Origin of the sequence: Fredinandcohnia onubensis, from assembly GCF_002734285.1 — a bacterium.
GTDB classification, from domain to species: Bacteria; Bacillota; Bacilli; order Bacillales; family Bacillaceae_L; genus Ferdinandcohnia; species Ferdinandcohnia onubensis_A.
In genome coordinates this window covers 195,936-292,392 of record NZ_NSEA01000009.1, presented here as the reverse complement: position 1 = coordinate 292,392, position 96,457 = coordinate 195,936, and the positions used below count along the sequence as shown (strand labels likewise).

82 protein-coding genes and 1 other annotated feature (1 of these 83 running past the window's edge) are annotated in these 96,457 nt (G+C 37.2%); of the genes, 20 read left to right on the top strand and 62 right to left on the bottom strand.

Going from position 1 to position 96,457, the window contains the following annotated elements:
- Nucleotides 1–74: 74 nt before the first annotated feature.
- The 6 genes from CKJ95_RS11055 to CKJ95_RS11030 form a co-directional block, all read right to left on the bottom strand.
- Nucleotides 75–1,556 carry an o-succinylbenzoate--CoA ligase gene (locus CKJ95_RS11055; RefSeq protein ID WP_099353470.1) on the bottom strand — a complete coding sequence of 494 codons (1,482 nt, stop codon included), beginning with the start codon at nt 1,554–1,556 and terminating at the stop codon, nt 75–77.
- 15 nt (nt 1,557–1,571) lie between these two features.
- Complete coding sequence (locus tag CKJ95_RS11050; protein ID WP_099353469.1) at nt 1,572–2,177, bottom strand: TetR/AcrR family transcriptional regulator; 606 nt, start codon at nt 2,175–2,177, stop codon at nt 1,572–1,574.
- Between the two features lie 110 nt (nt 2,178–2,287).
- Entirely contained in the window at nt 2,288–5,524 is a 3,237-nt protein-coding gene (locus CKJ95_RS11045) for a BTAD domain-containing putative transcriptional regulator (RefSeq protein WP_099353468.1), read from the bottom strand.
- A gap of 124 nt (nt 5,525–5,648) precedes the next feature.
- On the bottom strand, nt 5,649–6,209 hold the full coding sequence (gene lepB, locus CKJ95_RS11040) for a signal peptidase I (protein WP_099353467.1): 561 nt from the start codon (nt 6,207–6,209) through the stop codon (nt 5,649–5,651).
- A 30-nt stretch (nt 6,210–6,239) separates the two neighbouring features.
- Nucleotides 6,240–6,860 carry a TVP38/TMEM64 family protein gene (locus CKJ95_RS11035; RefSeq protein WP_099353466.1) on the bottom strand — a complete coding sequence of 207 codons (621 nt, stop codon included), beginning with the start codon at nt 6,858–6,860 and terminating at the stop codon, nt 6,240–6,242.
- Nucleotides 6,861–6,976: 116 nt separating this feature from the next.
- A complete protein-coding gene (locus CKJ95_RS11030; protein WP_099353465.1) occupies nt 6,977–8,968 on the bottom strand; it encodes a S9 family peptidase in 1,992 nt (663 codons plus the stop codon).
- Between the two features lie 170 nt (nt 8,969–9,138).
- Here CKJ95_RS11030 and CKJ95_RS11025 point away from each other — a divergent pair, with 170 nt between their 5' ends.
- Nucleotides 9,139–9,504, top strand: a complete 366-nt coding sequence (locus CKJ95_RS11025) for a hypothetical protein (RefSeq protein ID WP_099353464.1) — start codon at nt 9,139–9,141, stop codon at nt 9,502–9,504.
- 32 nt (nt 9,505–9,536) lie between these two features.
- On the opposite strand, the gene CKJ95_RS11020 is transcribed toward CKJ95_RS11025, so the two are convergent.
- Both CKJ95_RS11020 and CKJ95_RS11015 read right to left on the bottom strand, forming a co-directional pair.
- Nucleotides 9,537–10,091, bottom strand: coding sequence for a competence protein ComK (locus CKJ95_RS11020; protein ID WP_099353463.1), 555 nt, complete (start codon nt 10,089–10,091; stop codon nt 9,537–9,539).
- A 313-nt stretch (nt 10,092–10,404) separates the two neighbouring features.
- Nucleotides 10,405–10,617, bottom strand: a complete 213-nt coding sequence (locus CKJ95_RS11015; protein ID WP_099353462.1) for a hypothetical protein — start codon at nt 10,615–10,617, stop codon at nt 10,405–10,407.
- Nucleotides 10,618–10,804: 187 nt separating this feature from the next.
- Between CKJ95_RS11015 and CKJ95_RS11010 the strand changes: the two genes are divergently transcribed.
- On the top strand, nt 10,805–11,041 hold the full coding sequence (locus tag CKJ95_RS11010; protein WP_099353461.1) for an IDEAL domain-containing protein: 237 nt from the start codon (nt 10,805–10,807) through the stop codon (nt 11,039–11,041).
- A 75-nt stretch (nt 11,042–11,116) separates the two neighbouring features.
- Here CKJ95_RS11010 and aceA read toward each other — a convergent pair whose 3' ends face one another.
- The 3 genes from aceA to CKJ95_RS10995 form a co-directional block, all read right to left on the bottom strand.
- On the bottom strand, nt 11,117–12,394 hold the full coding sequence (gene aceA / locus CKJ95_RS11005; protein WP_099353460.1) for an isocitrate lyase: 1,278 nt from the start codon (nt 12,392–12,394) through the stop codon (nt 11,117–11,119).
- Between the two features lie 36 nt (nt 12,395–12,430).
- Nucleotides 12,431–14,020, bottom strand: coding sequence for a malate synthase A (gene aceB / locus CKJ95_RS11000; protein ID WP_099353459.1), 1,590 nt, complete (start codon nt 14,018–14,020; stop codon nt 12,431–12,433).
- Between the two features lie 202 nt (nt 14,021–14,222).
- Complete coding sequence (locus CKJ95_RS10995; RefSeq protein WP_099353458.1) at nt 14,223–15,485, bottom strand: M48 family metallopeptidase; 1,263 nt, start codon at nt 15,483–15,485, stop codon at nt 14,223–14,225.
- A 163-nt stretch (nt 15,486–15,648) separates the two neighbouring features.
- Nucleotides 15,649–15,853 (top strand) — a binding site (T-box leader).
- 41 nt (nt 15,854–15,894) lie between these two features.
- Here CKJ95_RS10995 and argS point away from each other — a divergent pair.
- Nucleotides 15,895–17,580, top strand: coding sequence for an arginine--tRNA ligase (gene argS / locus CKJ95_RS10990; protein WP_099353457.1), 1,686 nt, complete (start codon nt 15,895–15,897; stop codon nt 17,578–17,580).
- A 28-nt stretch (nt 17,581–17,608) separates the two neighbouring features.
- Here argS and CKJ95_RS10985 read toward each other — a convergent pair whose 3' ends face one another.
- From CKJ95_RS10985 to CKJ95_RS10965, 5 genes are all read right to left on the bottom strand, one after another.
- Nucleotides 17,609–17,914, bottom strand: coding sequence for an MGMT family protein (locus tag CKJ95_RS10985; RefSeq protein WP_099353456.1), 306 nt, complete (start codon nt 17,912–17,914; stop codon nt 17,609–17,611).
- A 48-nt stretch (nt 17,915–17,962) separates the two neighbouring features.
- On the bottom strand, nt 17,963–18,739 hold the full coding sequence (locus CKJ95_RS10980) for an enoyl-CoA hydratase (RefSeq protein WP_099353455.1): 777 nt from the start codon (nt 18,737–18,739) through the stop codon (nt 17,963–17,965).
- A gap of 128 nt (nt 18,740–18,867) precedes the next feature.
- Nucleotides 18,868–20,421: a fatty acid--CoA ligase family protein gene (locus CKJ95_RS10975; RefSeq protein WP_099353454.1), complete on the bottom strand. Its 1,554-nt coding sequence runs from the start codon at nt 20,419–20,421 to the stop codon at nt 18,868–18,870.
- Nucleotides 20,422–20,592: 171 nt separating this feature from the next.
- Nucleotides 20,593–21,582 (bottom strand): lipoate--protein ligase, encoded by a 990-nt coding sequence (locus tag CKJ95_RS10970; RefSeq protein ID WP_099353453.1) that lies wholly within the window; start codon nt 21,580–21,582, stop codon nt 20,593–20,595.
- Nucleotides 21,583–21,588: 6 nt separating this feature from the next.
- Nucleotides 21,589–22,320, bottom strand: coding sequence for an MBL fold metallo-hydrolase (locus CKJ95_RS10965; RefSeq protein WP_099353452.1), 732 nt, complete (start codon nt 22,318–22,320; stop codon nt 21,589–21,591).
- 177 nt (nt 22,321–22,497) lie between these two features.
- On the opposite strand from CKJ95_RS10965, the gene yhfH reads away from it, so the two are divergent.
- Nucleotides 22,498–22,626, top strand: coding sequence for a protein YhfH (gene yhfH / locus CKJ95_RS10960; RefSeq protein ID WP_010283487.1), 129 nt, complete (start codon nt 22,498–22,500; stop codon nt 22,624–22,626).
- A 31-nt stretch (nt 22,627–22,657) separates the two neighbouring features.
- Here yhfH and hemY read toward each other — a convergent pair whose 3' ends face one another.
- The 4 genes from hemY to CKJ95_RS10940 form a co-directional block, all read right to left on the bottom strand.
- Complete coding sequence (hemY, locus tag CKJ95_RS10955; protein ID WP_099353451.1) at nt 22,658–24,088, bottom strand: protoporphyrinogen oxidase; 1,431 nt, start codon at nt 24,086–24,088, stop codon at nt 22,658–22,660.
- A 39-nt stretch (nt 24,089–24,127) separates the two neighbouring features.
- Nucleotides 24,128–25,060, bottom strand: coding sequence for a ferrochelatase (hemH, locus tag CKJ95_RS10950; protein ID WP_099353450.1), 933 nt, complete (start codon nt 25,058–25,060; stop codon nt 24,128–24,130).
- Between the two features lie 22 nt (nt 25,061–25,082).
- Nucleotides 25,083–26,120: a uroporphyrinogen decarboxylase gene (gene hemE, locus CKJ95_RS10945; protein WP_099353449.1), complete on the bottom strand. Its 1,038-nt coding sequence runs from the start codon at nt 26,118–26,120 to the stop codon at nt 25,083–25,085.
- Nucleotides 26,121–26,329: 209 nt separating this feature from the next.
- Nucleotides 26,330–28,468: a transglycosylase domain-containing protein gene (locus CKJ95_RS10940; protein WP_099353448.1), complete on the bottom strand. Its 2,139-nt coding sequence runs from the start codon at nt 28,466–28,468 to the stop codon at nt 26,330–26,332.
- Nucleotides 28,469–28,598: 130 nt separating this feature from the next.
- On the opposite strand from CKJ95_RS10940, the gene CKJ95_RS10935 reads away from it, so the two are divergent.
- The 6 genes from CKJ95_RS10935 (at nt 28,599) to CKJ95_RS10910 (ending at nt 35,241) form a co-directional block, all read left to right on the top strand.
- Entirely contained in the window at nt 28,599–29,105 is a 507-nt protein-coding gene (locus tag CKJ95_RS10935; protein ID WP_099353447.1) for an antibiotic biosynthesis monooxygenase family protein, read from the top strand.
- Between the two features lie 114 nt (nt 29,106–29,219).
- Nucleotides 29,220–30,638 (top strand): hypothetical protein, encoded by a 1,419-nt coding sequence (locus tag CKJ95_RS10930; RefSeq protein WP_099353446.1) that lies wholly within the window; start codon nt 29,220–29,222, stop codon nt 30,636–30,638.
- Between the two features lie 170 nt (nt 30,639–30,808).
- Nucleotides 30,809–32,416 (top strand): ATP-binding protein, encoded by a 1,608-nt coding sequence (locus CKJ95_RS10925; RefSeq protein WP_099353445.1) that lies wholly within the window; start codon nt 30,809–30,811, stop codon nt 32,414–32,416.
- Complete coding sequence (locus tag CKJ95_RS10920) at nt 32,416–33,099, top strand: response regulator (protein WP_099353444.1); 684 nt, start codon at nt 32,416–32,418, stop codon at nt 33,097–33,099. The genes CKJ95_RS10925 and CKJ95_RS10920 overlap by 1 nt, the downstream gene beginning before the upstream one ends.
- A gap of 167 nt (nt 33,100–33,266) precedes the next feature.
- A complete protein-coding gene (locus CKJ95_RS10915) occupies nt 33,267–33,716 on the top strand; it encodes a tripartite tricarboxylate transporter TctB family protein (RefSeq protein ID WP_099353443.1) in 450 nt (149 codons plus the stop codon).
- 16 nt (nt 33,717–33,732) lie between these two features.
- Nucleotides 33,733–35,241 carry a tripartite tricarboxylate transporter permease gene (locus CKJ95_RS10910; RefSeq protein ID WP_180271476.1) on the top strand — a complete coding sequence of 503 codons (1,509 nt, stop codon included), beginning with the start codon at nt 33,733–33,735 and terminating at the stop codon, nt 35,239–35,241.
- A gap of 63 nt (nt 35,242–35,304) precedes the next feature.
- On the opposite strand, the gene acnA (CKJ95_RS10905) is transcribed toward CKJ95_RS10910, so the two are convergent.
- The 5 genes from acnA (CKJ95_RS10905) to CKJ95_RS10885 all read right to left on the bottom strand — a co-directional run bounded on the left by acnA (CKJ95_RS10905) (nt 35,305) and on the right by CKJ95_RS10885 (nt 42,205).
- Nucleotides 35,305–37,995 (bottom strand): aconitate hydratase AcnA, encoded by a 2,691-nt coding sequence (acnA, locus tag CKJ95_RS10905; protein ID WP_099353442.1) that lies wholly within the window; start codon nt 37,993–37,995, stop codon nt 35,305–35,307.
- Between the two features lie 80 nt (nt 37,996–38,075).
- On the bottom strand, nt 38,076–39,215 hold the full coding sequence (locus CKJ95_RS10900) for a PrpF domain-containing protein (RefSeq protein ID WP_099353441.1): 1,140 nt from the start codon (nt 39,213–39,215) through the stop codon (nt 38,076–38,078).
- A 12-nt stretch (nt 39,216–39,227) separates the two neighbouring features.
- On the bottom strand, nt 39,228–40,136 hold the full coding sequence (gene prpB / locus CKJ95_RS10895) for a methylisocitrate lyase (RefSeq protein ID WP_099353440.1): 909 nt from the start codon (nt 40,134–40,136) through the stop codon (nt 39,228–39,230).
- Nucleotides 40,137–40,221: 85 nt separating this feature from the next.
- Complete coding sequence (locus CKJ95_RS10890) at nt 40,222–41,202, bottom strand: tripartite tricarboxylate transporter substrate binding protein (protein WP_099353439.1); 981 nt, start codon at nt 41,200–41,202, stop codon at nt 40,222–40,224.
- Nucleotides 41,203–41,335: 133 nt separating this feature from the next.
- Complete coding sequence (locus CKJ95_RS10885) at nt 41,336–42,205, bottom strand: LysR family transcriptional regulator (RefSeq protein WP_099353438.1); 870 nt, start codon at nt 42,203–42,205, stop codon at nt 41,336–41,338.
- Nucleotides 42,206–42,339: 134 nt separating this feature from the next.
- On the opposite strand from CKJ95_RS10885, the gene CKJ95_RS10880 reads away from it, so the two are divergent.
- Entirely contained in the window at nt 42,340–43,482 is a 1,143-nt protein-coding gene (locus CKJ95_RS10880; RefSeq protein WP_099353437.1) for an MFS transporter, read from the top strand.
- Nucleotides 43,483–43,528: 46 nt separating this feature from the next.
- Here the strand turns inward: CKJ95_RS10880 and CKJ95_RS10875 are convergent, their stop codons facing one another.
- The 9 genes from CKJ95_RS10875 to CKJ95_RS10835 form a co-directional block, all read right to left on the bottom strand.
- On the bottom strand, nt 43,529–44,950 hold the full coding sequence (locus CKJ95_RS10875) for an aldehyde dehydrogenase family protein (RefSeq protein ID WP_099353436.1): 1,422 nt from the start codon (nt 44,948–44,950) through the stop codon (nt 43,529–43,531).
- 50 nt (nt 44,951–45,000) lie between these two features.
- Nucleotides 45,001–46,164, bottom strand: coding sequence for an MFS transporter (locus CKJ95_RS10870; protein ID WP_099353435.1), 1,164 nt, complete (start codon nt 46,162–46,164; stop codon nt 45,001–45,003).
- A gap of 13 nt (nt 46,165–46,177) precedes the next feature.
- Nucleotides 46,178–47,239: an Ldh family oxidoreductase gene (locus CKJ95_RS10865; protein ID WP_218962746.1), complete on the bottom strand. Its 1,062-nt coding sequence runs from the start codon at nt 47,237–47,239 to the stop codon at nt 46,178–46,180.
- Nucleotides 47,240–47,281: 42 nt separating this feature from the next.
- The gene (locus tag CKJ95_RS10860) at nt 47,282–48,151 is read right to left on the bottom strand and encodes a LysR family transcriptional regulator (RefSeq protein WP_099353433.1); all 870 of its coding nucleotides are present in this window, start codon (nt 48,149–48,151) and stop codon (nt 47,282–47,284) included.
- A 57-nt stretch (nt 48,152–48,208) separates the two neighbouring features.
- Nucleotides 48,209–48,883, bottom strand: a complete 675-nt coding sequence (locus tag CKJ95_RS10855) for an aspartate/glutamate racemase family protein (protein ID WP_257215766.1) — start codon at nt 48,881–48,883, stop codon at nt 48,209–48,211.
- A 33-nt stretch (nt 48,884–48,916) separates the two neighbouring features.
- Complete coding sequence (locus tag CKJ95_RS10850) at nt 48,917–50,197, bottom strand: four-carbon acid sugar kinase family protein (RefSeq protein ID WP_099353432.1); 1,281 nt, start codon at nt 50,195–50,197, stop codon at nt 48,917–48,919.
- 17 nt (nt 50,198–50,214) lie between these two features.
- Nucleotides 50,215–51,300: an isocitrate/isopropylmalate dehydrogenase family protein gene (locus tag CKJ95_RS10845; protein WP_099353431.1), complete on the bottom strand. Its 1,086-nt coding sequence runs from the start codon at nt 51,298–51,300 to the stop codon at nt 50,215–50,217.
- 125 nt (nt 51,301–51,425) lie between these two features.
- Nucleotides 51,426–52,235, bottom strand: coding sequence for a sugar phosphate isomerase/epimerase family protein (locus CKJ95_RS10840; protein ID WP_099353430.1), 810 nt, complete (start codon nt 52,233–52,235; stop codon nt 51,426–51,428).
- A gap of 21 nt (nt 52,236–52,256) precedes the next feature.
- The gene (locus tag CKJ95_RS10835; RefSeq protein WP_257215765.1) at nt 52,257–52,898 is read right to left on the bottom strand and encodes a class II aldolase/adducin family protein; all 642 of its coding nucleotides are present in this window, start codon (nt 52,896–52,898) and stop codon (nt 52,257–52,259) included.
- 168 nt (nt 52,899–53,066) lie between these two features.
- Between CKJ95_RS10835 and CKJ95_RS10830 the strand changes: the two genes are divergently transcribed.
- The 3 genes from CKJ95_RS10830 (at nt 53,067) to acnA (CKJ95_RS10820) (ending at nt 57,473) form a co-directional block, all read left to right on the top strand.
- The gene (locus CKJ95_RS10830) at nt 53,067–53,690 is read left to right on the top strand and encodes an RraA family protein (protein ID WP_099353429.1); all 624 of its coding nucleotides are present in this window, start codon (nt 53,067–53,069) and stop codon (nt 53,688–53,690) included.
- A gap of 89 nt (nt 53,691–53,779) precedes the next feature.
- On the top strand, nt 53,780–54,649 hold the full coding sequence (locus CKJ95_RS10825; RefSeq protein WP_099353428.1) for a LysR family transcriptional regulator: 870 nt from the start codon (nt 53,780–53,782) through the stop codon (nt 54,647–54,649).
- A 97-nt stretch (nt 54,650–54,746) separates the two neighbouring features.
- Complete coding sequence (gene acnA / locus CKJ95_RS10820; RefSeq protein ID WP_373604848.1) at nt 54,747–57,473, top strand: aconitate hydratase AcnA; 2,727 nt, start codon at nt 54,747–54,749, stop codon at nt 57,471–57,473.
- 45 nt (nt 57,474–57,518) lie between these two features.
- Here the strand turns inward: acnA (CKJ95_RS10820) and CKJ95_RS10815 are convergent, their stop codons facing one another.
- The 6 genes from CKJ95_RS10815 to CKJ95_RS10790 form a co-directional block, all read right to left on the bottom strand.
- Complete coding sequence (locus tag CKJ95_RS10815) at nt 57,519–58,481, bottom strand: D-2-hydroxyacid dehydrogenase family protein (RefSeq protein WP_099353427.1); 963 nt, start codon at nt 58,479–58,481, stop codon at nt 57,519–57,521.
- Nucleotides 58,482–58,501: 20 nt separating this feature from the next.
- The gene (locus CKJ95_RS10810) at nt 58,502–59,671 is read right to left on the bottom strand and encodes an iron-containing alcohol dehydrogenase (RefSeq protein WP_099353426.1); all 1,170 of its coding nucleotides are present in this window, start codon (nt 59,669–59,671) and stop codon (nt 58,502–58,504) included.
- Nucleotides 59,672–59,703: 32 nt separating this feature from the next.
- Nucleotides 59,704–60,471 (bottom strand): SDR family NAD(P)-dependent oxidoreductase, encoded by a 768-nt coding sequence (locus CKJ95_RS10805; RefSeq protein WP_099353425.1) that lies wholly within the window; start codon nt 60,469–60,471, stop codon nt 59,704–59,706.
- A gap of 51 nt (nt 60,472–60,522) precedes the next feature.
- Nucleotides 60,523–62,049 carry a tripartite tricarboxylate transporter permease gene (locus CKJ95_RS10800; RefSeq protein ID WP_099353424.1) on the bottom strand — a complete coding sequence of 509 codons (1,527 nt, stop codon included), beginning with the start codon at nt 62,047–62,049 and terminating at the stop codon, nt 60,523–60,525.
- 12 nt (nt 62,050–62,061) lie between these two features.
- Nucleotides 62,062–62,523 carry a tripartite tricarboxylate transporter TctB family protein gene (locus CKJ95_RS10795; RefSeq protein WP_257215764.1) on the bottom strand — a complete coding sequence of 154 codons (462 nt, stop codon included), beginning with the start codon at nt 62,521–62,523 and terminating at the stop codon, nt 62,062–62,064.
- Between the two features lie 72 nt (nt 62,524–62,595).
- Nucleotides 62,596–63,648, bottom strand: a complete 1,053-nt coding sequence (locus CKJ95_RS10790) for a tripartite tricarboxylate transporter substrate binding protein (RefSeq protein WP_099353423.1) — start codon at nt 63,646–63,648, stop codon at nt 62,596–62,598.
- 258 nt (nt 63,649–63,906) lie between these two features.
- Between CKJ95_RS10790 and CKJ95_RS10785 the strand changes: the two genes are divergently transcribed.
- The gene (locus tag CKJ95_RS10785; protein WP_180271477.1) at nt 63,907–65,988 is read left to right on the top strand and encodes a transglycosylase domain-containing protein; all 2,082 of its coding nucleotides are present in this window, start codon (nt 63,907–63,909) and stop codon (nt 65,986–65,988) included.
- Between the two features lie 179 nt (nt 65,989–66,167).
- Nucleotides 66,168–67,070, top strand: a complete 903-nt coding sequence (locus CKJ95_RS10780) for a COX15/CtaA family protein (RefSeq protein WP_099353421.1) — start codon at nt 66,168–66,170, stop codon at nt 67,068–67,070.
- A gap of 15 nt (nt 67,071–67,085) precedes the next feature.
- Here the strand turns inward: CKJ95_RS10780 and CKJ95_RS10775 are convergent, their stop codons facing one another.
- The 3 genes from CKJ95_RS10775 to trhO all read right to left on the bottom strand — a co-directional run bounded on the left by CKJ95_RS10775 (nt 67,086) and on the right by trhO (nt 69,056).
- The gene (locus CKJ95_RS10775; protein WP_099353420.1) at nt 67,086–67,712 is read right to left on the bottom strand and encodes an NUDIX hydrolase; all 627 of its coding nucleotides are present in this window, start codon (nt 67,710–67,712) and stop codon (nt 67,086–67,088) included.
- Between the two features lie 20 nt (nt 67,713–67,732).
- Nucleotides 67,733–67,999 (bottom strand): hypothetical protein, encoded by a 267-nt coding sequence (locus tag CKJ95_RS10770; protein ID WP_099353419.1) that lies wholly within the window; start codon nt 67,997–67,999, stop codon nt 67,733–67,735.
- 85 nt (nt 68,000–68,084) lie between these two features.
- A complete protein-coding gene (trhO, locus tag CKJ95_RS10765) occupies nt 68,085–69,056 on the bottom strand; it encodes an oxygen-dependent tRNA uridine(34) hydroxylase TrhO (RefSeq protein ID WP_099353418.1) in 972 nt (323 codons plus the stop codon).
- Nucleotides 69,057–69,280: 224 nt separating this feature from the next.
- Here trhO and CKJ95_RS10760 point away from each other — a divergent pair, with 224 nt between their 5' ends.
- Both CKJ95_RS10760 and CKJ95_RS10755 read left to right on the top strand, forming a co-directional pair.
- Nucleotides 69,281–70,096: a bifunctional hydroxymethylpyrimidine kinase/phosphomethylpyrimidine kinase gene (locus tag CKJ95_RS10760; protein ID WP_099353417.1), complete on the top strand. Its 816-nt coding sequence runs from the start codon at nt 69,281–69,283 to the stop codon at nt 70,094–70,096.
- Nucleotides 70,097–70,392: 296 nt separating this feature from the next.
- A complete protein-coding gene (locus tag CKJ95_RS10755) occupies nt 70,393–70,638 on the top strand; it encodes a helix-turn-helix domain-containing protein (protein ID WP_257215763.1) in 246 nt (81 codons plus the stop codon).
- Between the two features lie 170 nt (nt 70,639–70,808).
- On the opposite strand, the gene modA is transcribed toward CKJ95_RS10755, so the two are convergent.
- The 8 genes from modA to CKJ95_RS10715 all read right to left on the bottom strand — a co-directional run bounded on the left by modA (nt 70,809) and on the right by CKJ95_RS10715 (nt 78,575).
- On the bottom strand, nt 70,809–71,585 hold the full coding sequence (gene modA / locus CKJ95_RS10750) for a molybdate ABC transporter substrate-binding protein (protein WP_099353416.1): 777 nt from the start codon (nt 71,583–71,585) through the stop codon (nt 70,809–70,811).
- A 62-nt stretch (nt 71,586–71,647) separates the two neighbouring features.
- Entirely contained in the window at nt 71,648–73,141 is a 1,494-nt protein-coding gene (locus tag CKJ95_RS10745) for a tagaturonate epimerase family protein (RefSeq protein WP_099353415.1), read from the bottom strand.
- Nucleotides 73,142–73,213: 72 nt separating this feature from the next.
- Nucleotides 73,214–73,861, bottom strand: coding sequence for a hypothetical protein (locus tag CKJ95_RS10740; protein ID WP_099353414.1), 648 nt, complete (start codon nt 73,859–73,861; stop codon nt 73,214–73,216).
- Nucleotides 73,862–73,919: 58 nt separating this feature from the next.
- Complete coding sequence (locus CKJ95_RS10735) at nt 73,920–74,756, bottom strand: sugar phosphate isomerase/epimerase family protein (protein WP_099353483.1); 837 nt, start codon at nt 74,754–74,756, stop codon at nt 73,920–73,922.
- 17 nt (nt 74,757–74,773) lie between these two features.
- A complete protein-coding gene (locus tag CKJ95_RS10730) occupies nt 74,774–75,451 on the bottom strand; it encodes a rhamnogalacturonan acetylesterase (RefSeq protein ID WP_099353482.1) in 678 nt (225 codons plus the stop codon).
- A 19-nt stretch (nt 75,452–75,470) separates the two neighbouring features.
- Nucleotides 75,471–76,133 (bottom strand): YesL family protein, encoded by a 663-nt coding sequence (locus tag CKJ95_RS10725; protein WP_099353413.1) that lies wholly within the window; start codon nt 76,131–76,133, stop codon nt 75,471–75,473.
- Nucleotides 76,134–76,160: 27 nt separating this feature from the next.
- Nucleotides 76,161–77,456 carry a Gfo/Idh/MocA family protein gene (locus CKJ95_RS10720; RefSeq protein WP_099353412.1) on the bottom strand — a complete coding sequence of 432 codons (1,296 nt, stop codon included), beginning with the start codon at nt 77,454–77,456 and terminating at the stop codon, nt 76,161–76,163.
- A gap of 3 nt (nt 77,457–77,459) precedes the next feature.
- The gene (locus CKJ95_RS10715) at nt 77,460–78,575 is read right to left on the bottom strand and encodes a glycoside hydrolase family 88/105 protein (RefSeq protein ID WP_306475360.1); all 1,116 of its coding nucleotides are present in this window, start codon (nt 78,573–78,575) and stop codon (nt 77,460–77,462) included.
- A gap of 296 nt (nt 78,576–78,871) precedes the next feature.
- Between CKJ95_RS10715 and CKJ95_RS10710 the strand changes: the two genes are divergently transcribed.
- Both CKJ95_RS10710 and CKJ95_RS10705 read left to right on the top strand, forming a co-directional pair.
- On the top strand, nt 78,872–81,175 hold the full coding sequence (locus tag CKJ95_RS10710) for a helix-turn-helix domain-containing protein (protein WP_099353411.1): 2,304 nt from the start codon (nt 78,872–78,874) through the stop codon (nt 81,173–81,175).
- A 16-nt stretch (nt 81,176–81,191) separates the two neighbouring features.
- Nucleotides 81,192–82,091 carry a pectinesterase family protein gene (locus CKJ95_RS10705; RefSeq protein WP_099353410.1) on the top strand — a complete coding sequence of 300 codons (900 nt, stop codon included), beginning with the start codon at nt 81,192–81,194 and terminating at the stop codon, nt 82,089–82,091.
- Between the two features lie 28 nt (nt 82,092–82,119).
- Here CKJ95_RS10705 and CKJ95_RS10700 read toward each other — a convergent pair whose 3' ends face one another.
- From CKJ95_RS10700 to CKJ95_RS10650, 11 genes are all read right to left on the bottom strand, one after another.
- Nucleotides 82,120–83,676: a glycoside hydrolase family 43 protein gene (locus tag CKJ95_RS10700; RefSeq protein ID WP_099353409.1), complete on the bottom strand. Its 1,557-nt coding sequence runs from the start codon at nt 83,674–83,676 to the stop codon at nt 82,120–82,122.
- A gap of 48 nt (nt 83,677–83,724) precedes the next feature.
- On the bottom strand, nt 83,725–85,278 hold the full coding sequence (locus CKJ95_RS10695; RefSeq protein WP_099353408.1) for a glycoside hydrolase family 43 protein: 1,554 nt from the start codon (nt 85,276–85,278) through the stop codon (nt 83,725–83,727).
- Between the two features lie 39 nt (nt 85,279–85,317).
- Nucleotides 85,318–86,331 (bottom strand): alpha/beta hydrolase family protein, encoded by a 1,014-nt coding sequence (locus CKJ95_RS10690; protein WP_099353407.1) that lies wholly within the window; start codon nt 86,329–86,331, stop codon nt 85,318–85,320.
- A 33-nt stretch (nt 86,332–86,364) separates the two neighbouring features.
- On the bottom strand, nt 86,365–87,897 hold the full coding sequence (locus CKJ95_RS10685) for a glycoside hydrolase family 28 protein (protein ID WP_099353406.1): 1,533 nt from the start codon (nt 87,895–87,897) through the stop codon (nt 86,365–86,367).
- Nucleotides 87,898–87,921: 24 nt separating this feature from the next.
- Nucleotides 87,922–89,034: a hypothetical protein gene (locus CKJ95_RS10680; protein ID WP_099353405.1), complete on the bottom strand. Its 1,113-nt coding sequence runs from the start codon at nt 89,032–89,034 to the stop codon at nt 87,922–87,924.
- 43 nt (nt 89,035–89,077) lie between these two features.
- Nucleotides 89,078–89,953, bottom strand: a complete 876-nt coding sequence (locus tag CKJ95_RS10675; RefSeq protein WP_099353404.1) for a carbohydrate ABC transporter permease — start codon at nt 89,951–89,953, stop codon at nt 89,078–89,080.
- An 18-nt stretch (nt 89,954–89,971) separates the two neighbouring features.
- Nucleotides 89,972–90,979 (bottom strand): ABC transporter permease, encoded by a 1,008-nt coding sequence (locus tag CKJ95_RS10670; RefSeq protein WP_099353403.1) that lies wholly within the window; start codon nt 90,977–90,979, stop codon nt 89,972–89,974.
- Between the two features lie 195 nt (nt 90,980–91,174).
- On the bottom strand, nt 91,175–92,419 hold the full coding sequence (locus CKJ95_RS10665; protein ID WP_099353402.1) for an MFS transporter: 1,245 nt from the start codon (nt 92,417–92,419) through the stop codon (nt 91,175–91,177).
- Nucleotides 92,420–92,549: 130 nt separating this feature from the next.
- Nucleotides 92,550–94,031, bottom strand: a complete 1,482-nt coding sequence (locus CKJ95_RS10660; protein WP_099353480.1) for an extracellular solute-binding protein — start codon at nt 94,029–94,031, stop codon at nt 92,550–92,552.
- A gap of 276 nt (nt 94,032–94,307) precedes the next feature.
- Nucleotides 94,308–95,771 (bottom strand): extracellular solute-binding protein, encoded by a 1,464-nt coding sequence (locus CKJ95_RS10655; RefSeq protein WP_099353479.1) that lies wholly within the window; start codon nt 95,769–95,771, stop codon nt 94,308–94,310.
- A gap of 293 nt (nt 95,772–96,064) precedes the next feature.
- A protein-coding gene (locus CKJ95_RS10650) for an acyl-CoA dehydrogenase family protein (protein ID WP_099353401.1) crosses the window boundary here: on the bottom strand, nt 96,065–96,457 show its 3' portion. 768 nt of this gene lie beyond the right edge of the window; 393 of the gene's 1,161 nt are visible here — the last part of the coding sequence; its start codon lies off the right edge, out of view — the gene reads right to left on this strand; the stop codon is at nt 96,065–96,067.

The window sequence follows — 96,457 nt, the reverse complement described above, 5'->3', positions numbered from 1 at the left end:
GTTTTCATAGAACTTTTGACACTACCGGATGAACCATCATAACTGCTGTCCCAGTTAATACAAATTTCCCTTTTTTATGAATTAACTAGCTGGTTCTTCTGAATTTTCCCTGTCGCATTCCTTGGTAATTTTTCGATAAACTCTATCTTTTGGGGAATCTTGTATCTAGCCAAAAATAGTTTGCAATATTCGATAATTTCCTCTTCTGTTAGTAAACTCTCTATCTTTTTTACAACAAAGGCTACTGGAGTTTCTCCCCATTTCACATCAACAACTCCTACTACTGCTACCTCTACAACATCTGCTAACTGACCAATTATTTGTTCAAGTTCCAACGGGTAAATGTTTTCTCCACCGGAAATAATCATTTCTTTTTTCCTTCCCACTATATATAAAAATCCCTCTTCATCGACCCTTGCTAAATCTCCTGTGTATAACCATCCATCCTGAAGAGCTTCAGCTGTTGCTTCTGGTTTATTCCAGTATTCTTTCATTACATTTGGACCACGGACAATGAGTTCTCCAATATCTCCCCTTTTCACAATAGCTCCCTCTGAATCTATTAATTTATAATCACAAAACATAACAGGCTTTCCAATAGACCCGATTTTCCGTTTAGCATCCTCTTTAGAAAGCATAAACAATGTTGGTGATGTTTCAGTCATCCCAAATCCTTGACCAAACAGTAACCCCTTATCAAAAAAAGCCTGAATTAGTTCATGAGGACATGGTGCACCACCGTTATAAAACCATCGTACAGATTCCAAATTGGTCTTTTCAAAAGAAGGACTATTCAAAATGGCCTGATGAATTGTAGGAACGCCCATTACAATTGTCACTTGATGCTGCTCAATCAACGATAAAGCCTTCTCCGAATCAAATTTTCCCTCAGGTAAAATTATGGTCCCTCCAGTAAAGAGGGTCGGAAATGCAAATAAACCAATTCCACCAATATGAAAAAGTGGAAGTAACACAAGTGAACGGTCATTTGATGTGATATCAATTGCAGTACAATTATTGATGGCATTCCAAAACATATTATCCTGTGTTAAAACCGCCCCCTTAGGCTTACCGGTTGTTCCCGAAGTATAACAAATTATAAAGGGAGCGCTTTCATTAATATGTAAAGAAATGTTCTTATTTCTATCTTCAAGATTCCTTACGTTTTCTATAGGAATTATTTCTCTCAATTTACTTTTCTTCTGTAACGAAATAGTTGTACTTTTAAAGTTAGTTTCTAAAAATAGAATCTCTGTCCCACTATCATTTAATTGGTATAAAAGCTCATTTTCCGTTAAACGAGTGTTAAGAGGGACAGCGATACATTCTAGTTTTGCTATTGCAAATAATAAAACAATATATTCATATCTATTATGGGATAAAATCGCAATGCGTTCTCCTGCTTTTATAGATAAATCTTGTTTTAAGAAAGTAGCTAATTTGTCTACATCTAGTTTCAAAACTTTATAGGAGATCTGTTCTTTTTCTGTAATTATGGCTATACGCTCTGGATGTAATTCTGCTCTTTTATCAATCCAATAAGCAATGCCTTGCATAAAGTCTCCTCCTTGTTATTCCTTTTTAAGTCCATCAAATATTAGTGTCATTGCTGCTTCAAACGCCTCCTCTGGGACATCCTGTTGTTCCCAATATACCCATCTCATTCCAAGAAATTGACCAATTGACATTAAACAATACGCAACCGTTTCTTGATCAATTTCTTTAAATTCCCCAACTTCGATTCCAGTAGTAAGACTTTTTAAAAATCCATTTGCGAGTTTATCATAGTACCATCGATAAAGGTCTTTATCGACCACTACCGCTTGTTGAACAATACTATATAAATTTCTACGGCTCTTTACCCAATTAAAGAAAGCCTTGAAACCTTTCCTTTGTGCATCTTCGAAATTTTTGGATTTACTCATTTCTTCTTTTATTGCTAAACGAAGTTCACGACTATATTGTCTAATTAGTTCGTCAAAGATATCTTTTTTTGAGGGAAAATAATTATAAAATGTACCCTGAGCAACATTGGCTTCTTGTGAAATATTTACAATTGAAGTTTCATAGTATCCCTTTTGTCCAAATACCTCCTCTGCTGCACGTAATAGTTTCTCTCTTGTTTCTAACCCTTTTTGAGTCAATACTTTTTCTTCAGACTTAATTGTTTTTGACACCTGAATCACCTCTCAGTTTTATTATATGCAAATTTTAGAATTTTACAACAACTTTTTTCACAAAAAAAACAAACTACTATCCTGTAGTAGTTTATTGGACAATCTATTATCTATTTTTGTGTTTGAAGGACCATTTCGTACATTTGTTTTGTTGGTTGCATTGGCTCTACTCCTAGTTCTTCCTCTAATGCCGCAACACATTTTCTATACCACTTGATTGCTTGGGGACGGTTGTTTTTATGATAGTAGCAAAACATCAATAATCGATATGCTTCTTCCCATGTACGATCCTTTGCTAGAATTTGTTCACACCAATAAATGGCTTCTTCAAATTCTTCCGTTTGAACAAAGCCTTGCGCAATGCGTTCAGCACCCCGTAAAAATAATACTTGGAGCCTCTCCCTCTCACCCAAACACCAATCTTCATATCTTCGGTTCGGTAAATAATCACCTTCATAGTATTCTAATGCCCGCCGTAAGCATTTGATAATCTGGTCCGTATCCTTTTCATGCAAACCCGCATGGATCCATTCTTCAAATTCGATAATATCTAACTGATAGCCAGCTTCCTGATTCAATCCATAAGATGATCCAATCCGTTGGATAAAAAAAGGAGTTGATCTAGCGACACGGTTTGGCTCTAATGCATTGTTTAAGGCATTTAAAGCAACTTTAAAATCTCTCGCTGCTGCTGCTTCTTCATGCTCTGGCCAAAGCATCGCAAATATTTCTTCGCGTGCAACCATTCGATTTCGCATCGTTACAAAAAGCTCAAGCAACTCCTTAGCCTTTCCACGCTGCCAATCAGATTCTTCCACCTCTTGACTACCAAGCCACACTCGAAATTTACCTAAAGTTTGAATTCGTAATGTGTAACCAGGATGTGATGTGATATTTGAATATCCTAGGTCATTTAGCAATTGATTTACATACGGAAGATGAATTCCTTCCCTCTGAGCTTCTAGTAATAAAGGCATAATATTATATAAATCTAGCGGTCCAAAAGTCGTTCGTTTTGTAAGGATAAAATCATATCCTCCGACCTGCAGTTTCTTGAGAAAGTTCGTAATGAAACCTTTAAAAGCTGCTCCGTTCTTCTGATGAAAATAGAGAAATGCAAACCAAAGCTGCGTTAGTACAATTCCATATTGGTCACCACAATTTATATACAAAGCCTCGCATCTTGTTAAATATTGTTCAGCTTCCTCCCATTTTTCATTATGAACAGAAGATATTCCCATGCATAATAAAATTAGTGCAGATAGCCATGCGTCCTTAACCTTTTCTGTCTCATCCAAGGCCCTATTGCCATATTCAATGGCCCGGTCATATAATCCTCGATTTCCATTTAAAAGACATAAGCCCATCAAGGGTTCTGCCTTTCCTCTTGATACATTTATTTCATCCATAATTTCAAGAGCTGTTTCATAGCATTGTAATGCTAATGAAGAATCATATTTATCGAGTAATTGCACCGCATGTCCCATGCGCATCCAGCCACAAGCCTCAACAAATGGTGCTTGAAATTGAACTCCTTGCTTTATCCCGGATTCTGCGAGCTCTTTTGCCGCTTGACCATTGCCCATAAAAGCTTCAATTAAGGATAACAGTAGATCTGTTTCGCGATGAGATTGCTGTAAATGAATGGTTTTCTGATTACTTTCAACCACTTTCTTTTGTGTAAGAATTTTTTTCGCTTCTACAAGTTTACCAGTTCGTAAATAAAGCCTAGATTCCAAGTTTCCATCTAATAGTGGAATATTTAAGCTTCTCCCTTTTTCAAACCATTTTTTCGCTTTATTTGCTTGGCCCGCATTTGCAAGGTTTTCAGCCATTAATTGGTATAATTTACTTTTATCTTCATTAGAGGAGGACTCATTTTCTTCAAGAGCCTCAATCGCCTGTAATAAATAGCGCTCGGCTTTACCCGGCTGGATTGTATCAAGATAGATTCTTGCTTGTCCCTCATATGCCTTGCTTAAACTCAGAAGGTCTCTCGCAGACTCTGCCAGGTGTATTGTTTTTATGTAACAAGCCTCAGCCTCTTCATAGGAGCACCGGTACCTCAATGCTTCCCCCTTATATAGCCATAATAGGTAATAATGATTCATAAGAGATTCTGGAATGTTTTTAATCCGGTCCAACAAACCCTCAAGTTGCCCGTTTTGAATCATTTTCGCTCCATAATGGTGTAGAATTTCTGCTATTTTCTCAAAGTCTCGAATTGCCTCAAGATGATATATTGCTTGATTATAATCACCAATTCGTTGATAATATCTTGCAGTTTGAATATGGAGGTTATAAAAGTGCCGATCATTCGTCGAGAATAACCTTTGCTCAAGAAACTCCTTAAACAAAGCATGGTAGCGATACTGCCCTTCTCCAATCGAAAGTAAAAAAAGATTATGGTCAGAAAGCTCTTTTAACATTTCTGCTGAACTTCGTATTCCTAATACCTCATCACATACTTTTCCATTTACTTCTTCAAAAATGCAGGTATTTTCAAGAAATTGCTGAATCATTGGAGGTTGTTTCATAAACACTTCCATCGCAAGGAAACGAAATAACTCATCAAGTGATTTTGATTTATTATTAAGAATTGATTCCAATCCACCGTCAGAAGAAAGCTGTTGGCGAATCATGCCAATTGCAATAATCCATCCTTCTGTTAGTGAAAAGATTTTTTCAATTTCTTTCTCAGTCATATCCCCTTCGTACAAATCACTTAACAGGACTTCAACCTCATCATACGAAAACATAAGGTCGCGCTGCCGTATCTCTAAGAGTTCCTCTTTCACAATCATCGAAGTCAGAAAAGCCCAGGAAGGTTTTTTCCTACTTGAGATTACAAGATTTAAATTAGGTGGAAGATGTTGAATCAACCATGTCATCCACTGGTCAATTGAAGAAGAATGCTGAATCAAATGGTAATCATCGATGACAAGCATAATACTCGAATCTAGTATGGTAATTTCATTGATAAATAACGAGCAAAGGGTTCGTATTTCTTCATCACGTACATACCGTTCAATATTTTCAACATAAAGCAGGAGTTCTGTTCCAAAACCGTGGTGATTTTTCCGTATAGCATAGACCACATATATTAAAAATGGAATAATGTCATCATCATTTGGTCCTACACTATACCAACACGACAACTTTTTCTGATCACGAATAAAAGATGCAAGTGCAGTTGTTTTACCATATCCTGCTCCAGAATGGAGGATGGTTAGCGGATATCTTGGAATCGTTTTCATTTTCTTCATTAATGAAGGTCTTCTTAATACGGTGTCCTTTAAGTTCGGTGGAGTAATTTTTGTTTGTAGAACTTGTATCTTGGTACCCATCCCAAAACCTCCCTTCTTCTAAAAATTGATAATTTTGGTACTATTTTATCATATCCAAGCTAAAAAAGAACTCGAATTTTGACTGAGTTCTTTGTGATGTTATAGATAATTTATTAAGTTCTTCTTAGTTTAATAGTTCCATTTTGTCGAAAGGCCAGTATTTAATATTAACCTTTCCCACAACTTGTTCCATCTTTACAAAACCAAAATGGCGACTATCCCAACTGTCTATACGATTATCGCCAATAACGAAAATATGATTTTCGGGAACTGTTGATTTTCCTGCCACTTCTTCAAGGGTAAAGTCACCTGTTAATTGCCCAACGAATAGTTCCTTTTTAAACGTATCTAAAAATGGTTCGGAAACACTCTTTCCGTTTACATAAAGTACATCGTCACGATACTCAATATGATCCCCTGGCAATCCAATAACCCGTTTAACAAAATCTTCTTCTTTATTTTTATGGAATACAACAATATCAAAGCGGTCAAGCTCCCCAATTTTCATTCCAAGCTTGTTGACCATTAGGAGGTTTCCATCCTCGAGGGTTGGCATCATTGATTCACCCTCGACTATGTAGTTTGTAAAAAAGAAGGTTCTTAAAAAAACAACAATGATCAAACTGATTCCTAAAGATTTAACAAAAGAAAAATGATGTTTATTCTTTGCTGGGGTTTCCTCCACCTAAACTCCACCCTTCACTTTAGCATTTTTTTATGCCTCATCTTCCTTAAGACGAGTCGGCTTTACTTTTAACCTTGCTTCTACTCTTTTACCTACAATCCATAGTACAAATATAATAATAACTACAATTATCGTTCGAACTGGTTGTTGAAAAAGAGCTCGTATATCATAGCCTATGAAGCTAATAGTGAATATCATTACTAATTTTCCACTTAAAACTGCTAAAACAAATTGAGGTGTACTTACTCTTGAAAGCCCGGCTACTAGATTAATTGCCGCTGATGGGGTAAATGGAAAACATAATAGGAGGAATATTGGACCAAATCCGTGCCGTTCAACCCAGTTAATAAGACCTTTCACCTTTTTATGGCGACTGACAAATGAAAAGAATCTTTTTTGACCATACTTACGAACTAGGAAAAAGACAAGGAGAGAACCTCCAATTGCCCCTACCCATGAATACAAAAACCCAAGCCAAAGTCCAAATGCATTCGCATTCGCTACGACAAATGCAACAAGTGGTAGAAACGGGAGAAACGCTTCTAACATTGGAAGAAAAATTCCAGGCAATGGACCAAATGACCGATAATCCTTCAATAATTCTTCAATATTTTTCAGTGTAATGAGTTCTTTAATTGCTTCTATGTCCATAAGAATCTCCTTGTTAACTTACTACCCTTATTGTACACCCAATTGGGCATTACTACCAAAAATAATTTTCACATAGAAAAAGACACTAGCATTTAGGTCTAGTGTCTTTTCAATTCTTATACGAGATATTCTACAAACCAATCTTTTATATGGTCAAGGCGGGCCACTCTTAATTTTGGATTTCCACTTCTAGATAATTCATGGTTAGCACCTGGGAAACGAACAAATTTTGTTGGTTTCTTTTGGTGTTTCAAGGCAACATAGAACTGCTCTGCCTGTTCGATTGGACAACGGAAATCACGCTCACCATGGATGATTAATAAAGGAGTTTCTACATTCCCCACATATTTGAGTGGTGAGTGATTCCATAACTTTTCAGGATCTTCAAGGAAATTCCCTTTTAACTCCCACTCAGTAAAGAAGTATCCAATATCACTTACCCCATAAAAGCTAAGCCAGTTTGAAATCGAACGTTGTGTAACCGCAGCCTTAAATCGATTTGTATGACCTACAATCCAATTCGTCATGAAACCGCCATAGCTGCCACCTGTTACACCAAGCTTTGTTTCATCAACAAAGTCAAAATGCTCCACAGCATAATCAGTTGCTGCCATCACATCTAAATAATCCTTGCCGCCATAATCACCTCGAACAGCATCAACAAATTGTTGCCCATAGCCATGACTTCCACGTGGATTTGTAAAGACAACAACAAATCCCTTGCTAGTTAACACTTGAAACTCATGGAAATACGTATTAGCATACATCGCATGAGGACCACCATGTACCTCAATAATTGTTGGATACTTTTTACCTTCTTCATAACCAACTGGCTTCATCACCCAACCATTAATTTCCCAGCCATCTGGAGCATTAAATGTAAAGCTTTGCGCATCTGCTAATTCAATATTCTGTAAAAACACTTCATTTACATTTGTGAGTCGATTTATATCGCCAGTACTTAAATCTAAATAATATAGATCTCCTGGTTCATTTGGTTTACTGATACCAACAACTGCCTTATGATTTTTTACTGTTAGTGCAAATACATGCTGGTTCTCGAATAAGGATGGATAGATTTCACCCTCAATTGAACCATAATAAACTCCTGTGCTGCCATGATTACTTAACAGAAAGTAGAAACTTCTGCTATCTTCGTTCCAAATAACACCAGGATTTGAACCACCTAATTGGAAGTCGGCAGCAACACAATCCCCTACATATGCATCTAACTCACTTGTTAAACAAGAAAGCTCGGCACTTTCATTTGAATATAACCAAATCTTTGGTAAAGTGGCACCTGCAAATTCTTGTTCATGCCCAATTAATGCAATATATTGGCCATCCGGTGACCAAGAAGGGGTAGCAAAGTTACCTGTGCCATTCGTAATCTTTTCATAGCTCTTATCTTTAAGCGACATCACATAGACATCCGAAATCAAATTATAATCTGAATCCTCACTGATATCTCCTACAAATGTAAGTTTAGATCCATCTGGAGACCAACTTCCTGCCGTATAATCATTTTCCCCTGATGTTAATTGCTCCACTGCACCAGTAGCTACATCTACCAATGCAAGATGTTGATTCTTATTATCTAAAAATCCTGCCGCATCAGATTTATAACGAATTCTTTCGACAACCATCGGTTCAAGTTTTTTCTCATCTTCGTCTTTCTTCTTCTTTTCTTTATCCGTGACGCTCTCGTCATGTGCTAATGAAGTAGTAAATAAGATCTTTGAACCATCCGGTGACCAGATCGGATTTCGTGCCCCGTTTGCACAATATGTAATTTGTTTTGCTTCACCACCGTTTGTATGTAAGCAATAGATTTGCTGTTTTCCAGAACGATTCGATACAAATGCAATTGCTTCTCCATTTGGGGACCATCGTGGCGAACCGTCTCTCACATCGCCAAAAGTCCATTGAGTTACCTTACCTTCAACAGTGCCAACATATAAGTGTGAGTTATACTCGTGCTTATCCTTATTAATTTCAGTTTCCACAAACACATATTTGCTTCCATCTGGAGAAAACTGTGGATCATTGACTGTTTTTAATTCATATAAATCCTCTGCTACGATGCCTCTACGTTTTATCTCTGTCATTCTTCTCCCGTCCTTTTTTGCGAATTGTCAAAGTAGTACCTCATACATTATGCACCACTATTAAAAGTATTTCGACACTAGAAATACTTTTTCCTTCTCTCTTCTTGATTCTTCTAAAAATATGTCTTATTATATATACAAACATACGTTCTAAAAAAAGAGGGATAATCATGACAAGAATACCTGAGGATGACCGAGCTATTTTTGAAAAAGCTATCTTTTTACCAATGGTTCTTACCATCCTTAATCGTGATCTGACAGCAATAGAAACAGCTGGCTTTAAGTTAAAAAAGCCGTATCTCCATTTACTTGAACATACAATGAAGAAGGTTCAAAAAGACCTCTATACAATTAAACTGCAAATGAAAAAGAAAAATATGAAGGTATGGGAAAAACAAAGAGATGAGGCATTCACATTATTTTCATTCATGTATCGAGGCTATGAAGAGGAACATAACTACTTTAACCCACGGATTCGAAATGAAGTTCAACAGTTGCTTGAATCTTATTTCATCGAAAAAAATGACAATGATTGAGTTTAACAAATGTAATACTGGAAACTAATACATTATTGGTGATCAGATTGATTTGGTATACTTTCATTGTTTTGAGGATTTAGTATAAAATTAATGCGTTTATTAGGCTTGTCCATTCTATTGGTAACAATCGTTCGCAGTTGTGCAGTTCTATGGAGTTGGTTTTGGAAGGATCCTTTCGAAATTTGCAATTTTATAGCTTGTTTATTTGTAAAAATAACAGTTGTGTTCTCATTCACACTATATCTACAATCTGAAACATAGTTATGAGATAGCCATGCACAGTCTTGCTTTGTTGGCGATGAGGTTGGAAATAAAAAAATCTTATTAGACGCTTCAACAATAATCGGGGCTTTATGAGTCACTCCCATGATTTCACGTGTCCCTTCTTGCCTGCCCTTAAGTGAGCTTCCAAAATAACGGCAGCTTCGGTCGACGATCTCAGTCGGCTTCATGGCTACAACGTATTCACCTTCAACTTCAAGCACCCTTGAGCAAGTATTTTTTCCTATTTCTATAGGTAATACTGCCATTGTGTCTGGATTAATTTCATATTCCATCAGATAATTCGTTTGCTTAACATCCATCTATTCATCCCCTTCAAATTATTATAATATTCCACTAATGGAAGCACTTTCATATTAGCACTTCTAGGTATTTATAACTATACAGTTCACAAAAAATTCACAAAAAAAAGAGTGGAATTTCTTAATCAAATACGCCAAGGCGTATTTGCGTCCGATTTTTTTCGAGCATGCTCGAAAACTTACCTTTGAAAAATCGTGACATCCGCCGGAGGCTTTAACTTATTCAGACGGGGTACCAACCCCGACTGTATATAGTTAAAATGCTCTTTAATAAGATAAAAACATTTTTAAAAGAAGACCACCAAGTTCATTTCTATGAATTTTCATTTATTTGTCCAAGCTCTTTTTCGGCTAGATAGGAGTTTGCTTGTTCTAATGTCGTATGCTCATCAACCGAATTACCCGCATAGGCAGATTCAGAAAGAAAAGGATTATTTGTGTCTAGGGCATTTGACATTCCGAAAACTGGATTTAATGGTGTATTCTTTGGGATATCGTGATTGGAACCCTCATTTAAATTTTTCATATTTTTCCACCTCCATTATTATCATGCATGTAAATACAAATTATCATTCAACAATTTAACTTTAGTCAGTTGAAGTTTACCCAGACAATATTAGTATTCCAAATAAATTTTTAAAAAGTCTAAAAATTCGGTTGATTTTACGTGTCCACCTAAATATACTATTAAAAAGGATTAGGAGTGAGCTTTCATGAAAAAAAGAAAAACATACTCTGAGATCATGAAGTCACGGGATACGAAAAATTTCAAAGCACCAAGGGAATCGGTATTAGACATATATATTCAAATGATTATCGATGAGAGCCTATTTAAAAGAAGAAAAGAGCTATTAGAAACCAGGGTTAATGAAGCAATTGATTCAAACAACGAAGGATTGTTTATGGAAGCTTCAGAAGAGTATCGCAAATTATTTAGCAAAACGTCATAAGATAAAATTGTAAATTCCAATAATAACCGAAAAAAACTGACTAACAATTTGTTAGCCAGTTTTTTATGAGCCGTATTATTTTGAAAACTGTGCTTCTTCAGTAGAGCCTTTTAGAGCGGTTGTAGAAGATGTTCCTCCTGTAATGACCTGTGCCACTTCATCGAAATATCCTGTTCCTACTTCACGCTGATGTCTTGTAGCTGTATAACCATGCTTTTCGCTTGCAAATTCAGCCTCCTGAAGCTCTGAATATGCCCCCATTCCTCTTTCTTTATAGCCTCTAGCTAACTCAAACATGCTGTGGTTTAGAGCATGGAATCCAGCCAACGTAACAAATTGGAATTTGTAACCCATTTTTCCGATTTCTTTTTGGAAATTCTCAATGGTCGTTTCATCTAGTTTCTTCTTCCAGTTAAAAGATGGAGAACAATTATAGGCTAATAGCTTTCCAGGAAACTTCTCATGAATAGCATCTGCAAAACGCTGTGCTTGTTCTAAGTCTGGCTCAGACGTTTCACACCAAATCAAATCAGCATATGGTGCATATGCCAAACCACGTGCAATTGCTTGGTCAATACCTGCCTTTGTCCGGAAGAAACCTTCTGGTGTTCGTTCACCTGTGATGAATTCCTTATCAACAGGATCGATATCACTTGTAATTAAGTCTGCAGCGTCAGCATCAGTTCTGGCTACTAAAATCGTTGGTACTCCCATTACGTCGGCAGCTAGTCGAGCGGAAATTAAGTTTCGTACGGCTGTTTGTGTTGGTAATAAAACCTTTCCACCTAAATGGCCACATTTCTTTTCAGATGAAAGTTGGTCTTCAAAATGAACACCAGCAGCACCCGCTTCGATCATGCCTTTCATTAATTCAAATACATTCAACTGTCCGCCAAAGCCTGCCTCTGCATCTGCCACAATTGGAGTAAACCAGTCAGTGTCTCCCTGACCTTCTAAATATTGAATCTGATCTGCGCGTTGTAGCGCTTGGTTAATACGCTTTACAACACTCGGAACACTGTTGGCTGGGTATAGACTTTGGTCAGGGTACATGTGCCCTGAGAGGTTCGCATCAGCAGCTACCTGCCACCCACTTAAATAGATTGCCTTTAAACCTGCTTTTACTTGTTGAACAGCTTGATTGCCAGTTAATGCACCTAGTGCATGAATATAATCCTCTGTATGAAGAAGGTTCCAAAGCTTTTCAGATCCCCTACGCGCCAATGTGTGTTCAATATCGATTGATCCACGTAAGCGAATCACATCCTCAGCACTATAAGTTCTTTCAATTCCTTTCCATCTTGAATCCATTTCCCAGCTTTCTTGCAGTTTTTGAACTCTTTCGTTTGTCATTTTATATTCCTCCTTGTATTCTACTCATTTATTAATCTATAAAATTTCATATCCAGGTAAAGTTAAAAATTCAACAAACTCATCATTCGTCACTAAGTCCTCAAATAGACGAGTTGCATCCGCAAAACGACCTGCTTCAAATGCTTCTATGCCGATTTCTTGTTTAATATTTTCAAGCTCTTCCTCTTTCAGTTGATGAACTAGCTCAAGTGTGACCTTTCTTCCATCCGCTAGTATTCCTTTTGGATGGCGGATCCACTGCCAAACCTGAGCTCTAGAGATTTCAGCTGTAGCTGCATCCTCCATGAGATTATGAATCGGTGCGGCACCATGCCCACGAAGCCATGATTCAATGTATTGAATGCCAACATTGATATTCGTACGAACTCCTTGCTCTGTAATAGCTCCTTCTGGGACTGCAATGAGTGCCTCGGCTGTCACTTGAACGTCTTCACGTTTTTTATGAATTTGGTTAGCTCCAAGCATTACTGTATTAAATACTTCTCTAGCCACCGGCACGAGCCCTGGGTGAGCCACCCAAGTGCCGTCATGACCATTGTTCGCTTCACGTTCCTTATCTGCTCTTACTCTATGAAAGGCTTCCTCATTAGCTTTCGGGTTATTTTTCACAGGTATTTGGGCAGCCATCCCACCAATAGCATGAACATTGCGTTTATGGCAGGTCTTAATGACATGCTGTGAATAAGCACTCATAAATGGGGCTGTCATCGTGACCACCGAGCGGTCTGGTAATATCACATCTTCTACATTTCGAAATCTTTTTAAATAGCTAAAAATATAATCCCATCTACCACAATTTAGCCCTGCAGAGTGTTCTTTTAGTTCATATAAAATTTCATCTACTTCAAAGGTTGCTAGAATCGTTTCAATTAAAACAGTTGCCTTTATCGTTCCTTGGGAAATTCCAATTTCATTTTGTGCAAAGATAAAAACATCATTCCAAAGTCTTGCTTCAAGATGACTTTCCATCTTTGGCAAATAATAATATGGACCACTCCCATTCTCAATCAAGTATTTCGCATTATGATAAAAATAAAGTCCAAAATCTAGTAAACTCGCTGAGATACGGTCGCCATCAAGTTGTATATGTTTCTCTTCTAAATGCCAGCCACGTGGACGGACAACAAGTGTTGCAGTTACATCGTGAAGCTGATATTTCTTTCCGTTTGGATTTTCAAATGTGATTGTCTTTCTTACGGCATCTCGTAGATTTATCTGTCCCTCGATAATGTTATTCCAAGTTGGAGAGGTAGCATCCTCAAAATCAGCCATGAATACTTTTGCTCCTGAATTTAATGCATTAATGATCATTTTTCGATCGACTGGGCCAGTAATTTCAACTCGCCGATCCTCTAGGTCTTTTGGAATCTGCGCAACTGTCCAATCTCCATTTCGGATATGCTCTGTTTCAGGCAAAAATGTTGGCATCTTTCCATTATCGATTTCGTTTTGTCTTTGCTGTCTCTTTTCTACTAGTTGTTTCCTTCTTTCTCCAAAATTTCGCTCTAGCTTTTCAATGAAGTTCAATGCCTGGGGTGTCAAAATTTCTTCATACTGCTCATTCATCTTTCCCATGATCTGAATTCCTGAGGTTTGTGTCGTCATTTTGTCCCTAACACCTTCCTTATATTGTTATAATACAGATTATTAATTCTAAAAGTATTATATAACACACTTTTCAAAATTGGAACATTTTTCTGCAAGTTTTTATATAACAATTTGCAAAATAGTAATTCTGTACTATAACAACGCAAAAATAAAGAAAGCCTTGTTAACAGATTTCACTCTGAAAACAAGGCTATTAAGGTTATTTCTCACTCTTTTCAAATTCGTTCGTATACGTAATTCTTTCAAGCATTGTTGGGTGTCCATATCTAAACATCTTCACTAAGAATGGCGGATTCACTTGACTTAAACCAGCTTTTGATAATTCTTGGAATGACGAAACTGCAGCCTTGTTATCCTCCGTCATTTCAAGTGCGTACAGATCAGCTGACTTTTCCTGGTGTCTTGAAACAGCATTTGAGACTGGGTCAGAAACAAAACTTAAAACAGAGATTAATAATAGAAACACTGGAAGAACGGCAATATCTTTTACACTTGATATCTTAAACAGATGGCCCCATTTTCTAACCATAAAGGTCATAAGCTTGCTAATAATAAAGAGTCCTACTAAGGTTATAAGCAAATAACCGGCAATGCCAATATAAATATGCTTCATCACGTAATGCCCCATCTCATGGGCCATAATAAATAAAATTTCATCTTCATTCAGACGTTGAAGTGTTGTATCCCATAGCACAATTCGCGAATTAGAGCCTATCCCCGTTACATATGCATTAAGGGCATTTGTTTTTTCAGACATATTTACTTCAAATACATGGTCCGCAGGAATATCCGCACGATCTGCCATCTCAAGAATTTTTGTTTCTAACTCTTTATTGGTCAATGGAAAAAAGTCGTTGTAAAGTGGGTCTATAATAACTGGTTGTACAAACATGAGAAACATGGAGAATGGGATTGATAGAAGCCATGCATGGAACCACCATCTTTTCTCATTTCTACGAATCAACCAAAACAAGACGCCTACAATTACAATCATTAACGCATAATTCACCCAAAAATCAATCAATAAATCCTTCATCCAGCCTTGAGTCGATTGTACAGTGATATTATATGTTTTTGAAACATTGTAGCTAATCCATGATAGTGGAAATGATAAAACTTCTACCAACAAGGAAAGCCAAAATAAATAAATCGCTGTCTGTAGGATTGAAAACTTAGCTGATACTTTTGACCAATTACGGAATTTTGCTGAAATCCCAATCACAAGGACGAGTATATAAATCAGCCATTCAAACGGTACTGACAGGAAAAACAAAAGGTTTCTAATTTGTGAATACTCTTGGCTTAATAAAAGCTCACGATCATTCATAAATGTCTGTGGGTCCGCTGGGCTCCCTTTTAGCTGTGCAGGGATGTCCGTATTTGCTCCAAAAAATAAATACCATGCTATAAATAAACCAAAAACGAGATAAATTCCAAGTGACCATCCGATTACTTTTTTCACTATGCTGTCCCCCTTTATGTACAACCCTCTTACTAGTATTTTAGTTTAAAGGAGGGCCAGATAGAACAATGACTTTCCTCATATCTTCATTTTTGACAATATAAGCGTATAAAAAACTCATTGATTTCTAATTCATAATTAGTTATCATGAATGAAATATAATCGAAATTCTGTGATGAAGAGAGTAGTCCTGATGTAACCGATAGCGAGTTGGGGATGGTGAAAGCCCGATGGTGAAAGCAAGATGAACCGCACTTCTGAGGAGCTCACCTGAAATAAGTAGGGTGTGCCGGGGGAACCCGTTACTTATTAAGTTAGGTTCATCGTGAACAATTGGAGTGGTACCGCGGGTAAATCTCGTCTCTTTTATAGAGACGGGATTTTTTTATCTTTAAAGGAGGGTTAGAAAATGAATGTTATACAAGTGTATGCCGAAGCAATATCAAAGCAACTACAAGATGTTTTATCATATGAAGAAGTAATAAAACTTATTGAAAAACCAAAATTTCAGGAACAAGGTGATTTAGCATTTCCTTGTTTTGCCCTTGCCAAGCACTTGCGAAAATCACCTGCTTTTATTGCACAAGAAATGGCACCTTTAATTCAAGGATCCCTGTTTGAAAAGATTGTTGCAGAAGGGCCATATATAAACTGTTTTCTAGACAAACAGGAAGTGAGTAAACATATTCTTCAAACCATCCTTGCCAAAGAGTCAGATTACGGAAGCAACAACTTTGGTCAAGGAGCGACAATTACCATTGATTTTTCCTCGCCAAATATCGCAAAGCCTTTTTCGATGGGGCATTTGCGTTCAACTGTTATCGGTAACGCGCTTGCCAAGATTGTGGAGAAATGTGGCTATCAACCACTTCGAATTAACCATCTTGGAGATTGGGGTACACAATTTGGAAAACTCATTGTTGCATATAAACTTTGGGGTAATGAAGAAACCGTTAGAAACAACCCGATAACGGAGTTGCTCAAGCTCTATGTACGTTTCCACGACGAAGCCCAGACAAATCCACAACTTGAAGATGAGGCAAGAATGTGGTTCAAATGGCTTGAAGAAGGAAACGAAGAAGCCTTAAACCTTTGGCGATGGTTTAGAGAGGAATCATTAAAGGAGTTCTCACGAATTTATTCCCTGCTAGATGTTGAATTTGATTCCTATCATGGAGAAGCATTTTATAATGACAAAATGGAAACTACAGTAGCAATGTTAAACGAAAAAAATCTTTTATCTACGTCAGAGGGTGCAGAGGTAGTTGATTTATCTGAACAAAATCTCCCTCCTTGCTTGATTAAAAAATCTGACGGTGCAACCCTTTATGCAACTAGAGATGTTACAGCAGCCATCTATCGGCAGGATCACTACCATTTTGCTAAAGCTATCTATGTAGTAGGACATGAGCAAAGCTTGCATTTTAAACAAATCTTTCTAGTACTTGAAAAAATGGGTTATCAGTGGGCGAAGGAAATGGTCCATGTTCCATTTGGTTTTATCCTTAAAGATGGAAAGAAAATGTCAACACGAAAAGGAAAAATAGTTCTGTTAGAAGAGGTTATGAAGGAAGCAATCGAGCTCGCAAAGCAAAACATTGAACAGAAAAATCCAAGTCTCGTAAACAAAGATGAAATCTCGAAAATGGTCGGTTTGGGAGCAATCATTTTCCATGACTTAAAGAATGAACGACTCAACAATATTGAATTTTCACTAGAGGAAATGCTTAAATTCGAAGGAACTACCGGACCTTACGTTCAATATACTCATGCAAGAGCTTGTTCTATTTTACGAAAGGCGAAGCTTTCAGGGGAAACAACAAATGGACTTTCCGATTCGCATAGCTGGTCAGTTGTGAAGCTTTTGATGGATTTCCCGGCAACCATCCAAAGAAGTATGCAGCAGTACGAGCCTTCAGTAATTGCAAAATATGTAATAGAGCTCTCTCAAGAATTCAACAAGTATTATAGCCATGTAAAGGTTCTTCAAGTGGATGAAGAAATGAATGATCGAATTGCATTGGTCCGTTCCGTTACCATTGTACTGAAAGAAGGATTACGATTGCTAGGAGTTAAAGCTCCCGAGGAAATGTAGTAGGCCCAGGACGTTTTGTCCCGGGCTCTTATTCTGGATGATACTGATATTTTTTCAGGTCAATTATACCGTTTACAACCTCTATCCCTTCATCCTTTAGAAAGATGACTTGAGCAGCACGTGTTTCCTCATCTGCGATCGCAATTTCACCCTTGGAGTTGATAACCCGGAACCAAGGAAGGTTATATTTCTTACTCATCGAGTGAAGGATCCTCACAACCTGCCTTGCACCTCTTGGACTTCCAGCGAGTTTTGCAATCTGTCCATAAGTCATAACCTTTCCAGACGGTATTTGCTTAATGATTCTTATAACACTTTCGGTAAATGGTTTCATATCAACTTTATCCTAACACTAAAAGTAATGATTGTGAGCTCACTAAACTTATTTCCCTTTATAGTTCGGTTTTCTTTTTTCATTAAAGGCAGCCAGCGCTTCCACCCTGTCCTCCGTTGGGATGATCACTTCATACGCTTTGCGTTCAATCTTAAAGCCTGTATGTAGGTCCGTGTTCAACCCTTGTTTAATAGCAAATTTAGCTTGCTGTAAGGCAAGAGGACCGTTCTTTAATATATCGATTGCTAGCTTCATGGAAGCTTCCATTAGTTCTTCACGCGGTACAACACTTGATACAATCCCATATTCTTTCGCCTCTTCGGCGCTAATTCGTTTTGCAGTTAGTATTAGCTCCATTGCTTTTGTTTCACCAATAAGGCGTGGAAGTCGTTGCGTTCCTCCAGCTCCAGGAATGATTGCCAGACTTGTTTCTGTCAACCCCATCTGTGTATTTTCAACCGAAATTCTGAAATCACAAGCTAACGCAAGCTCCATTCCACCACCAAATGCATAGCCATTGATTGCAGCAATAGTTGGCTGTGGTAAATCTCCGATACTAGCAAAAACCTGACCTATTTTATATACATTTCTTCTAACCTGTGCTTCATTTAATGTTTTTCGTTCCTTTAAATCTGCACCCACACTAAATGCCTTTTCACCTGTTGCAGTAATGATAACAACGCGAACATCGGCATTTGTACGGATATCCTCGACAACCTCATCAAGTGTTTTAAGCATCTCATAATTAAAGCAGTTCAACGCTTCAGGGCGATTCAATGTGACAGTTGCAACGTGATTTTCAACTTGGTATAAAACTGTAGTCATAGTTCCACCTCTTCTATAATTTTAATATCGCTTACATCCTATTTCGCTTCAAACTAAAAAATTCCTTTAACAATTTTTATCCGCGTCGACATACAAAAAGGAACAGGCCGTTTGACCTGTTCGCTACCTTATTTATTCGTAACTAAATCCTTTAAGGCACGACGGAGAATCTTTCCGGTCGTATTTTTAGGAAGTTCTTCTAGGAATTCTATTTTACTAGGAAGCTTGTATTTAGCTAAATGCTCACGACAATAATCAAGAAGATTCTCTTCTGTTAGCTCTTCTTCCTTCTTCACAACATAACAGACAACTGCCTCACCCAGATTCGGGTCTGGCACCCCAAAAACAGCAACTTCAACAACACCAGGATGATTATAAAGGACTTCTTCTACTTCTCTTGGATAAACATTATATCCACCAACATTAATCATATCTTTCTTGCGGTCAACGATATAATAATAGCCTTCTTCATCCACTTTTGCTAAATCACCCGTATAAAGCCAGCCATTGCGTAATGTTGCAGCACTTTCTTCAGGCATTTTATAATAGCCCTTCATGACATTTGGGCCACGAACAATCAACTCTCCAACCTGACCAACAGGAACTTCGTCACCATTTTCGTCAACAACCTTATTCTCCACATTTACAATGTTTGTCCCAATTGAGCCTGGTTTACGTGGCCGATCTAACGGATTAAAGCAGGTTACAGGTGATGCTTCGGATAAACCATAACCTTCAGATACAAGAACATTGAACTTCTGCTCAAAGCTCTTTAAAAGCGCAACAGGCATTGCTGCACCACCTGAAATACATAAGCGCAAAGAGCTTAGGTCCTCAGGATTTCCATCAGGAAATTGGAGGAGAAAATTATACATCGTTGGTACCCCCGCGAACACAGTTGCCTGATGCTCGCTAGCGATTTGGAATACTTCCTTTGGGCTGAATTTAGGTATAATCAGCATTGTTCCACCGCTCATCAACGGTGCATTTAATGCGACTGTCATGCAGAAAACATGGAACATCGGTAAAGTTGTAATAACCCTATCCTGATCAGAAATTTTTAGGTATTCCGCAACATCCCTTGCATTGCTGTACAAGTTCATGTGGGTCAACATGGCTCCTTTTGGTTTACCTGTTGTACCAGATGTGTACAGGATTACGGCAACATCCTCATCTTCAAGCGTTGGTCCATCGTATGAGAGTTGACCTGAGCCAACAACCTCTGTAAACGATTTCAATTTTGGGTAGATTGATAGTTTTGTGACATCGACTCCACCATTTGTACCCTGTGGTGTTTCGCTAACAATGAGATGTTCAACTTTCGGAAGGTGTTCATTCATCTTTTCAAAAAGTGGGACAAGCAAGTCTAACGTAATGACAGCCCTTACATCTCCACTGTTAATAATATATCCGATTTCATCCGGAGTATATATCGGATTAATTGGGATAACTGTTGCCCCTACACGTAGTGCACCGTAAAATCCAATTACAAAATGTGGAGTGTTGCCTAGTACTAGAGCAATGTGATCACCCTTTTTAATTCCCAGCTTCTCCAAGCCATTTGCAAACTTTGTAACTGCACCATCTAATTCAGCATATGTACTTACATTCCCTTGAAAAATATATGCTGGTTTTTCGAAGTATTTCTGCGCTGTTTCCCCTAGTCGTGATGATAGATTCAATTTTCTCCCTCCCTCAGTCAATATTATGAATGAGTAGTCATTCATTTATTGACAAAAAATAATATTCTAAATATATTATATTGAAAGAAAGTTTTACTATCAAGATGGTATTGCATATTTTTATAAAAAGCGGACTAGATTGTATGAATCTAATCCGCTTTCGTCTGTTATTTAATAAATTAAATTGATAAAATCATCTTTCGTAATTTTACCGAAATAATGCTGAATATCAACATTCTCTAATGCTTGTTCTAGCTCCGCTTTTTCATATTTTGTTCCAATTAAACGTTTCTCTATATCTTCTACATCACCCACACCAAAGAAGTCACCAAAAATTTTACAGTTTTCTATCATTCCCTTTTGTACTTCTAGTCGCACATCAATCGAACCTACAGGGAAGCGATGAGTATGCTGGTAATTGAATTTTGGAGATTTTCCGTAGTTCCAATCCCAGTTTTGATAGCGTTCTTTTGAGAGTTCATGAATGTTTTCCCAATCCTTGTCTGTTAGTACATATTCAGGAACATCACCATCTGTGTTAAAAATATAGCGTAGCAGCATTTGTCTAAATTCTTCAATTGTAATTTTTTCATTTAGGAATTCGCTAATATTCGCAACTCTACTTCTTACAGATTTTATCCCCTTCGACTCAATTTTATCCTTTTTCACTTTAAGTGCTGACACTACATGGTCAATTTCCGAATCGAACATTAGTGTTCCGTGGCTGAACATTCTACCCCTTGTTGAAAATTGAGCGTTTCCTGATATTTTTCTTCCTTCCACCTCAATATCATTTCGGCCACTTAACTGGGCATTTACACCCAGTTTATGTAATGCTTCAATTACAGGCTCAGTAAACTTTTTATAATTGTGGAAGCTTTCTCCATCGTCCTTCGTAATAAAACTAAAATTTAAATTTCCTAGGTCATGGTAAACAGCTCCACCACCCGATAAGCGTCGCACTACTTTAATCCCATTGTCTTCTACATACTGCGTATTGATTTCCTCAATTGTGTTTTGATTTTTTCCAATGATTATTGAAGGAGCATTAATATAAAATAATAAGTAAGTCTCATTTATATCTAAATTTTTTAGTGCATACTCCTCAATAGCTAAGTTAATTTGTGGATCATGTATTCCTTTATTATCGATAAATAACATCGTATTTCACTCCCAAGTTAGTCCTGATTTTGCTAATTTGATAAGGCCATTAAATTGTGCTGAAGCTTGAATAACAAGGTCTCCATGATTACCGTAATGAGGCAGATGTGTTAACCAAAGTTCACTTACATTAGCCTCTATAGCAATCTTACCTACTTCTGTACTATTCATATGACCCATTTTCGAACCATCTTGATCCGCATATAGATTACATTCACAAATAAATAGGTCTGCATCTTGTGTAAACGGAATAAACTCTTCTAGAAAGCTTGAGTCAGCAGAAAATACAACAGTCTGTCCACCTGCTGTAATTCTCATTGCATAGCATACAACTGGATGCTTCGTCTTCATAAATGAAATTGAAAATGGACCAATTTTGATTGTTTCATCTGGATTGTACGCAATCGCTTTTGTATGTCCTTTATGTTCCAATTTTGCAAAGCTTTCTTGATCGTCCGTATGGCCATATATCGGCAGTTCCTTATGGTTATTATGTATTGCACTTGTTACAAGTCTTGCATACTGCATCGGACCAATATCTGCTATATGGTCATGATGGTAATGAGATAGTATCATCGCATCAAGCTCGTCTATTGTTAGATAGTTTTGAAGCTGTGCTAGTACACCACTACCGCAATCAACGAGTAACCCAAAACCGTCATGCTCAAATAAATAACCAGATGTGGCTTCATTCACAGCTGGAAATCCACCCCAAAATCCAACTACCGTAACCTTCATAGGATCACCTTTCTCTCCCTTAAAATAACAACTCTTCAATGGTTTACCCTACCCACTACCACTATAATCGATACGCAAAAAAATTTCACTTTTTAATAAATTGTTACAAAACAGTTATTGACATATTTTTAACTGTTATAGTACACTATAAGTAACAAAGAAACGGAGGGGTTGTAAATGTTAGTAAAAAGTACAGAATTTTTTAAAAACCTACCACCCAAAAAATGTGTAGAATGTGGCCATGATATCGACGAACAGCATGAGTGCTACGGCAACAAATGCGATCACTGTAACGAAATTAAATAACAAAAGGAAGGCCGAGGCCTTCCTTTTCTTTTTACACTAAAACGGGTGTAGTTTCTTTTAAATATTCCAATACCTTGTTAACCGCTTCTTCACCTTGATCAATACAGTCAGGTAATCCTAAACCCTCATATGAGCTTCCAGCTAAAAAGACACCTGGCAGTTGTTCGGCAACATTGTTCTTAACAGATTCAATCCTGTCCTTATGCCCAACTGTGTATTGCGGCATTGCATCTTTCCATCTTGTTACAATTGAAAATTCAGGTTGGTCTGTAATATTCATTGTTTTGTTTAAATCATCAAGAACCACTTTGACAATTTCTTCATCTGATTGATCGACGATCGCTTCGTCTCCCGCTTTACCAACATAGCAACGAAGTAACACTTTACCTTCTGGAGTCGTATGCGGCCATTTTTTATGGGTCCAAGTAACTGCAGTAATAATATAATCATTATTCCGTGATACAACAAAACCAGTTCCATCAATATCCTTTTTAATGGCGTCCTCAGGGAAAGCCATTGCTACAGTTGCTACTGATGTAGATGGCATTTCCTTAAAGGAATCAAAAAATGAGTATTGGTTAAAGATGGATTGGGTTACATGATGTGGTGTAGCTACAACTACACTATCCGCCGTAATCTCTTTTCCATTGTTCAGTTTAATAACATAATGGCTGCTTTGTTTTTCAATACCATCAACTTTAATTCCCTTAAAAACGGTACCAGGCTCAAGTTTTGCCTCAATTGCATCAATGAATGATTGTAAACCAGTTGTTACAGTTAAGAACTGTCCCTTTGGAGCGGGATTTGTTTCCCCACTCGTTTTTGGTTTTGGTGGTGTTGTTTGCTTCATACCTAAAATTAGGCTCCGATATTTTTGCTCAACTTGATAGAATTGAGGGAAAGTCGACATTAAACTTAGTTGGTCAATATCCCCAGCATATATCCCTGAAAGCAATGGCTCAATAAGGTTTTCAACGACCTCATCACCAAGTCTTCTTCTAAAAAATTGACCAAGTGATTGATCGCCTTCACCAGGTGTACGAGGTAACACAAAATCCATTGCCGCACGAAGTTTACCAAACGGGGTAAACAAACCTGTAGTGATGAATGGTCCAATTTGAGTTGGTATTCCCATGATAGATCCACCTGGCATTGGATGGAGCCTTCCGTTCACAAGAACATATGATTTACCAGCAGTATTGTTAACCAATTTATCCCCTAGACCAACCTCATTGACAAGCCGGGAGGCACTCTTTTTCCTAGCTAAAAAGGAATCTGGACCTCTTTCAATAACAAATCCATCTCGTTCTACGGTTTGTACTTTTCCACCAAGTCGATGGCTTGCTTCTAAAAGGGTACATTTTATGTCTAAGCCCTTCTCTCTTGCCTCTTTCTGGAGATAATAAGCTACAGTTAAACCAGTAATCCCGCCACCTATTACAACTACCTTTTGATTACTCACTTAACATCGCCTTCTTTACTTTAAAAATTCACTGACCATTTATTTTTTAAGTTCTTTTAAAACAACTGTTGCCAAACAATCGATAAATTCTGGTTTTGAATTTGGCATTTCAGGGCGGTAATAGCTTACCCCTAAATCTTCTGTAACAACTTTACATTCGTAATCATTGTCATAAAGAACCTCTAAGTGATCTGCTACAAATCCAACTGGAATGAAGACAAAAGCTTTGTAGCCTTTTTCATTGTAAAGGTCTCTCGTTAGGTCCTGAACATCTGGACCCAACCATGGTTCTGGTGTGTTTCCTGCACTTTGCCAGCCTATTTCATAATTCTTGATATCTGCTGCTTCAGCAATTAAATCAGCAGTTTCTTGTAACTGACTAGGATAAGGATCGCCAGCAGCAATAATTTTTTCAGGCAGACTATGTGCTGAAACGATTAATACTGCATTCTCACGTTCTTCTTCTGGCATTGAAGCAAATACCTGCTTCACCTGTTTTGCCCAGTAATCAATAAACTTAGGCTCTTTATACCAACTTTCTACAGAAGTAATAGTTGGCCCCCCAAGCTTTTCTGCCTCTTCTTTCGCACGACCATTATAGGCTTTTACACTAAAGGTTGAAAAATGAGGTGCAAGAACTAGACTCACTGCTTCCTCAATTCCATCCTGTTTCATTTGAGCTACTGCATCCTCAATGAATGGCTCGATATGCTTTAAACCTTGATACAATTTAAACTCAATTTCATCTTGTATTTGATTTAAATGCTCTTCAAGTTTTTTCCCTTGTTCAGAAGTAATTTTTGCAAGAGGTGAAATTCCACCAATTGCTTCATAACGACTACGTAGGTCTTCGAGCATTTCCGGTGAGGGCTTACGACCATGTCGTATATGTGTATAATATCGTTCGATATCCTCTTCTTTATATGGAGTACCGTATGCCATTACAAGTAATCCCATTTTCTTTTTTGTCATTTATTACACCTCTAAAGCTAGATTAGTTTTTACTTGAATACTCATGTATGAATGTAGTTAGACGCTTTAGTGTCTCTGGTTTAACATCTGGGAAAACACCATGTCCAAGGTTGAAAATATAACCCGGTTGTTGCATTCCTTGGTCTAAGATTTCTTTTGCTTTTTCTTCGATGACTTCCCAAGAAGCTAGTAGGATTGCTGGATCAAGATTTCCTTGAACTGCTTTTGTAATTCCAAGCTCTCTTGCTTTCATAATTGGCAAGCGCCAATCAAGTCCTACAACATCAAGCGGTAAGTCATGCCATTCTAATGCTAAATGGCTTGCTCCTACTCCGAATATGATTAATGGTACATTCTCTTCACGAAGTGCAGTAAAGATACGATGCATGACTGGTTTAATGAAATGACGGTAGTCTGCCACATTTAATGCTCCTACCCAAGAGTCAAAAATTTGTACAGCTTTTGCACCTGCGGCTATTTGTGACTTCACATATGTAATTGTCATTTCAGCTAGTTTATCCATTAGAGCAAACCAGGCATCAGGTTGTGCGTACATGAAAGCCTTCGTTTTATTATAATTTTTTGAAGGTCCACCTTCAATCATATAGCTTGCTAGTGTAAATGGAGCTCCTGCAAATCCAATCAACGGAACGGAGAGTTGTTCAGTCGTTAATAGCTTAATTGTATCAAGCACATACGGAACATCTTCTTCAGGATGAATTTCACCAAGTTTCTCGACGTCCTTTACAGAGCGAATTGGGTTACTGATGACAGGTCCAACTCCTGCTTTGATTTCAACATCTACCCCAAGTGCTGGAAGTGGAGACATGATGTCTTTATATAGAATTGCTGCGTCCACATCATATTGCTCAACTGGAAGTCTTGTCACATATGCACATAACTCAGGCTGATGTGTAATTTCAAACAGTCCGTATTTTTCTTTGATTTTTCGGTATTCTGGCTGGGATCGTCCCGCTTGGCGCATATACCAAACCGGTACATGTTCAGTTTTTTCACCCCTTGCCGCTCTTAACAATGTATCATTAAAACCCTTTTGCATATGTATTTACCTTCCTTTCAACATCTTCACACAATAGTCTTTATAATAGCATAAGTAAGTATTATTTATTGAATTGAACATTTCATCCTCACTTTATCACTATAATTGTTTCTACTATCCTTGTATACAAAACCGGGGCAAATGTCAAAAATTTGACGAACATTCACAGATAAAGGGTGGTGAAAGTATACACCACCCTTTAACATGTTTTATTTACTAGAGAAAAAGGTAGGCTTAACTGCTTGAGATTTTGTTCCTTCTTCTTTCGTCTGGGAGTTAAAAGGGACTATAAAATAAGATGGTATTGAAAATATATTTACATTTTCAATCTCAAAGTCCCCACTACCTCTAACAGAACCCACATATTTTACAGACTTTGCATTCTCCTCATATATTCGATATTCAACCCGTTCATCTGCTGCAGGTGTCCATTTTAGGGAAACCGTAAATAGTCCAAGTGGTTTAAAGGTTAAGCTAGCTTTAACATCATCAATTTCCGCGAGCCGTATCGGTGGCTCAAGTTCTTCAACATCCTTTGGAGCCGAAAAAGCAGTTGCTTTCTTGAGTTCAGATTGATCAAGAATCTTTTTAAAGAGTTTCGTCGGAGATGCACTTCCACCTTTTAAATAATGAGTGGCATCTGTAGAATCATAGCCCATCCAAATTGCCCCTACCACGGACGGTGTGAATCCGACAAACCAAGCATCCTTGATTCCATTTTCTACACCAGGTAAATTGGTTGTCCCAGTTTTCCCTGCAAGTGCACCCGGATAAGTTCCCACCCTTGCAGTACCATTATCGACAACACCTTCAAGCATTCTTGTCATATACCAAGCCGTTTGTTTTGAAAAGGCTTCAGTCTCATGTGTCGATGCCTCTCCAATCACTTTTCCTTCACGGTTTACGATTTTGCTAATGACATGTGGTTCAATCACTTTTCCATCACGGGCAAAGGCGCGATAGGCTTTTGCCATTGCAATAGGAGAAATGCCTTCTTTAAGTCCACCTAAAGCGATTGATAAACCTTGGTCGGGAATTGTGATACCTGCTTTCGTTAAATATTTTTTAGCTGTATCAATACCAACTCTATCAAGCATCCAAACAGCTGGAGCATTTGATGACTCAACTAAAGCATCATACATTGAAATTTTACCTTTATAAATACCTGAATAATTGCTTGGTTCATATTCACCATAGGTTAATTTTTTATCAACCAACATGGAATAGGGTTCAAATTCATCTTCTTCCAATGCCGGTCCGTAAACTGCCAACGGTTTAATCGTTGATCCCGGCTGTCGTTTAATTACAACACGATTAATGCCTCGACTTACATAATGCCTACCACCAATACTAGCTAAAACACCACCTGTATCATTATCTAATAGTACAAAGGCACCTTCTACATTTTCATCAACACCCGGAAAGTTCTTTTGATCCTTAAATAGCTCGAAAGCTGTTTTTTGAATCTCCAAGTGAAGAGGAACAGTAATTGTATAGCCACCTCGAAGCAATTCTTCATTTGATAATTGGTAGCGTGTCTTCGCTTCATCAAATACCATATCGATATAGGTTACTAATGCTGGGTCCCGTTCTACCTCATGGACATTTAGAGAAAGAGTCTTTCCCTGTACTCTAACAGCTTCCTCTGGCTGTAAAAACCCTCTTTTTTCCATTAAGTTAATGACCAAGTCCCGTCTTTGTTTACTTTTTTCAGGATTTAAGATGGGTGAATAAGTTGATGGTGCTTTCGGAATTGCTGCAAGTAGCGCACCTTCTTCAACCGATAATTCACTTACATTTTTATTAAAATAAAATTTTGATGCAGATTGAATTCCGTATGCACCGTGACCAAAATAAATTTGATTTAAATACATTTCTAAGAGCTCTTGCTTACTGTACTCTTCTTCTAAATTAATGGCTATGATCAATTCTTTCGTTTTACGCAAGAATGTTTTTTCATTTGTTAGGAAGACATTCTTAGCGAGCTGCTGAGTAATCGTACTTCCACCTTCTACCTTTCCACCGGCAATAATATCTTTGTATACGGCTCTAGCAATTGCCTGAAGATCGATACCATGATGTTGATAAAACCGAGTATCTTCTACTGCAACAAATGCCTGCTGTACATATTCCGGAATTTCTTTAATCGGTACAATATCCCGATTCTCATAATATAATTTCGTAATAAACTGCCCATCTTCATCAACAAGTTTTGTTGCTGAATTCATAACAAGTTTTTTGTCATCAATGACATAGTCACCCGCATATATGATAAGCAAATACCCACACAATCCAAGGACAAACGAACCGATAATAATAAACAATGAGAGAAATAATTTTCTTTTCATACTGTGACCTCCTTGGAATTAAGAATTTACGGCATTCAAACATTTTTCACGTTTAATTGGTTATGTTATCTTTTAGTATAACTGTAAAAGATTCTCACTATGTATGCCCTATTAATAAAGGAGGAGTTACATGAATTTTTATATGGCGTTCGGTACCATTGATTTTTTGAAAAAACTCCAGGAAAAGCACAAAAAAGAAAACATAACTGCGTTTTACAATAACGAAACAGCGATTCTGCTCCATGAAACAACGAAGAAATCTATTTTTGCCGCCCCACGAAAATATGAAGTTCTCACTGCTACAGGAGACATTAAGAGTGGGAAATTTTCTGCCTTCACATATATCCCGGTAACAGAGGAAGGTAAACCGTTATTTGAATACAACATCACCCAAATGGGTTCTGTTTTTCAGAACACTCCAGGATTTATTGCCTTTCGCGCATTAAGGCCAATAAAAAGTGATACTTTTGTAGTTGTGAGCTTTTGGGAAAAAGAATCCTTTTATTTAGATTGGACACGCTCGGAAAGTTTTGAACAGCTTGAACAAGTTATTGAAAAAACGAAAGCCGGCTTAAGCCAAACAGTCTTCTCTGGCCCTGTTTATACAAAAACTTTTCACTCATTAACAGATGATTAAAATTTATGTACACTTCTCACACCTAATCCCCAGCTACATATTCTGTAATACAAACATAGGTTAACGTGTAGTTACCTCTGCTTGAATTCGGAATTAGCGAATGGGGGTTTAACAATGTTAGTGGAATTAACCGCCCTGCATTGGATATATGTTTCGTTTATCCTCTTAATCATTGGTTTTATGGTGATGAGGAGGGACACTTCACTTATTTGTATTATCGGAATCTTTCTTCTCGCCATCACAGCAACTGGATCAATAAGTGCATCCGTTAGTGGAGTCTTTAATAGCTTTATTTATGCAATAACCGAGTTACTCTCAACCATACTCGTCATATCGATAATTGTTTCGATGAGTAAGGCATTAACCGTGACGGGAATCAATGATATCATGATTGCTCCTTTTGCAAAACTTATCCGTTCCCCTGCTCTTGCTTATTGGACCATTGGTATTGTCATGATGGTGATTTCATGGTTCTTCTGGCCATCCCCAGCTGTTGCCCTTATCGGTGCGGTACTTTTACCGGTAGCAATGAGAGTAGGTTTGCCCGCTTTGGGTGTCGCAATGGCAATGAATTTGTTCGGTCACGGAATTGCATTGTCGAGTGATTTTATCATTCAAGCCGCCCCTAAGCTTACAGCAGATGCTGCTGGTCTTGAGGTTATGGAGGTTGTAAAAGCAAGTATCCCTTTAGTTTTTGTGATGGGGATTGTAACAACTGTTGCAGCCTACTACTTACTCCGTCGCGATATGCGAAAAGGAACTCTTTCTGTAGGTGGTAATTCTAACTATTCAAATCCGTTGACACAGGATATTTCAGAAAAAGAAGAAGAACGTTTAAGAAGCTTACTTTCTACTAAAGCGAAACGTCTCTTTGCCATTTTAATCCCAATCCTTTTTGCCCTAGATGTTGTTGCCATGTCTGTCTTAAATCTATCCGGTGGAGACGCAACAGCACCTGTTGGTGGAACCTCTATCTTTATTCTTCTACTAATCTCACTTGTTGCTCATAAAAATGCGGGATTAGAAAAAACAACAACCTATTTAATTGAAGGCTTTCAATTTGGATTCAAAGTATTTGGTCCGGTCATTCCAATCGCCGCGTTTTTCTATCTTGGGGACACTGGTTTTGTAAAAATAATTGGCGACTTCTTACCAGAACACTCACAGGGAATAGTGAATGACCTTGGAGTTAGTCTTGCATCTGTTGTACCATTAAACGCGCCAGTCAGCGCGGTTACCTTAACCATTGTCGGTGCCATTACAGGCTTAGATGGTTCAGGATTTTCAGGAATTTCATTAGCTGGATCACTTGCCGCTTTGTTTTCATCCGCACTCGGCGCTGGTGCTGCGACATTAACCGCACTCGGGCAAATCGCCGCAATTTGGGTCGGAGGTGGAACCCTCGTTCCATGGGCGCTTATCCCTGCCGCTGCAATATGCGGTGTCGACCCATTTGAACTTGCAAGGAAGAACTTACTGCCGGTAACAATTGGATTGGTAGTAACAACAATTGTAGCGATGTTTTTAATCTAATCGATCATTAAAGAAGCTCTTACGGATAAGGGCTTCTTTTTTACTTTTTATAAAATAGTAAATTATAAAAGTTTCAATAAATTAAATGTTATGAATCTACGCCATTTTTCGATATAATACTAGTAGATTCTACATTTTCTTCCTATATTAATGTCATCGGAGAGAGATACATGTTAAAGCTCTTTAACATTACCTTACAAACTAAAATTATCACATTAATTCTTACTTTAATTGTGTTTGTGACATCAGTCTTAACAGGGATGTTTATTTATTATGAAGCAAAAGAAACCAATGAAGAAATGCAAAAGCTTTCTTTACAGGCATCACGAACCCTTTCATTAATACCGGCATTTAAAGATGGTTCCCATGAAGACTTACAATCTGGTTCGATGGAAGCAATTACACAGCAAATCAGCAACCAAGTTGGAGCTAATTATATTTTTATCGAATATAAAGATGGACTGAATTTCTCTTATCCCGATGTTAGTTTCGACCATTCCGCGTTTGATGACGAAAACTATAAAGCGATTGTGTTTGGCAGCTTTTACACAGTCGAAACTGATAATCAACTAGGGAATATTTTGTGGGGAAAAGCACCGATTATTTCAGGTGAATCTGGACAACAAATCATTGGTGTTGTAAGTGTTGGTTTTTTAAAGAATGAGATAAAACAAAATATTAATCAGAAGTTACTAAAAACCTTATTTATTGCGATTATTGTTTTAATCGTTGGCTTTTTTGGTGGGGTACTATTAGCAAGGAGTATTCGTAATGACATAATGGGACTTGAACCCCATGAAATTGCTTCTTTATATCGAGAAAGAAATGCAATTTTAAAATCGGTAAAAGAAGGAATTATTGCAATTGATAATAAGGGACTTATTACATTACTTAATAAATCTGCAAAACAAATGCTTGGAATTTCAAATGACAGTATTAATAAACCAATTGCTGAGCTTCTGCCAACCACCAGAATGCTCCGGGTGTTAGATACAAATTTGGTTGAGACCGATGATGAAATGATCATCAATAATCGTGTGTTAATTGTGAACCGTATGCCTATTATTGAGAATGGTAAAACAGTTGGAGTCGTTTCTAGTTTTAGAGATAAAACAGAAATTAAGAAAATGGTTGATACCTTAACAGAGATTAAAAACTACTCCGAGGATTTAAGGGCTCAGACTCATGAATTCACGAATAAATTATATGTTTTATCCGGATTACTTCAGTTAAAACAGTATGAACAAGCAATTGCTATGATTCAGGAAGAAACAAATCAACTAAACTTTCAAAACGATATTTTGTTTAATCAAATAAAAGACCCTAAGCTCCAAGCTATTATACTTGGAAAAATTGGAAAGGCATCGGAAAAAAAGGTAAGTTTGATAATCGATGAAAATAGCTATTTATCTATATTACCGAACCATATATCAATTACGGATTGCATCATCATTATTGGAAATCTGATTGACAATGCAATTGACGAAGTCATGCAAGACGAAGGTGAAGTAACATTTTTCGTAACCGACATTGGAAACGATATTGTCTTCGAAGTTAGTGATAATGGCAACGGGATCCCAACCGATAAAATGTCCATTCTCTTTGAAAAAGGAATATCCTCTAAAGGGGAAGAAAACAGGGGCTTTGGACTGTGGAATGTTAAGACCGTGGTCGATAAGTTAAATGGATCAATCGAAGTATCGAATGGAAAGAATGGCGGCGCAATTTTTACGGTTTTTCTACCGATAAAAAGTCAGATTGATAAGGAGGAAGACTGATGATAAATGTACTTATTGCTGAGGATGATTTTAGGGTAGCCTCGATTCATGAACAATTTCTACAAAGAATTGAAGATGTGAACCTGATAGGTAAATCCTCGAACGCAAAGGAAACCCTTGATTTGTTAAAAAAACATCAAAATATTGACTTGCTTTTATTAGATGTTTATATGCCCGATAAAATGGGTACTGAAATCCTACCGATCATTCGAAATCTGCATCCTGATGTAGACATCATTATGATAACTGCCGCGACAGAAAAGAAACATTTAGAAGAATCGCTCCGTGGTGGAGTTTTTCATTACCTCATAAAACCGGTAACATTTGAAAAATTTACGGAAACGATAGAAAAATATATCGAAAAGAAAGAATTATTAAACAGCAGGAATGAAGTCGATCAGACGATTGTAGACCACTATTTCGGTGGCAAACAAATACTGCCTGTTGAAAAGAAAATACATTATCCAAAAGGTATTGACCCCCTTTCCCTTGAAAAAGTACGAGATATTATCAACCGATTGGATTCAGGAATTACTGCTGAAGAAATGGGTGACCGCATGGGAGCATCCAGAACAACCGCGAGACGTTACTTAGAATACCTTGCATCAACTAATGAGGTAATTGCCGAACTTGAATATGGGATTGTCGGTAGGCCAGAACGCAAATATTCAAAACAAAAATGAACATAAAGGGTTAAGCATCTTGAATCTCTTTCAAGATGCTTTTTCATGAACAAAATGAACAAAAAGAATTTATCGAATTTTATATTACTTATTTTGAAAACGGTTACAAATTTGTGTCTGAACTTTTAAAATAGTTTTAAGAGTTATAAGAAAGGAAGGTTATAAAAATGGGGGCATCTAGATTAATTCTACCGATTATTTCAATTCTAATTAGCATTTTCTACTTTATTTCAACTATTAATCTACCTAAAGCCAAATTGGGAGACCCGAATGGTCCACTCTATTTTCCGATGATGGTTAGTATTTTTCTATTTATTGTGAGTGTTATTTATCTCATAAAAGAATTAAAAAATCACTATCCCAAAAATGATGAAATCAAGTTATTGTTTAAGGGCAGAGTTCCCTATCTAATCATTTCTACTTTGGTATTATCATTGATTTACACACTTATTTTTGAAAGAGTAGGATTCTTAATTTCAACAATGCTGTTCATGGCAGCTGTTTTATTCATCGTTAATGGTAAAGAAAAATGGAAAGTTAATATTAGTGTAGCTGTTTTATTTAGTGTGGGATCATGGTACGCCTTTTCTCAACTTCTAGCCGTCAGCTTACCATAGATTAAGGGGGGATAACATGGATATCCAAGGAATTCTTGAAGGATTTGCAACGGTACTTAGACCGGAAAATATACTATTTGTCGTATTCGGAGGATTTTTAGGAACCATTGTTGGGATGCTTCCAGGTTTAGGACCGGCAACAGCAATTGCGGTTTTAATCCCAGTTACATTCGGAATGGATCCAACAAGCGCATTAATACTAATGGCAACTATCTACTATGGTGCCATGTATGGTGGATCATTGAGTTCAATCTTGATTAACACTCCTGGTGACGGATCAGCTGTTGCCGCTACATTTGATGGGTATCAAATGGCAAAAGCAGGTCGTGCGGGCCCGGCGATTGCAATTACAGCACTTGGTTCACTCATTGGTGGTTTTGTCGCAGTTATTGGCTTTATGTTATTAGCAAAGCCACTATCTAATTTCGCTCTACAGTTTGGTCCAGCGGAATACTTTTTACTTATGCTTTTCACTTTATCAGCTGTCGTTTCCTTATCAATTGGAAATATGACAAAAGGCTTTATTTCAATGGGGCTTGGTTTAGTTCTAGCTACAGTTGGTATCGACCTTCAGACAGGGGTACACCGTTTTACATTTGGAAATGTTCATTTAAGTGATGGTATCAACTTCCTAGTTATTATTATTGGTATTTATGCGGTTGGGGAAATACTCTATAACTACTTAACAATTGATAGACCAATTGGAAAGAAGAATAAACTTGGTCGAATTTGGATTACAAAGGACGACTGGAAACGTTCAAAATGGCCAATGTTCCGTAGTTCGCCATTAGGCTTCATAGTTGGTATTCTACCTGGTGCTGGTGGCGCGATTGCTTCATTAATGGCATACAGTACGGAAAAACAACTTTCGAAGCGTCCTGAAGAGTTCGGTAAAGGGGCAATTGAAGGATTAGCTGCTCCCGAAACGGCTAACAACTCAGCAGCGGTCGGTGCTTTCGTTCCACTGTTAACTATGGGTATCCCAGGTTCTGGAACAACAGCTGTAATGCTAGGAGCTCTTGTTATGCTAGGTGTAAAACCGGGTCCACTTCTATTCGAAAGTGATCCAAATATGGTATGGAGTTTAATTGATAGTCTTTTCTTGGGTAATATTTTCTTATTCTTAATTAACGTATTAATGGTTGGTGTTTTTGTAAAAATCTTAGATGTTCCGGCAAAGGTCTTATATCCAATTATATTAGTTCTTGCATTTATCGGTGCATACACAATGAACTACACAATATTAGACTTCTATATCTTAATTATTTTCGGTGTCATCGGTTTATTCTTGAAGCTCTACGACTTCCCAATTGCTCCAATGATTTTGGCATTAATTGTTGGAACAGATATGGAACAAAACTTTAGAAAGAGCCTTGTAGCTGGTCATGGTAATTTAGATATCTTTGTTAGTTCACCTATTTCGATTACACTATTAATCTTGACACTATTATCACTTACTTACCCAATATTCATGAACAGAAGACAAAAGAAAAAGTCAGATTTAAACGAAAATACCTCCCTTTAGGAAGAAAAGTTGATTAAGTTGGATATTAAAACCCTTAGTACTTTTACTAAGGGTTTTAATCGTTTATGAAAGATTTTCAAGTACGGTTTGTAAAATACCACCGCTTTGATAATATTCGATTTCAACTACACTATCTAATCGTACGGTAGCCGTGAATTTAATTTGTTCTAATTGGTCTTGTTTCCTTGCAATCACTTCAACCTTTTGACCTGGTATGATTTCACCGTGTAGACCTTTTATTTCAAAGTCTTCCCTACCATCTAATTGTAAAGTATCCGCGTTCTCACCTTCATTATATTGAAGTGGCAATACTCCCATCCCTACTAGATTGCTACGATGAATGCGCTCAAAGCTTTCGGCTAGGACCACTTTAACACCTAATAACGCGGTTCCTTTTGCAGCCCAATCACGTGAACTTCCTGTACCATACTCTTTACCTGCAATGATAAGAAGGTTTTGATTTTCTTTCTTATACTTCACTGCTGCATCATAAACTGGCATGATTTCTCCAGTTGGCAGATACTTCGTATATCCTCCTTCTATTCCGTCAGCTAATTTGTTTCGAATTCGGATATTCGCAAATGTCCCCCTAACCATGACATGGTGATTTCCTCTTCTTGAGCCATATGCATTGAATTCCCGAACTGGAATACCTTTATTTGTTAGGAAAATACCAGCTGGGCTTTTTACGGGAATTTGTCCAACTGGAGAAATATGATCTGTTGTAATCGAGTCACCTAACATTAATAAGGCCCTCATGTTTTTAAAATCTGAGTCTGTCTTTACTGTTGAATGCTTTTCAAGGAAATACGGTGCTTCCTGTATATAGGTTGATTGATCATCCCATTTATAAAGCAGCCCTTCAGAAGACTCAATCGATGACCATACCTCATTTTCAAAAATATGTTCATACTCCTCTTTAAAAAGCTCTTTCGTAATAGTAGAACTGATCACTTCATTTATTTCTTTTGTAGTTGGCCAAATATCTTTTAAATATACTGGATTTCCATTGTTTCCGAAACCAATTGGCTCTGAGTACATATCCATTTGAACTGAACCCGCTAGAGCATACGCAACCACCAATGGTGGCGAACTTAAGTAATTTGCTTTTATGAGTGGATGTACTCGTCCTTCAAAGTTTCGATTTCCACTTAAAACAGAAGCGACAAGAAGATTATTCTCTTTAATTGCCTCTTCAACAGATTCAAGAAGGGATCCACTATTACCGCAGCATGTTGCACAACCATAACCATCAATATAAAATCCAATCTCTTCTAATGCCTTTAGTAAACCAGATGCTTCAAGGTATTTTGTAACTACACGTGAGCCTGGTGTTAAACTTATTTTTACAAACTCAGGCTTTTTAAGGCCAAGTTCCAATGCTTTTTTGGCCACTAAACCTGCTGCTACCATCACACTTGGATTCGAGGTGTTTGTACAGCTTGTAATGGCTGCGAGTACAAGGGAACCAGTACTGATCACACTACCGTCCTTTAACTCAACTTTCTTATTAAGTTCTGCTTCATCTAAGCCATATCCGCCACTTGCAACCGGCTGTGTTACAACTCTAGTAAACTCATCCTTCATCAAGCGTAATTCAATACTATCCTGTGGTCTTTTTGGACCAGCAACTGTTGGTTTAATTGTTGATAAATTCAACTCTAGTGTTTCAGTAAACTTCGGGTTAGGGGTATCATCTGTTCTAAATAAACCTTGAACCTCATAATACGCCTTAATCAACGATCGATTTTCTCCACGTCCTGTTAGCTCGAGATAATCTAATGTCACTTCATCAACCGGAAAGTATCCCATAGTCGCCCCATATTCAGGAGCCATATTGGCAATTGTTGCTCGGTCAGTTAAAGAAATACTGGATAATCCTTTTCCAAAAAACTCAACAAACTTGCCTACTACTCCTTTTTTTCGAAGTAAATTTGTAATCGTTAATGCAAGGTCTGTTGCAGTAACACCTTCTTGAAGCTTACCTGAAAGCTTTATTCCTACTACCTCAGGAATCACAAAATATAGTGGTTGTCCAAGCATGGCTGCTTCTGCTTCGATTCCACCAACACCCCATCCTATTGTTCCAAGTCCATTAATCATCGGTGTATGAGAATCTGTGCCTACGAGAGAATCTGGATAGAGAATGTTTTCTCCGTTTTCATTTTTTGTGACAATCGAAGTAGCCAAATACTCTAAATTAACCTGGTGTACAATACCGTTTGAAGGTGGTACTGCCCTAAAATTAGAAAAGCTATTTTGTGCCCACCTAACAAAGCGATATCTTTCTAAATTTCGTTCGTATTCAAGCTTAAGATTATCAGACAAGGATTCTTGATTTCCAAAATAATCGACAATCATCGAATGGTCAATTACTAAATCTACTGGAATTTGGGGATTAATGCGTGATACATCCCCACCTTTTCTTTTCACAGCATCTCTCATGGCAGCTAAATCGACGATGGCAGGAATTCCTGTAAAGTCCTGAAAGACAATTCTCGCTGGCTTGAATGGAACTTCTTTTTTCTCCCATTGTGTCTTTTCCCAGTTTGCAAGTTGTTCAATATGTGAAGTGGTGATTTGCTTTCCATCTAGGTGGCGAACAGCAGCCTCTAGCAGCATTTTAATTGAATTAGGAAGTGATGAAATCGGATACCCATTCGTTTCCAAATCTTTTATTCTATAATATTGATATTCTTTTCCATCCACATATAATGTTCTTTTTAATGTAGATAGAGCATCAGTTACATTCATGAATTCGCCTCCCTTGTTGTTGTAAACATTGAAAAAATAGTCTAGTTGATGGCCATCAGCTAGACTATTTATGATAAACACTATTTTTCAGAAATATATAAATCACCTTTTATAATTCTTCGGGCTGTTCTGTCTAAACCAACAGAAGCAACATCAGCCTGCTCCTCGGTTAAAGCAACACGAACCTCTGCAATACCCTCAGGATGACCGATTCGAATTATTTGTTCAACACTTCCGTCTTTCTTTCTAGAGTATTGATTTGGAACTGTTCCCTCAAGCAATGCAGTCGCAGCTAAATTATATAACCCACTCCCTGCAAATGTACGATGGAATTTCTTCATTGAAACCATTTTTGCAACAATATCAATATCGTTCGCTTTAATATGCTTTCCCGTAGAAGTCACATAATCATGTGGACTAGCAACTACAGCAATTTTCGGTATGGAGGGAATGTTTTTTGCTTCGTCCTCGTTTTTTGCGATACCACCTGCAACTGCCATTTTCAAACGAATTTTCTCTAGTTCGGACAATAATTCATGATCCGCTCCTACAACATGATTTAGTTCAGAACCTACTATCCCAAAATCACTTGCAGCTACATACACAAATGGATTTACAATATCGACAAATGATGCTTCATAGCTTCTTTTTCTAGTAACAATCTTTGTTTTTAGACCAATCGGAATTGTTTTCCCAGTCCTTCCCCCACCAGGCGAGATAATATTAACAATGATCTTTGCTCCTGGGGTAACAATTCCTGGCATTAAATAATCTCCTGATACCTTTGCTTTGCCGTTTGATAGTGGAACTCTCATTTTTATCATTTTATTTATATTCTTATTAAAAGCTGATACAGTAATAAAATCATCGTTAGAGTTCGTTGAAACAAGGCCTTCATCTACTGCGAATGCGCCTATTGCCGCCATTAGATTTCCGCAAGTGCCTTTATCGTCAACAACTTGCTCTCCAATTCCAATTTGATAAAATGTATAATCAAGGTCCGCACCCTCTACAGTTGGCTCTGAAATAACCATGATTTTACTTGTGTGAGATGTACCGCTACCTAGGCCATTTACTTGTGAGGGATTATATGCATCAATTCCTTCTAAAAAAATTCTGTGCTTTAATTCGTTACTTGTTGGTAAATCTTTCTCATGAAAAAAGATACCTCTACTTGTGCCACCTCTATAAACAACACAACGCACTGAGAATTGAGACATTATTCTTCCTCCTTACTTCATTTCAGGAACAATAGTTTTGGCTATTTCTTGATCTAGATCCTCATAGTCATGAAGTTTAATGGTTTCATATAGTTCTTTACGTGTTTGCATCTTATTTAACACATCACGCTGAGTCCCTTTCTCGAACACTTCGGAGAATACAATTTCATATGCTTTCGCTGCTGCTCTCAAAGAAGTCACTGGGTAAATGACCATGGAGTATCCAAATGATTCAAATTCTTCAGCTGTAAAGTATGGTGTTTTTCCGAATTCGGTCATGTTTGCTAATAAAGGAACATCAAATTCTTTGCTGAAAGCCCTGAAGTCTTCTTCTGTAATTAAGGCTTCTGGGAATATAGCATCAGCGCCTGCTTCTACATATTTTTTTAGTCTATCAACAGCAGCCTCTCTACCTTCAACAGCAAGTGCATCTGTTCTTGCAACTACAACTAATGAAGGAGCAACTTCTTTAATGATTTTAATTTTTTGTGCCATTTCATCTGCTGTGACCAACTTTTTTCCATTTAAATGACCACATTTTTTCGGTAAATCCTGATCCTCAATTTGAACGGCAGCCACACCTGCTTCAACCATTTCTTTAGCCGTTCTGGCAACATTTAAGATTCCGCCAAAACCGGTGTCAATATCAGCTAATAATGGCAAATTAGATGCACGGATAATTTCACGAGCTCTTTCGGCAACCTCTTGTGAATGTAACACACCTAAATCTGGTAGTCCTCTACTTGCCGTATAAGCCCCACCAGATAAGTACAATGCTTTAAAACCAACCTTTTTCGCCATCAAGGCAGCCATACCGTCATGTGTACCCATAATTTTCAAGATTGGTCCAGCCTTAATAGTATTTAAAAATTCCCCTGCTAATTCTTTTTGACTCTTCTGTTGTTCAACAAGCCATGTCATGATATTCCCTCTTTTCATTTTTCTCATTAATGTCAAGGTAATGAAAGAACGAAAGACCCTATAATAAATAGGGCCCCTTCTCTCATTAGTCAACTAGTCCAGATTCGCTAATTAAATCTTTATACATTGTAGTTTGTTCCTCTAGGAATTTAGCTGCATCACTACTATTCTTGTAGAGTGGAGACCAGTCATTATTTTTCACTAGGTCTTTCCAAGCATCGGTTTCAACCATTTCACCGATTACTTTATCCCAGTAAGCAATTTCTTCTTCCTTCATATCTTTTGGTCCCATGATACCTCTCCAGTGAGGGAATACCATATCTACACCTTGTTCCTTCCATGTAGGAACATCCTCTAAACCTTCTATTCTTTCATCAGAAGAAACGCTAATTACTCTGAAATTACCTGCAATGTGCTGATCCTTAGACTCGGAAACTGCCATTGTTGCAACATCTACGTGGCCACCTAAAAGAGCTGTTACTACATCCCCGCCACTCTCATATATCATGAAATTTAATTTAGATACGTCAACACCGTATGTTTTTGCAGCTTGTACAAATGACAGGTGATCGTTGTTACCTAATCCTGGCGCAACTGCAATTGTTAATGATCCTGGATCCTTTTTCAATTGTTCCATAACATCTTTTGCAGTTTCGAACTCGGAATCATTTCCAACTGCAATTGATATCCACTCAGTTGTTAAAATTGCTAATGGAGTAAAATCTTCGTAAGTTAATTCACTTTGGCCTAATAGATTATTTGTAATAAGAAGACTTGAGTTAATAGAAAGATAGTGTGCATCTTTTGTAGAAAGATATTGCCAACCTACTTCTCCACTTCCCCCTGGTTTATTAACAACATTAATATTTTGGTCTACAATGCCTTCATCCTTAAGAATTTTTTGGATCGCTCTAGCAGTTGCATCCCAACCTCCCCCTGGCGTTGCAGGTGCTACAAACTCAATATTCCCCGTTGGAAATGTTTCTTTATCACCTGATGCACCTGAAGAACATGCTGCAACAAATACTAAAGATAAAATGGCTATAAACGAAATAATTTTTTTCATTTTCCCACCCCTTCTTTTTCTTTTTTCAATTTTCTCAACCTTATAATACTTTTAATAGATAAAAATGTAATCGTTTTCAAATTAAAAGAAATTAACAACAATAACCTTATTTTGTTCATAAAGTTCACGAAATTTATAAATCCCTCAAATCTAAAGATGATATAAATGAAACAAATGCGTTAATTACATTTACCTCTAGTGATTCATTATGGTATAGCATCCATGTATTACGAATTAATGGATTATTTTCTTTATCCGTGATATACACTTTATGAATATCTTCATTTCCTTTTAAAATCATGCCCGGCATTATTGCATACCCTAGTCCATTCACAACCATTTCCTTACAAGTATCCACTTGATCCACCTCCATCGTAACCATAGGGGGTTTTGTATAATTTTCAATCCACCAATGATCAATGATAGATTTTAGTAGATTGTCCGTTTTATAATCAATTCGAGGTAGATTTGGTAAGTTGCTTATATCAATTTCTTCCTTTGAGGCTACACATAGCTGGTCCTCAAATAATAAGTGTTTTTGCTCAATCCATGTATATTCCCCGCGAACAAAGGCGATATGAATATCCTTTTTATACAAGGAATGGAAAAGGTCTCGACTCCATCCCGTCGTTACTTTGAACTCAACATTTGGATAGTTGTCTTTAAATGCCCTTAATAATTGTGGCAGTTTATATTTGGTGAAAAAACTGGATACACCCAAATTTATCGTTCCAACAACCTTACTCTCCATATTCGTCAAATGATCCTTTATTTGTCTTAACTTTAAGATCATTTCCTCCGCACTTTTCGCCATATACTCTCCTTGTGGAGTAAACTGGACACCTCGTCTGTCCCTATTAATTATTTTGATCCCAAATTCTTTTTCTATTTGTTTGATACGATTTGTTAAAGCCGGTTGTGAGATGAATAATTGTTTACCTGTTCTTGTAATATTCTTATTTTCATAGAGAACCTTAAGAATTTCCCAATCCTGACTTCGCATTTCATTCCCACCTTTTGCACATTAGATATTCATAAATCTTATGACGATTAATTCAAATACAATATTTTACTTATATCTATCAATATACTATATTTATCATTACAAAATAAGAATTTTTTTGGTGAGGGAGAAACATGATTCTTTGGATAGTCATCATCATCTGCACTGGTTTTCAAACAATTTTAAATACAACAAGACCGATCATCACGTTATACGCCTCTGAAATGGGGGCAAATACATTTGATATTGGAATTCTTACAGCAGCATATGCTTTTTTTCCACTAATTTTCGCTATCCATGCGGGAAGAATTGCTGATAAAATCGGAGACCGATTACCTGTATTTCTTGGTTTAGTCGGAATATCACTGGGAATGATCATTCCTTATTATTTTCCTTCAATGGCAAGCTTGTTTATATCACAATTAATTGTCGGTACAGCTGCTGTTTTTATCACAGTTTCTTTACAAAACATACTCGGAAATATTGCTACTGAGGAAAAACGGGATCAATATTACAGTCTATTCGGAATTGCGACCGCGGTGGGAGCGATGATTGGTCCGATAATCGGCGGATATTTAGGAGAACACATATCTTATTCTTCTGTATTCCTTGCTTCGATTTTTATTAATATCATACCTATTTTGATTTCCTTTTTCATTCCTGTCCTAAGGAAGCAAAAAGCTAAGCAAAAAATGAGCATAGGTGCCTCAGTTGGATTATTAAAAATGCCTTTATTAAGAAAAGCATTAATATCAAGTGCGCTTGTCCTGTATTCTAAGGATATCTTCGTTGCTTATTTTCCACTGTTCGCAAAACAGTATGGGATTTCCACCTCAACAATTGGCTGGATTATTTCAATTCAGGGGTTAGCGATTATTCTCGTTCGGTTCTTATTACCAGCATTAACAGAAAAACTTGGTAGAGACAAAGTTTTAATTGCATCCGTTTTTATGGCAGGTATTTCATTTTTATTAGTTCCGTTTACTGGAAATGTGATTTTATTAAGCGCGTTAAGTGCCCTCATGGGACTTGGACTAGGTTGTGGTCAGCCGCTTTCAATGACCACTACCTATAATGCATCACCAAAATCAAGAACAGGTGAAGTTCTAGGCTTACGACTTGCTTCTAATCGCTTGTCACAATTAATAGCCCCTGTATTTTTTGGCATAGTTGGTTCCTGGGCTGGTATTTTTTCCGTATTTTTCATTAGTGGAACATTTTTAATTGGTGGATTATTTGCTATTAAACCCGAAAAGAAAAGAAAACTAGCTTCATAGAAAAGGAAAGCCTACAGCTTTGATAATAGCTGTAGGCTTTGTTTATTTATAGTTTAAAAGATACAAATTTCAATTCTGTCATTTCTTCTGTGGAATATTTGATACCTTCTTTTCCAACGCCACTGTTTTTAACTCCTCCATATGGCATATTATCAACTCTAAAGGTTGGAATATCATTAATGATGACTCCCCCTACCTCTAATCGGTCTGCAGCCTCAAATGCTTTTTGAATATTTGTTGTATATACTCCTGCCTGTAGACCATATTCTGAGTCATTTACGAGACTGATAGCCTCATCCCATGTTTTATACGAATTAACGGACACAACCGGACCAAATGCTTCATTACAAGAAACTGAAAGTTTTTCGTTAGTGTTTACTAAGATCGTTGGTTGGAAGACAGTTCCTTCTTGTTTTCCACCAAGGACAACTTTCGCTCCATCTGCTTTTGCCTCTTGGACCCAATTATCGATTCGATCCGTTTCGTTTGGATTAATGAGGGCTGATACATCTGTCGTTTCTGATTTCGGGTCACCGAGAACTAATTGACTAGTATAGTACTTCAATCTTTCAACGAACTCTTCAAACACATTTTCATTCACATAGATACGTTGTACCGAAATACATACCTGCCCAGCAAAATTGAATGCCCCCTCTGCACAACGAGCTGCAACTGTCTCCAAATCATCTGTACTATCAATGATGACAGCAGCATTCGAGCCTAATTCGAGGGTAACGCGCTTAAGTCCTGCTTTCTCTTTAATCCGAGTTCCAACTGGTACACTACCTGTAAAAGTAATCATTTTCACACGATTGTCCTGAACAAGTAGGTCACCTACCACACTACCTTTTCCTGTCACGACATTTAGAGCACCTTTTGGCAGTCCAGCTTCTTCAAATAGCTTCGCTGTCATAATTGCACTTAATGGTGTTTGTGATGCAGGCTTTAATACGACCGTATTTCCTGCCGCAAAGGCTGGGCCAAGCTTGTGTGCAACTAGGTTAAAAGGAAAGTTAAATGGCGTGATTGCCGCGATGACACCCAGCGGTTCTCTTTTTGTATATCCAAATCTTCCTTTCCCGTTTTTTGCAGCATCAAGTGGTACAGTCTCCCCGTGAAGGCGTTTGGCTTCTTCTGCAGCAAATTTGTAAGTTTCAGCAGTTCTTACAATTTCTGCCCTCGCAGCTTTTAATGGTTTGGCATTTTCAGAGGCTAGGATAAGAGCACATTCCTCAAGCCTTTCAGTAAACAGATCAGATACCTTTTCTAAGATTTCTGCGCGCTCAAAAGCTGTTAAATTTCGCATTATTTTAGTAGTTTGTTGGGCACTTGCAATTGCGTTTTCTACCTGTGCTTTTGTGGCTAAAGGGATCATTGCAATGGTCTCTTGATTATAGGGTGAGCGTAATTCTTCGTACTGGACGCCTTCTTCCCATTTTCCATTAATAAATAATTGTTGGTTTTCCATTATATTGCCTCCTTATTTTCATTATAAAATAAATGGTAGTAGTTCGTTAATTATCCGGATTCTTGTGCGTCGTTCACTATTGTTGATTCATCTTTTGTATGTGTATAAAAAGCCCCTCCAACTAAGAAAGCCCCACTCATTAAAAAGACTGATAACAGTCCCAATCCAGACCCAATAACACCAAATAAAATAGGGGCTGTCAATTGAGAAATGCGATTTGTTGCTAGTCTTAATCCTAATACTTCACCTGTTTTTCCGCTTGGGGACGCATTATAAATGGTCGTCATTGATAATGGCTGACCACAGCCAAGACCAGCACCCATTAAAATTGCAAATCCTGCAAGAAGATAAACATTTGTTGTGAAAGGAATAAATCCATAACAAATACCCGCAACTAAGATTGAAAATAGAAGTAATCTAGCTCTTCCTATTAAAATGGAAAGTTGCCCTAAAAAGAATCGTATTGGAACCATCGCTAGAGCCTGCAATGCTATTATCCATCCAATCTGTGAATCTGAAACTCCAATTTGAAGTGCATAAAGTGGAAAATATGCGATAAATATATCACGCGAATAAAGAACTAAGGCACTTCCAACCAGTGCTTTTCTCAATATTGGAATCCTCAACATAGAAAAAGTACTAGTATTAGACGACTCAATTGTAGTCGCCTTTGTTCGAATAATAACAGGTACCCAAATTGCGGCTATAATTGCTATAATCCCTACTATTCCCGAAACAAAAAACGCCGTACGATACGAAGTATATTCTGCTAAGTAACCGCCTATTACAGGACCGCAAAATTGAGCAATTGCCACCACCATACTAAAGAGCCCAAAATAATGGTCTCTATTCTCCTTTGTAGCAGCATTTCCTAATACATTTTGCAATGAAATGATGATAAATATATGTGCCATACCAACTATTATTTGAGACAGATAAATTGACCATAATGAAGGAAATAGATAAGGGAAAACCAACCCGATACTAGCTGCAATCATGCCAAATAAAATAGGCAGTCGATCTCCTATTTTATCTGTGATTTTCCCGGCACGTACGGCAAACAATAATGGAAAAAAGGCATAAGTTGCAGTTAAAATACCAATTTCAAAGGTGCTGGCTCCTAAATTGGTACCGTACAAAGTAATGAGTGGTCTTGTGATATGTAACATGAACTGAAAAACAAAAACAATGATTAGTACGACCTTAAGCGCCATGGGTCTTCATCCCTTATTTTAGAATAGGCAATAGTTCAATCCCATGACGATCAGCTTCCTCCAACAGACTTTCTACTACCTTCTCGGTTAAAGGAATACCTGATTTTAAACGTTCCTCCGATTTACGTTCCTCAGGTTCACCTGGAATTAAAATTTCATCAAACCCTTGTGCTCTTGGAAGAGACTTTATTCGAGAAACAAAAGTGTCCATTCGGTTTTCATATTCTTCCTTTGACATAAATAAATCTGGTCTTATTACAAAAAATAAATGTCCAACATTCTGTGGCTCGGAATGATCAAAATAAAGGCTTTTTACATTTCCACCGTAATTCGCACCAGTGAATACACCAGCGAGTAAATCCATCAACATAGCAAGGGCTGCTCCTTTTGGCCCACCAAATGGAAGACACACACCCTCAAATGCTGCTTTTGCATCTGTTGTTGGAGTACCATCTGCATCCAAAGCCAATCCTTCAGGAATCGGTTCACAATGTGTTGCAGCTAATCGAATTTTCCCACGAGCAATAACTGTCATGGCCATATCTAATACATAATCGCTATTCTCTTTGCCACCGGGGACTCCAGCTGCAAATGGACTTGCACCAAGGAATGCGGTTTTACCACCATAGACTGGAAGTGCAGGGGAAGAATTTGTATAGCCGAGGGCTATGTAACCGGCATCAATTGCCTGTTGGACGTATAGGGAAGCCATCCCAAAATGTGTGCTTCGACTAACCCCTACTAAACCAATCCCACTTTCTTTAGCTAATGCTATACCTTCATCGATTGCACGGTGGGCAGCTAAAAAACCCATTCCATCATTACCATCTACATGAGCAACAGCTGAGGTGACTCTTTTCACAGTAATAGTAGGTTGTGGATTCACCACGCCTCGTCTAATCCGCTCAAGATACATCGGAATTCTTGAAACACCATGTGAATCAAGTCCGCGCAAATTAGCAGCAACTAAATCTTGTGCGATAATTGCTGCATCCCCCTCTCTAAGTCCTCCTGCTTTTAATAGAATGCTAGCTGCTTCTATCAAACTTTCTTCTGACACGTATCGTTCTGACAATATCTATCCCCCCTTATTTTCTAGTTCCATCCTTTTTTCTTCTTAAACATTTTCAAAATCTAGTTCTTGTAAAAACTCAACAAATTCTTCTACGAGACTAAATTCTAACGATTCCTCGTGATATAACATCCAAGTATCTCTTGTTATAAACTCTTCATCTTTTGATTGTAAGTTCATTTTATGAATATCTACTTCCTTACTGACTAAAAGTCCAGGTAAAATTGCGTAACCTAAACCATTTATAACCATTTGTTTACATGTATCAGTTCGGTCAACAGTCATTGCAATTTTCGGAGGGGTCGAAAAATTATCTGACCACCAATGATCAATTAAATCTTTTAATTTTGAATCTGATCCATAATTGATTCTAGGTAGTTTTGGTAAGTCTTCTAGCTTAAATGGAGCTCGTGAAGCAATTGTTAAAGGTTCCTTTAACAGTAACTGTTTTCCTTCCTGCCAAGGGTAATCTCCGCGAACAATTGCAATGTGTATTTCCCGATTGGAGAGTAATTGAAAAATCTCACTACTCCAACCAGTAGAAACCTCAAACTCTACTTCAGGAAATGCAGTTTTAAATTTTTTTAATATCTGAGGAATTTTAACTCTTGCTATTAAATTTGAAGCCCCTATCCGTAAAGTTCCTACAACTTTTCCTTCGATATTTGAAATTGTATCGTGAATATTCCGTAACCGACCAAGCATTTCATCTGCGCATTTTACAAGAAATTCGCCTTGTGGGGTAAAATGAATACCGCGTCTACCCCTGATAACGATTTGTGTATTAAATTCGCTTTCAATTTGTTGTAATCGCTTCGTTAATGCTGGCTGTGATATATACAGAAGGTTTGCAGTTTTTGTTATATTTTTTTGTTCATAAAGTATTTTTAATATTTCCCAATCACGTGTGTCCACTATTTCCCCTCCGATTCTTATAGATTTAGCTGTATTTTATCATAGGCGGAGGAGTATCTATAAAACTTCTTTTATTGAACTTTTTTCAAAAATCGTGCGTATGCTTATTTCAGGACTCGTTAATATTGGGATATTCGGTTTCTCCCATTCTACTAAAGATCGACACATAGACATTTGGGCTAATAAGATGACATCATTTTGTGTACTTAATTCGCTAATTTTTTCCCTAATCAAACGATTGTGCGTTGTTTGATCTCCTTTTTGCAGGGCATTAAATGCTTCTGTTATTACGTGAGTATCGACTTCGATTGTACGATTTTTCTCGTCTGCAATTTCATAAAGAAGCTTCGTAGTTGTTGGACCGGCAGCACCAACAGTCGCAATTACTCCGAGTTTGTCTCCTATCTCTATGGCATGTTCTAGCATCGCAATATCAGCACTTAAAACAGGTATATCAAATTTGTTTGCAACACCAGCGACATACGGTGAAAAGGAGGAACACGTTAGAAGAATTCCATCTACACCACTTTCCTCTGCCCGCTTCATCAAACTTACTAATTGTTCAACCATGAGATCAGTAACATTTCCTGTATTGTTTAACTCATCGATTAGACCTTCATCCATAAAGTTTAGTAATTTAACATCTGGTGCAAAATGTTGAAATGCTTCTAAAATTGGTACTACTGAATTCATTGTTGCATGGACGAGTCCTATTTTATAATTTCTTGCCACATGAACAACCTCCCTTTGTACAATTTATAGCCATTAGCCTGCTGTTAATCTTTTTAAATGATCAACTGCCTTTTTAAGAAAATCTTCTTTACCAAAGCTCCCCGATTTCAAAACAATTAGCATATTACGGCCAAATGCATATCCGGATGGCAAACCAGTTTCAATCTCTTCTAATACATAATTTCCGGTTATCCCTAACCTTCTGCATACTGTTCCAGATGTATCACCACCAGCTACAACCAACCTCTTAACTCCAGTATGATCAATCACCTTTTCAACTACTTCTGCGAGAGCTTGGGATACCATTTTACTGGTATGTAAGTCATTTTCACCAAGCTTTCTTCCCATTTCCTTTGTTTCCAACACAACTTCTTTTCGGTTATCAGCCATGACAAGGACGTCTGTTCCAAGCTTGATTAACACTTCAACCTCATGAATCATGCGTTGAATTTCTTTCGCCCGTTCTTCCGGTGAAAAAATGAAGCGTGAATCTAAAATTACACTAGGAGTCTTTTGTTCTATTAGATGCCTTGTCTGAGCATGGGTCTGTGGAGTTAAGCTACCAGAAACAATTAATACTCCATTTTCGTCTGTAATATTAATTTCTTTTAAAGGGTTTGGAACTGGTTCAATCTTTAAAAAACTTGGCAATTCTTCCGCAATAGCTGAACTCCCACAAAGAATCTTCAAATCATGAACTGCCTCTGCGACAATCCGTAAGTCATCCTGAGTCTCGGAGTCGATGATACAATAATTTGAAGACTCGCGGTGTTTTTCAATTTCACTCCGTAATACATCCGGACCCTTTCTAACTACATCAAGTGTTATAAGACTAACCTTTCGAGAAGTTTGTTTTTCTAAAATTCGAACAAGATTTGAATCCACCATCGGGTGAACTGGATCATTAGCAAACTCTGAATTCTCTAATCGCTTTCCATAAACCGTATGAATCCCGTTTATTGTTTTTCTCCCATTTTTCGGAAAGGCTAAACTAATGACTGCAAAATCTTCGTTTAAAGCATCTAGCATTGCATCGAATTCTTCGCCAATATTCCCTCTAAATACAGAACAGGTTTTATTAAAGAAATGCGCACAGCCAAGTTCCTCAAGCTTTTCAGTGGCCATGTATACCTTTTGATAGCTATCTTCCCCGGAATCTAGTCTACTATCTGTATCAATGATTAAAACGTCTGGTTTATCGCCTAGTATTAACTCCTCATGAAAGGTGAGTATTTTTACGGTATATTGATTTTTACTAAACATCAGGCCGATGTCATTCGCACCTGTTGTATCATCTGCGACAATCCCAATCATGTTCTCACCCCTCACAATTAACTTACAGATACTGCCGTTTTAATCCTTTCAATAATCGCCTCTGTAAAATCAGTTGTTGAAGCTGATCCTGCAAGATCCTTTGTTTTAATACCATCTGCAAGAGTATTAAAAATACCACTTTCAATTGTACGTGCGATTTTTGAAACACTTTCATCATTGTGTCGGCTACTTAACCAATCTAAAAACATCACTGTTGATAACATGATTCCGATTGGATTAGCAATATTCTTCCCAGCTATATCTGGAGCAGAACCGTGAGCTGCTTGAGCCATGGCTTGATTTTCATTGTTATTAATAGATGGTGCCAGGCCTAGACTCCCTACAAGTTCCCCTGCAAGATCTGATAAGATATCACCAAACATGTTTTCCGTAACAATTACATCAAAATCTTTTGCACGCCTAACAAGATGTGCTGTCATTGCATCGATGTGATAATCATCTATTTCTACATCAGGATATTGTTGACCTACCTCACGACATATTTGTAGGAATAAGCCTGAACCAAGTTTTATGACGTTAGCCTTATGAACAATTGTTACTTTTTTACGTCTTTTCCTTGCCATTTGGAAGGCTGAATGAGCAATTCTTTCAACTGCTTTTCTTGTAAATACACCTGCTGAAATAACAACATCCGGTGTAACTTGCCACTCTCCAACACCTACATACATGTTACGGTCACAATAATAGCCTTCCGTATTTTCTCTAAAAATAACTAAATCAGCTTCGCCCACAACACTCTTAATTCCTGTCATTGTCTTTGCTGGTCGTACATTTGAATAAAGATCAAAATAATGTCTTAGCTCACCACTCGGATTACGATTCTCCTTATGTTCCTTTGGATAGGCTGCAGAATCATGTGGACCCATTATCCACCCATTTGTTTCCTTTAAAGCATCCTTTGTATATTGAGGTATGGGATCACCATATTTTTCGATTGCTTCCCAGCCCATTGGTAATTCAATATATTCAAATTCAATTGTTCCTACTTTTTCAACAGCTGCTTTTAATACATTCACAGTAGCTTTCGTAATTTCTAGTCCAATTCCATCCCCATATAAAATCCCAAGTTTATACGTTGCCATCCATTTTTCCTCCTTATTTCTATTAACTTTTCTTTCTTTAATTCAACTGTAACTTGGTTTAAGTAGTTGGTAAAATATCCGTTTTGCATCAATAGTCATATATTTTTTTGATGACAGAATGTACCTTATCCGTGGATAATGGAATATAAAAATTCCGCTGCATCTTTTGCTTCTTTAAATCTGTTCTTCTCTGCAGCAACTTCCAATGATAGATATCCTTGATAATTAATATCTTCTAAGAGTTGGATCGTATAGGTGAAATCAAAATCCCCCATACCAGGTGCAAATCGATTGCTGTCAGCAAGATGAACGTGGAGTAATTGATCTTTGACTAACGATAGACTCTTTTCAATTGAATAATCCTCGAATGCCAGATGAAAGACATCAATCATCATTTGAAGATTAGGTAGTTTTAATTCTTTTATTAGATTCATCGTTTCGTAGGTCGTGTTTAAATTGTTGATATTATGTTTGTTTTGCGGCTCCAAAATAATATCCACTCCGACTGTATCTGCATGTTCGCAAACCTCATTTAATGCCCCACTCATCCAATGCCATGATTGGATAAATAATTCTTCATGGATATCTCCCCGTACTTTTCCGATATTTACTGGCACTTGAAAAATGGATGCAAAATCTATGATCTCATTCACTCTTTTTACAGCTTCTTTCCTAACTGCTGGGTCTTTATCGGTAAAGGTTAGCTTATCATCACTTACCATTGGACCTGTTCCGATAGCAGCTATTTTCAAACCTGATTTTTCAACTTTTTTCTCAAATTCTACTTGATTAAAAAGGTTAGGATTTCTTACAAATGGCTCAATTGCGGTATAACCATTATCCTTTAACCATGGAAAAATGGAGTCTTCTTCACCGCGAAAACCTAAAATTGAAGCACTTGTTTCTTTCGTTCCAAAAACATAAGCTAATTCCATCTGAACCCCTCCCCTACGTGACTATCTTTTTCTTGGTTTATATTTCGATTCCTCCAAAAATTCATGAACCACCGTTTTCGGAACCTCAGTAAGTTTTATTCCCGCTGCTTTTGTAGTAATCAACATTTTACAAGCATTTTCTAATGTTTCTAATCTCATTAACGCTTCATTTACAGAATCATCAATTACCGTAACTCCATGGTTTTTCATGATGATAATATTGGCAGATAATGATTTTTCAGCAATTTCTTGACCTAATTCATTTGAACCTGGATGAAAATAATCGACATACTCAATCTTCTCCAAATAATACATGGTCTCAATAAACAGGTCGGACAGAATCAGTTCATTACTACAGGCCATAAGCGTCGTATAGAACGGAGAAGAATGGATGACAGCATGAATATCTGGTCTATTTTTATAGATTCCACTATGGATTGGTGTTTCCTTGGATGCTTTACGTGCACCATCATACTGTCCAGTTTCGATGTTAAATTCAACAAAATCACTGCTTGCCAAATCTCCCATATACGTCCCAGAAGCAGTAATTAACATATGTTTTTTATCAAGCCTTAAACTAATATTCCCTGAAGTTCCCCACGCCAACTGATTTGCTAACATATATCTACCTGCATCAACCAACACTTGAACTCCTTTTTCCACTTCACTAACCACCTTAATCACTTAATGTCTTACTATTATTAAAACAGATACAAATATAGAGTGGTTATTCCAAATAGTTATCAGTGGGTATACATAAAACGCATTATTCAGAATTAAAAGAACATTATATAATACAGTAGATTACTATTTTTCCAAGGAGGATTTTGTATGGATCATATCGTTAAAGCATTTGAAGAAATTCCTACTACCTGTATTTCTGATACAATGCAAGGTCTCAATAATATGGATAGTGCAATCAAACCATTAAAAGAAGAATATCGTGTTGCAGGCCGTGCATTCACTGTTAAGATGCCAGTTGGAGACAACACGACCATATTACAAGCAATCAATGAGGCAAAACCTGGTGATGTACTTGTTGTCGATTCAAAAGGAGATACATATCGAACAATTGCCGGAGATTTCATTCTTGGACTAGCTCAAACTCTAGGAATTAAAGGGGTTATAACGGATGGTGTAATCCGTGATATTCTAGGTGTAAAAAAACTAGACTATCCTGTCTTTTGTAAGGGAACAACTGTTGCAGCAAGTGCCAAAGCAGGTTGGGGCGAAATCAATGTACCTATTTCCTGTGGCGGTACCTCAGTAAATCCGGGAGATATTGTTGTGGCAGATGCGGATGGAGTCATTGTTATCCCTCAAGCCATAGAAGAGGTAGTATTGTCAAAAGCAAAAGAAAAACTTAGAAAAGATGAAGAAAGAGAAGAAAAAGTTTCTGGGAAACCTGAAGAAATCAGACGCTATTTAACAGAAATGCTCTCCAATGTAAAATAGTATGATAGTATAAAAGTAGCAATTTCAAAAATTGCTACTTTTTTATTTTTAATAATATTGATGTTTGTTTTCCAAGGGGGAATCTTTAAATGGATGAGCGCGGTTGGCAAATATTAGACGTCTTATTTGAACAGAAAAATATAACAAAAGCTGCACAAAGCTTGTACATTACTCAACCTGCTCTAACAAAAAGATTAATGCAAATTGAGGAAGAATTTGGTGTAAAAATTGTTGATCGAGGAATACGTGGAGTCCAATTTACACCACAGGGTGAATATTTAGCGAAACGAGCAGCAGAAATGTTAGAAGTCACACGAGAAATCAAAGAAGATGTTAAGAACATGAGTGATGACGTTGTTGGAACATTACGAATCGGTGTCTCAAACTTTTTTGGAAAATATGAACTTCCTGATATTCTGCAGCACTTTTCCGAAAAATACCCCAAGGTTTTATATCATGTTGAAACAGGCTTAAGCAAGTACATCTTTAATTCAACCTACAATACCAACGTTCATGTCGGCTTTGTAAGAGGAGATTACTCTTGGCCGGGTGAAAAGTATCTATTATTTGAAGAGAAAATTGTCATTGCCAGTAAGCGAAAGATAAACCTAGAGGAACTCCCTGATATTCCAAGGATTGACTTTGATACGGATCATTTATATAAATCCTTAGTCGACAATTGGTGGAATAATCATTTCTCAAAACCACCTATAATTGCAATGAATGTAGACCGTGGCGATACATGCCGTGAAATGGTGATTAGAGGATTAGGGTATGCCATCATGCCAGCGAGATTACTACAAGGCATCGAGGACACTATATACCAGATTGAAGTTACAAAAGACGATGGCACCCCACACACCAGACCAACCTGGATGTTTTATCATGAAAGTTCTTTAGAACAAAATGTGGTAAAAGCTTTTGTGAATTTTGTTAAAGAACAGCAATATAACAATTAGTTATGAAAGCGCATATCATATTCTCATTTTTCGGAAACACAAATAACTATTATACTACCCTTATTGATAGATAAATAATTCAATAGGGGTGGAACATTTGCAGAAAATATCAAAGTATGTCCCTCATACAAAATCTAATATAGAAATTAACAATAAACATTATGAGTTCTTTAATATTAACTCCCTTAAAGCGTTAGGGTTTGAATCCATTGAGAAACTTCCTTATTCGATAAAGGTGTTACTCGAGGCTGCAATAAGGCACTTCGACGGTACTTCCATTACTGATGAACATATTGAAAAGCTAGCAAAATGGAGCGAAAATGGGGACCAAAATCAAGAAGTGCCATTTAAACCAGCTCGTATACTATTGCATGATACAACTGGCCTTCCTCTACTGGTTGATTTGGCCGCCATGAGAGAGGCTGTATCACGTAATGGTGGAGATCCTTCCATTGTAAATCCTACTATTCCTGTAGATTTAGTTGTGGACCATTCTGTTACAGTTGAACAATTCGGTTCATTACAAGCATTACATGCGAATGAAAAAATAGAATTCGAGCGGAACTATGAACGTTTTCGCTTCCTTAGATGGGCTCAAAATGCTTTTAAAAATGTAAATATCGTGCCTCCTTCTTCAGGAATTATGCACCAAATTAACATGGAACTACTTTCTTCTGTTATTAAAACAAAAGAGAACAATGGTACCACCCTCATTTATCCTGATTCATTAGTAGGAACAGATTCTCATACGACTATGATTAATGGACTTAGTATTGTTGCTTGGGGTGTCGGAGGAATTGAGGCAGAAGCGGCTATGATCGACCAACCTCTTTACTTTGTACCACCAAAGGTAGTTGGTTTTAAGGTGACTGGCTCTCTTCCTGAAGGTACAACATCGACAGACCTCGCTCTCACAATTACGAATCTACTTCGCAAACAAGGTGTTGTGGGTAAATTCGTTGAGTTTTACGGACCGGGTGTTAAGAACATGAGTGTTGTGGAGAGAGCTACAATTGCCAATATGGCTCCTGAATATGGGGCAACGATGGGCTTCTTTCCAGTCGATGAGGAAACGCTAAACTACTTAAGATCAATCGGCCGAAGTGAAGATCAGATTACATTGATTGAATCCTATTACAAAGCACAAGGGATGTTCATGACTAGTCACGCCCCGGATCCTAAATATACTGAAATAGTCGAGTTAAACCTTTCAACTGTTGTTCCATGTCTTGCAGGTCCAAAACGCCCTCAAGATCGAATTGAATTAACAAACATGAAAAAAGCGTATCAAGAAATCATTTCTTCTCCAGTTGACAAGGGTGGGTATGCACTAGAAACAGATGCATTGGATAAGGAAATTGAAATAACGCATCCATCGGGAGAAAAAGCAAAATTGAAACATGGTTCTGTCGTCCTTGCAGCCATTACGAGCTGCACAAATACTTCAAATCCAACTGTATTAATAGGTGCCGGATTACTCGCTAAAAAAGCTGTAGAAAAAGGACTTAAAAAACAATCATTTGTTAAAAGCTCTTTGACTCCTGGCTCCCGCGTAGTTGCGGACTATTTAGGCCATTCTGGCTTAATAACCTATCTTGAGAATTTAGGTTTTCACATTGCTGGTTATGGATGTGCAACTTGCATCGGAAATTCAGGGCCATTACCTGAGGAAATTAGTAATGCCATTACCCAAGAAGATTTAGTAACTGCATCTGTGTTGTCTGGGAATCGAAATTTTGAAGGTCGTGTACATCCGCAGATTAAAGCAAATTATTTAGCATCTCCACCACTTGTCGTTGTATACGCTTTGGCTGGAACTGTGAATATTGATTTTGAAAAAGACCCAATTGGCATCGGAACGGATAACCAACCTGTTTTCTTACGTGATATTTGGCCATCTACAGAAGAAATTCAAGCCTATATCAATAAATATATTCACCCAGAATTATTTAAAAAGCGATATGAAACCGTTTATGATGCAAATGATCAATGGAATAAGATTGAGTCAACTGACGGACAGCTCTATCAATGGGATAAAAACTCAACCTATATTCAGGAACCACCATTTCTCAAAAAGATTTCAGAGCAGAAAGGTGGTATCCAAGACTTCCGAGCGGTTCGAGTTTTAGCCATGCTGGGAGACTCCGTAACAACGGATCATGCTTCTCCATCGGGTGCCATTAAGCCTGATAGCCCAGCAGGATTATATTTGTTGAAGAAAGGGGTTGAAAGAAAAGATTTCAATTCCTACCCATCAAGACGCGGAAATCACAAAGTAATGATGCGTGGTGCGTTTGCAAATGTTCGAATACGAAATAAACTTGTAAACGGTATCGAAGGTGGTTTCACCCTCCATCACACCAGTGGTCAAGTTATGTCGATCTATGAAGCCTCTATGAAATACAAAGAGGAAAATACGGATCTACTCATCGTTGCGGGAAAGGAATATGGAACTGGTAGCTCTCGTGACTGGGCAGCCAAAGGTCCACATCTATTAGGAGTTAAAATGATTCTAGCAGAAAGTTTTGAACGGATTCATCGAAGCAATTTAGTTGGAATGGGTGTCTTGCCATTACAATTTATGAATGGTGAAACAGCAGCTACACTAGGTATAACTGGTCATGAGGCCTTTGAAACAATTGGTCTTTCAGAGTGTCTACAGCCTGGTGAGAAAATTCAAATTAGGGCAACTCGTGAAGATGGAAGTCATTTTACCTTTGGTGTTCTTGTTCGTTTAGATAATATTGTTGAGATTGGTTACTATAAAAATGGTGGCATTATGCAGTCAACAGTTAGAAAGCTTCTCGATGGAGCAACAGTATAAAAAAAAGAGCAGGTCTGGCATTTGATGCACGACCCGCTCTCCTTTTTAAGGATTTAATACTCTTTTAGGCTCACCTTTAATAAAAGCTTCAATATCCCCTACTGCTTCACTAAAATAGGTTTCATAGTTGTTACGAGTCACATACCCTAAATGTGGTAGAGCTAACACATTCGGTAATTCTCTGAAAAGATGGTTTTCTGGCAATGGTTCCTCTTCATATACATCAAGCCCTGCTCCTGCGATCCAGTTATTTTCTAATGCAGTAATAAGATTCTTTTGGTTGATAATTGCTGATCTTGAAGTATTAATGAGGAATGCACTTGGTTTCATTAATTTTATTTCATTTTCTCCGATTAAATCTCTTGTGCGATCACTGAGCACTAAATGGATGGATACAAAATCACTTGCTTTTAATAATTCTTCCAATGACTCTGCTTTTTCTACACCTAATTCTTCCGTTCTTTCTTGTGTGAGATTCTGGCTCCATGCCATTACTTTCATTCCAAATGCCTTTCCTATTCGAGCCATTCTGCTACCGATTTTTCCAAGGCCAATCAAACCTAGTCTTTTTCCATATAGGTCTGTACCCACTGTTGATTGCCATGGTCCATTTGAAGTGAGGGACTGGCACTCTTTTTTGATATTCCTAGCAAGACCAAGAATTAGCGCCCAAGTGAGTTCGGTTGGAGGCTCGGAGCTACTTGCTGTTCCACAGACAGTAATGCCTAATTTCGTAGCTGTTTTAAGGTCAATTGAGGCATTTCTCATCCCTGAGGTGATTAAAAGTTTTAAATTAGGAAGTCGGTTTAAAAGTGATGCTGGAAACGGTGTACGTTCACGCATAATAACGATAATTTCATAGTTTTTAATAGCTTTAACAAGCTCATCTTCATTATCGATATGTTCGTTAATACTTGAGATTTCTACTTCATTAGAAAGTAATGACCAATCAGCCATTTGTAGTGCAATATTTTGATAGTCATCTAGTATTACACATTTTAAACTCATAATATCCCCTCTTTTTACAGTTAAATCTTACCGTTAAAAGCCTTTTGGTAGATGTTAAGTATTTTTTGTTCCGTTAGTTTATTTGGTGTATTCAATAGTAACCGATCTATCTTGGATGCTTCTACTGCAAGCTGTGGTAAGTCCTGTTCTTTTATGCCTAACTCTTGTAAAGATATTGGTAAGTCTAGGTCATGTAACAAGTGATATAAATAATTTACCACCGCACCTTGGGCCTCAAATGGACGATTACTGTAGTCGCCAATTCCAATTAGGGTTGCAATATCAACCATTTCAGCCATACATGTTTTTCCTATCACATCAAAAACATACGGCATTAACAAGGCATTTGCAACCCCATGTTCAATATGATACTTCCCTCCTAAAGGATATGAAAGCGCATGTACTGCCCCTACTCCAGCATTTGCTAATGATACACCTGCAAGATGACTTACCCAACTCATTCCTATTCTCGCTTCTAAGTCATTTCCATGATGAACTGCTTTTGTAATATAGTTTGGAAATAGCTTCATTGCTTTTTCAGCATAAATTTTTGTTAACGGTGTTGCTTTTACAGCTATATAGGATTCTATTGCATGGGTAAAAGCATCGACTCCTGATGCTGCAGTAACCTTAGGTGGACAGGACAAAGTTAATGATGGATCAACAATTGCAAGTGTAGGAAGAAGTGCTGGACTTACAAGTCCCCTCTTTACCTCCCGTTCTTCATCTGCGAAAATAGCGTTCATGGTGACCTCTGCACCTGTTCCTGAAGTTGTCGGAAGTAAGATACATGGTATCCCTCTAGTTTCTATAACCTTAGTTCCAGATATGTAGTCAGTATCAACTTCAATGGGAATTAATGCAGCAGTCGTTTTTGCCACATCCATGGCACTACCTCCACCAATTCCAATGATTAAATCACATTCCTCTTGCTTTAGATGGTCAATTGTATTTCTTAATAATGAAAAAGAAGGTTCACCCTGAATATCCGTAAAAGTTGCAATCGGTACAGCTAGTGATTCTAATAGGTTTTTAATTTTATCTACTACTCCAGCTTTCTCTAAACCTTTGTCACTAATCAGACCAATTTTCCTTGCACCAATTCTCCTTACTTCATCTGGTAAACTTTTATGTGCTCCTACACCAAATCTTACATTTTCAGGCATTTTAAAATCATGATACATGGTCATTATAAATCTCTCCCTTATTCCTTATTATGTATTTACCAAACAGTCCAACCACCATCAACAAACACCGTTTGCCCCGTTACCATGTCTGAAGCGGAAGAACTTAAAAATAAAAGAGCACCGTATAGATCATCTGTTTTTGCAAGTCTACCTAACGGAATTCGGCTCAGTACTTCCTCTTTAAAACTTTGATCCTCAAACATTGGAGCAGTCATAGGCGTATCAATAAACGTAGGGGCAATTGAATTTACATTAATCTGATGCTTTGCCCATTCAATCGCAAGTGAGCGTGTCAACTGCATTACTCCACCCTTGCTTGAACAATATGAAACTCGGTTAAAATACCCTACCTGGGCCATCTGGGATGAGATAAAGATAATTTTTCCTTTTTCCCCTAATTTCATATATTTACCTGCTTCCTTCGAACAAAAAAAGGCGCTTTTCAGATTTAAATCAAGAACCGCATCCCAATCCTTTTCAGATATTTCTTCAGGCGGTTTCGCAATATTTGTACCTGCATTGTTAATCAAAACATCAATATGGCCATATTGACTATGAATCTTAGACATGACATCAGGAATTAATTCCACTTTCGTAATATCGCAAGGAGCATACATCGCTGTGTAACCAAGCTCCCTCATTTCATTTGACAAAAGCTCTAGCTTCTCCCTATTCCTTGCGATTAAAGCTACCTTTGCCCCCATTTTTGCAAATAACAATGCCATATCCTTTCCAATTCCTTGACTAGCTCCTGTTATGACAACTACCTTATCTTTTATTCCAAAGATACTCTCTAAATTCATATCACACCTCACTCATTATTTATAAATAAGAAAAAGGAGATTTGCATCCCCTTATCCTTCGTCATTTACTATCACATTTTTGCCTCTCCATTTTAAGAAAATTGGAATTGAGATCCATAGAAGAGCAATAATTAAGAATATAAGTGATAGTGGTCTAGTAAAGAAAATACTATAATCTCCGTTTGAAATCGTTAATGCTCTTCTAAAGTTATTTTCAATCATTGGCCACAATACGAGTCCTAAAACCAATGGCGCAATTGGGTAATCATTTTTCGTAAAATAGTAGCCCGCAACACCACAAACAATTAATAACATTAGATCAAATACAGTTACCTGAACTGCATACACACCAAAAATGGAGATGACCACAATTAATGGTATTAAATATTTTGGTGGGGTTGAAATAATCTTTGCAAATACCTTTACCAATGGAAGATTCAACATCAAAAGCATTAAGTTTCCGACTAACATACTAGCAATTAATCCCCATGCAACTTGCGGATGATCCTCGAATAATAGTGGTCCTGGATTTACATTGTACATAATCAACGCACCCATCAACACTGCAGTTGTACCCGAACCAGGAATACCTAGTGTTAGTAAAGGTATCATGGCTCCACCAGCAGCCGCATTATTGGCAGCCTCCGGGCCAGCTACCCCTTCAATTGCACCTTTTCCAAACTTCTCTGGGTTTTTACTAACCTTTTTCTCCGCAATATAGGCCATAAATGAAGCGAGTGTTGCTCCAGAACCAGGTAGAATCCCCATGAAGAAACCTAAAATAGAACCACGGGCGATTGGAGCAGCACTATCTTTAAATTCTTGTTTAGTAGGTAGGAGTTTATTAATCTTACTTATTTCCCCTGAATTGACATCATTGTGTAAAATGGTTTTAAAGACTTCTCCTAATGCAAAGAGTCCAACCGCTACAGTCAAAAATTCAAGTCCTGAATACAATTGCGGAAAACCAAATGTAAAACGAGATACACCAGAAACCACATCTATACCAATCGATGCGATCATTAGACCAAAGACAGTCATCATCAACGACTTTGTGACCGATGTTCCGGACAAACCACTAATTGCACAAAGGCCTAATATCATTAACGAAAAATAATCAGATGGCCCAAATTTAAGTGCCATGCTCGATAATGGCTGAGCCAAAAAAATAAGTCCAACGAGAGCAACAACTCCTGCCACAAAGGAGCCAATGGCTGCAATTGAGAGGGCGGCACCTGCCCTACCTTGCTTGGCCATCTGGTATCCATCAAGGGTTGTAACTACTGAGGATGATTCTCCTGGAGTATTGATCAAAATCGATGTTGTTGACCCACCGTACATAGCTCCATAATATACACCCGCTAGTAAAATAATTGAGCTAGTCGCCGCTGCGCTCGGATCTAGTCCACTAGTCAACATAGCTGTTACAGGAATTAATAAAGCTACACCACTAATTGGACCAATACCAGGAAGGACGCCAACAGCTGTACCAATTAGAACACCAATGAATGCAAATATTAAATTTCGAGCCGTAAAGGCTATTGCAAATCCTTCACCTAAGTATTGTAATACTTCCACTTTTTAACCCCCTCACATACTTAGCCATACTGGGAAGCTTGGCAATGTTCCTTTCATCACAACTACATACATGTAATAGACAACGGCAGGCACTGCTGCTGCAATAATAATTGAGTTTACAAACTTCCCTTTTTGCATTACTTGAAACCCAACGAGCAAGAATAAAAACGTACTAATCACATAGCCGATAGGTTCAAGTAATAACGCATATAAAATCGTTGAAACAAGCATAATTAGGAAGCGTTTATAATGGACTTTTTCCTTTTCTTGTTCAGGGTATTTTTTTCGAAATGTTTCGTAAATATTGCGGATACATAATAAAATGAGGATAACTCCTAGCGCAGATGGTAAGACACCTGGTCCAATGGCACTACCAAAGGAACTTTCATTTATTCTTTGGCCTTCAAAAATAAAAAAGCCACCAACTGCAATTAAAGCAATACTTAAATATCGATCAAATGCCTTAGTCAACATCTTCACCTCCAAGAAATAATGAAAGAAGGGCTTAGCCCTTCTTTTCAATTAGACTAAAACGCTACTAATTAACTACTTTGCCATACCTAGCTTCTTATAAAGCTCTAAATAATCTGTTTCTTCTTTCTCAAGGGCTGCAAGGAAATCATCTGCATTCATATACCCGTTTTGTACGCCCATTTTTGCAAGTTCAGCATTCCACTCTTCACTTTCACTTAAGGCTTTTAATTTTTCTTCCCAATATGCCTTGGCCTCGTCAGACATATCCTTCGGTCCAAAAATACCACGCCAGTTTGCAACTTCAACGTCAAATCCTTGCTCCTTATATGTAACAAGGTCTGCAAAATCCCCTGTCATACGTTCTGGTGCTGCTACACCTAACACCTTTATCTTTCCAGCTTTTAGGTACTCAGCAACTCCGGAAACATCTGTAGTTAGTGCATCCGCATGCCCACCAACAAGAGCTGTCATTGCTTCTCCACCACCGTCATATGCTGTATATTTCACTTGATTTCCATCAATGCCCTGACTTTCTGCAAGAAGAATTGAATTTAAATGATCGAGTGTTCCAGGAGCTCCACCACCAGCAATTGTAATGCTAGTAGGATCTGCTTTAATTGCATCAAAGAATGATTTTAAATCATTGAATTCTGAATCTGCATTAACCGCAATTACAGGATAATCAACTTGTAAGCGAGCTAATGGAGTCATATCTCTGAACGAGTATGGTGCTGTTCCATCCTTCTTAATATAATTTAGAACGATAGGTGTTGAAGGTAGAAGAAGCTTAAAATCATTTCCAGCTTCCTTTTGAATGAATTCGGTCATCCCAAGAACTTGACCTCCACCTGGCTGATTCTCAACACTAATAGATTGTTCAATTAGTCCAGTATCTGCTGAAACCTTAGCTAATGTTCTAGCAGCTGTATCTAATCCCCCGCCAGCTCCTGCAGGTGCAATGATTGTAATCATCTTATCAGGATACCCACTTGCTTCCTTCTTTGGTTCCGAATCTTTTTTTCCCTCTGAGGACGATGTACTACTACCTCCACCACTACAAGCTGCTAAACTAAATGCTAGAGTTCCAACTGCAAGAAGCCCAACTAGTTTCTTTCCTAACTTCATTTGATCCCCTCCGTTTTTTTGATAGCGTTTTCTTTTCTATATTTATAAATTTAAGATAATTCCGACAAGAAATAAAATACACTCTTCTTATCTAATACCATAACTAATAATTATGCCTATTTCTTCCTATGGAAAATATTGTTTAAATTTCTTAGACCCTACGTTTTTATTTCTCTTATTCGAATAACTGTTATAAAATATAAGTTCAGTATCCTAATGAATGGAGAAACAAATATGAGAGGTATATTTGAAAAGATAATGCCGTATATAAAACGACTCTGGGAATCTATTAAACGTTTTTGGCGAGAGAAGCATCTAACTAAAATTTTATTACTGATTGTATTGGTGTTTATCTTAGTGTCTATGCTCTTCTTTGCCTTTATGGCTAGTCAGGCAAACGTTCAATCGCTGAAAGACGGTTTGCGTCAAGCCACTGTTATTTATGATAAAGATGGTGAAGTAGCAACCAATATTTCGACGAATCGAACTGAGGGTGTCTCGGTAGAAGAACTTCCTGAGCATGTGAAAAATGCGGTTATCGCAATAGAAGATGAGCGCTTCTATTCCCATAATGGTTTTGATATTAAAGGAATCACGCGCGCCTTTTTTAATAATATATTTGCTGGAAGAATTACAGGTGGAGGTAGTACGATTACTCAACAGCTTACAAAAAATGCGCTTCTCTCCCCTGAACAAACCTATAAACGGAAAATCGAAGAACTCTTTTTAGCATTGGAAATTGAAAAGCATTATACCAAGGACGAGATTTTACAAATGTATTTAAATCAAGTCTTCTTCGGAAATGGTTCATGGGGAATTAGCCAAGCTTCGAAAAAGTATTTTAATACGGAAATTGAAAATGTATCAATCAGTGAGGCTGCAATGCTTGCTGGAATTCTCCAAGCACCATCAGCTTTAAATCCTTATAAAAATTATGATGGTGCGATTAAGCGAAGAAATACAGTTCTGTTAAAAATGCATGAGTTAAAGATGATTTCTGATGATGAATATGCACAAGCGAAACATGAAGAAATCAAGCTTGAGGATGGCGGCGGAAGCTATATAGAAAGAAGCTATCCTTATTATGTAGATGCTGTGCTAGATGAAGCCATAAAGAAATATGGGTTGACGCAAGAGGAGATTCTGACTCGTGGGTATCGCTTCTATACTGAGATGAATCAAGACGTTCAATCTGCCCTTGAAGCTGTTTATAAAAAGGACTATCTTTTCCCTAAAGGCAGGGATGTTCTTGTGCAAAGTGGTGCTGTAATGTTACATCCTAAGACTGGAGGTGTGCTTGGTTTAGTCGGAGGCCGTGGTGAACATGTATTCCGTGGTTTTAATCGAGCGACTCATTTGCAGGCACAACCAGGGTCAACATTAAAGCCATTAGCAGTATATACTCCTGCACTAGAAGAAGGGTATGAAGTCACTTCCGTATTAGTTGATGAGTTAAAAACATATGGAGATTACACACCTGAAAACTTCTCAAGATTGTACCAAGGTGAAGTGAAGATGTATGAAGCTCTTGAGCACTCGTTAAATGCACCGACTGTTTGGTTGTTAGACCAAATTGGACTTAATAAAGGACTTGATTCTTTACGAAGATTTGGTATTCCCTTTTCAGAAGAAGATAAGTATCTTGGAATTGGACTTGGTGGTATGCATAAAGGGACTTCACCTTTACAACTAGCGGAGGCCTATTCAGTTTTTGCAAATGATGGCAAACGACCGGAAGGACATCTAATCTCAAAAATAGTAGGACCAACCGGTAATGTCATTGCAGAACATAAACATAAAACAACCAAGGTTACATCGAAACAAGTGGCAAACGATATGACTTCTATGCTACTAAACGTTGTTGAAACGGGTTCAGGTAAAGGAACAAAAATCCCTGGAGTTGACCTAGCCGGAAAAACGGGTTCAACCCAGCTCCCTTATAAAGATATTAATGGAACAAAGGATCAATGGTTTGTTGGATATACACCTAATTTCGTCGGTGCCGTTTGGATGGGCTATGACAAAACGGACAAAACACATTATATACGTGGTAGTAGCTCTGATTATATTGTTCCTTTATTTAAAGCAATGATGGACGAAGTGCTTCCTACAATGGAAGTCGACTCCTTTGATGTCGTTTCTGTAAATGCGAAGCTTTCGGGACAAGAGGACCGAAAAACGATCACAAAGGAAGAAATTAAAGAGCAAGCTGAAAAAATCGAAGAAACCTTAAAAGAAGAAAGTGCCAAATGGAAGATAGTATTGGAAGAGGCAAAAAAAGACATTAAGAATGTCAGCGAAAAGGTTGAAAATAAGCTTAGAGACCTACTAGGAAACTGATATATAAACTTGAAAGAGTATTGGGAGACCGATACTCTTTTTTTGTCTCTGCTACGGCTGGAGTGCTATCATCAACCAAATGACATATGCGAAATTTTCTAAAAAGTGTGATTAAATCCACAACTTTCTGAAACACACTTTGGTACACTAATACTATCAAATAATTGGGGGTATCATTGTTGAGTATTCGGGGTCTTTCTATCTTATCTATTCTTGTAGCCTATTTTCTAGTTGTGTTTGGTGGTTATGTCGCTTCATCTCAATCAGGTATGGGTTGTGGGCCAGATTGGCCATTATGTAATGGTGTATTAATTCCTGTATTAGAAGGTGAAACACTTATTGAATATGCACATCGTGTAATCGGTGCTCTGCTTTTTATTCTTTCTGCCATTTTATTTTTTAGAGTTAAGCGAACAGAAACAGAAAATCATGTAAAAACAATAGCAAATTGGATGATCCTTCTCCTTATCCTTCAGGTTATTCTTGGTGCGATTGTAGTTGTTCTTGATTTGCCAGCAATTGTTGTGACCACCCACCTACTTATTGCTATGGCCTATTTTACATGCTTGCTATTTATATGGAAAAGCCAATCAATTTCAACAGTCAGCGTAAGTAATGCAACAGTCTTACAAAAGCACTATTTCATCCTTATTTTACTACTAACTTTCACCATAGGTTTTGGTGCGTATATTAAGCATCAGTCGTATGGATTAGCATGTGAATGGTTATCTTGTTCTAACTCTTTCATACCAATAAGTAAAGCTCAGATTCTACAATCCCTACATCGCTTCTTTGCGTTTGCATCAGCTATTTACATACTTATTCTGACTTATTTTGCATTTATAAATAAATGGAGCACAAGCATTCAGTTACGACTTATGCTAACTTCACTAACCGTATTTTTACAAATTATAGCAGGCATTTTCACGATCAATACCGCATTATCTGTTCCTTGGGCAGTTATTCATCTAGCAATTGGAACCGCCCTTTTTGGAATTATTGTAGAATCATGGATTACCCTACGCTTTTCCCATACGTCAATAAAGGTAACGAATTGGAGAAGCGCTAAATATACAAAGTAAAACACAAAAAGCCCTTTATTTAGGGCTTTTTTCGATTACTTCTAAAAAATGTTTTAAGATTCCGGCTGTTAAGCCCCAAATGACACGGTCTTCATAATAATAAAAGCATTCGTCCATGCCTCTTACCTGCCATTTATAATTTTCCCCTCCAATAATATCGTTAAAAGGAAAGTTTTCTTCGGGCTCTACATGAAATTTCACCTTAAATATCTGTGGAGGATTTGACTGAAAGAACGACAATGGAACCGAAAATACTTCTCCAACTTCTGCTGGATTCGGATGAATCTCCTCAGGATTATTTATCACACCTACAAATGGATAAATAATCGTACCAAAAGGTGATACAAAATAATCTAGTGGACTTACATTTGTAATATCACTTTCTTTTAATCCTAGTTCCTCCATCGTTTCCCTAATTGCTGTATGCCGTTCATCTCTATCTGTTGGGTCCATTTTTCCACCTGGAAAGCATATCTCACCTGGCTGCCTTCTTAATTGATTTGAACGGACCTCAAAAAGGATATGAACGTCATTATCTTTTTTAATTAAAGGAAGAAGAATGGAAAAGCGCTTAAAATCCCCACGGCCTAATAGAGAGGGAGTACGTTCCTTAACTACATTGACAATTTTATCGATTTCCATAGTTCACCTCGAAACCTTATTTACTGTTTCAAACCTTTAAAAGCTTTAATAAAATCAATTGGGTCTTCTTTAATATTATAGGAGAATACTCCTTGGTTTGTGTGGAGATATAAAAAGCTGGCTCTGTAGGAAACATCATATACATGATCTAGATGAAATTCGTTTGCAGAAGAAAGGATTCGGTCCTTAAACAATCGCAACTGATGCTGGTTTTCAATATACTTTTGCACATTCCACTCTATTTTTCTTTGTATAGTAACATACGGATGAGATGCAATAATTTTCACAATTCTCCCCTTTCTTTTCCTATATTGTACCAGAATTGTGTATTTGAAAAAACCACAGTGGTTATACACACTGTGGTTTTAATAATTATTGTTGTTGTACTAATTCTTTTTCAAGGGCTTGTAAACGTTCTGCTACTTCTTCCTCAGTTAACCCGTTCTCTTCTACATAACGGTTGCGTGGGTGAACGCGACATTCATGTGTACAACCTCTTAGATATTTATGCTCATTTTCTTCAGAACAAAGTATTTGTTCATTACATTCTGGGTTTGCACAGTTTACATATCGTTCACATGGTTCCCCAGTAAAATGATCTTTTCCTACAATCACATGCTCTTTTTGGTTTACCGGAACAGCAATTCTTTCATCGAATACATAAAGCTGGCCGTCCCATAGTTCACCTTGTACCTCAGGGTCTTTACCGTAAGTTGCAATTCCTCCATGAAGCTGGCCAACATCCTCGAAGCCTTCTCTTACTAACCAACCAGAGAATTTTTCACAACGAATACCGCCAGTACAGTACGTTAGAATCTTTTTTCCTTCTAGCATGTCTTTGTTTTCACGTACCCATTGTGGTAAATCACGGAAAGTTTCTACATCTGGTCTAATTGCGCCTCTAAAATGTCCTAAATCATATTCATAAGTATTTCTTGCATCTAGGATAATTGTATTTTGATCTTGCATTTTTTCATAAAAGTCTTTTGGACTTAAATATTTTCCTGTTAATTCAAGTGGGTTGATATCATCCTCAAGGCTTAAGTTGACAAGCTCAGGACGAGGTCTAACATGCATTTTCTTAAACGCATGGCCATCTGCTTCATCAATTTTATAAACCATTGTTGCGAAGCGAGGATCTTTTCTCATTTCTTCCATATACTTGTCAGTTTGTTCAATTGTACCAGAGACCGTTCCATTCATTCCTTCTGTCGCTACTAAAATACGACCTTTTAGACCGATTTCTTTACAGAAAGCAAGATGCTCTGCTGCAAATTCTGATGGATTTTCAATTGTTACATATTGATAGTAGAGTAATACTCGATAAGGTTTTGTTTCTGTCATTATTTTCGACCGCCTATCATTAATATTTGCAAGATATGAATGTGTTTAGGATCGAATTACACTTTTCTCTTACAATAGTGTATTGTATCAAATTATTTATTACTAAATCAACGTTTTATACCTTCCTTATATTGTAAAGTCGATTTTTTATAGCAATAATATATCTATTTTTATCAATTGATATATAATAAGTTTGTCAAACTTTATAGATGGGGGTTTCAAACATGAGTTTACCAAAAGCATTAACGATTGCAGGTTCTGATAGTAGTGGTGGAGCTGGTCTCCAAGCTGACATAAAAACCTTCCAAGAACATGGAGTTTACGGAATGTCTGCCTTAACTGTAATTGTTGCGATGGACCCGCATAATCGTTGGAATCACCAAGTGTTTCCGGTTGATCACGATATCATCAAGGCACAATTAACAACAATCCTTGATGGCATTGGTGTCGATGCGGCAAAGACTGGTATGCTTCCTACTGTCGATATTATTGAAATTACTGCAGATGCGGCTAAAAAACATAATCTTCAAAAATTTGTAGTGGATCCTGTAATGGTTTGTAAGGGAGAAGATGAAGTTCTGTTCCCAGATCATGCCGTTGCTCTTAGAGAAATACTGACTCCACTTGCAACAGTCATTACTCCAAATTTATTTGAAGCAGGTCAATTAAGTGGAATCGGTTCTATTACAACTGTTGACCAAATGAAAGAAGCTGCTGTGAAGATACATGACCTTGGTGCGAAATATGTACTCGTAAAAGGTGGCGGAAAGCTAAAACATGATAAAGCAGTAGATGTATTATATGATGGAAAAGATATAGAGGTCCTTGAAAGCGACCGTTTTGAAACAACATTTACTCACGGCGCTGGTTGCACATCTTCAGCTGCTATCGCAGCAGGACTTGCAAAAGGATTAGAAGTGAAGGAAGCCATATATGAAGCGAAGAAATTCATTACAGCCGCCATTCGTCACTCTTTCCAACTAAATGAATATGTTGGTCCAACCAATCATGCTGCACGACGACTTTATGGAGATAAGTAATTCCCTAAAACAGCTGTAGACAAGCTCTACAGCTTTTCTAATTCGTAGGCAATGGGAAAAGCGTAAGGCGCCCGTCTATCGGTGACAAGCATAACACGAGCGCTGACTGAAGGTGTTTTTTACCTTCCGAAGCGATTGGCTTATGACCTCGAACCGATGGCGCCTGAAGCTGGACATCCTGAAAACCTGCCTAGACGAAATTTATATATGATGGTAATATTGTGAATATCATAGAATAATAGATACGCAATCATATATTCCCACATGTAAAAAGCCATAGGTAAGGAGTGTGTAATATGCCTAGGATTAACAAAGATATTGTTAAATTTTTACGCAAAAAAAACAACATGACTCAACGTGATTTCGCTAAAGCTGTAAATTGTAGTTTTGCACTTATTGCCCTTGTCGAAGTTGGCAAACGTAGAATTACGAATAATCTTGAAACAAAAATCAAAGAGTCTTTCAACCTAGACGATCAACAAATTTCATCCCTTGGCACCATCGTACAGGAGATCGCAAAGGGTGTACATCCGTATATGTAAAAACAAATGCTCAAGTGCCTTGCTCAGCCCCGACAAGCACAAGCCAATCCATCTAGAAGGTTGCTCTTTGACCTTCTAGATGGATTGGCTTGTGACCTCGAGGGGCTAGGCGATTGAGCTAGACGTAGAACAAAAAAAAGCAATTGGACGTTCATGCTCCAATTGCTTTTTTACTGTAGGTTTGAGAATCCATATTCCTCTAAAAGAGCTATGGATTCAGCGCTCAATAAATATTCATAAAATAATATTGCTTCACTTAAATGCTCTGATGATTTTATGACGCCGACTGGATATATAATCTCTGAATGATACTTTTTATCCACACTCATCACAATCTGAATCTGGTCTGAAAATTGGGCATCTGTTTTGTAGACAAACCCCGCATCTACATTTTCAGTTTCAACATATGTAAGGACTTGCCGAACATCTTTTGAGAGCACTAACTTATTTTCGATTTCATTCCACATATCCATGCTTTCAATTGCTTCCTTCGCATATTTCCCTGCAGGAACAGATTCTGGTATTCCGATTGATATCCGTTCAGCCTTTGTTTTCAAATCTTCTATTTCCGTAATCTGCTTTACGTTTTCTTTTGGAGCAATTAACACAATCTCATTTCCAATTAGATTTTTCTGGAGTTTTTCGCCAATAAGTCCCTCATCAACTAGTACATCGAACTTTTCTATGGAAGCCGATAAAAATAGATCAACCGGAGCTCCTTGAGAGATTTGTTGTGCAAGTGAACCTGATGAGCCAAAATTAAAGGCGATATTAATTGTAGGATGTTCCTTTTCAAAATTGTTCTTTAATTCCTGTAAAACATTCTGCATACTTGTAGCAGCAGAAACCGTTAATTCTACCTCTTTAGTAGACTCTTGATCGGTACCTTGAGGCCCACAGCCATATAAAAAAAGAGCAAGAAAGAGTAAAAGGATAAATTTATACATAAAAAAACACCTTCCCTTAGCTAGTATAGCTAAAAGAAAGGTGTTTTGAAAATAGTCATTTTTTATAGGTTCAATAATTCAACGTGCTTGCCGATGTGTTTTACAAGGGCTTGACGGTATTCGTCTTCATTATCATTCAATGTACCGAAGAATTCATCCTTAAAGATGAAGTTTCCGTTTTCATCTTTTGCAGTTAACAATAATCCGTAAGTTACATGGATTACTTGTCTTGCTGCGTCATTGTTCATATATTCAGGAAGGTTTTCATCAGAAACTGTATCAAGTGGAACGATTGTGTTCATATCTGGTGTAATATGGTAATACTTAAGTGCTTCATTTAAATGTTCTAGTGCATATGCATGCATTCTTCTATAAAGACCAGGATTTACCTTTGCAATTACACGTACAGCTTCAAGCCAGTTTGTGCCAGCTGTTTTAACATGAAGAACTCCATTTGTATACTTCGCGATAATTGGGAACGCTGTAAATTTATCACTTCCAGAGTGGATACTTAATTTGTATTCAAAGTATTCAGCGATTAGCGCGTGTTCACTTAATTCTTTTTCGAATTGTTCAATATCACCGATATAATCAATTCCTTTTTGGAATTCACCACAGAATCTTGGAGCAAGACTAGTTACTGTTACGCCACGTTTTTGTAATTCATTTGCTACAAAGAAATGCGCTGCTGGAGATGTAACTGTTTCAGTTTCATCAATTGAAATTTCAAAATCAATGTCACGGTCTGCTTTTTCGATATATGTTTCATGGACATGGACCATATAGTCTAAAGCTTTTCCGTATAACAATACAAATTTCTTTAATGTATTTTCATCAAATCCGATTCCAAGACCTTTTACGTCAAATTCTTTATTTAAATATAGCTCATTATAGTGATTCTTCGTTTCTTCAGGAAGGCTATCAAATTCAGCACTGATTTCCTCTACTGTTAAGCCCTCAACTCGGTTTTGGATATGGTCTGAACAATCTAATGTTAGCATTGACATACCAAGTGATAATGCCATTTTAATGTCTTCTTCTTCTTTTAAGTGGTCGCCATCTGCACCAAATCCACCTGTATAACCTTCTTGGAAAACAGCAAAGCTTGCTGCATCAATTACATCATTCATTGTACGATTCGTTAATGTTAATTCGCGAATACTTTGTTGAGCGAGGATTGGCTTTACATTATGGTCACGAACAGTTTCAATATGTCCTGGTGAAGCTAGACCTAAGCGATCACCTAAACCCATTGTTGCAACTTTTGTACCGAATGCTTTTGGAACAGTATATTCAAAATAACGATTTAATACTAAACGATTTTCATGTGTTAGTGGACAAGCCTTCCCATTATCAGTAATTAATGTACCATTTAATTCTTCAAATAAAGCGCCTTCTCCTGATGCAAGAATCCATTTTTGCTGTTGGTCTCTTACCATGACAAGGCTTACATTATCATGATGAGTTAAAGATTTTTCATAAACCTTAACTTCTCCCGAATTTTCGAAAACGTTTCCGTTTTTTAATGCTTCAACTAGTTGCTTCATATGTTCCATGGATATAGCCTCCTAATTAAATTGCCTTCTATTAAAATAATATCGTAATATACTAATATTGCAATGAAAAAATCACTGTTTTTTGAATAAAATGTTAAAAACTTTTTCTATGTTTTCTGTTCTTTGGGTATTTACAATTACACCCATTACCACATCTGGATCATCGATTGCTTCGTTAAATAGTGGCAAAGCTTGTGCATCGATTCCAGTAACCTGATTTTTAGAATCATAATACATAAATTCTTTACCAACTGGTAGTTCTTTATCTACTAATTTTTCTAGGCTATAAAAATATTGTTCCTCATTCATAATCTCGAACTGTTCTTTGTCAATGAACAAAACATCGAGTTCTCCAGTAGATATTTCTCCGGTTACTCGTTGTAAAGCGGCCATGACAACATTTAAATCTGCAGCATCTGGTGCATATGGGATTACCTGTATCGATACTTCATGCGTTTTTCTTTCTTCTTCTGATAGAATTCCTTCATTTAGCTTTTTTTGGATATTTTCAATTTCATTTGAATCTACCAAATCTCCTAGAACAAGAATCGAAAGTGCAGAATCCTTTTTGGGCGAATAGTCGTTTACTAGAAAGATAGCGACAATAACTACAATAAGAAAAGCAAATAGATAATATCTATAGTACTCCCAAATATACTTGGCTTTTTCAGCTGTACTCATAGATGCAAATAATTCTTTGACCTTTCCTTTATCTCTCAAAGCCCTTTCATCCCTTCTGATGTGTATATGAGGGAAATATACTACATATCATCCCATACTAAGCATTTTCGTATTTTTCATGTAAAAATGCAATACTATCATCTATAAAAGGTTCGGTTGTACTTTCTAGAAGAAATTGGATATAAGGTTTTTTAGGTTTAATCAGTTCCATGACTAAGTCGTAGTTTAATAGCCCTTTACCAGGAGGAGCAAACTTCAACTTGCCATCCTCAATAACAAAATCTTTACAATGAACAATGATAATACGATCGCCAAATAGTTCGATAGCCTCTTTGAAAATTTCATCTTGATAAACGTAATTTTCAACAGTTAATAAATTTACCGGGTCAAAGATAATTTGTAAATTATTTGAATTTACTTCATCCAATAACCTTTTTAAGAGCATTGGGTTGTAAACAGGATGGTTAACTCCTGCTTCTATCCCTACAATAACTCCAAATTTTTCTGCTTCATTTACAAGTTCTTTCACACTTTCAACAACATCTAAAAAAGGTTTCTCTCGGAAATTATCTACAGTAAATCCCATTTTCGCATGGACATTTCCTGTTTCAGTTCCAACAACACTACAGCCAAAATCTTTTGCGTAACGGATATGCTCCTTGAAGCGGTCTAATGCTTTTTGACGTTCTTGTTGGTCTGGGTGAATCATATTAATGTAGCAGCCTAATACTGCGATTTGGATGTTCATTTGTTGAAAAGCATTACCTATATTCTTAGCAAGACCAGGTGAAAGACTTCCTAAACTCGTGTTTAGTTCTGGAAATGATTTTGCTAAGGCCAATTGAACAGAAGATAACCCTTTATCTTTTACTGTTTGTACAAGTTCATCTAAGGAGCTTGCCTTTACATCATGGGCGCGAATACCTAGATTGATCACATGAACACCTCACTTTAATCCTTTAGATAGATCGCTAAATCTGGGATTGTTTTTTTAATTTCTTTGGCAATAATTTCGGCAATTTTATTTGCCCCATCCTCTCGAAAATGCGTATCATCACTAATTCCATCAGGATAGTTTCGATGTTCACCCGGCTCAAACCATATAAAAAGATTTTTACATTCTTCAGGACCTAAAGATTCATATAAGTTCTTCGAATCATTCCATAAATCGATGAGGGATACATGTTTTTCCTTTGCAAGGGCGATCATCGCTTCCGGATATTCTCCTAAACTATTCATTATTTTTCCGTTTTCGTCGAAGGTTCTTCGATGCATCGAAGTTACTAAAATCGGGATGGCCTTTTTCGCTCTTGCGCCTTCGATATATTGACTCAAATAGTCTTGGTAGGTTGAATAAGGTTCTGTTCTTCGATGATCCTGTTTTTGATCGTTATGCCCAAATTGAATAAAGAGGTAATCATTTGGTTGTATTTCGTTTAGGATTGCTTCCAACCTCTTTTCATCAATAAAACTTTTTGAACTTCGACCACCAATTGCGAAATTGTGAATGATAACATTTTCATAAAAAAACTGGTTGATTACCTGTCCCCATCCTGCACGTGGTTCTTCGTTAGGTGGACAATCAGACACTGTTGAATCTCCGGCAATATATATATGAACGTTTTTCATTGAAACACCTTCAATTCGTCTATTTACTAAAACTTGGTTCTCTCTCATTTGATTTTACTTCGTCTTTCCCATTTACTTTTTCTTCAATTCTTGCAAATACTTTTAGCGCAAGCCACATAATAAAATAGGCTAGTATACTTACACTAAGAAAAGGTATGAGAGATGGGACATAAGTAAATCCAATATAAAGTAGGATAATCCCTAATACCATCGCAAAAGTAACGAGTGGGTAGGATAGACCGTACATGACGGCATTTTTCAAATACGATTTTATATTCCCATTAAAATGTACATAGATAGGGAATATATATAGTAGAATTACGATGTAAACTGAACAAATTGCTATTAGTGCGTACCTCACCACGATAAAAAACATGCTTGTGGTTGGAAGAAATACAAGATCGACATATAAGATATATCCAGCTATGAACAGGGTAAGCCCTAGGAGGTTGGATTTTAAAAATTCTTTTTTATATACGCTCCAAAATGTTGAAAAAACAGGGATATCTTCATCTCCCATAATCCACTTTCGAGTTACTGCAAAAAGCGCTACAGTTGCAGGTACAAACCCTGCAACACCTAGTCCCATTATTGTAAATAGAAGCCATAACATATTTAGATAAATCAAACGTGATATTGCCCCACACCAACGGTAAAATGGACTGTCCAATCCTCCTAGCATATGTCTTTCCCCTTTCTATTGTTTATCTTATAGTTGTCCTTGATAACTTTTTAGTAATTCTTCAATGGAAATTGGTTTCTTCTCTTCGACTGATTTCCAAACCGCTTCTCCAAGTGCGATTGAGTAAGCCCCAGCTTCGGCACCTGCTAGTATTTCATATTGGCGTCTTGGATCAATGCCTTGATAAAGATCATGAATTAGCACTGGATCTCCACCGCCATGACCACCAGCAGTTTGGACAACATGAATAATTTCTTTTGAGCCAAATAAAGGATAGTAATCAATTGTTTGCTCAGGCACTTCGAAAGGTACCCGACTTGGTGCATGAAATTCTTGTGTTTCAATTCTTCCCTTTGTACCATTGATGGCTAAGCGATAGCCTTCAAATGGTGTAGAGAAGTTAATAGAATAGCTTAATAGAGCACCTTTGTTGTATTTTACACTAGCCGTATACGTATCCTCAATATTTATCTCGGAATCAAAGATACATGCATCTGGTCGATAATCCGTATATTTATTTTCTTTTTTATCCCCCATGTTTAAGTGATCATCTTCAATTGCTTCCGAAAATTCACGAGGATTCCATCTTAGATAATAATCACATTTATCTTTTACATGGCACGTACCACAATATCGGTTATCTGTAGTTGGGTCTGGGTTAAGCTCTCCATTTGGCCCATAATATTGTAAGGCTCCATGTGCAAAAACCTCTTCTGGATATTGATCAATCCACCAATTTACAAGATCAAAATGATGTGTTGATTTATGGATTGAAAGTCCACCAGAAAGTTCCCTTTTCCGATTCCAGCGTTTAAAATAGCTCGCCCCGTGATATGTGTCGATATACCAATTCAAGTCAACCGAAGTCACTCTTCCTATTTTACCTTCTAAAACGAGTTCTTTGATCTTTCGATGGTATGGACTATAGCGATAATTAAATGCTACAGTCACTTTACCTTTACTATTTTGTTCTGCCTCAATTACTCTTTTTGCATCTTTAGCGGTTGTAACCATTGGTTTTTCTGTGATGACATCAACATCATGTTCAAGTGCTTTTAAAATATAATCGATATGTGTGTTGTCACGGCTTACCACAATAATACAATCCGGTTTTGTCTCCTCAATCATTTGATCAATTTGATTTGGAAGGTAAGTCGGTGTTTGAGCTAATACAGGAAATTTCTCCTTGCATAATTCAAGACGATATTCATCGCTGTCTAGCAAACCAACAATCTCGCTTTGTTTTGCAAACTTTTCAACTAATGGTGGAATAAACATTTTAAGTGCTCTGTTACTCAATCCACAAACTGCATATTTTTTCATTGATTATTTAACCCCCGGATGTTCAGCAAGCAATTTTTCCATTTCCATACTTGCCATGATAAAAGCACCTGCACCATGTAAGTCATTATGGCTACGCTCACGATTAATATAATAGTCATATACTCCAATTGAAGTTCCGATTACAATATCATCGATAATAAGAGTGCCTTCTTCAGTTTCTTGAACTTTATACTTGAGCAGTCCTTCATATGCCTTTGTTGCATATTTCGCAAACTCCTCGCCCACATATTTCTTAGAAACAGCTTTGGCAATGACATAAACGAATAGACTGGAAGCTGATGTCTCAAGCCAGTTATCTTCATTGTCTCCTTTGTCCACAACTTGGTACCATAGGCCCGTCTTTTCATCCTGATATTTAACGACATCACGAACATAATCTTGAATGAATGCAATCCACTCTTCTTTATGTGGATGTCCCTCTGGTAATATATCAATCATGTCTATGACTGCTAAGCCATACCAACCAAGTGCACGACCCCAAATCTCTGGAGCTTTTCCATCAGGACGAGCCCACGGCTGTACGGCCTTTTCGTCCCAACCGTGATGATATAAACCGGTTGCTTCACTCTTTGTATGCTTTCTCATTAAGTTTTCCTGATGAATGACCATGTCGATTAGATTCGACTCATTGAAATCATTGGCATAGTGTAACGCAAATGGTCCACCCATGTATAAGCCATCTAGCCACATTTGGTACGGGTATTTATCCTTATGCCAGAATCCACCTTCGCTTGTAAGATTTAATGTTGTAAAAATATTACGTAAGCGTTGAGCAGCTATTTTATATTTTTTAAGACCAGTAGCTTTATATAATGGGAATAATAAGAGTCCTGCTTGGATTGAATCTAACTCATCTCTAGCAAATAATAAGTTTCCATCTTCATCGATATTGTGATCAACATATGCCTTTAAGTAATCAAAATATTTGACTTCACCTGTTATGTTGTATACTAAATCCATTCCACATAAAAATACGCCTTGGTGATAGTGCCAACGTCCTCCCGGTGGAAGCTCCTCTGGAGTAAACTTTGTCATTAACGTGTCACACATTTTTTTTGCAAAATATAAAGGTGATTTTTCAACTATCGTGTTATTCAAGATTATTCATCCTTCCTCACAATGAATTAGGTAAAATTTGAAAACGGTAACAACTCTCCTGCCTTTATGATAGGATACTATTATAATAATAACTATAATCATTTAATTTACTTTTAAATAGGTCAGTGTACCCTTGAACTTATAAGGAATGTTCTAATAATATGAACACAATGTAACAAAATGATTATTCAAATTATGTGCGCTTACATTTATAATAAATAGACATTCGAATATTACAGGGATATTACAAACTTAATAATCATCCCCTCACATTTGAATAGATTTGGAGTGATTACATGAAACTTAAGCTACCAGGAAGCTTCTTCCATAGGATGATTTTATTTGTAAGTATTTTGGCCATTATACCAGTCATTATTGTCGGAATATTTTCATTCCTTCGCTCAACCTCTGTTGTGGAGAATTATGTTGCAAAAGAAAAAGAACATAGTGTGTACCAAATCCAAACAAATGTCGAGCAGGTTATTAAGTCAGTGGACCAATCCCTGACACAGTTAGCAGCTTCATCAAAAATTATTGAATCATTAAGGGAACCGCTTACAACAAGACAATTCCAGCTATATAACCAGTTAAGGGACGATTTAAGTCATCAGCAAACATTCGATACACGTCTTACTGATGTTGCTCTGATTAGTTTTCAAAATAACTGGCTTGTTAATAATTATGGACTTCAACGATTATCTGAGGGACAACTGAACGAAATCTACGATCGGTATCTTTCACTAAAGACAAGCTCTGTCTGGCTTTTAGAAAAAAACACGAAGGACCCTTTGTACAAACAAGCGGCTTCCCGTGCTTGCGGCTATAATTTGAACCTAATTAAGAAAATACCTGCGATTTCTTCTAATAAAACAGGGATGATTATTGCGAATATACCAACATGTAGTTTTCGCGATATTTTAAAGAAGGACAACTCTTTAGAAACATTTTATATTTTAGACAAAAATGGAACCGTTGTCTTACACAACGATTCAAAAAATGTAGGACAAGCGTTTGAATATAAAGACGTATTGTCTGAAAATACCTCCATTGAAGAAGACACCGGGCAATTTACGATTGCATCTGAAAGTACAGATTATCTCTTTACCTATCGAAAATCGTTCTATAATGGTTGGACTTATGTTTCTGTCGTTGAACTTGGTGAACTAACAGCCCAATCAAGATCCATCGGATGGCTAACACTTGCCATCACCTTATTGATTGCCGGCGTTTCATTATTACTAGCTTTATTCGGTAGTAGATTGATCTATCAACCTATTAAACAATTACAAAATGTAATTTTACATTCATTAACCAATAAAGAAGAACGAAAAGATAAGAATGAATTTGTTTTTATTGAAAACCATGTAAAAGACATGATGAAACAAAATGATATTTTAGAAAAATCATTGTCAAACCAAATAAATCAACTCAAACAATTTTTCATGCACCGACTCTTAACTGGAAATGTTACAGATGAAGAGTTAGAAGGCAGAATGAAATACTTTGGCTATAATTTAGATTTTAAATGGCTCAGTGTTCTGACAGTTCAAATCGACAGTCTTGAAGGGACTTCCTATAAGCCAAAAGAAGAAGACGTTCTATTATTTGTAATTAATGGACTGGTAGAAGAAATGATTCCGAATGATGAGCGAATGCTACCAATTGTTAATAAACAAACTCAAGTTACCCTATTATTAAGTAACATTGAATCGAAGCATGAGTTTAATCAATATGTAAATGATCTTGCTGAACAAATTCAGAAAAAAATTAAAGAGGAATACAGTGTCCCTGTTAGTATTGGGGTAAGTGAACCATTCATTGATGTTCTTGAAACGAGAAATGGTTATAAAGAAAGCCTAGAAGCCCTCAAATACACACTAAAATATGGTACTGAATCGATTATTTTCTTTGAAAACCTTGAAATTGGAAAAGGGTTACACACATACTTCCCTAAGCGACTAGAAACTGAATTATTTGATTCGATCAAAGTGAACGACAAAGACAAAGTCTATCGTTTACTCAATGAGCTAATTGATGAAATTTTCTCTGAGGATTTGAATCATATTCAATACCAAATTTCATTAGTTAGATTATTAAGTGATTTAATTGAGTTAATGCACACATTGGCAATCAATGTATTAGATTTAGAAGACAATCGTTCAATTTTTGAAAAGATTTATGAACTGAAATCAAGAGAAGAGGTAAAAGAGTGGTTTATCACGGTTATCATTGATCCCCTACTTCAAAAGATTGATGACCGTGCTGAATCCCAGTACAAAACCATTTCAGAAAACATTGTTCATATCATTCATGAGGAATTTGAATCCAATATTACACTCGATATGATTGCGAATAGGTTACATTACAATCCGAATTATTTAAGCAGTATTTTCAGGAAAGAAATGAACATTTCATTTAGTGAATATTTATCCATGTATCGGATAAACATGGCCAAAAAATGGCTTGCTGAAACTGATATTTCAGTGAAAGAAATTTCAGATCGACTTAACTTTAATAACTCTCAAAACTTTATTCGCTCCTTTAAGAAAATTGAAGGAACGACACCTGGTAAATATCGTGAGTCAATAAGAGCTACGTAAAAAAGGAGATGTACCCATGCAAAAACTAGTAGTCTCTCAACATGGAGATGGGGATTATTCTACGATCCAGGCCGCGATTGACGCGGTTCGGGTCTTTCCACTGGAACCTGTAACCATTTATGTAAAAGAAGGTCTTTACGAGGAAATCATTACTGTACCTGAAAATAAACCCAATATTACCATCATTGGGGCTGGAGAATACGAAACGATTATTTCAGGAAGTAAATTTGCTAGAATGAAGAACTCAGATGGTAATGAAATTGGGACATTTGAAACAGCTACTTTCCATGCGTTTGCTGATTTATTCCAATTGAAACATCTGACGATTCAAAATGTTGCCGGTTATGGTGACGCTATCGGCCAGGCACTTGCACTTTATGTAGCCGGAGATAAATGTACATTTAACCATGTTAGGTTATTAGCAAATCAGGATACTCTTTACACATCTAAGGGAAGGCATTACTTCTCAGAATGCTATATTGAAGGACATGTAGATTTCATCTTTGGCTCTGCTGTCGCTGTTTTTGAGGATTGTACGATTCATAGTCTTCGCAAAGGCTATATTACCGCTGCTTCAACTCCTAAGGAAAGTGAATATGGGTATGTTTTCAAAGATTGCAAACTAACTGGAGCAAAGGATGCCTCTGAAGTATACTTAGGACGCCCTTGGCGCCCATTTGCCCATACAGTCTTTATCAATACATGGATGGGTCAGCATATTCATCCCCTTGGATGGGATAATTGGCGAAATGAAGAAAATGAAAAAACAGCTCGGTATTCCGAATGGAATAGCATGGGTCCTGGAAGTGATACTCCACACAGAGTTAGCTGGGCAAAATCATTAAGTGAAGAGGAAGCTTCTAAATACTCTTTAGAAAATATTTTCCATACGAATGATCAGTGGTTACCAAAATAAGCTCCCAAATAGGGAGCTTATTTTTTCATCATTGATCTAAACCGATGTACTCAAAATAATCAAAATCAGCATGGTTTAACGACTCAGTACCATTTGAACTTGCATACATTCCTAAATAAGCACCTGTAAAACCGCCTGCAACATCTGTGCTTAAAATTCTTCCATCCACATCTTCTTTTATGACTTGCCACTGTTCTGGCTCTTTTGCTACATAAAAGTGGTAAGACTGTCCATATGCCTCAACTTTTAAATAAACTTCTTTTTGTTCGTAAGGACATGTCGCAAGAATTTCTTCATGACCGGCTTCTCTCTTTAGCAGTTTGATCTCAGATTGTGTGTATTCTAATCGGTAATGAAAATCAGAATTTTGTAACAATACAAGTCCTGCGGCTTCATATTTATTGTTTGGTGAGAATTCCATTTTTGTTCGAGCTGCAAAATTGATATGGCGCTGTCTAAGGCCAACAAAAGCAGGATTGACAGGTTCCGTGATCGTCTCAGCCTTCAATCGTATTCGCAAATAGCCTGGTCGTTCCTTTAACGACCAAAAGTCACCTCGTGGTGTACGGATAAAATTCCATTGCATCCGTAGTTCAGGTAAATCAAAATGGTCACAAGCAGGTGCGGTTGGCCATCTTTTCTCCTCTAAATTAGGTTTAGTTCCTTCCATCTCAACAATACCTTTTCCTGGATTGACGACAGGCCACCCTTCCTCCCATTTGAGTGGAACGAGGAAGGACTCCCTACCCAGGTTTCGATATTCACCACCGTATGGACGTGAACCTAGACAAACCATCCACCATTCACCATTGTTTGTATCCACGATATCACCGTGACCCACATTGGAAATCGGGTATTCTCTTCCTAAATGCCGATGTGTCAATATCGGATTCGTTTTAGCACCTTCATACGGACCCATAACGGATTCGCTTCGAGCGACCGTAATGGAATGAGTAAAACCGGTGCCACCTTCTGCAATAATTAAATAATACATGCCATCGACCTTATATATATGTGGTGCTTCCTGAGCATGAACATTCTTTAAAGCCCCATCCCAAAGACTGTATTTATCACCGGTCAATTGCTTTGTTTCCAGGTCTAGTTCCTGCAACCAGATTTCCATATGTTTTGGGTAAAGCTGCCCTCCTGGAGGTCGTCGATTTGCTGTCACATATACTTTTCCATCATCATCAAAAAACAATGATGTATCAATACCAGGGCATTCCTCTAACCAATGTGGATCAGACCAAGGGCCTTCAGGATTTTCAGCCGTTACAAAAAAGTTTCTTCTTGCACCTGTTTGACTTTCTACGAAAGTTGTAATGACATAGAAGACACCCTCATGGTAACGTATTGTTGCTGCATAGATTCCCTTTGAATTCGGTGTTCCATCAAGATTCAGTTGACTTGGTCTGGTGAGCACATGCCCGATTTGCCTCCAGTTTACCAAATCTTTGCTATGAAAGATGGGTATACCAGGAAAGTATTCAAATGTAGATGTGACTAAGTAATAATCATCATCTACTCGACATATAGACGGATCTGGATAAAATCCTGGGATTATTGGATTTTTAAATGTAGACAATTAGTTCTCCCCTTTCTACAAAACACTAAAAGGGCATTGAATGCCCTTTTAGTTGTGAACTGAAAAATAGTCGAAAGCTGCGTATCCTTTGCTATTCTCACGGTTGTCGTTATAACAATAAATTCCGATTTGAGCACCCACCCATTTTCCGGGTGTAGCTTCAAAGATGTCTTCTACCTGTGCAAAGCTGATACCATCCTCACTAAAGCTAAATCTACAAATCGCTCCTTCATTTACTTCTACATGTAAAAACAGTTCATTTCCTTTGATTTGGCCGATACATTGTACATTTTGAAGTTCTTTCTCATCTCCTGTGACATAAAAAACACCCAGTTGATTTTCTAGTTTCCTTACTTCGATTGAAGCATACTGTTCTCCTAGTACAATCAAACCGCTGTGATCTTCATTAGATTCAGGAGTAAAAGTCAGTTTTGTTGTGACTTTAAACGTTTCTGCCGGGAATTTCTGTGTCATGACATTTGGAATGTGATAAAGATTGGTATCTCCAGAATGGCCAACAGCATATAACCTTAACGTTTGGTCCTTCAGTTTGTACCAATGGGATTTACGATTTGCTTGCCATTGCCACTGAAGGCCTAATTTATCAGAATTAAAATCATCACTCATGTCCGGAACAACAACCTCTGAAGATACTTGTGCTTTTGGTTTTTCCCATCGGATAACAGGCTCTCCGATTCCTGCATCATTTTGGTTTTGCCCCATTACTGGCCAATCGTTTTCCCAATGCATCGGTTGAAGGTGAACAATACGACCGTATGCTTCCTTATCCTGAAAATGGAGAAACCATGATTCACCAGTTTCCGTCTCAACCCAACCTCCTTGATGAGGTCCATTAATATTCGTATTGCCTTGATGTAGAACAATCTTATCTTCATAAGGACCAAAGATATTTTTTGAACGCAGAATGGTTTGCCATCCAGTTGCAACCCCACCTGCTGGAGCAAAAATATAATAATAACCATTGCGCTTGTAAAATTTTGGACCTTCAATTGTTGGATGATGCTGGGTTCCGTCAAATACATGTACACCCTCATCTAATAGCTCTGTTCCATCTGGTTTCATCCGACTTACAAGGAGGATACTTTTGAAACCCGTTCTGCTTTTTGCAAATGCATTGACCAAATAAGCCTGACCATCATCATCCCAGAATGGGCATGGATCAATCCAGCCCTTAACCTCTTTAACTAAGTGTAGTGGTGTCCATTCCCCCGCTGGGTCTACCGCAGTACTCATAAATATGCCTTCATCAGGTGCACTAAAAAACACCCAAAACTTTCCATCGTGAAAGCGAATACTAGGAGCCCATACGCCCTCCCCATGTCGTGGTTTATCGTAACTAGCGTACGGTAATGTTTGTGCCACATGATTAATAATCTTCCAATTTACAAGATCAGTAGAATGTAAGATCGGTAAACTTGGTGACATATGAAAGCTTGAAGAAACCATATAATAATCTTGACCTACTCGTACAACATCTGGGTCTGAATAATCTGCATGTAAAATAGGATTTTGATAAAGACCATTCTCTAAATCTGCTTGCCAAACATTCCGATCAGCAACACTTTTTTTTGCTTCCGTCATGTAAACAATCATCTCCACACTAATTTTTTGGATTTATTGTTACCTTACATCCAAGGTTGAACAAAGCCATTCAAACGATTTCTCTCCACAGATCTCATGACCACCGTCAAAAAGATGCGATTCTACTAGTTGTTCACTATTACGTTCTGAATAGATTCTTTTAATCTCCTTAATTGCTTTTTCAGTTTCATTTATTGGAAAGAGATGATCTTGTTTTCCTGCTTCAATAAAGAGTGGCCGTGGAACAATTAATGAGATTAACTCTGGCATTTCCGCCTCCTGCAAGATGCCTGGTACATAATTATCTAAACAGTGCCTTCTCTGTATGATGCTTCCTTTAAATGTATTCGTATAGCCAGAAATAACAGTTGCAGTGATTCGTTGATCGAGAATAGATGTGTAGGCAGCAACAAGTCCGCCTCCCGATATCCCCATACAACCAATGCGGTTTGAGTCGATTTCTTCAACCCCCTCCATGAAATCTAAAACTTTTTGACATTCAAAAACACGAAGTCCTGCAAGTGTCTTTCCGTAAAGCAATAACTGACTCGCCAGTGAATAACAAGAATTATCAGATGGATTCAATCGGTCATCATTTGAATACGTTCGTTCCCCAAAACCAACTAATTCTGGTGCCACAACGATAAATCCCCGTTTGACAAGTTCCACTGCAAAATCCTTATGCAATCCGGGATCCCCTTCTCGATCATTTCCAAATGGGTCTAGACCCACAATATCTTTGTTTCCATATCCATGACCATGCAAGGCAAGAACCGCCGGTGCTTTTTTTCCGTGAATTTTATTTGGTACCAACACATACATCTGCATCCTAACATTTGGCAGAGTTGTAATCTCAGCACTATACCTTGTATATTGCTCATATTCCCTTTGTTCTACCAAAGTAGGCTGAAGAGGTTCGTCATTTTTAAACGTACCGATTCGTTCTTGAAATTTTTCCTTTAAAGCTGTTTGCCACTTTTCATCATAGGTTTTCCTATCACTTTTAACAGTGTCTTGATATAATTCATCCAAAAATCGATGGATTACCCACATGTAAATCCCCCCGTTCGAATTGATCTACATGTTTTATAGATCTTGTTTTAAAAAGTTGCTCTGCTCATCTATTTGTAGATAGTTTTTGTTTGCCATTTGTGAAGCATAACCATCAACATTTTTATCTTCCACTCGTTTTAAAATGACTACTGGGGTGGAATCATGCTGCTTTCTCATAGTAAAATGATCGATGTTAACATACTGACTATCTTCAATTTGAAGGCCAGTACCTTGGCGTGTTTCTACACGAACATGATGGATATCAAAATTTGAAATATACTTTCCAAAGATTCCTGCTCCAGCCATTATTAATTCCTCTTGTACCATGTCTGGCTCTCCGCCCTCTTCATTTGGGTCCACCGTCATTTCGATGGTAGAATGAGAGATTGAAATATCATTAATTGGTCTTTCTGGAAGCCCATATATAAAACCAGCAGCTGCTCGGCAGTTTTTAGCAGTGATATGACTAATGTGAATATGTTCGATTGCAGGTGTCTTTTCAGTAATTGGTTGTGCCTCGGGACTATTTACTGTCGGGTCTTTTTCATTTACACCATGGCGATAGAATGAATTAATCGCAATTGGACAGAATACATCTTCCATATAAATATTGTTCACAAGGATATTTTTCACATATCCACCGCGTTCACGGTTTGTTTTAATCCGTACTCCACGATCTGTTCCAATAAAAGTACAGTTAGATATCGTCACATTTTGGATACCGCCAGACATTTCACTACCAAGGACAATTCCACCATGTCCATGGTGCATCGTACAATTCGTTACAACCACATTTTCGGTCGGCTTACCCACTCTTCGTCCATCCTCATTAATACCAGATTTTATGACGAGGCAATCATCTCCAACGGCAAAATGGCAATCTGAAACACGTACATTTGTACAAGAATCAATATCAAAGCCATCACCATTTGGTGTATCAGCTGGATTTTCAAATGTCACATTATGAACGGTTACATGATCGCAATATACGAGGTGTGTATTCCAAAAAGGCGAATTTTTTAAAGTGACACCTTCAATTGTGACTTTCTTACAGTTCATCAATTGTAGTAAAGGTGGACGTAGGAATTGAGAATCCCATTCGACGAGATTCGTCTCAATAGGTTCCATAAAGTTCTGATTTAGTTGAGCGATTTTTTCTGTTGTTTTTGAAGCGTATGCTTTACTATCTACACGAAGCTGTCTATTAATCAACCACCATGCTTTGCCTTGTCCGTCAAAAGAACCTTCTCCTTTTATGGCCACATTCGTAAGGTTATCTCCGTAAATTAGGGGAGAGTACCCATAACATTCATAGCCAGACCAACGTGTCTTGACAGGCTGATAACGATCATATTCATCCGAAAAGGTAATCGTTGCTCCGGCTTCTAAATAAAGGGTAATATTACTTTTCAGTACAATTGGCCCCGTCAAATAAGTGCCTGATGGTACAAAAACAGTTCCCCCTCCGTTTTCTGCACATTGATTAATTGCCTGAGCAATAATTTCTGTGTTATCTGTACGATTATCTCCAATCGCTCCTAATTGTGTGATGTCTAAAAACGCCATTCTATTCCCTCCAACAATTATTTGCTATACTTGTAATCTATTATTTAATAGGATGTAAAAATTTTCGGATCCCTTAATCGGTTCTGCCGTATTTCCTACTAACTTATGCAGTTGCAAACGAATGAGCGTAGCTTGCGTACTAGCATTCATATCTCCTTCGTATAATCCTTTACCGAGATGAACTGCCACAGGCATATCTGGATAATACTCATCAGATTTAACTTGGGCAACATTTGGTGCAGTCGGTGAATGCTCTATTTCCCTTGAAAACCCGCCATCTGGACGTTTAAGCTTTTCCATATTATCCACTGTAATTTGAATAATTTCTTCAAGTTCCTGAATCGGTATATCAAGATTAATATAGGATAATAGATCAATAGGATTTCGAATGTAGCACATATCCTTTGCTATTTCAGTTCGTAAACAACGAAGTATACTTTGATACATCTTTTCAACTCTCGGCATAGGTAAACCAAACTTATGATAGAAGGTGTGTAGTTTAAATGTCCCTGAGATACGCACATACATACTACCTTCTCCCCAAAGCCCAGTCTTGGGGTCTTGTATGCTTTCTAAGTAATTTGCAGCCACCTGAATCATCTTTTCCTGCCTGTCTTTATCCATTTGTCCGATATACATGCAAGATGATGCTAATAAATCACAGCCACGCCAACTATTCACTAAACTAATACTTTTCCATTTATTTAGAAATGATTCTTCGGAATACACATAAATTGGTGCTTTATTGAGGTCTACTGGTGACGGATAGAGTGGCTCTCCACCCAATCGATGTAAAGAATTTAATGAATAATTGATGGCTCTGCTTACCATTACTTCATCATGCTTCATATTAGCATCTTGATCCAAGAAATAACCTGTTTCTGAGTCTTGTTTATCTTGAAAAAAAGAAACAAATTTTGCCCGTACTTCTACGGGCATTTTAGTAAATAATTCATTTCTTGATAAGATATTTAAAGCTTGGGCAGTTGATTCGATATCAGGCGTAAAGGAGCTATCAGAAACAGAACTTTTTGCATAATAAAAACCGCCTGTGACCGGATCGTATTGTCCTGCCAGCCACTCAAAGAATCCATCGAATAAAGAATCTAATTTGTGAAAGGATTTGGTATAATACATCTCTGTAGCTCTCCTTCTATATTTAGTTTTTAGTTTAAATCGACTACTCCTTCATTGAGCCAAGCATAGCTCCCTTTGTGAAGTATTTTTGTAGGAATGGGTAAACCATTAATACAGGTATTGTAGCGACAACTATTACTGCCATTTTGATTGTAATGTCTGGCGGTGGAATGTTTGTAAATTCAGAGCTATCATAGCTAAGCCCACTCGCAAGAACAACAATTTGTCTTAACAATACTTGAATTGGCCATTTTGCCGCATCATTGATATAAAGGATTGCATGCATATAAGTGTTCCAGTATGCAACAGCATAGAACAAGGAAACGGTTGCAAGAGCTGGCTTTGAAATTGGCATTACGATTCTAAATAGTACTCCAAAATCGTTACAGCCATCAATTTTAGCTGATTCAATTAATCCTTCCGGTAATCCCATGATAAAGCTTCGTAAAATAATCATGTTAAATACGTTGATTGTGACCGGTACAATTAATGCTGCATAACTATCAAGTAAACCTGTTTCTTTTACAATTAAGAATGTTGGTATCATTCCACCACTAAATAGCATTGTGAATACGAATAGGAACAAGATTTGTCTTCTACCAACCAGATCTCTTCGTGACAATCCGTAAGCTGTTAATAATGAAATGAACATACTCCATAACGTTCCGATGAGAGTAACCCCTATTGAAACGAACAATGCTTTAAAAATTGTATTAGTTGAGAATATATACTTATAAGCATCTAAACTAAAAACAGTTGGAAATAGGACAAAACGTTTATCTGCTAACTCTGCACTTGTTGTAAATGATGCCGCAATTACATGTATAAAGGGCAGGACCATTGTTAGTGCAATTACAACAAGTAGTAAATAATTTCCCCATCGAAAGATACGACTTCCGAGCTGTTTTTCTCCAACCATGCTCTCACTCCTTTTGTCTTAATATATACCTTCTTCTCCGAATTTCTTAGCCATTCTGTTTGCAAAGACAACTAGAATTAAACCAACTAGTCCTTTAAATAAACCGACTGCTGTACTATAGCTGTATTGTCCTTGTAATAATCCAGTTGTATATACATACGTATCAAAAATTTCTGCAACATTACGGTTTGAAGCATTTAATAATAGGTATACATGTTCAAAACCAAGCTCTAGTACGTCACCGATTTTTAGGATAAGAAGAACAATAATAACTGGGCGAATTGCAGGTAAAGTAATATGCCAAATTTGACGTAGTTTACTTGCCCCATCCATTTTTGCTGCTTCATATAAACCTGGATCTACCCCAGAGATTGCAGCTAAGTAAATGATGGTGCCCCAACCTGCACTTTGCCACACAACTTGTATGATATAAACTGGTCTGAACCAATCAGAGTTCATTAAGAAGTTAACCTTATCCAATCCTAAACTTACTAATAATTCGTTTATTAGTCCGCCATCCATTGTCAATAGCACAAAGCTAATTGATACAATAATTACCCAACTCATAAAGTGTGGAATATAGATAAGAGACTGTATAGTTCTTTTAAAGAAAAGATTTTTGACTTCGTTTAGCATTAATGCCAAAATAATCGGAATTGGAAACGCTATAAAAATATGCAATCCAAAAAGTACAAGTGTATTTCTAAAAATCATCCAGAAGTCTGAATCTGTAAAGAGGCGTGTAAAGTGTTCAAATCCAACCCAATCACTTCCAAGGATCCCTTGATAAGGTTTGTAATCTTGGAATGAAATCACGAGACCTAACATTGGAACGTACTTGTAAATAAGTAGATACAACAGACCTGGAAGGATCATCAAATATAATAATTTATTTTTGAATATGCGCCTTTTTAATTCGGCCTTAAAGCTTCTTTGCAAATCGGTACTAGAAACTTGCTTCGTTTTGTTTAATGCTAGTTCCGTTTGACTGTTTTGTTCAACAACTGTTTCTGACTTCACCCTCATCTTCCTTTCATCTTATAATCGTAATCTTGAATGCATTTGCTTTTAAAGGCTTGTCATGCAAATACATTAGGAGATTCATGTTACCGTTTTTGGAACAAACCTTATACTTGTATTGTGTAAATCTTTTTACATATCGTAAATAATCAAAGTTTCATATACTCAGTAGATTATGAGAGTATATGAGACTTTGAAGACTTATCTTAGATTATGATTATACTGTCCACTTCCTTTTTTCGTTAAAAATGATTGTTTATTTGCCGTTAAATATGGGATGAGCCATTGTAAAACCGCAAGTGTAAACAGAACGATTGGAATACTCTCTGCTTCAATGCCATTAACAAAAGTTAAGAATATGATTATTCCAAAACCCCTACCTAAATTGATAATTGTCTCCCTTAAAACAACTGCTTCTGTTCTAAAGTTTGATTTTAACGGGAGCTGGCCTATCATGTTATAGTAATAGGCTTCATATGAATTTCCTTGCAATGGCTTAAATATGGAATAGATGGACATGAACAAAATCACCGTTAAGGCAGATAAATCAGTTAGTAAGAATATAGTCGAAAGTGTGAAACCAGCCGCAGAAATAACCAAATACTTCACAGTTCCTTCAGCATGGGCGAATCTTGAAATTAAATAGCTTGATATAATTGATAATGTTAGGAAAACAATGTTTAAGTAAGCTACTGTCTGTTCCTTTAGAAAGATCTCATATAACAAAATGGACGGAATGAACGATAATATTCCATGAGGAAAGCCTAACACAAACCATCCAAGTAGCGATTTCTTAAACCCTGGTTCCCTTTTTGCGATTAATGGTAGATACTTCATGTAATAGGATGTATGATGATTTTCTTCCTTTTTTAGCTTCAAGCTTCCCATTGCAGCAATTGCAAACATCACAAATGCAGCGCCAAAGACAATCATATAACCTTGAAATCCCGAGTATAGGCCAATGATAAATCCTGCAATTGCCGGTCCTGAGAGATTCGTTCCATTCATTACAATAGTGTTTATTCCTAGAACCCGTAAGCGATTTTCGTCCGTTGAAACCTCATGAACAATTGTAAAATATCCCAACCAATATAAAGCTTGCGAAATTCCTTTCATGATTGCAAATAGAAGATAGAAAGTCACGATTTGTTCTTGAGCCAGTAAAATAAAGAGATAAAAGAATGCGGTGATAAAGATACCTAATCGATACGCGAGTAGTTTTCCTTTTCTTTTGGCAAATTTACCAATTGAGAATGTTGTAAATGCCTGGGCAAGAATAGCTACTAAATTGAAAATTGCATTAATAAATAAACTATTGGTTAATCTCCATAAATAAATATTGAGAAAGATTAAAGACATCGAATTTCCAAATTGGTAAATGGCATGATTCACCAGAGAAATTACCGCTTGCTGATTTAATCTCCTCGCCTTTTCAATGCGGAACATATGGTACACTTCCCTAAAATACAGATTAATAGAATAGCAGATAGAGTTACCCATTTATTCAGTTAGATGATGTAATAAAATAAAAGGCTGTATGGACAGCCTTTTATTTCAGCATTAAGAGTTCGATGAATTATTTAGACTTTTTATAAGACTCGTTAAATTCTTTAATCACATCGTTCCCGCCAGACTTTTTCCAATCTTCAATTGCTTTCTCAAAGCCTGCTTTATCAAGATCTCCTAAGATGTACTGATAAGTTGCATCAGTCATTTTTTGAGCAAGGAGTTCTCCTTTTTCCGCAAAAGTAGCAGAGTCAAGTGCATTTGTTGGATTATGAATTAAGTATTTCTCATTATCGATGATTAATTCTTCCGCTTTTTCCTTAGCTGGTAATGTGAATACCCCTTCATATCTTCCGTTAGTCTTAGGCTCACCAATTTCAATTGCTTGATATGGTTTTACTTCACGGTTCGTTAAATCTTGGTCCTCAGATGCTAAAGCTCTACCATCTTGTACTTCGTAGTGTTCACCTTCAATACCCCAGAAAATTAGGTTAGCAATTTCAGGTGTAGCTAATTTATCAAAGAAACCTAGAATTCCTTTTAATTCTTCTTCTGATTCAACAGCAGATTTAGGGAATAATACTACGTTACCGTAACCAGGGATTGCCCATACTCCAAATTCTCCATTTGGACCCTTAATATTATTATGAACATCGTACTCAATGTCAGGATTTAGGGCTACTGCATCCTTGTGAAGACTTACAACGTCGGCCATTGAACCAATATACATTCCTGCAGTACCATTTTTAAAGAATGCTTGTTGATCTTCTTTACTTGTTACAGGGAAGTCTTGGTTAATATACCCATTGTCACGAAGGTCTTTAAAGAAATCCATTGTTTGAACATATTCATCAAACATAAATTCTGGAAGAAGTTCTCCGTCCTTTTCGCCCCAATCATTTGGTGTTCCAAACCAAGATGAAATCGTTTTAAATGCTCCATATACTAAATCACTACGGTCAGTTAATCCAAATGTATCATCTTTTCCATTGCCATCTGGATCATTTTCAGTAAAAGCTTTAGCCATTTCATAAATATCCTCAGTTGTTTCAGGAGTTCCTAGACCTAAATTCTTAGCCCAGTCGCTTCTATAAATTAAACCTTGGCGAGATAATGGTCTTCCTTGATAGATTGAATAAATTTTTCCATCAACAGCAGTGTTAGCTAAAATTTGTTCATTTAGTTTACTTAAGTTTGGAAACTCGTCTAAGTATGGACCGATTTCCCAGAACTGGCCATCGCGAATTGCTTCTTTAAACTGGACGAATGTAGTCTGGTTTTTTAAGAATACTGCTTCTGGTAATGTTTCTGTTGCAAACGCTGTATTCAGTTTTTCCTCATAGCTAGTATCAGGAGTCCACTGAATGGTTAGATCTACACCTGTTTTCTCCTCTAATAACTTTTCAACCTTGTCAGATGGAACCTCAGGTGTGTGAAGGTTAGCCATAAGTGTAAAACTAACTTTTTCATTTGATTCTTTTGGCTTGTCAGAGTCTTTCGCATCTGAAGCGCTTTCATTTGAACAAGCAGCTAAACCGCCAACCCCTAACATCAATGCAAGGGACAAGCCTAAAAACTTCTTCTTACTTTGCTTCAAAGTAATTCCCCCTATATATTTTTTTGGTACACCTTAAATTTATCTCCATGATCGTATGATGTGAATAATCAATTTCTCACATGTCCTTATTATATCAAGGTTTGTAAACACCTACATCGATGATTATTAGAAAATGATTATCATATTTACAAAAGTTTCAAAACTTTCACAAAGTGGATAAAAAAAGTGAAGGCATAATTTCAGCCTTCACCTTACTATTTTTGAAACTACTTATTTTACATTCTGGTAAGCTTCATTAAACTCTTTAATTACATTTTCCCCACCAGATTTTTTCCAATCTTCAATCGCTTTTTCAAATCCAGCCTCATCTAGATCACCGAGAATATATTGATATGTTGCATCAATCATTTTTTGGTTCAGAAGCTCTCCTCTTTCTGCAAAAGTAGGTGAATCAAGTGGAATTGTTGGGTCATGAATTAAATAATTTTCATTATCTACAATTAGTTTTTCAGCCTTTTGTTTTGCAGGCAGAGTATGGACTCCTTCATATCTTCCATTTGTCTTTGGTTCACCAATTTCAAGTGACTGATATGGTTTTACTTCTCTAGTTGTTAATTCAGTATCCTCTGAGTTAAGTGCTCCACCATCCTGAACAGTATAGTGTTCTCCCTCAATTCCCCAGAATATCATGTTTGAGATTTCAGGTGTAACTAATTTATCGAAGAAACCAAGGATATCTTTTAATTCTTCTTCACTTTCAACTGCTGATTTCGGGAATAATACAACGTTTCCGTAACCTGGGATTGCCCAGATACCGTATTCACCATTAGAACCTACAATTTTATTATGAACATCAAATTCAACATCTGGATTAAGTTGTTTCGCATCTTTATCAATACTAATTACGTCTGACATTGATCCAATGTACATACCAGCAGTTCCGTTTTTAAAGAATGCTTGCTGATCTTCTTTACTTGTTACCGGGAAGTCTTGGTTAATATAGCCGTTATCACGTAGCTTTTTCATGAAATCCATCGTTTGTTTATACTCATCAAACATAAACTCTGGAAGAAGTTGTCCTTCCTTTTCACCCCAGTTGTTTGGAGTTCCAAACCAAGATGCTACAGTTTTAAACGCACCATATGATAAGTCAGCACGATCAGTTATTCCAAATGTGTCATCTTTACCGTTTCCGTCTGGATCATCTTCCGTAAATGCTCTTGCCATTTCATAAATATCATCTATTGTTTCTGGGGTTCCTAAGCCTAATTTTTCTGCCCAATCTTTTCTATAAATCAAACCTTGGCGAGATAATGATCTACCTTGGTATAACGAATAGATTTTTCCATCAACAGCAGTGTTTTCTAAGATTTGTTCATTTAACTTACTTAGATTTGGAAACTCGTCTAAATATGGACCAATTTCCCAAAACTGTCCATCACGGATTGCTTCCTTAAATTGAATGAATGTTGTTTGATTCTTTAGGAAAACAGCCTCTGGCAGTGTTTCAGTGGCAAATGCTGTATTTAACTTTTCTTCATAACTCGTATCTGGAGTCCATTGGATAGTCAAATCAACATCTGTCTTTTCCTCTAGGAGCTTTTCGATCCTATCAGATGGAACTTCTGGGGTGTAAAGGTTTGCCATAATCGTGAAACTAGTTTTTCCATCTTTATTTGTGTTGTTAGAAGCACCAGAGCTTGAACATGCAGCCAGTCCACCTGCTCCTAGCATTAATGCTAAAGACAAACCTAAAAGTTTCTTTTTACTATTTTTCAAAACTATTTACCTCCTAACAGGAATGTTTATTACTCTCTCAATCTATTTGATTTAAAGGGTTCCGTAAATAATCACTATCTTAGTTACTCTTATTATATAAGGCTCTATGGGCATTTACGAGATTGGATAGTAAGAAATTGATTACCTATTTATAGAAAAAAATATTATTCTAGTCAACATATTTTAATTCTTAAATTAATAAAAGTAGCCGCGAACAGCGACTACTTTCTCAATTTAGTTAGATAAAGTTATTTTTCCATTTCTTTAAATGCTTCATCCGCTAATTTTGCAATTGTCATGTCATCCATTGGGGGATTATGAAGTCCCGCTCTTACATCTCGATAATAGCGTTGTAACGGATTGGACTTTTGAAGGCTCTTAGCTCCAACTATTCGCATTGCTTTATCTACAACGGAAATAGCGCTATTTGTAGCAATATATTTCGCAAGCCCGAGTTCTGAACCAAGCTGACTTCGATCAGCAGTCCTGTCCCATTTGTCAGCAATTGCATAAAGAATATGGCGTGCCTTTAAAAGCTCTGCCTCCATTTCTCCCACATTCCGCCTGACATTTGGAATCGTTTTAATCGGTCCATTTAGGCTGTTAGGCGAGTATTCATTCGCAAATTTCACAGCATAATT

Excerpts from the sequence above, each read along its gene's own strand:
- CKJ95_RS11055 (WP_099353470.1), bottom strand. The coding sequence starts at position 1,556 with ATGCAAGGCATTGCTTATTGGATTGATAAAAGAGCAGAATTACATCCA.
- CKJ95_RS11045 (WP_099353468.1), bottom strand. The coding sequence starts at position 5,524 with ATGGGTACCAAGATACAAGTTCTACAAACAAAAATTACTCCACCGAAC.
- CKJ95_RS11035 (WP_099353466.1), bottom strand. The coding sequence starts at position 6,860 with ATGGACATAGAAGCAATTAAAGAACTCATTACACTGAAAAATATTGAA.
- CKJ95_RS11030 (WP_099353465.1), bottom strand. The coding sequence starts at position 8,968 with ATGACAGAGATAAAACGTAGAGGCATCGTAGCAGAGGATTTATATGAA.
- CKJ95_RS11025 (WP_099353464.1), top strand. The coding sequence starts at position 9,139 with ATGACAAGAATACCTGAGGATGACCGAGCTATTTTTGAAAAAGCTATC.
- CKJ95_RS11020 (WP_099353463.1), bottom strand. The coding sequence starts at position 10,091 with ATGGATGTTAAGCAAACGAATTATCTGATGGAATATGAAATTAATCCA.
- CKJ95_RS11015 (WP_099353462.1), bottom strand. The coding sequence starts at position 10,617 with ATGAAAAATTTAAATGAGGGTTCCAATCACGATATCCCAAAGAATACA.
- CKJ95_RS11010 (WP_099353461.1), top strand. The coding sequence starts at position 10,805 with ATGAAAAAAAGAAAAACATACTCTGAGATCATGAAGTCACGGGATACG.
- aceA (WP_099353460.1), bottom strand. The coding sequence starts at position 12,394 with ATGACAAACGAAAGAGTTCAAAAACTGCAAGAAAGCTGGGAAATGGAT.
- aceB (WP_099353459.1), bottom strand. The coding sequence starts at position 14,020 with ATGACGACACAAACCTCAGGAATTCAGATCATGGGAAAGATGAATGAG.
- argS (WP_099353457.1), top strand. The coding sequence starts at position 15,895 with ATGAATGTTATACAAGTGTATGCCGAAGCAATATCAAAGCAACTACAA.
- CKJ95_RS10985 (WP_099353456.1), bottom strand. The coding sequence starts at position 17,914 with ATGAAACCATTTACCGAAAGTGTTATAAGAATCATTAAGCAAATACCG.
- CKJ95_RS10980 (WP_099353455.1), bottom strand. The coding sequence starts at position 18,739 with ATGACTACAGTTTTATACCAAGTTGAAAATCACGTTGCAACTGTCACA.
- CKJ95_RS10970 (WP_099353453.1), bottom strand. The coding sequence starts at position 21,582 with ATGTTATTTATCGATAATAAAGGAATACATGATCCACAAATTAACTTA.
- CKJ95_RS10965 (WP_099353452.1), bottom strand. The coding sequence starts at position 22,320 with ATGAAGGTTACGGTAGTTGGATTTTGGGGTGGATTTCCAGCTGTGAAT.
- yhfH (WP_010283487.1), top strand. The coding sequence starts at position 22,498 with ATGTTAGTAAAAAGTACAGAATTTTTTAAAAACCTACCACCCAAAAAA.
- hemH (WP_099353450.1), bottom strand. The coding sequence starts at position 25,060 with ATGACAAAAAAGAAAATGGGATTACTTGTAATGGCATACGGTACTCCA.
- hemE (WP_099353449.1), bottom strand. The coding sequence starts at position 26,120 with ATGCAAAAGGGTTTTAATGATACATTGTTAAGAGCGGCAAGGGGTGAA.
- CKJ95_RS10940 (WP_099353448.1), bottom strand. The coding sequence starts at position 28,468 with ATGAAAAGAAAATTATTTCTCTCATTGTTTATTATTATCGGTTCGTTT.
- CKJ95_RS10935 (WP_099353447.1), top strand. The coding sequence starts at position 28,599 with ATGAATTTTTATATGGCGTTCGGTACCATTGATTTTTTGAAAAAACTC.
- CKJ95_RS10930 (WP_099353446.1), top strand. The coding sequence starts at position 29,220 with ATGTTAGTGGAATTAACCGCCCTGCATTGGATATATGTTTCGTTTATC.
- CKJ95_RS10925 (WP_099353445.1), top strand. The coding sequence starts at position 30,809 with ATGTTAAAGCTCTTTAACATTACCTTACAAACTAAAATTATCACATTA.
- CKJ95_RS10920 (WP_099353444.1), top strand. The coding sequence starts at position 32,416 with ATGATAAATGTACTTATTGCTGAGGATGATTTTAGGGTAGCCTCGATT.
- CKJ95_RS10915 (WP_099353443.1), top strand. The coding sequence starts at position 33,267 with ATGGGGGCATCTAGATTAATTCTACCGATTATTTCAATTCTAATTAGC.
- CKJ95_RS10910 (WP_180271476.1), top strand. The coding sequence starts at position 33,733 with ATGGATATCCAAGGAATTCTTGAAGGATTTGCAACGGTACTTAGACCG.
- acnA (WP_099353442.1), bottom strand. The coding sequence starts at position 37,995 with ATGAATGTAACTGATGCTCTATCTACATTAAAAAGAACATTATATGTG.
- CKJ95_RS10900 (WP_099353441.1), bottom strand. The coding sequence starts at position 39,215 with ATGTCTCAATTCTCAGTGCGTTGTGTTGTTTATAGAGGTGGCACAAGT.
- prpB (WP_099353440.1), bottom strand. The coding sequence starts at position 40,136 with ATGACATGGCTTGTTGAACAACAGAAGAGTCAAAAAGAATTAGCAGGG.
- CKJ95_RS10890 (WP_099353439.1), bottom strand. The coding sequence starts at position 41,202 with ATGAAAAAAATTATTTCGTTTATAGCCATTTTATCTTTAGTATTTGTT.
- CKJ95_RS10885 (WP_099353438.1), bottom strand. The coding sequence starts at position 42,205 with ATGCGAAGTCAGGATTGGGAAATTCTTAAGGTTCTCTATGAAAATAAG.
- CKJ95_RS10880 (WP_099353437.1), top strand. The coding sequence starts at position 42,340 with ATGATTCTTTGGATAGTCATCATCATCTGCACTGGTTTTCAAACAATT.
- CKJ95_RS10875 (WP_099353436.1), bottom strand. The coding sequence starts at position 44,950 with ATGGAAAACCAACAATTATTTATTAATGGAAAATGGGAAGAAGGCGTC.
- CKJ95_RS10870 (WP_099353435.1), bottom strand. The coding sequence starts at position 46,164 with ATGGCGCTTAAGGTCGTACTAATCATTGTTTTTGTTTTTCAGTTCATG.
- CKJ95_RS10850 (WP_099353432.1), bottom strand. The coding sequence starts at position 50,197 with ATGATTGGGATTGTCGCAGATGATACAACAGGTGCGAATGACATCGGC.
- CKJ95_RS10845 (WP_099353431.1), bottom strand. The coding sequence starts at position 51,300 with ATGGCAACGTATAAACTTGGGATTTTATATGGGGATGGAATTGGACTA.
- CKJ95_RS10840 (WP_099353430.1), bottom strand. The coding sequence starts at position 52,235 with ATGGAATTAGCTTATGTTTTTGGAACGAAAGAAACAAGTGCTTCAATT.
- CKJ95_RS10830 (WP_099353429.1), top strand. The coding sequence starts at position 53,067 with ATGGATCATATCGTTAAAGCATTTGAAGAAATTCCTACTACCTGTATT.
- CKJ95_RS10825 (WP_099353428.1), top strand. The coding sequence starts at position 53,780 with ATGGATGAGCGCGGTTGGCAAATATTAGACGTCTTATTTGAACAGAAA.
- CKJ95_RS10815 (WP_099353427.1), bottom strand. The coding sequence starts at position 58,481 with ATGAGTTTAAAATGTGTAATACTAGATGACTATCAAAATATTGCACTA.
- CKJ95_RS10810 (WP_099353426.1), bottom strand. The coding sequence starts at position 59,671 with ATGACCATGTATCATGATTTTAAAATGCCTGAAAATGTAAGATTTGGT.
- CKJ95_RS10805 (WP_099353425.1), bottom strand. The coding sequence starts at position 60,471 with ATGAATTTAGAGAGTATCTTTGGAATAAAAGATAAGGTAGTTGTCATA.
- CKJ95_RS10795 (WP_257215764.1), bottom strand. The coding sequence starts at position 62,523 with ATGTTGACTAAGGCATTTGATCGATATTTAAGTATTGCTTTAATTGCA.
- CKJ95_RS10790 (WP_099353423.1), bottom strand. The coding sequence starts at position 63,648 with ATGAAGTTAGGAAAGAAACTAGTTGGGCTTCTTGCAGTTGGAACTCTA.
- CKJ95_RS10785 (WP_180271477.1), top strand. The coding sequence starts at position 63,907 with ATGCCGTATATAAAACGACTCTGGGAATCTATTAAACGTTTTTGGCGA.
- CKJ95_RS10775 (WP_099353420.1), bottom strand. The coding sequence starts at position 67,712 with ATGGAAATCGATAAAATTGTCAATGTAGTTAAGGAACGTACTCCCTCT.
- trhO (WP_099353418.1), bottom strand. The coding sequence starts at position 69,056 with ATGACAGAAACAAAACCTTATCGAGTATTACTCTACTATCAATATGTA.
- CKJ95_RS10760 (WP_099353417.1), top strand. The coding sequence starts at position 69,281 with ATGAGTTTACCAAAAGCATTAACGATTGCAGGTTCTGATAGTAGTGGT.
- CKJ95_RS10755 (WP_257215763.1), top strand. The coding sequence starts at position 70,393 with ATGCCTAGGATTAACAAAGATATTGTTAAATTTTTACGCAAAAAAAAC.
- modA (WP_099353416.1), bottom strand. The coding sequence starts at position 71,585 with ATGTATAAATTTATCCTTTTACTCTTTCTTGCTCTTTTTTTATATGGC.
- CKJ95_RS10745 (WP_099353415.1), bottom strand. The coding sequence starts at position 73,141 with ATGGAACATATGAAGCAACTAGTTGAAGCATTAAAAAACGGAAACGTT.
- CKJ95_RS10730 (WP_099353482.1), bottom strand. The coding sequence starts at position 75,451 with ATGAAAAACGTTCATATATATATTGCCGGAGATTCAACAGTGTCTGAT.
- CKJ95_RS10725 (WP_099353413.1), bottom strand. The coding sequence starts at position 76,133 with ATGCTAGGAGGATTGGACAGTCCATTTTACCGTTGGTGTGGGGCAATA.
- CKJ95_RS10720 (WP_099353412.1), bottom strand. The coding sequence starts at position 77,456 with ATGAAAAAATATGCAGTTTGTGGATTGAGTAACAGAGCACTTAAAATG.
- CKJ95_RS10710 (WP_099353411.1), top strand. The coding sequence starts at position 78,872 with ATGAAACTTAAGCTACCAGGAAGCTTCTTCCATAGGATGATTTTATTT.
- CKJ95_RS10705 (WP_099353410.1), top strand. The coding sequence starts at position 81,192 with ATGCAAAAACTAGTAGTCTCTCAACATGGAGATGGGGATTATTCTACG.
- CKJ95_RS10695 (WP_099353408.1), bottom strand. The coding sequence starts at position 85,278 with ATGACGGAAGCAAAAAAAAGTGTTGCTGATCGGAATGTTTGGCAAGCA.
- CKJ95_RS10690 (WP_099353407.1), bottom strand. The coding sequence starts at position 86,331 with ATGTGGGTAATCCATCGATTTTTGGATGAATTATATCAAGACACTGTT.
- CKJ95_RS10685 (WP_099353406.1), bottom strand. The coding sequence starts at position 87,897 with ATGGCGTTTTTAGACATCACACAATTAGGAGCGATTGGAGATAATCGT.
- CKJ95_RS10680 (WP_099353405.1), bottom strand. The coding sequence starts at position 89,034 with ATGTATTATACCAAATCCTTTCACAAATTAGATTCTTTATTCGATGGA.
- CKJ95_RS10675 (WP_099353404.1), bottom strand. The coding sequence starts at position 89,953 with ATGGTTGGAGAAAAACAGCTCGGAAGTCGTATCTTTCGATGGGGAAAT.
- CKJ95_RS10670 (WP_099353403.1), bottom strand. The coding sequence starts at position 90,979 with ATGAGGGTGAAGTCAGAAACAGTTGTTGAACAAAACAGTCAAACGGAA.
- CKJ95_RS10665 (WP_099353402.1), bottom strand. The coding sequence starts at position 92,419 with ATGTTCCGCATTGAAAAGGCGAGGAGATTAAATCAGCAAGCGGTAATT.
- CKJ95_RS10660 (WP_099353480.1), bottom strand. The coding sequence starts at position 94,031 with ATGTTAGGGGTTGGCGGTTTAGCTGCTTGTTCAAATGAAAGCGCTTCA.
- CKJ95_RS10655 (WP_099353479.1), bottom strand. The coding sequence starts at position 95,771 with ATGCTAGGAGCAGGTGGACTGGCTGCATGTTCAAGCTCTGGTGCTTCT.